Origin of the sequence: Pseudomonas sp. UBA5706, assembly GCF_002419965.1 — a bacterium.
GTDB lineage: Bacteria > Pseudomonadota > Gammaproteobacteria > Pseudomonadales > Pseudomonadaceae > Aquipseudomonas.
This window is the reverse complement of record NZ_DIHC01000011.1, coordinates 57741-170869: the sequence shown is the minus strand read 5'-3', so window position 1 is coordinate 170869 and position 113129 is coordinate 57741. Positions and strand designations below refer to the sequence as shown.

Below are 113129 nucleotides of genomic sequence, written 5' to 3'. Positions count from 1 at the left end.
ATAACAAGCGGTGTCGGCGCAGCGCCTGCGTGTCACGATTACGAGATGAGCAGGTGACACTGTGTCACCCGATGCAGCGGTCTGCGTGACGCGCCGCAGCAGACGCCCGCCGCTGACCTGGTCTAAGCTGCGCACCAACAGTCTCCTAACCGTCGCGGAGCACAATAACAATGACGCCCACCTTGCTCAGCGCTCACGCGCAACAGGTTTTGCAGGCCGTGCAAGGCTCTGCGGTCAACCTCGGTCCGGCTCCGGACCTGGCCATCACACGTTCCTGGCGTCGTTGCCTGGATCAGCACCGGCTCGATCCCGCCAGCCGTCGTGCGCCTGATGTGGTCGAACAGTCACGTTTGCAGGACCACCGTGCGCCGCTGGAGCACATCATCGGCGCGGCACGCTGGCAGATGAACGCTCTTCATCAGAAGATCGGGGGCGATGGCTATGTCGTGCTGCTCACCGATGCCTGTGGAGTGGCCATCGACAGCGTGTTCAACGACGCTGAACGAACGCAATTCCAGCGTGCCGGATTGTGGCTCGGCTCGGTGTGGAACGAGCAAAGCGAAGGCACCAATGGCGTCGGAACCTGCCTGGTCGAACAACGCCAGGTCACCATTTGCCGTGATCAACATTTTCGCGGCACACACGTGGGATTGACCTGTTCGGCCAGTCCGATCTTCGATTCCAAAGGCCAGTTGCTCGCAGTGCTCAACCTTTCCTCGGTTCGGGAGGAGCACAGTCTGCAACAGCACTTTCAGGCCATGGCTCAGACCCACCTGTGCGCCAGATTGATCGAGAGCTGTTTTTTCCTGGGCGATGACACCCATCGTTATCTGTTGCGCTTGCACCCCCAGGCAGGGTACGTGGGGCTGTTGGGTGAAGGTTTGCTGAGTTTCGATGAGAGTGCGCGCATCTGTTCGGTTAATCAGGCCGCGCTGGATATGCTGGGCCTGGACCGCGCGCAGTTGATTGGGCAATCGCTCACCCAATGCCTGCAAACCCCCGTTGAGCAGTTACTCAGTCAGGCCGGTGCGCAGCCGAGCGTCTGTTGGCCCCTGCGCCTGCTCGATGGACGCCTGTTCTACGGGCAGTTACGCCTGCCGGCCGCCAAAGCGCCGTCGCTTATGCCCACCTCGCCCAGGATCGACGATGCGCGTGTGTGCCTGGAAGACCCTCGCCTGCAACGCGCTTTCGCTCGCTCGCTGCGCGTTCTGGAGGCCGATGTTCCGGTGTTTTTGCAGGGCGAGACCGGCACGGGTAAAGAAGCCTTTGCAGCAGCGCTGCATCGCGCCAGCTCGCGGGCACGCCAGCCATTCGTTGCAATCAATTGCGCGGCCATTCCCGAAGCACTGATCGAAAGCGAACTGTTCGGCTACCGCGGCGGCAGTTTCACCGGTGCGCGCAAGGACGGCATGGTTGGAAAACTGGAGCAGGCCCACGGCGGTGTTCTGTTTCTCGATGAGATCGCCGACATGCCGCTGGCGTTGCAGACGCGCTTGCTGCGCGTGTTGGAGGAGCGGCAAGTGGTGCCCCTGGGCGGTGCATCGGGGCGTGCGCTGGATGTGCGCGTGATCAGTGCCAGTCATCAGGATCTGCAGCGTTGCGTGGCCGAAGGGCGCCTGCGCGAAGACCTGTTCTACCGCATCGGGGGGTTCGCCGTGCAGCTGCCGCCATTGCGCGAGCGCTCCGACAAAGGCCGCTTGCTTGATTTGCTTCTGCGCAATGAGGCCAAGGGCACAAACGTGCGCTTGGCGGCCGGGGTGAGAGAGCACCTGTTGGCGCATGCCTGGCCCGGCAATGTGCGGCAGCTGCGCACTTGCCTGCGCACGCTGGTGGCGCTGGCGTGGGAGGGACGGATTGCGCTGGACGATGTGGCGGAACTGCTGCCGCGCGAGCCGGTTGCCGCGATTGAGAACCCGCTCGGAGTGTCCGAGCGCCAAACGCTGCTCGACCTGATTGAGTCAGAGCACTGGCACATTGCCCGCGTTGCGGCCCGACTCGGCATCAGCCGCAATACGCTGTACAGAAAATTGCGCCGCCACGGTATTTTGCGGCCCGTTTAAACCACACCTGGCCCGTCGTGTTCAGAGCTCGATTTCAGCGTTGGCGCGCTCGTCCTCGCTCGCCGAATAGCGCCCCGGCGGCATGCCGACATGGCGGGTGAAGGCGACGCCGAAGGCACTCACCGAACTGTACCCGACCCGTTCTGCGATTTCGCTAATGGCCAGTTCCCGCTGGCGTAGCATTTGTTTGGCCAGCGCCATGCGCCAGGTCAGCAGGTATTCCATAGGCGGCAGACCCACGGCGCGGCCAAAGCCTTCGAAGAACGACGAACGTGACATGCCCGCCGCGCTGGCAAGTTGCGCGACGCTCCATGCAGCGGCGGGGTGTCCATGAATGCGACGCAGCGCCAGGGACAATTTGGGGTCTGACAATCCGCGTAACAGGCCAGGCGAGGGCGCCGTCGAGCCGGTGCAGCGCAGCGCTTCGATCAGCAACACTTCAAGCAGCTTTGCCATGACGATTTCCCGAGCGGGGCGCTGCGCCCGCGATTCATCGCCGACCAGTTGCACCAGCGTCGCCAGCCGCCGCTCGCCGCGTACGTGGACCCAGCGCGGCAGCAGCGGCACCAGCAGCGCTGCGTCTGCCGAGCCGAACACGCAATGCCCCACCAGCATGCGCACGTCTACCGCCGCTTGCGGATCGCCAACCCGCGCCCCTGCCGGCATTGGCGTAATGAGGGTGTTCGTCGCTTCGCCTTCGCGGGGTGGCTCACGGTCCGGGCTTGACGTGGCAAACGCCAGGGGCGCAGGTATCAGCACGAAGTCACCCTCGTTCAGGGTGATCGTATCGCTGTAGCTCGGGCCATCGATGGAGAGGCGACAGGCACCTTCAAGGACCACGAAATAAAACGGTCGGCCCGTTTCAGTACGTCGCACCGCCCAGGGTGCGGAGGCCAGCACCAGTTTGGAAAACGGCGCAGCGGGTTGCAGTAAGCCCACGACTTCGGCCAGCGGATCAACCATGTCGGACGCTCTCGACAAATTGCAGGACGTTTGAGTGTAGTTAGTCTGGTGGCACGAATCTATGGTGGACGGGTCATTCATTTGCTGGAGTTTCAAATGGCTAACACTGTATTGATCACCGGGTGCTCGTCAGGCTTCGGCCTGGAAACCGCTCAGCTTTTCCTGGACAACGGCTGGAAGGTAATCGCGACCATGCGCACCCCGCGCGAAGACCTGCTGCCGCCTTCGGAAAACCTGCGGGTGCTGGCCCTCGACGTGACCGATGCCCAAAGCATCCAGCGCTGCCTGGAAGCCGCAGGGCCCATTGACGCACTGGTCAATAACGCCGGCGTCGGCTTGCTTGCGCCGCTTGAAGGCACGGCACTGAGCGGCGCTCGCGAAGTCTTCGAAACCAATACGTTGGGCAGCATCGCCACGACGCAGGCCGTTGTGCCGCAGTTCCGCGAGCGGCGCGCGGGCGTGATCGTGAACGTGACGTCCACCGTGACCCTTAAGCCTTTGCCGCTGCTGTCGGTCTACACCGCCAGCAAGGCGGCGGTGAATGCCTTCACCGAGTCGCTGGCGCTAGAGCTGGAACCCTTCAATGTCCGTGTGCGCCTGGTTCTGCCGGGTCGTGCGCCGAGCACCCGGTTTGGTGACAACGCACGTCGCTTGATGGGCGAGAGCATGCCTGAGGCGTACGTCGCATTCAGGGAGCGGGTTTTCGAAGCGGTGCGCGACACCGATTCGCCGGTCACCCACGCACTCGACGTCGCCGAAGCCGTGTGGCGGGCCGTGACGGATCCGGCTTCGCCCATGCGCATTGCGGCCGGTGCCGACGCGGTAGCACTCAGCGACGCCATCGCTCAGGCCTGACCCATCCGGCATCGCCTCTGCAGCCGCACGGCCTGCCGGCGGTGGCGCCGCCGAGATCGCTGCCGTCGGCAAGCCGGCTTGCTGCGCAATCGACGTGGCGTGCAGAGCGTGAGGTGGCTACAGCGGGCGCGTATCTTTAAACGGAGACGGCGTCGCTGCCTTCGACCAGCAGCATTCGGTATTGCGCGCCTTTGAGACGGTGCTCGCGGGCCTCCTGATAGGCGGGGCTTTCATACCAGGCACGGGCGGCGGCCATGTCCTGGAAACGCAGAATGGCGACGCCTTCCGCCGAGGGGCCTTCCAGCACATCTAGCTGGCCATAAAATGCAACGCGGGTGATGTCGTGGCCGGTGCGTGCAGCGGGCGCCTTCTCGGCGTACTGCTGCAGCTCTGCGGCATCCGTGGTGTTCTCGCGGATGAAAATGACGTAGGCGGACATGTTCGATTCCTTGTTGGATTCAGTGAGTGTACATAGCAGACTCACGCAGCGCCCGGCCCGCAGACCGCACGGGACGGGACCGGCGTGCAATGGATTTCAGCGCAGTGCCGCGACGATCGCTTTGGCCAGCGCGCCACTGGATGCCGGATTCTGTCCGGTCAGCAGGCGTCCGTCGACCACGATGTTTTCCTGCCATGCAGCCGCTGCCGAATAGTCGGCACCTTCGGCGCGTAGCGCGGTTTCCAGCAGCCATGGCACGTCAGCCTGGGCGTAGCCGGCTTCCTCATCGTTGGAAAAAGATGTCACTCGACGGCCATCGAGAAACGGCCTGCCGTTCTCCAGTTTGACGCCCAGAAACGCCGCCGGGCCGTGGCACACCGCAGCCACGAGCTTGCCGCCGTTCCACGCACGCGCTACTGCGCGTTTGACCTCAGGGTCGCGCGCGATGTCGACCATCGGGCCCAGGCCGCCGGGGAAGAAGATCGCGTCGTAGTCCAGTACGTCCACCTCCGACAGTTTGCGGCTGCGCGCCATGCGGCGGATGGCCGAGCTGTCGCGAAACGCCCGCTGCGCCGGGTCGCTCTCGTCGTAGCCATCCTCAGGTGGCGTGCCGCCCAGCGGGGAGGCGTATTCCACCGCTACGCCCGCTTGAGCGAACACGTCGTAAGGATGAGCGACTTCGGGGAAGAAATACCCGGTGGCGCGCTGGTTAGGGCCGATCTCGGTGGTGTTGGTCAGGATGAACAGTACGTGTTTGATGCTCATGGCGCAGTCCTCATATCGGTGATGGCGAGTTGTTGATTGGTGTTGCGTGGAGTAAGGTTGCGCCGCTTCCAGATATTCGAGAAATTTACTTATCTGATCCCAGATATTCATTGAGCGTTATGAGTCATGCGATACGACCTCAACCTGTTGCCCGTCTTCATGGCCTTGATGGAGGAGCGCAGCGTCACTCGCGCCGCCGCTCGGCTAGGCATCACCCAGCCTGCGCTGTCGAACACGCTCAACCGCCTGCGCGATACCCTGCACGATCCTCTGTTCATTCGTGAGCGTTATGGCATCAAGCCGACCCAGTTCGCCGAAGAAATCGCCCCGGTCATCCGCGAAACGCTGACCCGCCTCGACGGTGTGATCATGGGGCGGCAGCATTTCGACGCCACGACCTCGACTCGGCAGTTCAACATCGCACCCAACAGCTACGTCGAGATCGTGTTGATACCCCAGCTGGTCGCCAGGCTGCGCGAACTGGCCCCGGCCATTAAGGTGGCCCTGATGCCGTTTGGCACGGACCTGGCCGAAACGGGCGTGGTCTCGGGAACCACCGATATGGCCCTTGGGCGCATGGTCGATCCGCCGGATAACCTCATCGTTCAGCACGTAATGGACGACGGGCTTGCCTGTGTCGTGCGCGCCGACCATCCACTGGTGCGCGACAGCCTGTCCCGGGCGCAATATGAACAGTTGCGCCACGTCAACGTGTTGCCACCGGGACGGCTGCGCGTCGGGTTATTCCAGGCGCTGGAGCGGCAGGGCTTGCGCCGCGAACTGGCGATATCGGTGACGCACTTTCTTGCCGTGCCGGAAATCATCGCAGTGACCGATTACTGCGCGACGCTGCCGCGGCTGATCTGCAAACACATCGCCAAGGACGCCCGGCTCAAGGTGGTGCCGGCGCCCGTGGACCTGGGCACATTTGCGGTGGAGATGGCGTGGCACGTGCGCTATCGCAATGATCCTGCCCACCAGTGGTTTCGACATTTGCTCATCGAAACCGCCGCGCAGCTTAACGGCTGAAGGGGGCGCTGCATCAGGCATTTTCATTGCCTGGCCGGGTGAACGAATAGCGGTCGATGTCGCGTCGCAACTGCCAGCCCTGATGCTGCCAATAGCCTGCTGCGGCATCGTTGGTCTTGAGCACGTCCAAATGGCACTTGCCAATGCCCAGCGCTTCAAGGCTGCGAAGGCAATGCTGCACCAGCGTATTGGCGATGCCCTGACGCCGGTAGTCGGGCAACACCAACAGGTGCTGCAGGTAGCCGCGGCGTCCGTCATGCCCGCACATTACGCAACCACACAGGCCAGCCTCGGTTTCTGCCACCAAGCTCATGCCGGGGTTGCGCTGCAGGTATCGGGCAGTCGATTCGCGCGAGTCGGCATCGCGCAGGGAGATGCCGGGTGTGTTGCTCATCAAGGCAAGAACCGCGTCGTAATCGTCCATTGTCATCTCGCGAATATGGATCATGGCGTACCTGTCGTCAGTGGGGTGCAGCAGATTAGCAGAGCTGTTGGTAGCCGTTCCGGTACACATGCCAGAGCGTCGGATCGCTTGAACGGACCCTCGCATTCCGCGTGGGAATACGGCTATGAACATCTTGAATTTCCCTTGTACTCGCCATTCTCGTAGCGTCTGGTCTTCCTGAAGATGGAGATCACCCCGTGAACGATGCCCGCCTGCGCCTGTACGTCGATGCTCAATTCACCAGCCCTTACGCCCTGTCGGTTTTCGTGACATTGCGTGAGAAGGGCATCGCCTTCGAACTGATTCCGCTGGATCTGCAGGCGGGGGAGCAGCGGACCGCGAACTACGCCCATCTGTCGCTGACCCGGCGTGTGCCAACGCTGGTCCACGGCGAGTTTTCCTTGTCCGAGTCCTCGGCCATTACCGAGTACCTAGAGGACTGCTTTCCCGACGCTCCGGTCTATCCCTACGGCCTGCAGCCGCGGGCCAAGGCGCGACAGATCCAGGCCTGGCTGCGCAGCGATCTGGCGCCTGTGCGTCAGGAGCGTTCGACGCTGGTGGTGTTCTACGCCCAGAAAGCCCCGCCACTGACAGCCGATGCCGACGTCGCGGCGCAGAAGTTGATCGATGCTGCGCAGACACTGCTGGCCGATGGTCGCGAGCACCTGTTCGGTGAATGGTCGATCGTCGATGTGGACCTGGCGCTGATGCTCAATCGCCTGATCCTCAATGGCGATGCCCTGCCTGCAATGCTGGAGCGGTACGCAGGGCGTCAGTGGCAGCGGCCGAGCGTCCAGGCGTGGATCAATCTCTCCCGGCCTGGGTTGCAGGCGGCTGTTAAGTAACATGCGGTCTCTCATCTGATCCGCTTTTCTCTGCAATACCTGGCCCTGTATTGAAACCGTCATGCACCCCACAATACTCATCGCTGCCGGGGCCCGCTCGCGCCTGATCGGGGCCATGCCCGGAATTGTATTCACCAATATCGTGAACATTGTGAGGAGGCCCTGATGGCCCGCATGACGATTTTCCTGCTGGGATTCTTGGCGCTGACCATCACCCTTGGCATGTTGGCGACCATTCCTCCGGGGTGATAACGCCGCACGCTCCCTGTTGCTCCTTTCACCTCTACGCCATCCCAGGTCCGTCAGCTGGGATGGCGTTCGTCGTTCATGGAAAAGGATCAGGAAAACCCCCACACATCGATAAATGTTAGAAAAATAACATTTATTGGCTTGTCCTCATTTGGTTGAGCGTCAGAGGTGCATCGCGTTAACAGGGGGGCAGTTCGCTGCTGCTGTAAGAATTCTCACAGTTTGCCTTGACCCAAATGCAGGCTAGGGCTACGCTCGCTTTGCAAATGTGAAGCTGACTCACATTTGTTGGCGAGCCACAAGAGGGCCGTCAGGAATCCAGACAACAATAAAAACAGGACTTCATCATGTTGCAGCTAGCCCGAAAACCCGTTCGTGCGTTATCGCTGGCCCTTGCCGTTTCTGCTGCCATCCTCGGTGGCGCGTCTGTCCAGGCCAAAGACCTGAAAATCGGTTTCAGTCAGGTCACCCTTCAATCTCCCTTCTATGTCCAACTGCGCGACGGCGCCATCGCCGCTGCGAAGCAAGACGGCGATACCCTCATCTTTCTCGACGCCAATGGCGATATCAGCAAGCAGAACAATGACATTCAGGATTTGCTGACCAAGAAAATCGACGTGTTGATCATCGACCCGGTCAACCCTGATTCAGTCGGTGCTTCCCTGGAGGCCGCCAAGGCCCGCAAGGTTCCGGTCATTGCCGTGGACCGCTCCATCAACGGCGACGTCGCCACCACCATCGGCCGCGACAACGTGAAGATGGGCAAGCTGTCCGGGGAGGCGCTGTTAGCCGCCTTGAAAAGCCATGGCGTCAGCGACGGCAAGATCATCGAGATTCAGGGCGATGCAGGCGGAACCGTGATGACCCAGCGTCGCAAAGGCTTTCACAGCGCCTTCGAGGGCAGCGCATTCAAGATCGTCGACGGCCCTTACAGCGAGTACATGCGCGCCAACGCCGTGACCGCGATGCAGGACCTGCTGCAGGCTCACCCCGACGTCAAGGCGGTATTTGCCCACAACGACGACATGGCCATGGGCGCCTTTCAGGTGCTCAAGGAGCGCGGGCGCAAGGATGTACTGGTGGCGGGTGTCGATGGCCTGTCCGAAGCCATCGATGCGATTCAGAACGGCGAACAGTACGTGGCCACTGCGCTCAACGATCCGGGCTATCTCGGCGAGCTGGCCGTGAATACCGCGCGCACGCTGGCGGCCGGGCAGCCGGTACCGGCGTTCATCGACGCCGGAACCCAAGTGCTGACCCACAGCAATGCGGCCCAAGTGAACCACAAGGCCACGTTTGGCGAGTTCCGACCAGCCGGCAACTGATGCCTGCCTGCTCCATTCCTGATTTGCCGGGGTGCTGCGCGAAGGTTCCGTGCGCCTCTCATTCAACCAAGAGGGTTTCAATGTGAAAGCTGCCGTCATGTACAAACCGGGTGACATTCGTGTCGAAGACGTCGCCAAGCCTGAAGTCAAGCCGGGCCATGCGCTGGTTCGAGTCGCCGCGTGTGGCGTCTGTGGGTCGGATATTCCACGCATGCTCAGCAAGGGCGCGCACCGCATGCCACTGATCTGTGGCCATGAATTTGCCGGTTTCATCGAGCAGATCGGCACCGGCGTCGAGGGCTACAGCATCGGCGAGCTGGTGACCGTGCCGCCGATGATTCCCGATGTGTCCAGCGATCAATATCAGCGCGGATTCCCCTCGCGCTCGGAGAATTATGATTATTTCGGTAGCCGTCGCGACGGTGCCTACGCTGAATTCGTCAACGTGCCCCTGAGCAACCTGATCAAAGTGCCGCAGGACATGGACCCGATAGCAGCGTCGCTGGTAGACCCTGCCGCCATTGCCTTGCATGCCATCTGGAAGGCCGACTTCAAGGCCGGGCAGAACGGTGCGGTGGTGGGGTGTGGGCCGATTGGGTTGTTCGTCATCCAGTGGCTGCGTTTGATGGGCGCCAAGGAAATCGTGGCCATCGACATTGCCGAAGAGAAACTGGCGATGGCGCGGGAAGCCGGTGCGACCCGCACCTTGCTCAGCGGCACGGCGGACGCTGAACTGCCACGCTGCCAACTGGTGGTCGAAGCAGCGGGCCATCCCAGCTCGATCAACCAGGCCGTGCAACTGGCCAAGGCCGGTGGGCACGTGGTGTTCATCGGCATACCGGTGGCCGACGTGGCGATCAGCACCGCAACCTTTTCCTGGTTTTTGCGCCAGGAGATTTCCCTGCATGGCGCGTGGAATTCGTTCTCCGCGCCGTTCCCCGGTGACGAGTGGACGGCATCTATCGACAAGCTGGCGTCCGGGGAGCTGCAATGGAAGTTCATGATCACCCACGACCTGCCGCTGGCCGAATTGCCGGACATGTTCCGCCGTTATGCCGAACGCAAGGAAGTGGCGGCCAAGGTGATTTTCCGTCCGTAAGCGACATTCGCTGAAAAACAACAAAAAGCGTCGGCCAGACGCAGGAGGAAATCGATGAGCCTATTGCTGGGGCTGGACTTCGGGACCGGTGGCGTAAGGGCAGGGCTGTATGACCTGCACAGCCACAAGCTGATTCAGGTTGCCGAGGCCGCCTATGCCACGCAATACCCCGAGCTGGGCTGGGCCGAGCAATTGCCCGGGCACTGGTGGGCGGCGCTGGGCGAGGCCTGCCGCCGTTTGATGGCGCAGGCGGGTCATCCGCAGGTGGCCGGGGTGTGCGTGGCCACGACCGCGTCGACCGTCGTCGCCTGCAAGGCCGACGGTGAGCCGTTGCGACCGGCGCTGCTGTGGATGGATTGTCGTGCCGGTCTTGAGTCCGCGCGCACGGCGCAGGTCAGCCATCCGATGATGAATGCCGGGGGCGACGCCGTAGAATGGCTGGTGCCCAAGGCGATGTGGATGGCGCGCAACGAACCTGACCTGTACGCCTCGGCCGAGCGCATCTGCGAGGCGGTGGACTGGATCAATTTCAAGCTCACCGGACGCTGGGTCGCGTCACGCCTCAACGCCAGTTGCAAATGGAACTACGACACTCGCCGCGAGCGCTTTCCGGTGGAGCTGTACGAACAGTTGGGGGTGGCCGAACTGGCCGACAAGCTGCCACGTGAAGTGATCGCGGTAGGCGGCAGGATCGGCCCGCTCAGCGGCGAAGCTGCCAGCCACCTGGGCTTGAGTCGAGACACGCTGGTGGCGCAAGGCGGCATCGATGCGCACATGGCCATGCTCAGCGCGGGCACCACCGGGGCGGGAGAATTGTTGTTCATCGGCGGGACCTCGGTGGTGCAACTGATGCACACCCCCGAGCGCATGGACGTGCCGGGCATCTGGGGGCCGTATCCCGACGCGTTGCTCGACGGCCAATGGCTGATGGAAGGCGGGCAGGTGTCCGCCGGCTCGATTCTCAACTGGCTGGCGCAAAAGATGTTCGGCCTGGACGCCGCCGGCCACCAGCAGCTGATCCAGCGGGCAGGACAGCTCAAACCCGGCTCCACCGGACTGCTGGTGCTTGACTACTGGATGGGCAATCGCACGCCGTACCGCTCACCGGACATGCGCGGCGCGATCATGGGGCTATCGCTCAATCACGATCGTCATGACCTGTACCGGGCTTCGGTGGAAGCCATTGCGCTGGGCTCGGCGAACATCTTCCACACATGGCGCGCCCAAGGCACCGAGATTACTCGCGTGGTCGCGGCGGGCGGTTTCCAGAACAACCCGCTGTGGCTGCAGGCCACGGTGGATGCCACCGGCGTGCCGTTCGAAATGGTCGCCCACGACAATCTCACCCTGATCGGCACTGCCGCCGCCGCGGCCTGCGCGCTGGGTGCCTTCGGCGATCTGCAGCAGGCCGCCACCGACTTCACCACCCGTGGCAGGATCATCGAGCCTGATGCCCAGGCCCACGATTGCTACGTCGAGCTGCTGGGACGCTACCGCGAGGCCACCGAAAGCGTCGCACCGATCAGCTGCAGGTCGGGAATGTCCCGCAGCGCCAATGTGTCCAGCGCCGTTCTCGCGAGGCCCACTGCATGAGCGAATCAAACAAGCACGTGTTTCAACCGGGCGAAACCGCCAGCGCTCAGGAGCCACTGGCGCCACGTTTGCCCAACGAGACCCAGCGCGAAGACCTGATGGTGCAGGTCGCCAAACTGTTCTACGACCTCGAAAAAAACCAGAGCGACATCGCGCGGGAGACCGGCCTGACCCGCTGGCAGGTGAGCCGCCTGCTGCGCGAAGCCCGGGATACCGGCGTGGTGCGCATCGAAATCGTCGCCCGTTCGACGCGCCTGCCGCACCTGGAGGCCGAGTTGCAGCGCCGCTACGGCTTGCGCGAGGCGCTGGTGGTAGCTGACGACAATGATGCCAGCGCGCTCAATACCGTGACCCAGGCCGCCGCCCGTTACCTGTGCAATCTGCAGCCCGCGCCGGATCTTATCGGTGTGTCCTGGGGTCGCACCCTGACCAAGATGTCGCAGTGGCTGACCCCGCGCTGGAACGAAGCACTTAACGTGGTGCTGCTCAACGGCGCCATCAACACCCACTCGGTGGGCGAGCCCAGTCATAACGTTGCCGAGCGCTTCGCCCAGGCCGCCAGAGGCCGCGCCACCCTGTTGCCGGTGCCAGCGATTCTCGGCAACGCGCGAACCCGGGAAGCATTGGAGCAGGACCCGATCATCGCCAGCGTCTTGCGGCTCGGCGAGCAAGCCTCGGTGGCCTGCTTCAGCTTGGGCGAGCTGTCCAATCGCTCGGTGCTGCTGGAGTCGGGCTACGTCGATGAGCCGTTGATCGAAGAGCTGGCCCGTCGCGGCGCGGTGGGCGACATCATGGGCCGCTTCATCGGCGCTGACGGCGCCGTGGTGATGCCTGAACTGGACGACCGCACGTTGGGCCTGCGCCCCGAAGCGTTGCGCGACAAGGCCTGGTCGATCGCCGTTTGCGTGGGTCAGGCCAAGCATGCCGTGGTGCTGGCTTGCCTGCGTGCCGGATACGCCAACGTGTTGGCGACCGACGAAGCCACCGCGCATTTCTTGCTGGAGCAGGACCATGAATGACCTGGCACTGGACATCCGTCACCTGTCCAAGCGTTTCCCGCCGAACGTGATCGCCCTCACCGATGCCAGCCTGACGCTCAGGCGCGGCGAGGTGCACTGCCTGCTGGGAGCCAATGGCGCGGGCAAAAGTACGCTGCTCAAGATCGTGGCTGGCGCTCATCGTCCCGACCAGGGCCAGATGCTGATCGACGGGCGCAACGTGGAACTGAAAACTCCGCAGCAGGCCCGTGAAGCCGGGATTGCCATGATTTATCAGGAACTGGACCTGGTCGGGCAAATGACCGTCGAAGAAAACCTGATGCTCGGCTACACCCCGCACCGTTTCGGCATCATTTCCAAAGCAAGACGCAGTGCGCGGGTCAAGGATGCGTTGGCGCGGGTGGGCGCTGGATTCAGTGCCTCGGCGCGGGTGGAAACCTTGTCGATTGCCAACCAGCAACTGGCAGCGATTGCCCGGGCGCTGACCTGCGAGGCGCGCGTGGTGGTGATGGACGAGCCTTCAGCGGCGCTCAATGAAACCGAGCTTAAGCGCGTGTTCCAGGTGATCCGCGAGATTACCGCAGCGGGCGTCGCGGTGTTGTACGTCAGCCATCGGTTGAACGAAATTCGCGAAATCGGCGACCGCGTCACCGTGCTGCGTGCAGGCCGCACGCTGGAAACCCAGGCACTGTCCGAGGTCGATGACCGCGCGCTGGTCGCCGCCGTGGTGGGCGAACACCGGGAGTTGCTCGAACGCGCCACGCGCAAGCCACCCCGGGAGGCGCTGGCCTTGCAGGTCACCCGCCTGCAAGGCGCGCAAGGTCTGGATGTGCGCGACCTTGAAGTGCGGCAGGGCGAGATCGTCGGTCTGGCCGGACTCAACGGTGCCGGGCGCAGCAGTCTGCTCAAGGGCCTGTTCGGCGCCAGCAAGGTCGATGCCCAGGTGCGTTTGTTTGGCGAGCCGTATTCGGTGCGCACGGCGCGCCAGGCGATCCGCTGCGGTGTTGGCCTGGTTCCGGAAAGCCGCAAAAGCCAAGGGCTGCTGCTGGACGCGGCGATTTACCGCAATGCCACGCTGGTGCACACCCGGCGCCTGACCTGGTTTTCTCACGCCCAGGCCAAGCAGCGCAGCGAACCTGTCCTCAAGCGCCTGCAAACCAAGTTCGACACCCTGGAGCAACCGGTCCGGCAATTGTCGGGTGGCAACCAGCAGAAGGTGGTCATGGCCAAGTGGGTGATCGACGGCACGCGGTTGCTGCTGCTCGATGAACCGAGTCGCGGACTGGACGTCGGCGCCAAGGCCGATCTGTACGCGCTGGCGCGGTCGCTGGCCGAAGAGGGCGCCGCAGTGCTGGTGGCCAGCAGCGAGCTGGACGAACTGTACGTCAACTGTGACCGCATCTGGGTCATGCACGAAGGCCGGAATGTCGCGTGTTTCGACCCGCTGCACGCCAGCCGCGACCAGATCGAACATACTATCCTGATGGGTACAAAGGCCTGAATCATGACAACGACAAGCAAAAGCCTGCCTTCTCTTGAGCGTCCTGCGATGCTCCCCGAATTTCGTCGCAACGCCGTGCTGGACTGGGTGATGCGCTACAACTTCGTGTTCATCTTTCTGTTCGCGGTGATCATTGCGACGTTTCTGTCGGATGATTTCCTGACGTTTGGCAACGTCGCCAACCTTTTCCAGCAAGGGGCCATTGTCGGCATCGTCGCCATTGGCATGACCTTCGTGATCCTCACCGCCAACATCGATCTGTCGGTGGGCAGCCTGTGCGCCTTTGGCGGCATCCTGGTGTCGGTGATGTTGCAGCAGCAAGTGGGCGGCTGGCTTGCGGTGCCGGCCACCTTGCTTGCCGGGCTGTTGATCGGCACCTTTATGGGCAGCATTACGGTGTTCGGTAAGGTGCCGAGCTTCATCGTGACCCTGGCCGGGTTGGTGTCGCTGCGCGGCATGACCTTTCTGGCATCCGACGGCGCACCCATCGGCGGTCTTCCGCAAAGCTTTACCCGTATCGGGTCGGCGATGATCGATGTACTGCCCAGTCACGGCATTGCATTTCCGGTGCTGGGCCTGATCTTTGTGTTGATCACCGCCGTCGCCTGGTTCGTGCTGCGTTACACCGTGTTCGGTGAATACGTGCTGGCGACGGGCGGCAATGCCGAAGCGGCGCGGTTGTCCGGGGTGCCGGTGCGTGCGGTGACCATTGCCGTGTTCGCGATCTGCGGGGTGCTTGCGGCATTCGGCGGCATTCTCATGACCTCGCGTCTGCATGTCGGACAGCCGACAGCGGCTCAGGGGATGGAACTGGACGCCATCGCCGCCGTGGTGTTGGGCGGCACCAGCCTGTTTGGCGGGCGGGGCAGTGTGGTAGGCACGGCGGTGGCCGTGATGTTGCTGCAAGTGCTGCGCAATATCTTCAACCTGCTGGGGTTGGGTTCCTTTTATCAAATGGCGATCACCGGCGTGATCATCGTTCTGGCGATCCTGCTCAACCGGCTGATCGATCACTACGCCGGGCGTACTTGATCCTCCCGGCAACGATCGCATTGATCCCTCAACACGCACCTGTGGATCGGTCTTGAATGCAGGGCGTGCTGCCGTTTCGCGGCAGCACGCCAAATGCCTGCGCCCCCGGGTATTTTCAGCAAGCGGCAGGCCGTTCATCAGGACGCCACGTACCTCACCCTTGACGAGCACATGTAACGGAATAATACTTCGCGCAGATTCATATAGATGACTACATGACTACAACAGCGAAGCGCCGCCATGAACCGTCTGTCCAGTGATGTTCGCCTGCCGCTTTACCAACGTTTGCGTGATCAATTGGCCGAGCAGATCGCCAATAATCGCTGGCGTCCGGGTGAAGCGATTCCTACCGAAGCCGCCTTGTCCAGCGAGTACTGCCTGTCCACTGGCACCGTGCGCAAAGCCATCGATATGTTGGTCAACGAGAATATCCTCGAGCGCCAGCAGGGGCGGGGCACGTTCATTCGTCGCGCGCAGTTCCAGTCTTCGCTGTTCCGCTTCTTCCGCTTTCAGAGTGTCGCTGGCGAACGTCAGGTGCCAGAGAGCCGCATTCTGTCCATCGATCCGGTGAGCGCGCCGTCGGCGGTTTCGCAGGCATTGGGCCTGCCTTTGGACGCGCCGGTAATCCGCCTGATTCGTTTGCGTCTGCTCGATGCCAAGCCGGTGCTTGCAGAGGAGATCTGGCTGCCGCAGGTGCAATTCCAGACCCTGCTGGAAACCGATCTCAGCCGTCAGGGCCCCTTGCTGTACCCGATCTACGAGGCGCTGTGCGGCCAGGTGGTTGCCTACGCTGAAGAGACCCTCACGGCTGAGGCCGTCAGCGATGTGCACGCCCGTCTGTTGCAAGTGCCGACCGGCAGCCCCGTGGTGGTGATCGAGCGCCTGGCGCGCAATTACGCCGGCCAGCCGCTGGAGTGGCGCCGCTCCCGCGGGCATGCCAGCCATTTTCGCTACAGCGTGGATATTCGCTGACCTGCACCGCCCCCTATAGCCGTTTGGCCATGAGCTGTCGGGTCACACCCTGGTGACTGACCCGAGGCCAGCGCCAGCATGGCGGACGGCTACAGAAGATTTGCACCAAGCCCATCACCTAGAACGGGCTCACAACACCTGCCGCTTCACCTACATAAGGACAAGAACCATGTTCAACTGGTATCGCCAAGTCACTCCTCGGGAGCGCAAAACGTTTTGGGCCTGCTTCGGCGGATGGTCGCTGGACGCCCTTGAAGTGCAGATGTTCGGGCTGGCCATTCCTGCATTGATCGCTGCTTTCGCCTTGAGCAAGGGTGACGCGGGCCTGATCAGCGGCGTGACACTGATCACTTCTGCGCTGGGCGGTTGGGTCGGCGGCACGCTGTCGGACCGTTACGGTCGTGTGCGCACGTTGCAATGGATGATCCTCTGGTTTTCCTTCTTTACCTTTCTTTCCGCTTTCGTCACCGGCTTCAATACGCTGCTGGTGGTCAAGGCCCTGCAAGGTTTCGGCATCGGTGGCGAGTGGGCGGCGGGTGCGGTGCTGATGGCGGAAACCATCAACCCCAAATACCGCGGCAAGGTCATGGGCACCGTGCAGAGCGCCTGGGCTGTGGGCTGGGGCCTGGCAGTCGGCGTTTTCACGCTGATCTATACGTTCGTGCCAGCGGATATTGCCTGGCGCGTCATGTTTCTGGTCGGCCTGCTGCCCTCGCTGCTGATCATCTGGGTGCGCCGTAATGTCGAAGAGCCGGACAGCTTCCAGCGCTTGCAAAAAGACCAGGCCATCCCACAGAGCTTCTTCAAATCCCTGGCCGGTATTTTCCGTCCTGAACTGATTCGCGTGACCCTGCTTGGCGGCTTGCTCGGCCTCGGCGCCCACGGTGGCTACCACGCGGTGATGACCTGGCTGCCGACGTTCCTCAAGACCGAACGTAATCTATCGGTGCTCAACTCCGGTGGCTATCTGGCGGTGATCATCGTCGCGTTCTGGTGCGGCTGCGTGGCCAGTGGTTTTTTGATCGACCGTATCGGCCGGCGCATGAACATCGTGCTGTTCGCCCTGTGCTGCGTGATCACCGTGCAGTGCTATGTGTTCCTGCCGTTGACCAACACCCAAATGCTGTTTCTGGGCTTCCCTCTGGGCTTCTTCGCCGCCGGCATTCCGGCCAGCCTCGGCGCCCTGTTCAACGAGCTGTACCCGGCTGATGTGCGCGGAGCAGGGGTGGGCTTCTGCTACAACTTTGGACGCGTGCTGTCCTCGGTGTTCCCGTTTCTGGTCGGTCACATGAGCGAGTCGATGTCGCTGGGCTCGGCCATCGGTATCGATGCCGGGATTGCCTACGGCGTTGCGGTGATCGCCGCGCTGTGCCTGCCGGAAACCCGTGGTCGCAGCCTGGAAGTCAGCGCCGCCGGCCAGGGCGCCACTGCGGGTAAGGAAACTGCCAGCGCCTGATAGTTCTTTCCTGCGCGGTGGCCCGTGCCTCAACAGCCGGGCGCCGCGCATTTCCCTTCATAGATGAGACCCATGTCCGACACCTTTCCCGCGTCGATTCTCGGCATCGACGGCCACGCACACGTATTCAGCAGGGAGCTGGATCTGACATCGGCACGACGCTATTCACCCGACTACGACGCCACGCTGGCGACGTATCAGCACAACCTGCACAACCACGGCCTGAGCCATGGTGTGCTGGTCCAGCCGAGCTTTCTCGGCAGCGATAACAGCTACCTGCTCGATGCGCTGAAACAGGCACCCGCGCAACTGCGCGGTGTGGTGGTTGTTGATCGCGACATCAGCCGCACGCAACTGGACGAGATGGATCGTCTGGGCGTGGTGGGTATTCGCCTGAACCTGATGGGTAAGGTGTTACCGGACTTTTCCGAACCGCAATGGAAGGTCCTGTTCGGCCACGTCGCCGAGCTGGACTGGCATGTGGAACTGCATCGCCATGTCGCGGACATTCCGGCGCTGGTCCGTGGCTTGCTGGCATTTGGCGTGAAGATCGTTGTCGATCATTTCGGGCGGCCCGACGCACGTCTGGGCCTGGATCAACCCGGGTTTGGCGACATGCTCGAGCTGGGCCTGAGTGGTCAGCTGTGGTTGAAAGTGTCGGGCATCTATCGCCTGGAAGGCAGTGAGCAGCAGAACCTCGATTTTGCCCGCGCCGCGCTGCCCTTACTGGTGCAGAGTTTCGGCCCGCAGCGTCTGGTATGGGGCAGCGACTGGCCGCATACGCAGCACGAGGACAGAGTCAGCTATGCAACGGTGGTCGAGCAATTGCAGGCACTGGGCTGCACACCTCAAGTGACACGCTCGTTGCTGATCGAGGCGCCACAGGTGTTGTTCGATTTTTCGGTGGTCAAGGCCTGAAGCGTTCTCACGGACGACCATTGTCCCTGTAGGAGCGAATTCATTCGCGAATGATATTCCAACCGATATAGGTGTATCGGTTGTACTTGCCCCTCGCGAATGAATTCGCTCCCACGGGGAGAACGTGTTTAACCCGGGATTTGTTCAAATCCGCCAAAACAACGGGTCCCGCGCCACCTCACGCTCCAGAATCTGCTGCATCACCTTCACCGTGCCAACTCGCAGGTGTCGGCGTGGGTGGTGATCCAATAGGTGCGGTTGATCTTCTGGCTGGGCAGGATCTGCCGCAACCCTAACTCGCCACGGGCAAGCAGGGGAAAAACTGGACGGCGAGGGCGGGCATCGGGTGTACGGCAAGCTGATGCCAGCGGTGGATTCCCTGGCCATGGGCGGCCTGCCGATCGGGCTGGCCCACGGGGTGGTGCTGAACCGTCCGGTGGCAGCAGGCCAACCAGTGCGCTGGAGTGACGTGACGGCTGTCAGCTTCAAAGCCTGGTGGCCGACAGACGGGATCTTCCAACAATAAAAAGATCTTCAGAAAGATGAGGAATGTATGTCGAATATCACCGAAGCCGTCGTCGCCGAGACGACCATCCAGACGACTGCACAGGCCGCAAGCAAGGTCGTGTGTATCGCAAGATCGCCTGACGGATCATGCCTTTCATTATCTTCTGTTACCTCACCGCTTACCTCGACCGGTTCAACGTCGGTTTCGCCAAATTGCAGATGATGCAGGACCCGCAATTTAGCGACGCCATGACGGCAGACCGCACGGCCAAACGGCGCCAGCATTTCTCCGGGGCGTTGTTGATCGGTGCCTTGGGGTTCATCGTCTGTCCGTTGGTGGGCGCCGACCCCCCGCCCATCGCCACCGCCCACCGGCACTGGCCTGCAACCGGTTAGTCTTGACCGCCTGATAGAGGCACTTGGCTACGCTGCGAGCGGGGTGATACTGATCTGCATGTTGTCCATGTCGTAAACCGCGCCGCCATCGCTAATTGACAAGACGTGCTTCAGCGTTAGCTTCGCTTTTTCGCTGGAGACTTCCGAGATCGCAACGACGGGCGCTATCCCACTTTTCATGCTGATGAGTGCGTCGTCGCTAAACTGTGCGGCAAGGTTCGGTGTGTTCACCAACGCCTTCCAGAATGCTTGCGTGAAAAGGTCGAAACGCTTGAATGTCTTGCCGTTGAGCTGGCTGGCTACTGAGGCTGGGATCGTTGCTCGTGAGGTTGCAAAACCGCTCGATAGCCAATCATCTCCGGCAGGCTGACCGGCACCGAAGGCGGCGCCTGGATATTCGTCAACGCTTTTGAAAACAACGTAGACCGGATCGATTCCTGCACCATCAGGAAACACCACAATACAGTCGTCGCAGTGAATGTCCTCTGCGCTATTCAAGGTTTCAATTACCGGAACGTCGACGGTACGTAATGAACTGGGATACATGCTCTGTTTTTGAGGCTGTGTTGGCTCGACGTCGGTGGATGCCAAGCGCCCTTTCCAGGTTATCGAGTGCCCCGGAAACGATGGCTGCAGAAACTGATAATCTCCGGACTCCGCATTTTTGACGGCCCTGCGAATCTTGACTGTTGATAAAGCAGGATTGCGTTTGGTCGGGTAGACGTACAGGTGCGCTTGCTCCTTAATTTGCCGGATACCATAGTTCAACTGCCCATCGCGAAGGTTGGTCATTCCTGTACCCAGACGAAATGGCACACTGATTTGCGTCTGCTCATCGGCTAGCAGTTCCCAATCTGAATCGCCCCTGGTTTCATAGACACCTCCAAGCCTCATAATGAGGCCCAAATAGGAGGTGCCATGAGTCGTCAGCGTTACCCCGAAGAACTCAAGATCGAAGCGGTCAAGCAAGTGACCGAGAAAGGCAAACCTGTCGCCGATGTTGCCCAGCGCCTGGGCATGTCCGTTCACAGCCTCTACGCCTGGATCAAGCTCTACAGCAAACCCCAAGAGCAGCGTCAGCAAGACGATGATCAGCAAGCCGAGCTGCGTCAGCTTCGCTCCGAACTCAAGCGTGTGACTGAAGAGCGAGACATCTTAAAAAAGGCCGCCGCGTACTTTGCCAAGGAGTGCGGCTGAAGTACGCCTTCATCAAGAAGCACTCAGCTGATTACCCGGTACGGCGCCTTTGCCCAACTCTCAAGGTGCACCCCAGCGGCGACTACGCCTGGCTGGGCGAGCCTCAATCTGCCCGAGCAAAAGAAGATCAACGCCTGCTTGGCTTGATCAAACATGCTTGGCTGGAGAGCGGAGGTGTATACGGCTATCGCAAAATTCACGATGACCTGCGTGAGCTGGGAGAAGCATGCGGGCGAAATCGAGTTGGGCGCTTGATGCAGGCGGAGGGGCTGCGTTCGCAAAGGGGCTATCGGCGGCGTCCAGGGTTTTACGGTGGAAAACCAACAGTGGCCTCGCCCAACCACCTCGCGCGGTAGTTCAAGGTCAGTGAGCCGAACAAGGTCTGGGTGACAGATATCACTTACATCCGCACCTATGAAGGATGGCTCTACCTGGCGGTAGTGCTGGATCTGTTCTCACGCCAAGTAATTGGTTGGTCAATGAAGCCAAGGATGTGCAGCGACCTGGCTATCGACGCGATGTTGATGGCTGTATGGCGACGCAAGCCACAGCAGCAAGTGATGATCCACTCAGACCAAGGCAGTCAGTTCAGTAGCTCAGACTGGCAAAGCTTCTTGAAGGCCAACAATGTAATCAGCAGCATGAGTCGGCGAGGAAACTGCCACGACAATGCCGTAGCCGAGAGCTTTTTCCAGCTTTTGAAGCGGGAGCGAATTCGACGAAAGATCTACACAACGCGTGAAGACGCCCGGAGTGATATTTTCGATTACATCGAAATGTTCTATAACCCTAAACGCCGGCACAGCAGTGCTATGCAGCTGTCTCCAGTAGAGTATGAGAAACGCTATTTCCTGAGCTTGGAGAGTGTCTAGAAAATCCGGGGCGATTCAAACCACTATGTTTTTTCTTCGTCACCGCTCATACATTCAACTCCTTTGATGTATGGCTTGACGCTATTTCAAGGGGGATGCCGAACTGCGGTATATATATGCGAACTGTGAATAAGCTTTCAGATTGTTCTTATCTTGTAAGTTTTTCAGATGATTAAGTAGGAAAGACGTTTCGCTTCCATGGTATGGCGATGTTTTCAACTATTTGGAAAATTGCATGGTTGATGTGGGATTTGAGTAATCCCATCATCGGATGGCGAGAGTTCAGTCACAGATAGGGTGGCTTACAGCGTTGTCTAGCCACTGTCGCAACCGCCAGAGGCTCTCACGGTACAAGTCCAGTGGGAAACGCCGGAGGTTACGACGGTGCGGGCTGCGCTCGGACGAAAGCGATGGGTCAGTGATTGAAGGCGGAACTGCTCCACCCCCCACCCAACGCGACCGCCAAGCCGACGCTGGCCTTCAAGCGGCTGGTGTCGACCTCCTGCAAGCGTCTCTGCGCTTGCAGGGCGGTGGTCTGGGCGGTGACCACGTCCAGATAATCCACCGCGCCGGCCTCGTAGCTGCTGGTCGCCATGCTTTGAGCGCTTTGGGCGGCGTCCACGGCAGCCTGTTGGTCCCGTGATTCCTGCTCCAGGTCGCGCAGCTGCGCGAGGTTGTCTTCCACTTCGCGCACGGCTTTCAGCACCTTGCTGTGGTACTGCGCAGCCGCTTCCTCGAACTCGGCTTTGGCCTGGCGCTCGTTGGCAGAGCGTCGACCGCCGTCGAAGATCGGCAGATTGACCAGCGGCCCCAACGCCCAGTATCGGTTGGCGGCCGCAAGCAGATTACCGCTGCCCCCGGTCTGGCCGCCGAGCATGCCGGTCAGGCTGAAGTCCGGATACCAGGCAGCCTTGGCCACGCCGATATTAGCGTTGGCTGCGAACACCCGGCGTTCTGCCGCAGCGATGTCCGGCCGCTGTTGCAGCAGGCTGCCGGGCAGGGCCTGGGGAATGTCCGGCAACTTCAGTTGCTCGGCGTTATGCGCCAGGGCGAAGTCGCTGGGCAACACGCCCACCAGTTCGGCGATCGCATGTTCACTGAGATCGCTCTGCGCCTTCACATCGTCCAGCTGCGCCTGAGCTTCAGCGAGCTGGCTCTGGGCGCGGGTCAGGTCCAGCTCTGAGGCGATCTGCCCTTCGTAACGATCACGGGTCAGTTGCAAGGCCTGGGTGTAGTCGTCCAATGATGTCTTGAGAATCCGGCTCTGCGCGTCCAGACCTCGGGCCTGCACGTAAAGCGTTGCCAGTTGGCGTTGCAGGCTCAGACGCGCCACTGCCAGATCATCCGCAGAGGCTTGTACCTGAGCGTCGCCAGCCGCCACCTGATTGCGGATTTTGCCCCATAGATCCGGGTCGAAACCCAGACTGAAACCGGCGCTGTCACTGTTGTACACCGAGGGTTGAGTGCTGCCGCGCAACGGCCGGTGCGCTGACTGACGCTGGCGCATCGGGTTGATGCTGACGTTGACCTCCGGGAACAGCCCGGCATGCAACTGGCTGGCGTATGCCTGCGAGGCGTCATAGTGCGCGAGCGCCGCTGCCAGGTCAGGGTTGGCCTTGAGCAAGCGCTGTTGCAGGTCATTGAGTTGCCGGTCCTGGAACACGTGCCACCAATCAGCCTGCAACGCGTCGGCAGGTTGAGCAGGGTGCCAAGGGCCGGCGTTTTCCTGGTAATGCTCGGGCAGTGCGACGTTCGGTACGTGATAGGTTGGCGCCAGCGAGCAGCCCTGGAGGGTGACAGCGCTGGCAATCGCCAGCGCCAGAGCCAGACGATTAAGCCTTGTGCGCATGTTGCTCTCCAGCGTCGGCCAGTTGCACCGGGTCGTTCTCACGCAGCGCATCAGGCGGGTTGTCGATGACCTTGTCCGCAGGCTGCAGTCCCTGATCGATCACCAGATGATCGCCGAGATCCATGGCGATATGAATGTTGCGCAGATGCACATGCCCCGCGCCGTCCACGGTGGCCACTTGCGTGCCTTTGGCGCGGAAGATCAATGCGCTGGCCGGAATGCTGACGCCATGGCTGCCCGCCGCGACCTGCAAGGTGGTGTCGGCATAGTCGCCGGGCAGCAGCGCGCCATCGCGGTTTTCGGCAACAAACTGCGCCATCAAGGTGCCGGAACGCGGATCGACCGCCGTCGAATCGCCGAGCAGGGTCGCTGTGTAGACCTGCCCGGGATGCTCGGGCACCGTCAGTTGCACGTGCATACCGGGCTGAATGACGCTGGCGTAGTTCTGTGGCACCGGTACGTAGAGGCGCAGACGATGAGTGTCGGCCATGGCGAACAGTGGCGTGCCACCGCCGTCGTCGGCCTTGATCAATTGGCCGATGTCAGTGTTACGCGCGGTGATGGTGCCGCTGAAAGGCGCACGAATGGTCTTGTACGCGGCGAGGTCGGTAAGGCGCTGATAATCGGCAGCGGCCGCTTGCACATCGGCCTTGGCGGCGGTGGCGGCAGACAGCCTTTCGTCCACTTCCTGCTGCGACACGGCATGGGTCGCCAGCAGATGTTGCCAACGTCCGGCGGTGGTTTCGGCAATGCGCGCCTGCGCCTGTTGCTGGGCCAGGTGAGCGCGGGTCTGCGCCAGTTGCTGATCCAGTTCAGGGCTGTCGATGTGCGCGAGTACTTGACCGGCCTTCACCTGTGTACCGATGTCGACGGTCCAGTCTTTCAGGTAACCGCTGACCCGCGCGTTGATCGACGCCTTGCTCCAGGCGTCGAGGCGTGCAGGCAACTGCAGCGTGTCACCCTGCGCGTTCTGCGCGGGCGAGACCACGGTCACCGCCGGCACTGACTGACTTTCAGTCCACTCGGCGACGGCGTGGTCGTGGCGGGTACGCGCGGCCAGGCCGTTGGCGACCAGCAGCGCCGCCAGGGTCAGACCGCCGATGCCCGCGAGCATCAGGCGTTTGCGCGAAGGGGCGTGTTCAGACGACATGGGGTGTTTCTCCATCAATAGCGCTGGCTTGGGTGGCGGCATGCGGGTTTAAAGAGCGGAGTTTTGAATGGCGATGCACGAGGCTGAAGACCACCGGCACGAACAGCAGCGTCGCCGTAGTGGCCAGGATCAGCCCGCCGATGACGGCGCGGCCCAGCGGAGCGTTCTGCTCCTGGGAAATGGCCAGTGGCAGCATGCCGATGATCATGGCCAGTGCGGTCATGCACACCGGACGGAAGCGCGTGTAACCGGCCTCCAGCGCGGCAAGCAGGGCGTCGCCATGTTCGGCCAGACGCTCGCGGCAGAAGCTCACCACCAGAATCGAGTTGGCGGTGGCAACGCCCATGCACAGGATCGCCCCGGTCAGCGCCGGCACCGACAACGAGGTGCCGCTGAGAAACAGCATCCAAACGATCCCCGCCAAGGCAGCGGGCAGGCCGGTGATGATAACGAACGGGTCCACCCAGGACTGGAAGTTGACCACGATCAGCAAATAGATCAGCACCACCGCGCCGAGCAGCCCCAGGCTCAGACCGCTGAAGGCTTCATGCAGGGCGTCGATCTGGCCGTGCAGGCTGACCACCGCGCCCTTGGGACGCAGGTGCGCCGTGTCGTCGATGACCTTCTGCACGTCTCTGGCGACACCGCCCAGGTCACGACCTTGCACGTTGGCATACAGGTCCAGCGTCGGCTGGATGTTGTAGTGGGTGACCACAGCCGGGCTGTCGACTCGCTTGATGGTTGCCAGTGCGCCCAAGATCTGCGACTGCCCATCGCTGCCGGTAATCGGCAAGGCTTCGAGGGTCGGCAAGCTGTCCAGACGGTATTGCGGCGTGGCTGCGACCACCGAGTAGGACACGCCGTTTTTCGGGTTCAGCCAGTAAGTCGGTGCCACTTGCGAGGTCCCGGCCAGCGAGGCGCCGAGGCTGGTGGTCACGTCTTTTTCGGTGATCCCCAGCTGCTTGGCCCGCAGCCGGTCGACGTTCACTTGCAGTGAGGGATAGCCGGTGGACTGCTGGATGCGCAGATCCGCAATGCCCGCAACGTGTTGCAGTCGGCGTTGCAGTTCCAGCGCGTAGGCACGGTTGGCTTCACCGTTTGGCCCGGAGATTTTCAGGTCCAGTGGAGCGGGGGCGCCGAAGTTAAGGATCTGGCTGCTGATGTCCGCCGGCATGAAGGCGAACTGGCTGCCGGGGAAGCTTTGCGGCAGGGCTTCACGCAGACGCTTCACGTAGTCTGCGGTAGGCGCATGACCTTTCTTCAGCGTGACCTGAATGTCGCCGTCCTGCGGACCAATGGTGCCGCTGCTGCTGTAAGCCATGTCGATGCCGCTGAGCGGGATACCGATGTTGTCGATCACCGTGTCCAGTTCATCGGCGGGGATAATTTGGCGAATGCGTTGCTCGATGCGATCGAAAGCAGCGGCACTTTCTTCGATGCGTGTGCCCAGCGGCAGGCGCACATGCATCGACAGCGCACCGGCGTCGGTGGCGGGGAAGAAGTCTTCACCCAGGCTCGGCAGCAGCGCGAAACTGGCCAGCACACAGGCGAGGAAGCCCAGCAGGAAGGCCTTGCGCTGTTTCAGTGCCAGACCCAGCAGGCCGTGATACACGTCGCGGATTGCCGAGAAGCGCTTCTCGAAACCCTGCTGGAAAGCCAACGCTGCGCGCAGCAAGCCATTGCGCTGACGCCCATGCTGATCGCCTTCGTGATGATTGATGAAGGCATCTTCCGGGTGATGGCCGGGGCCGGCTTCCACTGCATGTGGCTTGAGCAGAAACATCGCCAGGGTCGGCACCAGAGTGCGCGACAGCAGGAACGAGCTGCCCATGGCGAAGATCACTGCCAGCGCCATCGGCCGGAACAGGTAACCGGCAATGCCTTGCAGCATGAACATCGGCACGAACACGATGCAGATACACAGCAGTGAAACGAACGCCGGACCGACGATCTGTCGCGCGCCGTCCATGATCGCGTCTTTCACCGCCTTGCCTTGCTCAAGGTGCCAATTGATGTTCTCGATGGTCACGGTGGCATCGTCCACCAGAATCCCCACCGCCAGCGCCAGCCCGCCGAGGGTCATGACGTTGAGGGTCTGGCCACTGATGGAGAGCAGGGCAATGGCCGACAGCACCGCCAGTGGAATTGAAGCAGCGATGATCACGGTAGAGCGCCAACTGCCGAGAAACAGCAGGATCATCACGCTGGTCAGCAGGGCGGCGATAATGCCTTCCCGCGCCACGCTGCCCACCGATTCCTTGACGAACACCGAGGCATCGCCCAGCAGCGAAGTCTTCAGTTCCGGCGGTAGGTTTTCGTTGATCAGCGGCAGCATGTTGCGAATGTTGTCGACGATCGACAGGGTCGAAATGTTGCCGTTCTTCAAGGCTGGCATCAGCACCGCGCGACGGCCATCGACGCGCACGATGTTGGTTTGCGGCGGCGAGCCGTCACGCACGTGGGCCACCTGGCCAATGGTGATCAGGGCGCCGTCGACGGTCTTGATCGGCAGGTCGTTGAGTTCGTCGATGGCCTGAGGGCTGTTGTTGAGCAGCACGGTGTATTCATCAGTGCCCATCTTTGCCGTGCCCACGGGGATGATCTGGTTGCCTGCGGCCAGCGCGTTGCCGACGTCCTGTGCAGAAAGGCCCTTGGCAGCCAGTGCCTGTGGGTCCAGGTCAAGGGTGATCTGTCGCTGCTTGCCGCCCATTGGCGTGGGCATCGCCAGCCCGGGCACCGCACTGAGCGGCAGACGGATGCTGTTCTGCACCAGGTCGCGAATCCGCGCTTCCGACAGCGTCGGGCTGGAGAAGGCCATCTGCAGGATCGGCACTGTCGAGGCGCTGTAGTTAAGGATCAGCGGCGGTGTGATACCGGCAGGCATCTGCTTGAGCACGGTTTGTGAAACGGCTGTCACTTGCGCGTTGGCCGTGCGGATGTCGACCCCTGGCTGGAAGAAGATCTTGACGATGCCCATGCCTGGCAACGACTGCGATTCGATGTGTTCGATGTCGTTGACCGTGGTGCTGAGCGAGCGCTCGTAGGTGTAAATCACACGCCCCGCCATGGCATCCGGCGACAGGCCAGCGTACTGCCAGACCACCGCGACCACGGGAATGCCGATGTCGGGGAACACGTCAGTGGGTGTCTTGACGGCCGCCATCGGCCCGACAATACAGATGAATATCGCCAACACGATGAACGTGTATGGCTTGAGCAATGCAGTCTTGACCAGCCCGAGCATGCCGGAAACCTCCCATTTCGAATCAGCGCAGTCTTGGGGCAGATACCTAACAGGCAGCTTTCGGCCAGATGAACAAATCGTTAGTCCGGCGCACAAAGAGCTTTCATGGGGGATTCATTTGTTGTTCATGCAGGCCGCGCGCAGCCTTGCCTCACCGAAATTCACCCTGCGCCACAGGGACTTTTTCCAACTGCTGAGGTTTATGTCATGAACGCGAAATCATTGTTGCTGGTGCCCATGTTGGGTCTGGTGGCTGTTCTCTCTGCTTGCGCCGGTCCCATGCCCAAAGCTGACCCGAGTGAAGCGTGGATCGGCTTGCAGGAAGAGCCGTCCGGGGTGCTGATGGCGGAGGATCTGGACGGAAAGCGCTTGAATGACGGGCGTTATTTCGACGTGAAACCGGGCGCGCACAAGCTTGATGTGGATTTGATCGTCGAAGGAAGCGGCGATGATGGGCAGAGGAACTGCGAAGCAGGCATCAGCTTCGATCAGTTCAAGGCCGGTGAGCGGTATAAGCTGGTGGAGTCGAGTCTGGGCGAGGAGTATAGGGTGAAGCTTGAGGATGCTCAGGGTCATCAGATTGGCCGTAGCAAGGACTTCACCTGCATGCCTGGCTGACACACCGCCTTCGCTGCCGTCTTAACCTCGGCGTCTCCTACAGGACTGGTGTGCTGCTTTCTTGTGTTCGCGCTGAGCTCTTGTGGGAGCGAATGCATTCGGGAAAAATGTTTTCACCGCCCATGAGTTGCGGGTGGGTTAGCCCAACGCCAATACCTGCCGACACTCCAGCACCAGGCTCGCGCCGCCGGACGGGCTGTTGCCGATGCGCAATTTGAAGCCGTGCAGGTTGACGATGGCCGCGACGATGGACAACCCCAGGCCGAAGCCGCTCTGCTGATTGCCGGTTTCGCTGCGGTAGAAACGTTTGAATACCGCCTCACGCTCAGCGTCAGGGATGCCGGGGCCGGTGTCCTGGACTTCGATGAACGTAGTGTCGCCTTCGGCGCGGGCAATCAGCAGGACCTGGCCACCCGCCGGGGTGAATTTGATCGAGTTGCTCAGCAAATTCGACAAGGCCTCGAACAACAAGGCCCGATCACCGATCAGGGGCGGCAGGCTGTCGGTGACTTTGAGTCGCAGGGAAACGCCGCCTTCTTCGGCCAGCGGCAGGTAAAAGTCGTGCAGTTCCTGCAGCAATGGCAATGCGTCGAGCTGATCAAAGGCTGAGCGGCGCTGGTGATCTTCCAGCTCGGAGATTCGCAGCAATCCACGAAAGCGCGCCATCAAGGTGTCGGCGTCGGCAATGACCTGGGCCATTTGCTCGCCTTGCGGCGAGTGTTCAGGGGACTGTTGCTGGATGCGATAAAGCTGTGCGCGCAGGCGGGTCAGCGGCGTGCGCAGGTCATGGGCGATGTTGTCGCAGACACCTTTGACCTCGTTCATCAGCCGTTCGATACGGTCGAGCATGGCGTTGACGATGTCGGCCAGCATGTCCAGTTCGTCGCGACGATCGGACACTGGCAGCCGTCGGGTCAGGTCGCCGGTGACGATGGCTTCGGCGCTGGCCTGAATCGCACCAATGCGCCTGAGTGGTCGGCGACGCAAGAGATGCCAGCCGGCGATGCCGGGAATGATGGTCAGCGAAATCCCCCACAACAACGCGCGCAGAATCAGCGTGGTCACGGCGAATAGCGAACCGTTGTCACGCACCAGAATCAACCAGCGGTCGTCGAGGGTGTGAATGGCCACCGCATCGCAACTGGCGGGCGGCAGGTCCGGGTCGTCGGAATCGATGCAGGTGTCCAGTTCTTGAATTTCCCCGGTCAGCTTGAGTCCGTCGGGGATTTCGTGGACCGGCCCGCTGATCGGTTTCAGGTCTTTGTCGAACAACCCATAGGCATCGACGGTACGGATGTCGAACTTGTCGCTGGTGCGCAGGGCATCGTCCAGTTGCGCACCCTGAAAACGCGAAAACAGCTGCTGGCGTTGCATCAGCGAGTGGCGGGCGAGGGTGTTCAGGTAGCTGGTGACTTCCCAGTACAGCACCCCCATGAGGATGCTGCTCCAGGCCACGAACAGAAAACTGTAAAGCGCCAGCAGACGACTGCTGGAGGAGCGCCAGCCCTTAGACGGGTTCGGCAATGACATAACCTGAGCCTCGAACGGTACGTATCAGCGGCGTCAGGGTAGGGGGATCGATTTTCTTGCGCAAGCGACCGATGTGCACGTCGATGAGGTTGGTGCCCGGGTCGAAGTGGTAACCCCAGACTTCCTCGAAGATCATCATGCGGGTGATGATCTGGCCGTTGTTGCGCATCAGAAATTCCAACAGTTTGTATTCGGTCGGCAGCAGATTCAGCGGCTGCCCGGCGCGGCTGGCTTCGCGGGTGATCAGGTTCAGCTCCAGATCGGCAACCTTGAGCATGGTTTCGGCCTGGGTCACCGGGTTGCTGCGGCGCAACAGGACCTCGACCCGCGCGGCCATTTCATCGGAAGCAAAGGGCTTGGACAGGTAGTCGTCGCCCCCCGCGCGCAGACCACGAACGCGTTCGTCGACATCGGACAGGGCGCTGATCATCAGGATCGGCGTGGCGATGCCCAGCGCGCGCATGGTGGTGACAATCGCCAGGCCGTCGACTTCAGGCAACATCCGGTCCAGGGTGATCAGGTCGTAATCGCCGCTGACGGCACGTACCAGGCCCTCGCGGCCATTGTCGACCCAGTCTACCTGCAGGCCATGGCTACTTAATTCGGCAACGATTTCCTTGGCTGTGACGGCATCGTCTTCGATTGTCAGAATTCGGGTCATTGGATTGCCTGAACCACGTAGTGACTGAAGGCTGTATTTTGCCTTTAAACGCAGTGAGGCTTTCTTAAAAATAATTTAAGAAGCTCATTCGCGCCGAAATTGTGCTTTTGATTTTGCCCGCGGGGCGTGGAGCCCGGCGGGTTGACGATCTGCAGCGCAGCGTCAGCACGTCCATGCACGTCAATGGGTCTGTCGCAATGCATGTCGAAGTGACGCTGCCGGTTCCCCGCAGCTCGTCGGCAAGCCCGATTCCCACACCCTTCGGGCAGAGGCTGGCTGCGTTCAGTCCTTCTCGCAGGCTCGCGAGATGCCCTCTGCCGGCCCACGTGGCTGTTTCTTCGACGTGCCATCATTCTTCTGCGCAGTCCCCTTCTTCGGCTTGCCGCTCTCACTGCGAATCTGCGCATGGCTGATCAGCGCGAAGATAAAGCTGCCTCCGATGATATTGCCGCCCAGGGTGGGTCCGGCGAACACCAACCAGAACTCCTTCCACGATAGCTCACCGGCGAACACCAGGTAGGAGACCTCTGCCGAGCCGACCACGATGTGGGTGAAATCTCCCAGCGCCATGAGGTAGGTGATCATGAGGATGATCCACATCTTGGCGTTTTCCATGGACGGGATCATCCACACCATGGTGGCGATCATCCAGCCCGACACGATGCCCTTGGCGAACATCTGGGCGGGGCCGTTTTCCATGACCTTGCGCCCGATCTCCAGAAAAGCCTGATCGGTCTTGGTGTCGAAGATCGGCAGGTGCAGCATGACGTAGGCCACCAGCAGCGTGCCGCAGAGATTGCCCACCAGCACGACGGTCCACAGCCGCAGCAAGCGGATGAAATTGCTCAGCGTCGGCTTGCTCATTACCGGCAGCACCGCAGTCAGGGTGTTTTCGGTAAACAACTGTTGACGCGCGAGTATCACCGCCAGAAAGCCCGCGCTGTAGCCAACGCTGGCGATCACCTTGAACGCTTCACCGTCCGGCAGGCGCGAGTTGAGCAAACCCATGGCCATCAGCGACAGGCCCATGGTCAGCCCGGCGGCCAGGGCCGACCAGAACAGCGCGGCTACGTTGCGTTCCAGTTCCTGGTCGCCCTGCATGCGGATCGTCTCGTGCAGCACGGCGGCGCGGGGCGGTTGATTCTCGCCGATGTCACGTTCTTCCTCGGCCGTCAGGCCCGGGGTCTTACCGTCTTGTTCAGTGTCCATGATGATCCTTTGGCTTTTCTGGGGTGGACGGTCAGTTTTTTTGGAGTTGTCTGCTGCGCCGCGCTGATGGGTGAGACACAATTCGGTTCCCGTCGTTCGCGCTGGACGACGGCCTTTTCATTAACCCTGGAGACCCTGCCGTGCCCCTTCAAATCCGCGATGCCACCCGCGCCGATGCCGCTGTGATACTGGGCTTCATTACCGAGCTGGCCATCTATGAAAAAGCCGAACATGAGGTCAAGGCCAACGTGGCTGACATCGAGCGCAGCCTGTTCGATGAGGCGTCGCCGGCCAAGGCGCTGATCTGTCTGCTGGATGATGAGCCCATCGGCTTCGCCGTGTATTTCCTTAGCTATTCCACCTGGCAGGGCCGCAAAGGGCTTTACCTTGAAGACCTGTTCGTCTCGGCCACACAACGCGGCATCGGCGCAGGCAAGCAGTTGCTTCGCCATCTGGCGAAAATCGCCCACGACACCGGCTGCGGCCGTTTCGAATGGAGCGTGCTGGACTGGAATCAGCCGGCGATCGATTTCTACACATCGATCGGGGCCGAGCCGCAGGATGAGTGGGTGCGCTACCGGATGGAGGGGGAAGGGTTGAAACGATTTGCGCTAGGGCAAGGGTGACTTAGCCTCGCGCATCACCTGTGGCAGCGAGCTCGCTCGCGAAGGATCGGCACAGCCGCAGCGGATGTAGGGTCTGAATCCGAGCCATCGTGAGCACGCTCATACACAGGTGGTGCTTGGGCTGGTACCCGCCCAAGTCCCGAAGAACGGAGGGGTCAGTCAACCAAATCGCGGCTGTTGATCCGCATCACATCCGCTGCCTGGAAATCCCTCCACGCCTTGTCCAACGACCCGCCCAGGTCGATGGGCTTGCAGGCATCGGTGATCACCCAGGTGTTGAAGCCTGCCGCCCGTGCGTCCAGTGCCGTCCAGGCCACGCAGTAATCCAGCGCCAGGCCGACCACGAACACACTGTCGATGCCGCGCTCCTTCAGATACCCGGCCAGGCCGGTCTGCGTCGTGCGGTCTGCCTCGACGAACGCCGAGTAGCTGTCGATACCGGGATTGCAGCCCTTGCGCAGAATCAACTGGACATGGGGAAGATTCAGGCCGGCATGCATTTCGGCGCCTCGGGTGCCCTGGATGCAGTGGTCCGGCCAAAGCGTCTGCGGGCCGCAGGGCAGGGTGATGCTATCGAACGGTTGGCGTCCGGCGTGGCTTGAGGCGAAGGAAATATGCTCGGCGGGGTGCCAGTCCTGGCTGATTACCACGTTGCGAAACTGCGCGCCGAGGCGGTTGATCAACGGCACCAGCGTATCGCCTCCGGCCACAGCCAGCGCGCCGCCGGGCAGGAAGTCGTACTGCATGTCGATGACCAGCAGTACGGAACGCGGGTCAGCGGCGAGTCGGGAGAGAGAGGTGGGCATCCTTGTAATCCTCGATGGGTTAATTGAGTCCGATGCATGGCGGGCAGCGTGGCGACCGTTGCCGAGTGCGACCGGCATGACAGCAAGAGGCGCTGCTTCATCCAGCAAGCAACCGAATCGGGCTCCCCGCCTGCCAGGCCTGAATATCCTCGATCATCTGACCGTAGAACATTAGGTAGTTGTTCTCGGTGACATAACCCACGTGCGGCGTTGCCAGCAGATTGGGCAGGGTGCGGAAGGGATGATCGGCAGGCAGCGGTTCGACGCTGTAGACATCCAGTGCCGCACCCGCGATCTTGTTCTGCTCGAGCGCCTCGATCAGCGCGTTCTCATCGACAATCGGCCCGCGAGACGTATTGATCAGGTACGCCGTAGGCTTCATCCGGTTCAGCGATTCGCCGTCCACCAGACCACGGCTGCGGTCACTGAGCACCAGGTTCACCGAGACGATGTCCGACTGCTCGAACAGCGTCTGCTTGCTGACCCATGTCACGCCGTGCTCGGCGGCGCGCTCGGCGGTGAGGTTTTCGCTCCAGGCGATGACCTTCATGTCGAAGGCCTGCGCATAGCGGGCGATCTTCTGCCCAATGCTGCCCAGACCGACGATGCCCAGGGTCTTGCCCTGCAGATCGCTGCCGATCCCGACCTGCCAATGGCCTGCCCGCAGGGAGTTGGCCTCGTCGACGATGTTGCGCGTGACGGCCATGATCAGCGCCCAGGTCAGCTCGGGTGCGGCGTACTTGTAGCTTTCGGTGCCGACCACGGTGATGCCCAGACGGGTAGCCGCGTTGAGGTCCAGCGCGGCGTTACGCATGCCGCCGGTTACCAGCAATTTCAGCTTGGGTAACTGGCCGAGCAGGGCGTCGTCGAAAATCGTCCGCTCGCGCATGACGCAGATGACGTCGAAGCCTTGCAGACGAGTGGCCACGGTCGCTGTGTCGGCGGGATAGTCGTGCAGGAAACTGACGTCGCCAATCGGGTCGAGTGCCGTCCAGTCCACCACTTTTTGAGCGACAGATTGCCAGTCATCGAGTACGGCAATTCTCAGCGCGGAACCCTGAGTCATTCGGAGACGCCTCGTTCAAGGATTGCATTGGATGTGTGGCGCTAACAGTACGCCTGCCTCATCAGGAATTGAACCCTATAACCCGTAGCGGCCTGCGCCCGGGACGGCCTCACGGCCTGCAGGCGTTGCGGTTACGCAAACGTTTCGCCAGGCCCACTGCCTGTGTGGGAGACGTTACGAGGGCAGCGAATAGGGAAAACCCGTCGACACCTGCCCCCTGTTGCGCCCTGTCTACCAGCACGCCGGCTCCAACAGCGCGTCAGTTAAATAGGCCCGCCGCGATGTTGATGGAAAAGCCGAGAATCGACGTATTGAACAAAAAACCGATCAGCGACTGCGCCAGCACCACCTTGCGCAATTCCCGGGTAGCGACCCCCACATCGGACGTCTGCACCGCGACGCTGATGGTGAAAGAGAAATACAGAAAATCCCAATAATCCGGATTCTGCTCGCCATCAGCGAACCTCAGGCCTGCATCGTCACCGTCCCAGGTGTAGAACATGCGCGCGTAATGCAGGCTGAAGATCACCCCGATCAATAACCACGACCCGACAATGGTCAAGCCCGTGAACGCGTAGTGCAGGGCCTTGTCGCTGTCCGACATGCCCTTGATGTTCGCCAGCTCCAGTACGATGGCGGCAAGACTGGCGATGGCGGCGACGCAGACCACCATCAACACCAGGCCTGCGTTTTCATCCTCGATTTCGGCGATGCGCCTGACGTCCTCGGCATTGGATTTAAAGGTACGGATCATGATCAGCACCATGTAGAACCAACCCGCAACGTTCCAGGCGATCAGGCATTTGCTGGTCAGGGTAATGTGTGGCGCGAAGACGGCAGCCGCAATACCACCGGCGGCGCCCAAGGCTACGGCGATGGTCAGGCGAGGGTGGGTCTGGGCGAGATGGGGCATGGCAAGCTTCACTGCAGCGAGATGAGCCCAACCTTAGCACGCCGCGCGCGACCGGATGAACGAAGAAAAACGGCGCGCAAGGGGATACGCGCCGGTCGCCATAGGGCAGTTGATGTGGAGTGGTTTCAGGCAGCCGGACGCTCGCTGCACGGCGTCCGGTGTTAGTCGAACCTGAATGCCTATCGAACGAGGCAAGGCTGCTTGTTATTGAATGTCCAGTCAGGCACCAAAAATTGCATGGCCGCGCTGTCATCCCGCGCGCCCAGGCCCATGCCTTTGTACAGCTCGTGGGCCTTGGCCACTTGGTCCATGTCGATCTCAATCCCCAGCCCCGGCTTCTTCGGCACTTGCACGCTGCCGCCGATGATCTGCAGCGGCGCCTTGGTCAGGCGTTGGCCGTCCTGCCAGATCCAGTGGGTGTCGATGGCGGTGATGTTGCCCGGCGCAGCGGCAGCCGCCTGGGTAAACATCGCCAGCGAAATGTCGAAGTGATTGTTGGAATGCGAACCCCAGGTCAGGCCCCATTCGTTGCACATGTGCGCCACGCGCACCGAACCCTGCATCGTCCAGAAGTGCGGATCGGCCAGCGGGATGTCCACCGATTGCAGCTGGATTGCGTGGCCCATTTCACGCCAGTCGGTGGCAATCATGTTGGTCGCGGTGCGCAGCCCGGTGGCGCGGCGGAATTCAGCCATCACTTCACGGCCCGAGTAACCGTTTTCCGCGCCGCACGGGTCTTCGGCGTAGGCCAGGACCTTGTGTTGATCGCGGCACAGCCGGATCGCTTCCTTCAGCGACCAGGCGCCGTTGGGGTCCAGGGTGATGCGCGCCTTCGGAAAACGCTCGGCCAGCGCGGTCACCGCTTCGATTTCCGCATCGCCACTGAGCACGCCGCCCTTGAGCTTGAAGTCCTCAAAGCCATATTGGGCAAACGCGGCTTCGGCCAGACGCACCACAGCGTCCGGAGTCAAAGCCTCTTCGTGACGCACGCGGAACCATTCATTATCGGCGTCGTTTTCGGTGCGATACGGCAGGTTGGTCTTGGTCTGGTCGCCCACGTAAAACAGGTAACCGAGCATTTTTACTTCGTCACGCTGCTGGCCTTCACCGAGCAGCGCCGCGACCGGGACGTGCAGATGTTGGCCGAGCAGGTCGAGCACGGCGGCTTCAATGCCGGTGACCGCGTGAATGGTGATACGCAGGTCGAAGGTCTGCAGGCCACGACCGCCCGAGTCGCGCTCGGCGAAGGTGCGGCGCACATCGTTGAGGATTTTTTGATAGTTGCCGATGGTGTTGCCGACCACCAGCGTGCGGGCGTCTTCCAGGGTTTGGCGGATCTTTTCTCCGCCGGGAATCTCGCCCACGCCGGTGTGGCCTGCGTTGTCCTTGAGAATCACGATGTTGCGTGTGAAGTAAGGGCCGTGGGCGCCGCTCAGGTTGAGCAGCATGTCGTCATGGCCTGCCACCGGGATGACCTGCATCTGGGTGATGACGGGGGTGCCGCCGGAATGCTGTGTGGTCATGGCTAAATCCTTGGGTTTGCGTGGCGCCTGGGTCGGCGCCGTTAACACGGGTTTCAGGCTTTTAAGTGACTGAGCATCAGGAAGGACTGGGCGTCGCATCCACTCGGGCTACCGACGCCGCGCCGGGTTTGGGCGTGGTGCGTACGGCGAAGACCAGCATCGCAGCGATGATCGAGGTTGCGGTGAGGCCATACAGGCCGCCCTGAATCGAACCGGTCTGCTGTTCGAGGATGCCGAAGGCGGTGGGTGCGACGAAGCCGCCCAGGTTGCCCACCGAGTTGATCAGGGCAATCACACCCGCTGCTATACGCGCGTCCAGATAGCCTTGGGGAATCGGCCAGAACAGCGACGAAGCCGATTTGAAACCCATGGCCGCAAAGCAGATCGCGACGAAGGCGAACACCGGCCCGCCCGTGGTGGACATGAACATCCCGGCGGCGGCAATCAACAGCGCGGCAGCGACCCAGGCTTGCTGGTATTTCCACCTGGCTGACGCGCTGGCAAAGCCATACATGCAGACAATGGCGATGAACCACGGAATCGAGTTGTACAGCCCGACCTGAAAGTCGCTCAGCTCGCCCATCTTCCTGATGATGCTCGGCAGCCAGAACGTCGCGGCATAGATCGTCAGTTGAATGAAGAAGTACATCAGGCAGAACAGCAGGATTTGCGGGTCCTTGAGCAGCTTGCCAATGGACAGCTTCACCGGGGTGGCCGCTTCACGCGCGCGCTGTTCGGCGTCGATGGTGTTGACCAGCGCGTCCTTTTCAGCATTGCTCAGCCACTTGGCGTCGTGAGGCCTTGAGTCCAGCCAGAACCAGACGAAAACGCACAGGCCTACCGAGAACAGGCCTTCGATCAGGTACATCCACTGCCAGCCGTGGAGTCCCAGCCCCTCGATTTGCAAGAGCAGGCCGGAGAGCGGACCGCAGATCAGCGAGGCAAAGGCTGAGCCACTGAGGAAGATAGCAATCGCCTTGCCGCGTTCGACGCCTGGCAACCAGCGGGTGAAGTAGTAGATCACGCCTGGAAAGAACCCGGCCTCAGCCACGCCCAATAGAAAGCGCAGGATATAAAAGTGGGTTTCGGTCTGGATGAAGGCCATCCCTGCGGCCACCAGACCCCAGGTCAGCATGATCCGGGTCAGCCAGATGCGCGCACCGACTTTCTGCAAAAGGATGTTGGAGGGCACTTCGAACAGCGCGTATGCAATGAAGAACAGGCCTGCACCAAAGCCGTAGGCGGCGGCACCAATGCCCAGGTCATGTTCCATGTGACTTCGCACAAAGCCAATATTGACCCGGTCAATGTAGTTGACGATGAACATGATGACGAACAGCGGCAGGATATGATGTTTGACTTTCGAAACCGCCGACTGCAAGACGCGCACGTTGGCGTCGTCCACGTGTGATGAGGATGTGCTCACTTTGATGTACTCCCACTGATTATTTTTATGCGGGTGGTTGTGTGTACAGATGACAAGGTGCGTGTTGTCGTTAGTCATCATACAAGTGCGCATCGCCTCGGCAAGCTATTTCATGCCGTTCTGGGGATTATTTAACCGAGCCTAGCCAGCTTGTATGATAAGTTGAACGAGCGCCGGCCAGGCCCAAGGTTCTGGCTTTGCACGGGGTAGAGGGAGGGCCCGCGAGCATCGCCAGGCTCATCTACGCTCGGCTGCATGCACCCCCAGGCCGGAAAGATACAAGTTGCACTGCGCCTTGTTCGGCCCATCCCTCCCCACTGTTCGGACAATTGGCCCATGCAAACCCCCACTCGTACGATTCCCAAGCGTCGGCAACACAACCTGGCGACCGATCTTGTGACTGACCTGAGCCAACGCATTCTCATGGGGTCGATCGCGCCCGGTGAAAAGCTACCCTCGGAGAGCGAAATCGTCCGGCAGCACGGGGTCAGCCGCACGGTGGTGCGTGAGGCGATTTCCAAGTTGCAGGCGTCGGGTCTGGTCGAAACCCATCAGGGCAGGGGTACGTTCGTGCTGCAACGCTCGGAACCCAGGAGCATGCGGCTGAATATCGAGACGGCATTCAGCGTGCGCCACATCATCGAACTGCGCATGGGCCTGGAAGTCCAGGCCGTGGCGCTGGCGGCGCAGCGACGCACCCCGGCGCAATGGGCAGCGATGCGCAGGGCGCTGGATGACTACCAGGACCTGCTGGCCAAGGAAGACAGTTGCGTGGAGGCTGACCGGCGCTTTCACCTGTTAATCGCCGAGGCGACCGGCAATCCGTATTTCTTCGAAATTCTGCATAACCTGGGTAGCGCAGTCATTCCCCGAAGCCGCATCGCTTCGGCCGAGCGGGCAGGGGCTAGCCTAACCCATCACGCCTATCTGGCGAATCTGGAACACGAAGCGATTCTGGCGGCGATCAGGCGCCAGGACCCGGATGCGGCGAGGGCGGCCATGTGGACGCACCTGAGCAACAGCCGCGAACGCCTGGCGCCCGTGGAGTGACCCGTTAGCAGACGCAACACAAAACTTTAAAGCTCATGATTTTGTTCGAAGGCCGTAGGAGCAAGCTTGTTCGCGATCTGGCGCGCAGTGGCAGCAAAATCCGCCACCTTTGCTGCTTCAGACACAACGCGCGCACAGGGTTTACTGCTGCTGCGCAGCAGATCGCGAGCAAGCTTGCTCCTACGCCTTCGGCAGGATCCGGGGTGTGGGACTTCCAGGGCGGGCGTCATTCAGACGTCGATGCCGCGCGCAGAACCCCCAGCATCACACCCATCTGCCATTCGAAGTAGGGATTGAACGTCAGCCGTGCGAACACCTTGCCCGGCTCACGGTGCCCCCAGTCCGAATACCACACCGGCTCGCCGGCCAGGCACTTCTGCATGGCGGCTGCATCTTGACCATTCCAGCACAGCCGCTGGCTGCCGTTCTCGCCATACAGGCGATTATCCGGTGAGAACAGCAGGCCCATGTGGGAGAACTGGGCAATGCGCTGCTCGGGCAGGTAGTCGCTGCGCACCAGCACCCGCGCGGTCCTGGCTGCCGGCGCGGGCGCATCCCCGTACCAGATCAGGCGGCTGTCCGGGTGGTTGAAACGCGTGTTGAAATTGTCCAGCACATAGGCTGTGTCGAGCACCGAGTCGTGCTGGGTGATGGCCACGAATACCGGCTTGTCGTAAGGCCGCGCGTGGATATGGCGCTGCGCCGACAGCGCGCTGCGATAGAACTGGGCAAAGCCATTGGTTGGCACGTTAAGGTAGCGCACCGGCGTTTGCATGGGACGCACGCCATCCTCGGGCTTAGCCAGCCATGGCCGAAACCAGCCGATGTACTGGGTCGCCCAGGCGTAGGCATTGGCTGGGCGAAAAGCAGGGGAAAACAGCACCAATCCGGCGATTTCCGGGTGTTCATAGGCGTAATCCAGCACCAGATTGGCGCCGGTGGAAAAGCCGCCCAGGTATACCAACGGCACCTCGCGCTGTAACACTTGTGTTTGCTCGCGCACCACCTGTTGCCACTGCTTGAGCGTGACATCGAGCATGTCCGCAGGCTTGCTGCCATGCCCCGGCAGCAACAAGGTCCGCACCAGAAAACCCTGGCCTGCCAGTTTCTGGCCGATGTCGTTGAACGACCAGGGCGAATCCCCTAGCCCGTGCACGAGCAGGATCCCGCGCCTGGGCATGCCAGCGGGCCGCCACTCACGGGGCGCATTCCACTCAAGCTCGGCGGCGTGGTCATCGGTCTGGAAGGTGCGCTTGTGCTCCATCCAGGCAAGGGTCTGCTGGCGATAGTCGGCAAAACTCGCTTGGCCCAACGGCACGTCGCTGGAGGCGCAGGCTGACAGGGTCAGAAAGGGCAGCAACAGGGCAACGCGGTGTAAGGGCAAGTGGCGCGATCTCTGGCATTCTTCGTGGGGTCGCGGGGCACTTTGCCATGCTGCCGGAGCGTTGGGTATCCGTGGCGACCGATTGTCATGCAGGAACTCGGCGCAAATTTCAGGCAGACTCGCAAAATCCATAAAAACAATTCGTGATGTGTATGAACCTTCAACCGCTTCGTGTACCGGACGCGCCTCATGTTTGCCCTTGATCACGCCCTGGCCCAAGACATCGTTGATCGGGCGATGGCGATTCTGCCGTGTAACGTCAACGTCATGGATTATCTGGGCATCATCATCGGCAGCGGCGAGGCCGAACGTCTTTATAGCCGGCACGAGGGCGCGCAACTGGTGCTGGCCAACAGCCGAGTGGTGGAGATTGATTCTCATACCGCTAAACACCTCAACGGTGTGCGTCCAGGGGTAAATCTGCCGTTGATGCTCGATTGCAAGCTGGTAGGGGTGTTGGGCATCACCGGTGAGCCGGACCAGGTGCGGGTGTATGCGGAGCTGGTGAAGATGACCGCCGAAATGCTCATGGAGCACCGCAGGCAACAAGCCGATCAGCAGTGGCGGCATCAGCGCAGCGAAGATCTATTGGCGCGTCTGTTGCTGGGCGACGGCGTCGGGCATTTGCTCGATGAGGCCGAACAACTGGGTTTGCAGCCCAAGTTGCCGCGCCAGGCGGTGTTGATCGAGCTGCCGGCCAATGTCGGCCACGGCGGACAGCTCGCCGCCTGGCTCAACGGGCGCTACGCCAACAGCTGGTGTGTGTCCTGCGAGCCGAGCCTGGTCTACTGGTGCCGCGCCGCGGGCAAGGAGCGTGACGATGCCTTGCTGCTGGAGCAGTTCGACGAGCAAGGCTGGCCAGTGTCGCGCATGGCGACGATCGAACCTTCGTCGGACCTTGCCACGCTGCGCGAGGCCTGCTCTGCGGCGCGGGATCTGCTCGATTATGCTCGCCATAATCAGCCGCAACAGCGTTTGCTGCGCCTGGCGAGTCACCGGCTGGAGGTGCTGTTCTGGCGCAATCGTCACGATTGGCTGGCCATAGGCGTCGCCGAACCGGTGCTGCGTCTCCAGGGCAATGGCCAGTTGCTCGATACCCTGCGCGCCTGGTTCGATTACAGCGGTGAAAGCCAGGCGTGCGCCGACGCGCTGGGTATCCACCGCAACAGCCTGCGTTACCGGCTGGAAAAGATCGCTGAGGTCAGCGGGTGTGATCCGTATCGGACCGATGATCTGTTGAGACTCTATCTGGGCATGCAAATGGTGCCGCGCTAAAACAAGCCGCTACAGCAGATCGCCGACCCGTTTTGTTCGTATGAACAACGCCGCCTTGTGCAGCGTTGTGCGAAGGTCCGGCGCAAAGCCCCGGCCGCCGTGCGAAGATCGCGACATTCGATAAGGAGAACACCATGAAAATCGTCATCGCCCCGGATTCCTTCAAGGACAGCCTTAGCGCGCAAGCTGTGGCCCAGGCGGTTGCCGGCGGCCTGCGCGAGGTGTGGCCCGATGCGCAGCTGGTCGAATGCCCGATGGCCGATGGTGGGGAGGGCACCATCGAAGCGGTGCTGGCGGCCTGCGGCGGGCAATGGATGACCACAAAGGCCTGCGGCCCGCTGGGGCAACCGACTCAGGCTCAGTGGGGTTGGCTCGCCCAGACCCGCACCGCCATCATCGAAATGGCCATGGCCAGCGGGCTGCAGATGTTGACCCACGCACAGCGCGACGCGACGGTGACCACCACTTTCGGCACCGGGCAACTGATTGCCGCTGCATTGGATGCTGGCGCGCAGCGGGTGATCCTGGCCATCGGCGGCAGTGCGACCAATGACGCTGGCACCGGCATGCTCTCGGCATTGGGTGCACGTTTTCTTGATCGCGAACACCAGCCACTGCCCCTCGGCGGCCTGGCCCTGGGCAAGGTTGCGCATATCGAGCTGGCCTCACTGGACCCGCGCTTGAACGATGTGCAGTTCGAAGTGGCGGCTGACGTCAACAACCCGCTGTGCGGGCCCAATGGCGCGTCGCATATTTTCGGTCCGCAAAAAGGTGCGTCTGCCGAGCAGGTGCTGGCGCTGGATGCTGCGCTGGACCATTTCGCCGAACAGTCGGCCCGTGTATTGGGCAAGGATGAGCGGGAGCACCCTGGCAGTGGTGCCGCGGGCGGAATGGGCTTTGCTGCCAGGGCTTATCTGAATGCGTCGTTTCGTCCAGGCGTGGAAGTGGTCGCGGACCTGACCGGCCTGGCCGGGGCGCTGGCTGGCGCTGATCTGGTCATCACCGGGGAAGGGCGTTTCGATGCCCAGACGCTGCGCGGCAAGACGCCATTTGGCGTTGCGAAAATCGCGCAACGCCAGCAGGTGCCGGTCATCGTGCTGGCCGGCACTCTGGGTGATGGCTATGCCGATCTTTACGCCCATGGCATCAGCGCCGCGTTTGCCGTGACGAGTGGGCCGATGACGCTGGAGCAGGCCTGTGACAGTGCCGCGACGTTGCTGCATGACCGAGCACGGGATCTGGCGCGGGTATGGCAACTCGCCGCGAGATAAAGGCAGGCATGCGCACGCGGATGGCTGGCTGGAGCAGGGTGTGAGTGCAGATGTTCAGGTAAGGCGAATGCTGAGACAGCTGTTTTACCTGTCATGTTGCATCCCAGCTGCACCATCGGAATTAGCTTGCACATCAACGTACCTACAAACCGCGCCTGCAGTACAGCGCCGCCCGCCAGCCTGCCGGATTCGATCTGTGGCTTGAAGCTGGTAACCGAAGGCTTCACCCTGGCGCTGCCGAGCAGTTCCTGGCTGTGCTAGCTCAAAGCGATCAACGCCGTGCATCTGCAAAACAAGACCTTTATCCTTCCCGAGCAAATTTGCGGCACCTCGAAGTGGCGGCCCAAGGCGGCTTTGCTCCGACCCTGGGGCCGCAACCGGGTGGCCTGGTCTCAGTCATCGCGCTGGTCAGCCTGGGACAGTGCGTGGCGGTCGTGCCCGAGGCGGTGGCCGAGCACATCAGGCTGCCCAACGTGCTGCACCGACACATCGATGACTGTCAGCCCAGCGCATACCTGTCGCTGACTCACCGCCGTTACGAGAAGGCGCCGGCGGTGACCCGTTTCATCGAGCACGTGAAGCTGTCGCACCAACCCTGATCAGCCCTTGGCGGCTTGCTCTGCTTCTTCGTCGATGCGGTCGGACTCGAACAGATCGGCCAACTCGTTCCTGGCCTCCAGCGCGTTTTGCATGACCTTTGCCGCATCGTCGTAAATCAGGTGCTGACGATTGAGCACCTGTTCGTCGTGACGCTTGAAACGATCAATGCGCGCCGCCGCCTGCGCCTCGCTCAAGCCCAGGCCGATGAGGGTGCGTCGGGTCATTTCCAGACTGGAATAGAAGGTTTCCCGCACGGTCTGCGCGTCGAGGTCCATCAGGCGGTGCACGTGTTGCCGGTTACGCGCACGCGCGATGATCTTGAGGTGCGGATACAGCTTTCGCACCAGTTCCGCGGTCTTGATATTGGTGTCCGGATCGTCGGTAGCGATCACGAAATATTCAGCCTGATCGACCTTGGCGGCGCGCAGGATCTCCGGCCGTAACGGGTCGCCGTAGAACACCGGCACGTTGCCGAAACTGCGGGTGAATTCGATGGTTTCCACCGAGGTGTCCAGCGCGATGAACGGGATGTTTTGCGCCCGCAGGATACGCGCCACGATCTGTCCCATACGGCCCATGCCCGCGATAACCACGCGGGGGTTATCGGAGTCGATTTCCTTGTATTCGGCGGGCACTTCCCGCGTCACCGGCTTGGGCTTGAGCCAGCGCGACAGCACCAGCAACAGCGGTGGCGTGAGGGCCATCGATAGCGTGATCGTCAACACCAGGGTGTCATACAGGCTGGCGTCGAACAGTCCCTGATCACGACCGATCTTGAACACCACGAACGCAAACTCACCGCCGGCAGCCAGGACCAGGCCAAGGCGCAACGCGCTCTGCTTGCTCAGGCCGCCGGCCATGCGACCGACGAAGAACAGCAGCGGCAACTTCAGGCCGATCAGCAATACGGTCAGGGCCAGCACCGTGATCGGCGAGCTGAACAGCAGGCCGACATTGGCGCCCATGCCCACGCTGATGAAGAACAGCCCCAGCAGCAGGCCCTTGAAGGGCTCGATCTGCGCTTCCAGCTCGTGGCGATACTCGGAATCGGCTAGCAGCAGGCCAGCGAGAAATGCCCCCAGCGCCATGGACACGCCTACCAGGTCCATCAACCACGCGGTGCCGATGACGACCAGCAAGGCGGTAGCGGTCGAGACTTCCTGCAGCTTGGTCTTGGCCACGATCCGAAACACCGGGCGCAACAGATAACGTCCGCCGACCACTACCACGGCGATCCCGCCCAGCACCTGCAGACCATGACGCAGCGAGTCAGCCGAGGATGCATCATGGTTGCCTCCAGCGAGCATCGGCACCAATGCGATCAGCGGGATCGCCGCGATGTCCTGAAACAGCAGGATGGCGAATGCCAGGCGGCCATGGGGGGCATTGAGTTCCTTGCGCTCGGCCAGGCTTTGCAGGCCGAAGGCCGTGGACGACAGCGCCAGTCCCAGGCCCAGCACCACGGCGCTGTTCAGGGGTTGACCGAAGCCGAGCAGGGCGACCGTTCCGATCACCAGACCGGTGAGCAGCACTTGGGCCAGGCCCACGCCGAATACCGATTTACGCATGATCCACAGGCGTTTCGGGGAAAGCTCCAGGCCAATGATGAACAGCAGTAACACCACCCCCAATTCGGAAATGTGCGCCACGCTTTGTGGGTTGCCTATCAGTGCCAGCCCGGAAGGACCAATGATCACGCCTGCGATCAGGTAACCGATTACCGCGCCCAGTTGCAGGCGTTTGGCTAGAGGGACCGTCACAACGGCGGCGAGCAAAAACACGACCGCGGCCTGCAACAGGCTGCCTTCATGGGGCATTGGGGGGTACTCCTTTGGACGACAGGGGAATGCTTATAAAGACGTAACGTGCGGGTATTAAACCACGGCAGGGTGACAGGATTCAGTGACGCGGCCCCGTTGTCGCAGGGGTGTGAAGGGCGCTGCGAGGTGCCACGCAGGCCGGGACCGCGTAAGATGTTGGTCGCGTTTGCGTCGCATCAATGATTTCCACCCGCTTTCAGGAGCTTTGCAATGACCCACAAGCAGCGTTTGATTTATTCGATCATCATCGCCCTGAGCGTGCTGGCCCTCATGCTTGGCCTGTCGCATCTGCAGAAAACCGGCGTGCTCGACGAGAAGACTTTCCAATACATCGCAATCTTCGTGGCCGTGGCTGTCGTCGTGTTGAATGGCGTCCTGCGGCGCAAGGTCAAGCACTGATCGTTCACCGTTGGCATTCGCCGTCGGGCTTGCCGGCGGCAGCGATTCTCGGGGCGCCAGCGCAGGAAGACGCTGCTGCCGCAACGGGTCCCGGGCCTGGTTCGCCGCATCTCGTTACAAAACCTTACCTGAACTATTTTTCTTCCGGCGAACTCCTAACACTCGCAAGTCATATAGCCCGCAAAGGGAAATGGAGTTCGAAAATGATCAAGACACTTACTGCTGCTGTCCTCGCCACCGCCGCCTTGGCCACCGCCCCGTTCGCATTGGCGGATAAACCGGGCGCCGGTTGGATCACCATTGAGAAAGCGATCGAAAAGGCGAAATCGGCCGGTTACACCGAGATCTACAAGATCGAGGCCGATGATAAGGGTTATTGGGAAGGTGAAGGCCGCAAGGCTGACAGCCTGACCTACGAATTCCGTATAGACGGCAACTCCGGCAACATCCTGCGCGATCAGAAAGACTGATCCGAAAGGGCGCGCTTTCAAACGCTCGTAACCGCCCTTTGGTGGGAGCGCCGCCCGGCGCCTCCCACCGCTTAATCCTCGCTTTACTCACACCGCCGAATTCGACAACCTTGTGTTTCTTTTCCAGATCAGCAGGAAGCGAAGCATGAGTGTGCGGATCGAATTCAAAAACAACCCCAGCGAAGACGAACGTCTACAGATTCTGAATCCTTTGCGGGCCTACAACGCCGAGCAAGCGGGCGAGGGGATGCCTGAAAAATTCGCCTTTTTCGTGCGTGATGAAAAAAGCGAAGCCGTTCTCGGCGGGCTGCACGGGCGCATTTTATACCGGTGGTTGTTCATTGATCTGTTGGTAGTGCCGAAACAGGTGCGCGGGGAAGGTATTGGCAGTCAACTGATGGAAAAGGCCGAAGATTTCGCCAGGCAAAGAAATTGCGTCGGCGTTTGGCTGGACACTTTCGATTTCCAGGCTCCGGATTTCTACCGCAAGCACGGCTATCAGGCGTTCGGTCAACTGGAGGACTACCCGCCCGGGCATCAACGGCTATTTTTCAAGAAACGCCTGGACTGAGTCCTCGCGCTGCCGTTTCCATGGTCACGGCAGGCCGCTTAGTAAAAACGCGCGGGGCGGTAGGGCGCAGGGTCGGTAAACGTTGGCGCTCCGGTCATCATTTGCGCCAGCAAACGTCCGGCGACCGGCCCCAGCGTCAAGCCATGATGAGCGTGGCCAAAGTTAAACCACAGCCCCTTATGACTGCCTGCCGGGCCGATGACCGGACGCATGTCCGGCAAGCATGGTCTGCGCCCTAACCACGACTCTGCGTCCAGTCGTTCACCCAACGGATACAACTGGCGGGCGATGGCCTCACAGCGGCGTAGTTGAATATCATTAGGCGGCGCATCGCTGGCGGCGAATTCGACGCCGGTGGTTAGGCGAATGCCACGTGCCATGGGCGCCAGAACGAACCCTGCCTGGGCGTCGATCACCGAATGCTGCAACTGCGCGCCTGGCTGTGAGGCGTAATGCATGTGGTATCCGCGCTTGACTGCCAATGGAATGCGATAACCCAGTTTCGAGAAGATATCCCCCGATTGCGGTCCCATCGCCAGCACCACCTGCTCCGAACTGATCAGCCCCTGACTACTTTGCACTTCCCAGCGCGCACCGCGCTGATCCAGGCTACGTGCGTCGCCCCGGAGCAGCATGCCACCGCGCTGCACGAACAAAGCGGCATAACCGCGCACCAGTGCACCCGGATCGCTCACGCTTTTGGGGTCGAGCCAGTGAATACCGCCGAACACACCACTTAGGTTGGGTTCGCGTTGGCGCAACTGACCGGCATTCAGAATTTCGTACTTCAGACCATATTGGTCATAGGTGCTGGCATCGGCGGCGGCCAGATCGAACTCATGTTGATCGCGATAAAACTCGATCCAGCCCTTGGCGTGGATCAGCCCGGTCATGCCCGCAGCGGCTGCCAGCAGATCATGCTCGCTGACGCAGCGTTCGATTAAAGGTCGCATGGCGCGGCTGGCGAGGGCCAGGTTCTGCGGCGAAGACTGGCGCCAATATTCGAGGAGCCACGGCGCCAGACGGGGCAGAAACGCCGGACTGAAACGCATCGACGACTGGCGGTTAAGGCTGTAGCGCAACAATCGTTGCCATTCGCGCGGAAAGGCGTAGGGGATGATGCTGGAACGCTCGATCAGCCCAGCGTTGCCATGGCTCGTACCGCGACCAGGCTCATCACGATCGAGCAGCGCTACGCGCTGGCCTGCGGCTTGCAGGTGCAGTGCGGAACAAACGCCGATGATTCCGGCGCCGAGGACGAGGGTCTGACAATCCATTGATCGATCCTTATAGCGGTGTTTGGCGCACCGTCATCAATACGCCGGCGTGCAGTTTACCCGTTTGCTCGCGCACAGTACTCTCAGACCGTTCGTACGATCTGTTGCGCTTCCACTTCCAATAACCACACTGGAGCTTCAGATGTCTTCACCCCTTGACCCAATTGCTATGCAGACGATTTCCTTTGCGGATCTGACTGACCTGCTGCGCCGGATATTCCTACGCCACGGCACCTCGGCAGAGGTGGCGGCGGTGCTGGCCGAAAATTGCGCCAGCGCCGAACGCGACGGATCTCATAGCCATGGCATCTTTCGCATCAAGGGTTATCTGGCGTCGCTGGCTGCTGGCTGGGTCGATGGTCAAGCGGTGCCGAAGGTGGAGGATGTGGCCGCAGGTTTCGTGCGGGTGGACGCCAATGGCGGTTTTGCCCAGCCGGCCATGCAGGCCGCCAAGGTGCTATTGATCGAGAAAGTGCGCGCGGCGGGTATCGCGATTCTGGCGATTCGCAACTCTCATCACTTCGGGGCGCTGTGGCCTGACGTCGAGCCGTTTGCCCAAGAAGGGCTGGTGGCTCTAAGCGTGGTCAACAGCATGACCTGCGTGGTTCCTCACCAGGCGCACAAACCTCTATTCGGCACTAATCCGATTGCCTTCGCCGCGCCGCGTGCCGGTGGGCAACCGATCGTGTTTGACATGGCGACCAGCGCCATGGCGCACGGCGATGTGCAGATTGCCGCCAGGGAAGGGCGGATGTTGCCGCCGGGCATGGGCGTGGACAGCGCCGGGTTGCCCACGGTAGACCCCAAGGCGATTCTCAACGCCGGGGCGCTCTTGCCGTTCGGTGGCCACAAAGGCTCCGCGCTTTCAATGATGGTCGAGTTGCTGTGTGCCGCTGTCTGCGGGGGCAATTTTTCATTCGAATTTGACATGTCCAGCAAACCGGGAGCGCAGACGCCCTGGACCGGGCAGACGATCATCGTCATAGACCCCGATAAGGGTCGCGGACAAGCGTTTGCCCAGCGCAGTGAAGAACTGGTTCGGCAGATGCACGGCGTGGGTCAGCAGCGGATGCCTGGGGATCGTCGCTATAAGCAGCGGGAAAAATCCCTGAGTGAGGGAATTGTGCTGACTGAAGAGGACATGACCCGGCTGCAAAGACTTACGCAGGCTTGAGCCACCTTCCTGGTTACAACACGGGACAGCGAGCGACCGCTCGTCGAATCGAGGCTTGCGTTTGGCTGCTCTTGAAAATACTGTATGTTTAAACAGTATTCAGTCAAGAGGGCTCGACCATGCAAACCACTCAAGCCGACACCAACCTGGCTTCCACTCATCAGAAGGGTGATACACCGTTCAGCCGCGTTTGGGGCAATGAAATGCAGCGCGAAGACTTCCTGGCCCTGGCGGCGGGCGTTCGTCAGTTCAGCATAGGCCTGGAAGGGGTGTCCTTCGTGCCGTGCGCGCAGGCTTACCCGGCCGAGCACACGCAGTATGCAATCGAGTAATCCGAAGTACCCTACGGTCAGGCGCATGAAGAACAAGTGTTCAGACTCAGCGTTCGTACCTTGCTGGCACGGTTACCGGAACAGGTTCATGGGCGGCAGCGCTATCAACGTCGTCGGGTTGGCGTCTCTTGCCCGTCCTGATCAGACCAACGGCAACGACAGTGCCTACCAGTGACAGGGCAATCCACCCCAGCAAAAATATAATCACGTCTGGTTCTCCGAACTACAACAATCGGGTTGCCACGCAAAATGGCAAGCTGTCCATCCGGGTTATCGGCCGCGTCGTGCGGTTCCTTAAGGCGTGTGATCGCGTTGGTTGTGCAATGACTTGGGTTGTACGGTTACTGATGTTGTGTGGCCGCTCAGGTAGAAGGACGCGCAGCTTGAACAAATGTCGCCTGAACCGCAACTCCCCTGTACCGACAGGGTCTTGCTTTAAACATAGTCAATTTCGAGGCTCGCGTTCATGAAAGATATTGGTTCACGCCTCAAAGAGGAGCGAAAAAGCCTTGGCCTCTCGCAACAGGAGTTCGGCGCCATTGGCGGCGTTGAAGCCAACGCCCAAGGCAAGTACGAGAATGGAGATCGCATCCCTCGTTCCGACTATCTTGCCGCTCTGGGTGAAAAGGGCGTCGACCTTCTCTACGTGTTATCGGGTAAGCGCACGCCGATGCCAGAAGAGTCGCTCAATGAGGCAGAGCGGGCAATCATCACTCATTACCGTGTATTGAGTGAGGAGGATCGGGACGCGATATCACAGCTGGCGACCTCCTTGTCCGAATGCGCGGTGGACGCAAAAGCGCAAGCCTCTGCCTGAGGACGTTCGTATCGCAGAATGACGTCTTGCGAGCGAATATATGGAACGTATATGCTTCGTATATTAATAGCGAGGTAGTCATGGGACTGGTCAAAATTTCCGAACAGATGCACGCCAATATTCGATCCGCCAGCGCAGCGCTGAGTCGATCCATCAACGCTCAGGCGGAGCACTGGATGCGGGTCGGCATGCTCGCCGAACTGAACCCGGGCCTGAACTACTCCGATATCTGTCAACTTCTCATCCGCGCTGAAGCTGAAGAAGAGACGCGGTCGAGTGCGCAGTTGGCTGACTCAGCGGGGCGTGAGCATCACGCCAGGGCGGTGTAGCAATGAGTATTAGCCTAAAAAGCGAAAGCGATCTGGCAGGTTTGCGCATCGCCGGGCGCCTGGCGGCCGACGTTCTGGCAATGATCGCGCAGCACGTCAAGCCAGGCATCAGCACCGAGGCACTGGACGATATTTGCAACGACTACATCGTCAATGAGTTGAAAGTCATTCCTGCCAATGTGGGCTATCACGGCTTCACCAAGACCACCTGCATTTCGCCCAACACGGTGGTCTGCCACGGTATTCCTTCACCGGATGACATCCTGAGGGAAGGGGACATCGTCAATATCGATGTCGCAGTGATCAAGGATGGCTGGTACGGCGATACCAGTCGCATGTACTACGTTGGCGAGGTCAGCCCGTTGGCGCGACGTCTGGTTGAGACGACCTATGAAGCGACGCTGGCAGGTATCCGTATTGTGAGGCCGGGTGCCACACTGGGCGATATCGGTAATGCGATACAGACCGTTGCCTATCGGGAAGGCTTCAGCGTCGTACGTGAGTATTGCGGTCATGGCATCGGCCGCAAATACCATGAAGAGCCGCAGGTGTTGCATTACGGAGCCGCGGGCAAGGGATTGAAGCTCAAGGCGGGGATGGTGTTTACCATCGAGCCGATGATCAACGCCGGAAAACCTGGAACGCATGTGCTGGATGATGGCTGGACCGTGTTGACCCGCGATCAGTCATTATCAGCGCAATGGGAGCATATGGTGGCGGTAACGGACGACGGGTTTGAATTACTGACGCCTTGGCCGGACGGTACAGGTGATTATCCGCCCGTGTAAGGCAGCATGCAGTTGGACTTACCAAGTCACATTGTTCATGTGATGAAAAGCCGGCCAAGCTTGTAGCTTCTTCTGGTTCCCCTGTAGCGCTACTGCTTGCCCGGCTCATGGATGATCAGGGGGCGCAGCACTTGGGGAAAACACCACTTTCTCTCGTCCCGTCCCGCCTGCTGCGTCACCCGTGTCCGGCGTTCTCGATACGCCTTCCTTTATAAAAAGTGCAACTACACCCTCAGCTGGGTCATATCTGCTTGGCCGCATCGACTCCCGCGGCGCTGAGCTTGACCGGGTACTTGAGTGTGGTCTCGCCCTTGGCCGAGCTGTCTACGCAGCCGTCATGGATGAGTCCAACGTCCTGCAGATGTTCGAGTGTCCTGGCGACCTCGTGCTCCCCACGGTAATTATCCAGAATCTCTTTGCCAAGACCGGCGGGATGGGCGTGCAACAGGCGCGTCAGGACTTCGTTTTTAAGCTCGTTATCAATAGTCATCGTTACCTCGCTTTGCTGGTTTCATGAGCGCTGCATGTGAATACCGACCACTCGATGTGTGGTTTGTTTAGATAAATGTCGTATGGGGTAGGTCCTGCACAGGGCAGGACGCATGAAATGCATGACGCCGAGCCTTTGGTTGTAAAAAAAGCAACCTGATGGCCCTCATAGGTGACAATTTCTGAAAAAATCTGTTTCTTTCAAATAATCCGGGACGAGGCATATGCGAAGTGTGGGTTTGGGCATAGCGGCATTGGTTTTGATGGTGGCGGCAGTTCCTGCGCAGGCCCGAGATGTTAGCAAGAGCGATCTGCAAGTGTGTAAATGGGGCGCAGGGATAGCGGCGAATGCCCAGCAATCCAAGCTCTCCGGGACAACGCTTTATAGCGCCCGAAAGAAGCTGCAGGCACGTAATTTCTCTCAACCATGGATGCGCAAGATGGCAGTGGGGATCACGGAGCAGACCTACAACAGTCGGTCGCGTCTAAAGCCTGCCGCCGTCAGGCAGACCTATTACGACGGATGCGTCCAGCACGACAGGGCTCGTAAATAGAAGGATAGGAAACGCGCCTGCCGTTAAGGCGCGCACCAAGGAGTTCGAACCTCTCAGTGGCAATTGCCAGCCAGATGATAGTGCTGCGCCTCTGCCGCCGCAGGGCTAATGAATTCGATCCTGTTTTTCTCCGAAACCGCGTTGTACGACGGGCAATCCGGGCGGTGGTAAACCATGGTCTTCTTGTTGCCGCGAATCGCCGCGCTCAGATTATTCGCCGCGGATGCGGAGGGCCTGGTGGGCATCATCGGATTGGGCAGTGCGGACCTCACCGGCGCTGCCTGCGCAACGGTGCCGTTGGCGCCGAAGCTGGCGTTCAGAAAAATCGGCGCATGGTCGGAAACGCTTTCGCGGCCTTGGACGTGGGTCAGGCCCAGGTATTTCGGATAATCGAACACCTGGATGTTGTTGACTTTGATTGTCGAGTTTTTACTGATGAAGATGTTGTCGTAAAGATTGGCAAACTTGCCGTCCTTGCTCGACAGCGTGCTGGCGCCGTTCAGCACCAGCGGTTTGGCGCTGGCATCCAGGGTGGCCCACGCCGGTGAAGTCGGAGGTGTGTTGAAGTCGCCCATCAGCATGATCTGACCGTTGTCCGAATAGGTGTCTTTCAACCACGCCCAGTAGCTGGACAGCGCGGTGATCTCCGACGCACGATCCGCTTGATTTTTGCCATACAGAATGTGCACTGTAGCGACAACGAACGTACTGCCGTCCTTGAGCGACTTGAATCGGGCCGAGTAGGGCTCGCGCTCGAAGGTGTCGCCGCGGTCCAGGTACGTGACGGCGCCATCCTCGTAAGCAACGACATCGTCCCGCCAGACGAAACCGTACATTTCCTTATAGGACGATCGGCCCACTGCATGAGAGGCCATGGTACTCCAGTGTTTTCCCGTCTGGCGGGTTAACGCTTGGGCAAGCGCCTGGAGCGCATCCTCGTTCATAAGCTCCTGCACGGCGAGGAAGTCGACATTTTGCGCAACTTTGGCGATGCTCTGGAAATCCTTGTTTGGACGCACACTCAGGTGCTCAAGGTTCCAGGTGCCAATCTTGACGTCGGCGGATGCATTTTGCAGAAAGGCGAAGACTAACAGGAGTAAAACAAAAAATCTGGGCATTGAATTCCAACTACGGGCTGATTGAAACGGGACGAATCTTCAGGGTTTGTTCAGAGGGTGGCAGGTTTTGACGGCGTTGATGTTCTCGGCCACCGGCTTATGAGCGGGTGATGCATCAGTCTTCCTTGGGAACGGTCCAGAAGACCTGAACGCCGCCATCGTCCCGCCAGGCCAGCGTCACGTTGTCATTCTCGGCGATCTCTCCAAGCAACTGATTCCAGTCATCTTCAAGCTCGTCCGCAAGACGGAAGATCAGGGCAGAGCGGGACTTCTGCGCGGTCGTCGAGTTGATTATTTTCTGAATGCGCAGGGCCAGACGTTCATAGGGGGCCGGCGTTGTAACGGTATTGGTGGGCATGAGAGCATCCTTCGCATAGCTGTATGCGCATACAGTATTTCAGTGTGGGACGTTTCGCAATACTGAGAGGGACCTATCTGTGTCGCTGCTCAACTAATTGATTGTTCTGACGCGTTTGCACAGCGAACCAAAATTGATTGAGTCGATCTGATTCACTATTGGCGAATCAGTTCGCAATGATTGGAAAATAGAGGAATCGGTATGAATATCAGAGGGTTGGGGTTGTCTGTTGCGTTAGTGTGTTGTGCGACGCTTGGCGGGTGTTCGACGGCTACGGTGGTCACCCTGCAGAACGGCACGCAATACCTCACCAAGGATGTGCCCAAGACCAAAAGCAAAGATGGCTTTTATGAATTCGAAGACATCTCCGGCAAAACCGTGAGAGTACGCGCTGACGAGGTCGCGACGGTTAAGAAGGAAGAGTAAAAAGGGGCTGGTAACGTCACCCTAATAGGTCGCTTCATTCAAGACGATCGGTCTAATGTTGTGCACATGACGGCGCTTATCGGGGTTACTGAACTTGAAGGCGTGCGCAGGCAAGGTTGAGCATTACAAAGCTAGGACCTTGCCTGCCAAATCCTGCCTCGCCTTCGTTTGAACCCCCAGGGCGGGATGTGACTAAGCAGTTTCAACGCCGCCGTCTCTGTAAGAACATTCTGAAGTCGCTGCTAGCTGATTCAGGTTGTTGACAAAACCCTCGCTCATTCCCATAGTTTCACCCACGCAAACGTTTGCGATTCGCTCAGGTGAAGTGGCTGGGAGTCGCAAACGGTGCCGATAAAATAATCATAAAGTCGGAGTGATTCCATGAAGCTGCCATTCGCTGCACGCCTTCTTGCTGTTGCCATGCTCACCGCCACGGCGGTAACCCTGCCTCTCTCTTCTGCCTACGCTGACGACGCGAAGAAGCCCACCGTCGCTCTGGTGATGAAATCCCTTGCCAATGAGTTCTTCCTGACGATGGAGGATGGCGCCAAGGAATACCAGAAAGAGCATCCCAATGACTTCGATTTGATCTCTAACGGTATCAAGAACGAATCCGATACCACCGCGCAGATCGATATCGTCAATCAGATGATCGTGAAGAAGGTCGATGCATTGGTCATCGCGCCTGCCGACTCGAAAGCCCTGGCTTCAGTAATCAAGAAAGCGATGGATGCCGGTATCAAGGTCGTGAATATCGACAATCAGCTTGATGCCGACGTGCTCAAAAGCAAAAGCATCGAAGTACCGTTCGTAGGCCCCAATAACCGCAAGGGCGCGAAACTGGTGGGTGATTTTCTTGCCAAACAGCTGACAGCCGGTGATGAAGTCGGGATCATCGAAGGCGTGCCGACGACCACCAACGCACAGCAACGCACCGCTGGCTTCAAGGACGCGATGGATGGCGCGCAGATGAAGATTGTCTCCACTCAATCGGGCAACTGGGAGATCGACAAAGGCAATGCCGTCGCGTCGGCCATGCTCAATGAATACCCGAACCTTAAAGCGTTGCTGGCCGGTAACGACAGCATGGCCCTAGGCGCGGTGTCTGCGGTGCGTGCTGCCGGTAAGGCGGGCAAAGTGCAGGTGGTCGGTTATGACAACATCAACGCCATCAAGCCCATGCTCAAGGATGGCCGTGTTCTGGCAACCGCCGACCAGTTCGCTGCTCGTCAAGCTGTATTCGGCATCGATACCGCTTTGAAGATGGTCAAGGGTGAAAAGCTCGACATCAAGGACGGCGTGATCGAGACCCCGGTAGAGCTGGTCACCAAGCCTCAATAAGCACGACCCCTCAAATACCCGAAAATACCGCCAGCCTGCATGCCGGGCTGGCGCGTGGAGAGCGTTATGTCAGCGTCTGCTCAGGCCGCTGTTCTATCTGTCAGCGGTATTGGCAAAACCTACGTCCAACCTGTTCTCGGTGACATCGATCTGACGCTGATGCGCGGAGAAGTGTTGGCACTGACCGGAGAGAACGGAGCGGGTAAAAGCACCCTGTCAAAAATCATCGGCGGGCTGGTCACGCCTACCACCGGCCAGATGCAGTTTCAGGGACAGGCTTACGCACCGGCCAGTCGTACCCACGCTGAGAAGCTCGGTGTGCGTATGGTCATGCAGGAGCTCAACCTGCTGCCAACGTTGTCGGTTGCCGAAAACCTGTTCCTGGACAACCTGCCCAGCCGGGCCGGCTTCATCAACCGCAACAAGCTGCGTGAAAACTCCATCAGGGCCATGGCTCAAGTAGGATTGGAAGCCATCGATCCCGACACGCTGGTCGGCGAACTGGGCATCGGTCACCAGCAAATGGTGGAGATCGCCCGCAACCTGATCGGTGATTGCCACGTGCTAATTCTCGACGAGCCCACTGCCATGCTGACGGCGCGTGAAGTGGAAATGTTGTTCGAGCAGATTACCCGTTTGCAGGACCGTGGCGTTTCCATCATCTACATTTCCCATCGCCTGGAAGAACTCGCTCGCGTCGCACAGCGCATCGCCGTGTTACGCGATGGCAAACTGGTGTGTGTCGATGCGATGGCTAATTACAACAGCGAGCAGTTGGTGACCCTGATGGTGGGCCGCGAACTGGGCGAGCACATCGACCTGGGCGAGCGCAGCATCGGTAAGGTCGCGCTATCGGTAAACGGCCTGGGCCGTTCCGACAAGGTGCGCGACGTGTCCTTTGAGGTGCGGGCTGGTGAGATTTTTGGCATTTCCGGCTTGATAGGCGCCGGCCGCACCGAATTGCTGCGCCTGATCTACGGTGCAGACTCCGCCGACTCCGGTACCATTTCGGTGGGTGAGCCGTTGCAGGCTGTACGCATCGGCTCGCCGGTGGATGCTGTCAGCCACGGTATCGCGCTCATCACCGAAGACCGCAAGGGCGAGGGCCTGCTGCTGTCACAGTCGATCAGCGCTAACATTGCGCTCGGTAACATGGAGGCCATCTCCAGCGGCGGCGTGGTCAACGGAAGTGCGGAGATGGCGTTGGCAAGACGTCAGGTGGATGCCATGCGGATCCGCAGTTCGAGTCCCACGCAATTGGTGTCCGAACTGTCCGGTGGCAACCAGCAGAAAGTCGTCATCGGGCGTTGGCTGGAACGTGATTGCCAGGTGATGCTGTTCGATGAACCGACCCGCGGCATTGACGTAGGCGCCAAATTCGATATCTACGCGCTGCTGGGCGAGTTGACCCGCCAGGGCAGGGCGCTGGTGGTGGTGTCCAGTGATTTGCGTGAGTTGATGCTGATCTGTGATCGGATCGGTGTGCTCTCTGCCGGGCGCTTGATCGACACCTTCGAGCGTGACAGCTGGACTCAGGATGAACTACTTGCCGCCGCCTTCGCCGGCTATCAGAAACGTGATGCGCTGCTCTGCGAAGCGGCCCCCAGGAATGACCGATGAAAACCTCCACTACTCCTGACGCGCTGCCTTCACCGGGCAAGCGCAGCGGCAATTATTTCGGCCTGGGCACCTACCTGGGCCTGGCGGGCGCCTTGCTGGCGATGATCGTGCTGTTTTCACTGCTCAGCGATCACTTCCTGTCCTATGAAACCTTCAGCACCTTGGCCAACCAGATCCCGGATCTGATGGTGCTGGCGGTCGGCATGACCTTCATTTTGATCATTGGCGGCATCGACCTGTCAGTCGGTTCGGTACTGGCGTTGGCGGCGTCGGCGGTCAGCGTCGCAATGCTGGGCTGGGGCTGGGGCGTGTTGCCTTCGGCGCTGCTGGGTATGGCCTGCGCCACCGCCGCTGGCACGTTGACCGGCTCGATTACCGTGGCCTGGCGTATTCCTTCATTCATTGTCTCGTTGGGTGTGCTGGAGATGGCGCGCGGTGTGGCCTATCAGTTGACCGATTCGCGCACGGCCTATATCGGCGACTCCTACGCTTGGCTTTCCAATCCGTTTGCCTTTGGTATATCACCCTCGTTCGTCATCGCACTGATCGTGATCTTCGCTGCGCAAGCGGTGCTTACCCGTACAGTGTTCGGTCGTTACCTGATCGGCATTGGCACTAACGAAGAGGCCGTGCGCCTGGCAGGGATCAATCCGAAGCCCTACAAGATCCTGGTGTTCTCGCTGATGGGTTTGCTGGCGGGCGTCGCTGCGCTGTTCCAGATTTCGCGCCTGGAAGCGGCAGACCCTAACGCAGGCTCAGGCCTTGAATTGCAGGTCATCGCTGCCGTGGTGATCGGTGGTACCAGTCTGATGGGGGGGCGTGGTTCGGTGATCAGTACCTTTTTCGGCGTCCTGATCATCTCCGTTCTGGCGGCGGGCCTTGCGCAAATCGGCGCTACTGAGCCGACCAAGCGGATCATCACCGGCGCTGTAATTGTCGTTGCGGTCGTCCTCGACACCTATCGCAGCAATCGTGCACGGCGGCGCGGCTGACATGGCCACCATCAAAGATGTGGCTGCAATTGCGGGCATTTCCTACACCACCGTGTCACATGTTCTGAATCGAACGCGGCCGGTAAGTGACGAGGTGCGCAAGAAAGTCGAGGCGGCGATTGCGCAGCTCGACTATGTGCCCAGCGCAGTGGCGCGTTCGCTGAAAGCCAAGTCGACAGCGACTATCGGGCTATTGATTCCCAATGGCATCAATCCGTACTTTGCCGAGTTGGCCAGGGGCATTGAAGACTACTGCGAACGCAGTGGTTTCTGCGTAATTCTCTGTAACTCCGACGATAATCTGGAGAAGCAGCGCAATTATCTGCGCGTGCTGCTCGAAAAACGCGTGGACGGTCTGATCGTATCGTCGGTGGGGGGTGGTGACAGTCTGGGCGATAGCTTGTCGGCGGTGCGCACGCCGATGGTCATCGTCGATCGGGACCTGGAGAACATCACTGCTGATCTGGTGCGTATCGATCATGAGTTAGGCGCTTATCTGGCCACGTCGCATTTGTTGCAATTGGGTCATCGCCATATCGCGTGTATTTGCGGTCCGGCCCAGACCAGCGTAGCGCGCATGCGTCTGGCCGGTTACCGCCGAGCGATGCAGGAAGCGGCGATCGATGTTCCCGATAGCTGGATAGTAGAAAGCGATTTCACTGGTGCCAGCGGTTACGAGGCAGCGGGCAGGTTGCTGGAATGCGACCGGCCCAGCGCGATCTTCGCCGCCAACGACATGGTCGGCATCGGCGTGTTGCGGGCCGCTGCCGAGCGCAATGTGCGGGTGCCGGCTGATCTTTCAGTGATCGGTTTCGACGATATACAAATGAGTCAGTACGTTTACCCGGCGCTAACCACGGTCGGGCAGTCCATCCTGCAACTGGGCGAGCGTGCGGCGCAAGTATTGCTTCAGCGCATTTCGACCCGCGGTAACAGCCCGGTGCAACAGTTGATTGTCGCGCCGAGTATCGTGCTACGTGAGTCCACAGCGCCGCCAACCACTGCGTTCCATGAGTTTCGCTAAACCGACCCGAAAAGGGTCGGATCGATGAGTAAAGACGTTATGCAAGCAAAAGTAGTGATAGTGGGCAGCCTCAATATGGACCTGGTGACGCGCGCGCCGCGTTTGCCACGTGCGGGCGAAACCCTGGCGGGGCAGTCGTTCGTCACGGTGCCTGGCGGTAAGGGCGCCAATCAGGCCGTCGCGGCTGCCAGGCTCGGCGCCAGCGTGGCGATGATCGGGTGCGTGGGTGACGACGCGTATGGGGAACAGCTGCGCTCGGCGCTGCTGGCCGAAGGAATCGATTGCCAAGCGGTGACCTGCATGGCTGGCGAGTCCTCGGGCGTGGCGCTGATCGTTGTCGATGACAGTAGCCAGAACGCGATCGTCATCGTCGCCGGAGGCAATGGACATGTTACCGCAGACATGGTGGACGGCTTCGATACCCTGTTGAGCAACGCCGACGTGATCATTTGCCAGCTGGAAGTGCCCATGGCCACTGTTGGCCATGTTCTAAAGCGCGGACATGAACTGGGCAAGACGGTCATCCTCAACCCGGCCCCAGCCAGCAGTCCGCTGCCCGCGCATTGGTATGCATGGATCGATTACCTGATCCCCAACGAAAGCGAGGCGACCGCATTGACCGGTCTCCCCGTCGACAGCGTCGGTAGCGCCGATGCCGCCGCCACCGCACTTTTGGCCTCTGGCGTGAGCAAAGTCATCGTGACACTAGGCGGGCAGGGGGCTCTGTTCGCCACCCAGGCACACTCCCAGCATTTTCCGGCGCCGACGGTCAACGCCATCGACACCACTGCTGCTGGCGATACTTTCGTCGGCGGCTTTGCGGCCGCACTGGCCGACGGCAAGACCGAAGCCGAGGCGATATATTTCGGACAGATCGCCGCAGCGTTGTCTGTCACCCGCTCCGGGGCGCAGCCTTCCATTCCGACCTTTGATGATGTGCAGAGCTATCAGCCATGAAAAAAACTCCGCTGCTCAATATCGCCCTGTCACGCGTGATCGCCTCCCTGGGGCACGGGGACGTGTTGATGATCGTCGATGCCGGCATGCCGGTGCCGCCGGGCGTTGAACTCATCGATCTGGCCGTCACCCAAGGTATTCCGGACTTCGTTAGCGTGCTTGATACAGTGCTGTCAGAGATGCAGGTCGAAAGCCATGTCATCGCTGATGAGATGCGCGACAAGCAGCCTCCTGCGCTGATAGCACTCGATGCGCTTAATGGCGCTGGCCGACTCGGCGCACAGTGCCTGATCAGTCACGATGCCTTGAAACAATTGAGCCGCAGCGCCAGGGCGATCGTCCGCACCGGCGAGTGCCAGCCCTACACCAACATCGCCCTGGTGGCGGGCGTAGTCTTTTGACCACGCTGAATCCTTTACCTTCACGAAACAGGGAGTTTCCAATGCGGACGTGTCGTCACTTTGTCATTCAACTGATCCGGAGCGCTGCACTCTTGGCCATCTTCTCCAGCGTGGTGCTCCAGGCGGCCGAAAGGCGTAACCTGATTATCGACACCGATCCCGGGGCCGACGACGTGGTTGCGCTGCTGCTGGCGCTGGCATCGCCGCAGGAGCTTAACGTAATGGCTATCACGACGGTGGCGGGGAACGTGCGAATCGACAAGACCTCGCGCAACGCCCGTCTTGCCCGTGAGTGGGCAGGGCGTGAAGACGTGCCCGTCTATGCAGGCGCTGGCAGACCTCTGGTGCGCCCGCCGATCTACGCTGAAAATATTCACGGCAAGGAAGGCCTGCCAGGGGTGCAGGTCCACGAACCGAAGCAGGGTCTGGCCGAGGGCAATGCGGTGCAGTACCTGATCGATACGCTGAGCAAAGCCGCTCCCCACAGTATCACTATCGCTATGCTCGGGCCGCAGACGAACGTGGCTCTGGCGCTGATTCAAGCTCCGGAAATCACCCAGGGCATCAAGGAAGTGGTGGTCATGGGTGGGGCGCATTTCAATGGCGGCAACATCACACCTGTCGCTGAATTCAATCTGTTCGCCGACCCTGACGCTGCAAAGGTGGTCCTCGCCAGCGGTGTCAAGCTGACCTACGTGCCGCTGGATGTCACACACAAAATCCTCACCAGCGATCAGCGGATCAAGCAGATCGAGGGGGTGCACAACGAGGCGGGCGGGCTGGTGAGCAGTATTCTTAACGAGTACGTCAAGGCAGACATGGTGCATTACGGATTGCCGGGCGGTCCGGTGCACGATGCCAGCGTCATTGCCTGGTTGTTGAAGCCAGAGCTGTTCAGCGGCAGATTGATCAACGTGGTGATCGATAATCAGGACGGGCCAGGTTTTGGCCAGACTATTGCGGACTGGTACGACACGCTGGGGCAGCCAAAAAACGTGTTTTGGGTCGAGAACGGCGACGCCCAAGGCTTCTTTGATCTACTCACTGAGCGGCTTGCCCGGCTGAAGTAGCGCAATCGCGCATTTGGAGCGTTAGAGCAATAGCGCAGAAGTAGCTGACTCATCGACTTCTGGGTACCCTTGGAGCGCAGTTCTTCAGCGGTCCCATACTCTGGCCGCATCGCCCTTGCGGCCACATGGCCTGACATCCGTCGATGGACACCATTGCCGTGGTGCCGCCGTCCTTTCCAGTATCCGGGAGCCTCTAAGCCCCGCGCATGTGCAAGTGAGCCAGAAGTACAGGGAGGCGCATCGCTTGATTCAGGCTCTGCCGCTCGGGAGTTGGAGGTTTCACGAATGCATACAATGACAAACGTTTTGTGACGATTTGTTTGCCCGGCTTTCGTTGGTGTCGGGCAGACTGCGGCCTTGGTTTGTGCTGTCGGCTGAAAGCTTTCTGACCGTTACTCGGGAAACCAAGCGTTTGCAGCGCTGTCGCACAGGTTCTGGTCACGTTTAAACGTAAGGAGTTTGTATGCCCTGGAAATTCGCATCATCGGGATTGGTTCTGGCCGCGTTGCTACTGGCAGGTTGCAGCAGCACGGCGGAGTCTTCGAAGCCTGCAGAAGAACCGGTGAGTTCTGATGCCGGTTATTCCCGCTGTGATGCCGCCGCTGCACAGTTCGCAGTCGGCAAGCGGGCTTCGGCAGCGCTTATGGAGCAGGCCCGCGTCAAATCAGGCGCGCAGATCGCCAGGGTGCTTGGGCCCAATGACATGGTGACACTTGAATACCGCTCCGAGCGGCTGAACCTCAATACCGATCAAGGGGCGATGATTACTCGCGTCAACTGCGGTTGACCCCTTTTCTGCAGGTATAAAAAAACCCCGTCAGCGACGGGGTTTTTTCAGCACGCTCGGATTACTCCGCGCGAACCTGAGCAGCTTGCATGCCCTTTTGGCCTTTCTCAGCCACGAAAGAGACAGTCTGGCCTTCTTTCAGGCTTTTGAAACCGTCGGATTCGATAGCCTTGAAGTGTACGAACAGGTCGTCACCGCCACCCTGTGGAGTGATAAAGCCGAAGCCTTTTTCATCGTTGAACCATTTTACGGTGCCGGTTTGGCGATTAGACATGGTGTATCTCCAGAAACATAATTTTCAGTAGTGCTGTGCTGCTCAGGCCAACTGGGCACACGGGGGCTATCATAGTCCAATTGTGTGAAGGCTGGACTTTTTCGGTAAGAACTTTGCGCCAGTCCCGCAAATATATGCACCTTCTCGCGTAATGAAGCGTCGTATTCCCGATCTGCTGACGCGTGTGTCACATCCCGCTAAAACCGCTCAAGCCCCCGAACTACGTGGGCTGTGGACATCGCTACGCTCGTGCGCATAACAGGTGCGGCCCAGCTTTGGCAGCGAAATGTAAATTTTTTATTTTTTGCCTGGAAGGCAATGTTCGGCCACGGCTTTCTGTAGATCAGAGGTCATGGCCTTATCCTGTGGGGTCATTTTGTCATTCAGCGACGCGATCTGCTTGTCGGACAACTTCGTGTCGATCTGCTGTGCGCCACATTCGCAATGAGCCTCCACGGCCTTGGCGTCCATCGCGGGATTGCTCTGGGCTGCGGCGGCCTTGCATATGCTCATGTACTTAGCTTTTGTCGAGCTATCCATAGCGGCATGCGCACTGAGCGGCAGAGCCATCGCCATGGGTGCGAGGAGGGCGGCAACACGTAAAAGTTTCATGGTGGTTTCCTTCTTGTCTATGGGGCCCGCATTTCAAGGGCCTTGAGCGGAGGTCTCGCACTATCTGACGGCAGCGACAGGTCGCAGTTCAGTCCCAGGCTATGCCTAGCGCAATTGTCGGCGGCTTTATTCACGATCCGCTGCCCCGGTCGTGACCTAGAGCGGTCGGGCTGTGCTAGGATGCGCGTCCTGCAGATTCGCTCGCGTCTCGCGGTTCAGGCTTTGCTCAATGCAATCCTGTCGATTCTGTATATTCCAGTCACTCTGGTTCGGTAAATGGTTGGCCTTCGGGCTCCTGCCACTGTGAGGCAGGTACACCGCCGAATCGCGTACTGGCTCTATCCCAACCCACGTGACCTTTGGTAGGGGTCACCACTAGGAGAGGAGGCGCCATGCCAACTATTACTCTTCCCGACGGCAGTCAACGCTCTTTCGATCACCCGGTTTCCGTAGCCGACGTAGCCGCGTCCATTGGCGCAGGTTTGGCCAAGGCCACCGTTGCCGGCAAGGTCAACGGCCACCTGGTCGATGCCAGCGACGTGATCGACGCCGACGCGAGCCTGCAAATCATCACCCCTAAAGATCAGGAAGGCGTAGAGATCATCCGTCACTCCTGTGCACACCTGGTCGGCCATGCGGTCAAGCAGTTGTATCCAACTGCCAGGATGGTTATCGGCCCGGTCATCGACGATGGTTTCTACTACGACATTGCCTACGAACGCCCATTTACGCCGGACGACTTGGCAGCGATCGAACAGCGCATGCAGCAACTGATCGAAAAAGATTACGACGTCATCAAGAAAGTCACCCCGCGCGCCGAAGTGATCGAAGTGTTCAAGGCTCGCGGTGAGGATTACAAGCTGCGTCTGGTCGAGGACATGCCTGACGAACAAGCCATGGGTCTTTACTATCACGAAGAATACGTCGACATGTGCCGTGGCCCGCATGTGCCGAACACCCGTTTTCTGAAATCGTTCAAGCTCACCAAGCTGTCTGGCGCCTATTGGCGAGGCGATGCCAAAAACGAACAACTGCAACGTGTTTATGGGACTGCATGGGCTGACAAGAAGCAACTGGCGGCCTATATCCAGCGTATCGAAGAAGCCGAAAAGCGCGATCACCGTAAGATCGGCAAGCGTCTTGGACTATTCCATACGCAGGAAGAGGCGCCGGGGATGGTGTTTTGGCACCCGAACGGTTGGACCTTGTATCAGGTCCTTGAGCAGTACATGCGCAAGACTCAGCGTGAGAACGGTTATCTGGAGATCAAGACTCCACAAGTGGTCGACCGCTCCCTTTGGGAGAAGTCCGGGCACTGGGCCAACTACGCTGAAAACATGTTCACCACCGAGTCGGAAAGCCGCGACTACGCTATCAAACCCATGAATTGCCCTTGCCATGTGCAAGTGTTCAACCAAGGATTGAAGAGCTACCGTGAGCTGCCGATGCGTCTGGCTGAGTTCGGTGCCTGTCACCGCAACGAGCCATCAGGTGCGCTGCACGGGATTATGCGCGTGCGTGCCTTCACTCAAGACGATGCGCACATATTCTGTACCGAAGAGCAGATGCAGGCCGAATCTGCCGCGTTCATCAAGCTAACCATGGATGTCTACGCCGACTTCGGCTTCAAGGACATCGAAATGAAGCTTTCCACCCGTCCCGAAAAGCGCGTGGGCTCCGATGATCTGTGGGATCGCGCCGAGTCGGCACTCGCCGCGGCATTGGACAGCGCAGGGCTGCCCTATGACCTGCAGCCGGGAGAGGGTGCGTTCTACGGTCCGAAAATCGAATTTTCTCTCAAGGATTGCTTGGGTCGTGTCTGGCAATGCGGTACATTGCAGCTCGATTTCAACCTGCCGATACGTTTAGGCGCTGAATTCGTTTCCGAAGACAATGGGCGCAAGCACCCGGTCATGCTGCACCGTGCGATTCTCGGTTCCTTCGAGCGTTTCATCGGCATTTTGATCGAGCACTATGAAGGTGCGTTCCCTGCATGGCTGGCTCCAACTCAGGCAGTGATCATGAATATCACTGATAAACAGGCAGATTTTGCCCTTGAGGTGGAAAAAACTCTCGCTGAAAGCGGGTTTCGTGCCAAGTCTGACTTGAGAAATGAAAAGATCGGCTTTAAAATCCGCGAGCATACGTTGCTCAAGGTTCCTTATCTCCTCGTTATCGGGGATCGGGAGGTTGAAACACAAACTGTCGCTGTGCGTACCCGTGAAGGTGCAGACCTTGGCTCAATGCCGGTCGCCCAATTCTCGGAGTTCCTTGCACAAGCGGTTTCCCGGCGTGGTCGCCAAGATTCGGAGTAATTATTATTAAGCGTGAAATGAGACAAGATAAACGAGCTGCACCGAAGGCCCCGATCAATGAGAATATCTCGGCCCGCGAGGTTCGGTTAATTGGGGCTGAAGGCGAGCAGCTTGGGATTGTGTCAATTGAAGACGCGCTTCTTAAGGCTGAAGAGGCCAAGCTCGATTTGGTGGAAATTTCTGCCGATGCTGTACCGCCTGTCTGCAAGCTGATGGACTACGGCAAATCGATCTTCGAGAAGAAGAAGCAGGTTGCCGCAGCTAAAAAGAACCAGAAGCAGATTCAGGTCAAAGAAATCAAGTTTCGTCCAGGGACGGAGGAAGGGGATTACCAGGTAAAACTACGCAACCTGGTACGTTTCCTGAGTGACGGGGACAGGGCCAAGGTATCGTTGAGATTCCGCGGTCGTGAGATGGCCCACCAGGAGCTGGGTATGGAGCTGTTGAAGCGGGTTGAAACTGACCTGCTCGAATACGGCGCCGTCGAACAGCATCCTAAGATGGAAGGACGCCAGCTGATCATGGTCATCGCCCCGAAAAAGAAGAAATAACCACCAGGGCACGGCAGGCCTTGCGGTTATGTTTATCAACTGAATGCGGAGTATCCGAACATGCCAAAGATGAAGACTAAAAGTGGTGCAGCTAAGCGGTTTCTGAAAACCGCGAATGGCATCAAGCACAAACACGCTTTCAAGAGCCACATCCTGACCAAAATGTCGACCAAGCGTAAGCGTCAACTGCGCGGAAGCAGCCTGCTGCATCCGTCTGACGTGGCAAAAGTCGAGCGCATGCTGCGCCTTCGTTAATTTTGATCAAGAATAGAGGAAGTAACTCATGGCTCGTGTAAAGCGTGGCGTCATTGCCCGTAAGCGTCACAAAAAAATTCTGAAACTTGCTAAAGGCTACTACGGTGCCCGTTCACGCGTGTTCCGTGTTGCCAAGCAAGCGGTAATCAAGGCTGGCCAATACGCCTACCGTGACCGTCGTCAGAAAAAGCGTCAGTTCCGCGCTCTGTGGATCGCTCGTATCAACGCTGGTGCGCGTATCAACGGTCTGTCCTACAGCCGTTTCATCGCTGGCCTGAAAAAAGCGTCGATCGAGATCGATCGCAAGGTTCTGGCTGATCTGGCAGTGAACGAAAAAGCGGCGTTTGCTGCGATTGTCGAGAAAGCTAAAGCCACTCTGGCCTAAGTCCCCGGCAATCACCAGGCTCCGTTCGGGGTCCGGTGCTAAACGTCATGAATAGGGGAAGAGCCTTGTAAGCTCTTCCCCTATTTCGTATCTGGAGTCTGTACATGGAAAACCTGGACGCGCTGGTCTCTCAAGCACTTGAGGCTGTGCAAAGCGCTGAAGATATCAATGGCCTGGAGCAAATCCGGGTTCACTACCTCGGCAAGAAGGGTGAGTTGACTCAGGTGATGAAGACCCTGGGGAATTTGCCGGCCGAAGAGCGTCCGCAGATCGGTGCGCTGATCAACGTTGCAAAGGAGCGCGTCACAGAGGTTCTCAATGCGCGAAAGGCGTCATTCGAGCAGGCCGATCTCGCCGCCAGACTTGCCGCCGAGTCGATTGACGTAACCCTTCCTGGCCGCGGGCAGACCACCGGTGGTTTGCATCCTGTCACACGGACCCTGGAACGCATCGAACAGTTCTTCACTCACATCGGCTACGGCATAGCCGAAGGCCCTGAGGTCGAAGACGATTACCACAACTTTGAGGCACTCAACATCCCAGGCCATCATCCGGCCCGGTCGATGCACGACACCTTCTACTTCAACGCCAACATGCTGCTGCGCACCCATACTTCCCCGGTACAGGTCCGCACCATGGAATCGAACAAACCGCCGATTCGCATCGTCTGCCCAGGCCGTGTGTACCGTAGCGACTCCGATATCACCCACTCTCCGATGTTCCATCAGGTCGAAGGCCTGCTGGTCGACCGCGATATCAATTTCGCCGACCTTAAGGGCACCATCGAAGAGTTTCTGCGCGTGTTCTTTGAAAAAGAGCTGGCAGTGCGTTTCCGTCCTTCATATTTCCCGTTCACCGAGCCTTCCGCAGAAGTCGACATGGAATGTGTGATGTGCAGCGGTAAAGGTTGCCGTGTCTGCAAGCAGACTGGCTGGCTGGAAGTGATGGGTTGCGGCATGGTTCATCCGAACGTGTTGCGCATGTCCGGTATCGATCCGGAAGTGTTCCAGGGTTTCGCTTTCGGCATGGGTGCAGAGCGTCTGGCCATGCTGCGTTACGGCGTCAACGATTTGCGCCTGTTCTTCGACAACGACTTGCGGTTCCTCGCGCAATTTCGCTAGGTCGCCCGTAACGAACTTTTTAGGAGAGCAGGATGAAATTCAGTGAACAATGGTTGCGTGGCTGGGTGAGCCCGCAAGTGTCCCGAGACGAACTGGTCGCTCGTCTGTCGATGGCTGGCCTGGAGGTCGATAGTGTGACCCCGGCCGCCGGTGTTTTCAGCGGCGTCGTGGTCGGCGAAGTGTTGAGCACCGAACAGCACCCGGATGCTGACAAGCTGCGCGTGTGCCAGGTCAGTAACGGTGAGCAAACTTTTCAGGTGGTCTGCGGCGCGCCGAACGTGCGGCCAGGCCTTAAAATTCCGTTTGCCATGATCGGTGCTGAGTTGCCAGGCGACTTCAAGATCAAGAAGGCCAAGCTGCGCGGCGTCGAGTCCAATGGCATGCTGTGTTCACAGTCCGAGTTGCAAGTCGGCGAGGGCAATGATGGTTTAATGGAGCTGCCCGTTGACGCGCCGGTGGGTAAGGATTTCCGCGTTTATCTTGAACTCGATGACGCCAGCATCGAAGTCGATCTGACGCCGAATCGCGGTGACTGCCTGTCCGTAGCAGGTCTGGCCCGTGAAGTGGGCGCACTGTACGACGCCAGGGTTACTCGTCCGTCCATCGCTGTGGTCCCCGCCGTCCACGACGAAGTGCGTTCGGTCGAAGTCTTGGCTCCTGCCGCTTGCCCGCGTTATCTGGGTCGTGTGATTCGTAACGTCGACCTCTCGCGTCCTACTCCGCTCTGGATGGTCGAGCGCCTGCGACGTTCCGAAATCCGCAGCATCGACGCTGCCGTCGACATCACCAATTATGTGATGATCGAACTGGGCCAGCCGCTGCACGCTTTCGATCTTGCCGAAATCCATGGCGGCATCCGCGTGCGCATGGCCGAGGAGGGCGAGAAGCTCGTGTTGCTGGACGGTCAGGAGGCCAGCTTGCGCGCTGACACACTGGTCATCGCCGACCACAAGCGAGCGTTGGCCATTGCGGGTGTAATGGGTGGCGAGCACAGTGGTGTCAACACTGCAAGCACACGTAACATATTCCTGGAAAGTGCCTTCTTCGATCAGATTGCCGTTGCTGGCAAAGCCCGTTCCTACGGCCTACATACTGATGCTTCGCACCGCTATGAGCGAGGTGTGGACTGGCAACTGGCGCGCGAAGCCATGGAACGTGCCACTGGGCTGTTGCTGGAAATCATCGGCGGCGAAGCTGGACCAATCATCGAGGCGGTCAGCGAACAGCATTTGCCGTCCATCGCACCGATCACTCTGCGCGCTGAGCGTATCGAGCAAATGCTGGGCATGCAGATGGACGCGACCGAAGTCGAGCGGCTGCTGTCGGCATTAGACCTGAAGGTATCTGCGCAGGCCAATGGCCAGTGGCTTGTCGAAGTCCCAAGTCATCGCTTCGACATTGCGCTCGAGGTCGATCTGATCGAGGAACTGGCGCGGCTCTATGGCTATAACCGCTTGCCGGTTCGCTATCCGCAAGCCCGTCTGGCCCCAAAGGCGCGTGCCGAAGCCCAGGGCGATTTGCCTGCGCTGCGCCGTTTGCTCGTCGCACGCGGATACCAGGAGGCGATTACCTATAGCTTCATCGACCAGAAATGGTTCGAGCTATTCAATCCTGGCGTAGAACCGCTGTTGCTGGCCAACCCCATCTCTGCTGACATGGCGGCGATGCGTTCATCGCTTTGGCCGGGACTGGTAAAGTCCTTGCAACACAACCTGAACCGTCAGCAGGACCGCGTGCGCCTGTTCGAGAGCGGGCTGCGTTTCGTTGGGCAACTGGAAGGTTTAAAACAAGAGCCTATGCTGGCCGGTGTGATTTGCGGCAGCCGGTTGCCGGAAGGCTGGGCACAAGGGCGCGACGGTGTCGACTTCTTTGACGTCAAGGCAGACGTGGAAGCGGTACTGGGCTTCGCCGGCGCACTGGACGATTTCCGTTTTGTACCCGGTAAGCATCCAGCCTTGCACCCGGGTCAGACGGCCCGTATTGAACGCGATGATCGTGAAATGGGCTATCTTGGTGCCTTGCACCCGGAGCTTTCCAAAACCTTGGGTCTGGACCGTCCAGTATTCGTTTTCGAACTGGTGCTGGCGGACATCGCCCAAGGCCGGTTGCCGAAATTTCACGAGCTTTCACGCTTCCCTGAGGTCCGTCGTGACCTGGCGTTGCTGGCAGATCGTGAGGTTGCGGCGAGTGCTGTACTGGACGTTATTCGTGAAAATGCAGGTCAATGGCTCACAGACCTCAGGCTATTTGATGTTTATCAAGGTAAAGGCATTGATCCGCATAGAAAAAGTCTGGCCGTCGGCTTGACCTGGCAACATCCATCGCGCACTCTTACTGACGATGAGGTAAATGCTTCGACGCAGCAAATTCTCACCTCGCTAGAGGAAAGGTTAAACGCCACGTTAAGGAAGTAGCGTATGGGGGCTCTGACGAAAGCTGAGATGGCCGAACGTCTGTACGAAGAGCTAGGCCTGAATAAACGAGAAGCCAAGGAACTGGTTGAGCTGTTCTTTGAGGAAATCAGGCACGCTCTGGAAGATAACGAGCAGGTCAAATTATCCGGATTCGGGAATTTTGACCTGCGAGATAAACGCCAGCGACCGGGTCGAAATCCCAAAACCGGGGAAGAAATTCCGATTACGGCTCGCCGTGTGGTCACCTTTCGCCCAGGGCAGAAACTGAAGGCCCGAGTTGAGGCTTATGCTGGAACCAAGTCATAACGACGAGCTACCGCCTATCCCCGGCAAACGCTACTTCACCATTGGTGAGGTGAGTGAGCTCTGCGCGGTAAAACCGCACGTTTTGCGTTATTGGGAGCAGGAGTTTCCTCAGCTCAACCCGGTTAAACGCCGCGGAAACCGTCGGTATTATCAGCGGCAGGATGTGCTGATGATCAGGCAGATCCGCGCATTGCTCTATGAACAGGGTTTCACCATTGGCGGCGCGCGTCTGCGCATGTCCAGCGACGAAGTCAAGGACGATTCCCTGCAGTACAAGCAACTGATCAAGCAGATGATCAGTGAATTGGAAGATGTTCTGGTCGTGTTGCGCAAGTGATCGAAATACTTCCATTATTCAAACGCTTAGGGTATATTCCTCGACGCATTTGCAAGCAACATTAAAAGATTTACGCCTAGTCGGGGCGTAGCGCAGTCCGGTAGCGCACTAGCATGGGGTGCTAGGGGTCGAGTGTTCGAATCACTCCGTCCCGACCATATTTTGTAAAGGGAATCAGCCACTTAGCGGCTCGGTTCCCTTTTTCATTTCTGGCTTGCGCAAAACCCGCGCAAATCTGGCGCAAAACTATCCGGCGATCTGGCTGATATCGAGGCCCGGAATGGCCTCCGACCAGATCACCTCGGCGTGCTCCTTCTGGTAGTTTTTGGTCATCTCCTCGCTGGCATGCCCAGCGATCTTCTGCCCATCTTTCCCGGCTTTCTTATACAGGTGCAGTGACAGCGCCCTGACTTCATGGAAGCCTGGCATCTCTTCTTCCTTGCATCCCTTATAACAATCCGCCGCCTCACTGGCGTCCTTGAATGCGCGCGTCAGGTAACGCTCCTCAACCTTGGTCCAGTGTTCTTTGGTCTCCGCTTGCTTTTGCGTCTTCCGATCAGGTCTGCGATGAACCAGGAATGGGGAAACGACGTTGTCACGGCAATGGCTGATCACGCGCTGCAGCTCGGGCGTCACCCTGAACCTGATCCACGCCGCGTCACTGGCTTTCGAAGTCTTCTGCTGCACCACATAGAGATAGCCGTCCCTCACATCTTCGAACTTCATCGCGAGGATATCGGTGCGCCGCTGAGCAGTGATCAGCGCCAAATCGATCGCGTTTTGCAGCCAGGCGGGTGCCTTCTCTCGAATCGCCTTGAGGCCGTCGACTGTATGCCGTTTGCGGGTTTTCTTCTCGATGCGATTAATGGTGCTCGCCGCAGGATTGTCGGGGCACAGCCCCTTGGCCGCTGCGTGATTGAAAATGTCGATCAGCAGCACCCGGCACTGGTTTGCCGTGCGCGGCGTCAACAGGTCTAGCATTTGGGCGATCATGCGGATCGAGATCTGATCGACAGCCTTTCCTTCGAACTCACGCCGGAATCTGCGGAAGTGCACGGCGTAAAGCCCCAGCGTTCCCTTCGACAGCTCCCGCGGCGGCAGAACATTCTTCTCGTAATCATCCAGGAAGGCGGTGAACAGTTCGGCTGATTCGCCCAGTACCACGCCGACCAGGTCGGCGCCCTGCATGAATGCCAAGTTCAGTTGCTTGGCCGCATCCACAGCCTTGATCCGGTCGGTGCCGAACTGAAACCACTTCCCATCAGTCGGGCGCCGGTACCGGTATGTGCCGCGCCGGTCATCCAGGTAAAGGTTCTGCGGCAAGCCTTTGTTCGACTTGTTGCGCGGCCGTGGGACCATCATGCAGCTCCTTTCAATACCATCGCGACGAGATCGTTGCCGGCGGCTTTGTTGAATGCCGTCCAGTCGATATACCAGAGTTTGCCGATCTGCTCGCCTGGAAGCTTGCCGTCTCGGATGTAGTTGCGGATTGCCTGGGGGCAGGGCGGTGTTCCGTTTTCGCCCCAACGCCGGCGCTGAAATTCGCTGATTTTTATCAGTTCACGCTTCATGGGATGCCTCTTCCCCGTCCGGGGTCTATGCGGGGTTGAGTGGTGGGTATTTCGCAAGAGCTTCGTCGGCGACCTTCATCGCTGCCTGGGCCTCGCTGACATATGCTGGATCGAAACCGCCACGCACATGGATAGTGGCTTGGCAGGCGCGCAGGTTTTCGCGGTTGAGCTTCAGCGCCTCGGTCAACTCTTCGCGGGCCTCACCTTCGACGCGGCTCAAGTCCCAAAACTGTTTTGCCCAGTGCCCCTCGGGCCGCGGGTTGGTGTTTTGGTATCCGAACGCCATGGCGCCGGCGATGCTGTCGCACAGATCGCGCTTGTAGGCGTTGTCGCCATCGACACTCAGGCCGTGGCGGCGGAGTGCATCAAGTGCATTGTTCAGGTTCGACTCAGGCGACGGCAGCACCAGATCAAAGTCGTTTTTACCGGGTCGACACGCCACGGTCAGTAGTTCGCAACCGAGCGGCAAGTGCTGCGCCATCTCAGAGATCGCCTCAATGGCTGATTCGCGGAACGTATTCAATTCTTGGGACATAGAAATACCTCTGCCCGCCGTACACCGGCAGGCTATGGTTCATAGGAATTTTGCGTTGGCGATCAGGCGACGTGAGAATGCGCGACTAATCAGGGAGTAAATGATGAAAGGGATATTTCTGGTTTTGCTGGCCGTTGTGGTGGCTTTTGGGTTGAGCACTTCCCCAGTGTTTAAACGGTGGGTGGGTGAATATTTGGCACCTCTAAGCACGGCCCGGCAGGAAGCGCCGGCCGCTTTGCTCGGCTCCGATGCTCCCGCTGTTTCTTTCAAATGCGACGGTCGTAAGTACTGCTCGCAGATGACTTCGTGCGCCGAGGCTAAATACTTCCTGAAATATTGCCCTGGCACCAAAATGGACGGTGATCACGACGGTATTCCTTGCGAATCTCAGTGGTGCCGGTAGAAGGTGCCGCCATATACGGACAGGCATATGGGTTGCTGGGGTTAATCAGTCGATCTGGTAGTAGACGTAGCAGTCCACGCGCTGATCCTTGAGTGATTTGTGCATAGCCTGGACGCCTTCGCTGTGCTGGTTGCCGATTCCCGGCGAAGGGGTGTCGAGGTGGATGCCCTGCTGGTGATAGCCGTGCCTTTTCTGCACGTAGCCCGGTACAGTTGGCGTTGTCGTAGCCAAGGCGATACATGAGGGGAAGCTGGATGCCTGCGCGATCGATCATCGCTTTGCAATCTTCCTTCCCGAGACCGCGTTCCATCAGGGGTGCAATGACCTGGCGATCTGGATTGCGTTCGCGAAAGCCGTCAAAGCGGTTAACTTCTTCTGCGGTGTATCCAAACACCATTACGTCATTAGGTTGCTTCCAAGTATCCAGCAGCCGACGCTTCAGCAGTTTGGTGCATGGCGCGCCATATTGGTTTTTGACGTAGCGCTCACGTCTGAACACTTGAATAACATCAGCGCCGTACTTCGTGTCTCGCAAGACGGTCACCGGCCTCCCGAACCACGCTTCGCAGTCCGCCAAGAAACGACGGTTGTCTTGGTGTTCATTGAACAGGAAGGCGTTAACGATAACTACATCATGCGTGCCGCTATACTTGGCCAACGCAAGCTTGGTTGCCACTGCCGAGGTTGCGCCGCAGCTGAACTGGCAGATGATGCGCGATTTATCTGTTGGCATAAGGAACCCTCGCCAAGAGGATGGCGTGCTGAAGGAGAGATGAGTTGATAGAAGCTGTGAGCGTGATTCGGTTTTTCAGAGTGGCCGCCCCAGGCGTGGCTTGTTTCTTTGCGGCAATCTCGTGCTTTTGTTGGATTCGCTCTGCAGCAGCTCGAGTTGCATACCGGCCATCAAATTACCCGTCTGGGACGAGTACACGAGTTGAAAAAAACATTGATGGAACCTGGGATGTGTATGCAACAGCAAAGCTTCAAAGCCGCTGGAATAAGTTAGCAGCGGCGGCAGCGTCGATTTCTGCGTTCTTCCAGGCCGTTACGATCTATTGCACCGCTACTTAGGGATCTTCAAACGCGCTCGCTCAGATCCAAACCGATCTGACTTACTCGATCGACACAGGCCGGATTCAGCCAGATGCATTCGGTTCGGCTTGCAGTGCCGCATGCGGCAGAAATTCGTGCCGAGGTGCTGTAGCAGTTCCAGTCCGGCAAGAGGTCGCTATACAGCTCGCTCGGGTACCCAGACAGCGCCACCATTCCTTCTAGTTCGAGCAAAATACTGAGCAGCTTTCTGTGTTCAGCGTCGTCCATTTCGTGCCGGTATACCGCCCGCTCGACGCGCCTTTGTGCGAAACGCGATCAGCGAGTGAAGGCGCGAGCATCAGGAACGTGAAGGTTGCGAGCACCGGGAACGATCCGCGCCAGAACACGATGCGGCGACGGCGCTGGTTAGCGGTCATGACCACGGCCCCAGTTGCTGCAATACCAGCCCATGCAATGCCTTTCCGTTTCGGCTGATGTGGTCGCCTCGCAGCTGCCACTTTTTCGTGCTGGGCCAAACGTCGATAAATCGCCCATCCGGAAGCGTCAGAACCACGTGGAAGCCGTTATTGTGCTTCTTGTGGGGCAGGCCCGTTTTGGATAGCCACACGTCAAAGCGCTGCATAGCCTCAGCCTTCACGCGCTTCGTGTGCCCTTCGGGATTAGGCTCGGTGCCTTCGCCCCCACAGTTGCGGCAGGCACGCGGGTATCCGACGTCAACACCGATGAGGCCGCAACAGCTCATACCGTGAGAGCCGTCTGCGACGTTGTCTTCGTAGAAGCTCATAACCTTACCTGATAGGCCAGAGTGCAAAGCCCGCACATAAACGCCCGACCGCTCCAAGCCTCGGCATTCTCAATACCGGCGATGCGCGCCTGACGTTTTGCGTCCTCAGTGGTGAGCCCTTTGAACACCATCACCACGCGATCCGGCGGCACCGCCAGATGCTCGGGCAGTTCTGTCAGTTGCTCGTCGATCAGGGATTGATAAATTGGCGTGGTAGTCATGCCGTGGCCCTTCTTAGTTGAACAACACGATGACCGGCCTTGACCGCCAGCACCTCGCGGTAGCACTCAGCCTCTTGGTAGCTGAGCTGCGAAATGAACTCCGCGAAGTCGAGCGCGCCACAAACAAAGCTTCGGTCTGCCGCAGGCGTGGGTGAGGTTGAAATGCGCTCGATCTGCAGATTGAAGTAGGCGTATGCCACGTCTTGGCTCATAGGTCGTCGGCCTCGGCCTGGGCAATCAGTGCATCGTCTACCAAGGGCCGGAGTAGGCCCTCTGCTATTTCGCCAAGTTTGCCGAGCGGGTGGGAGCTACTGCCTAAAAGCTCTGCGGTCGCAGCAGTGTCTGCGCGCCCGCAGTTGTTCGCGAGGATCAGCCAGCCGAGTGCTGGCCCGGCTCCCGGCCTGCCTGGCGTCAGCCACGGCCGATCTGTGGATGCTGCTCTCGCGCACCAACGACAGCACGACCCCGGGCATGAAGCTGGCCGACAGCAAGGCGAACGTGATGAAGGCGATTACCGCTTTCCAGAACACGCCGGGCAAGTACCTGATCGTGGGTACTGGTACGCCCCGGTTCGGTACCAGAGCCCTGACGGGCACCGCGCTGGCCGAGGCGATCGCATACAAGGACTGGGCGCTGAGCTACGTCAGTCAGTTCGTGCCGGTGGTGAACATCTGGGACGGCTTTACCGAAGCAATGACCGTGGAAGGCCTGCATCCCAACATCCTTGGCGCTGATTTCATTCAGTCCCGATGCGTGCCGGTCATCAATGCCAATTTCGAGTTCTTCGGCGTGCCGCTGCCGACGGATGCCGCTGACGTTTACTCGGCGATTCGCCCGTTCGGCTGCCTGAATGCAAACCCACTGATGGCCGGGACGGCTGGGACAATCAACGTATCGGTCAACCCAGTGGCCGGGTCGGTACTGGCGGACAGCTACAAGGCCAACGGTTCCGGGCTCACCGGGATAACCACTCGTTGGTATAAGGAGCCCGCCGCATTCGGCGACGCACAGTGCGTCGAACTGAGCGGAACCATGGGGGCGGCGGGTGGCTACATCTATCTGCAGCCTTCGGCCAACGTCACACTGAGCAATCTTGTGGCGGGTGACGTGATCGAGATGGTGTCTGCGCCTGATATCGTCGGCAACAGCCGGGGCATCCTTGGTTGGGAGGCTGAGCTGATCATCACCAAGCCGGTGGCGGGCACGTCCACTGCGATCTATTACCGCTCGATGGACAAGTACCAGGAACCGTTTACCTTACCGGCGAACTGGAAAGGCGCGCTTGAGACTCAGCGTTATTCGTTCGATGCTACCGAGACGGTCATCACCGCGAGGATGGGCCTGTACCTGGCCGCCGGCATCGCCCAGGATTCCAGGGTGAAGGTCGCTCAATTCGGAATTAGGAAAAACTGATCGATCAACAGGTGGCCAGGGTATGTTCCAGCAGTGGCGCTTGCGTTGCTATGCGCCGGACCCTGTCTCACTCCTCCAGCGGATCGATCAGATGCCACCCTTGATTTCTGATATTTCCTACTTGAATTCACAGTTATTTTTCGTCGCCTCCATTGCTCCAGAAACAGCGCATCCCAAACTGGGGCGGGCTTCTCTGGTGTTTCGTATGGAGAACATAAGGGGCTTGAGCCTCTGTTTTAACCGTGAGATCGCCCGACGTATGGGAACTATTCCCATCGAGAATGGTCCATAATGCCAGCTCGATTTATTTGTATCACTCGCGATACAAACTCAGCCTTTATGTTTTATGCCGCGGCATGAAGGTCTGTCTCAACCAAGGAAGATTGATGGCAATCCTAAAACTTTATCAGCCCCTTGATATGAACGCCCTTCAAGCGTGGGACGGCACCCTCCCCACCGTTGAAGAAGCCCATATACAATCTACTGACGGGCTAAGAATCCAAGACTACTTCGGTTCGTTTCAATTCACTGATGGCGAAGTGTCGGGGGGCGTACTGACCTCCACCGTCGCTTATGAGAATGGCGCGTCTTACGAAGTAACCGGTTTGAATCTCGACGCAAGGGTTATGGCCCAATACATCGGCAACTTCGACATCAATGCCGCTATGACTGAAATACTAAAAGCCGACGACACGATTATCGGCTCTGCCGGCAACGATGTGCTCAAAGGCGGCAGTGGTAATAATTGGTTCGATGGCGGTGCCGGCATCGATACCGTGTTTTACGACGGTGGCAAACATGACGTCTCGATTCCGTCCAGCGGCAGTACGTACATCGTCAGTCATGACGGCGGCACCGACACTTTGAACAACATCGAGCGTATCGACTTCGGACCAGGCTCTGTTCTGGCGCTGGATGTGAAGGGTGGCGAAAACGCAGGTTCGGCCTACCGCCTATATCAGGCAGCGTTCGATCGCAAACCTGACATCAGTGGATTGAAGTACTGGATCAAAGAGCTGGACACGAGCGCCAATCTTCAACAAGTTGCTAAAGGTTTTGTGGACAGCGCCGAATTCATGGCGCTCAACCCCAATAAAGATGCCACTTCAATCATCAACAACTTGTACCAGCACGTGCTGCACCGCGACGCCGACGAAGCGGGTGAACAGTATTGGAAAAGTGCCATGGCCGAAGGCATGAGCACGCATGAGGTCCTGGTTTCGTTTTCCGAGAGTCAGGAGAACATCAGCAATACCGCGGCGGCACTCAACAGCGGTCTTTGGCTGATCTGACACCTCAATGCCTTTGTTTCTCTAGTTCAGGATATGGAATTCTCATGACAAGCGTTACCTACAATCAGCCGTTCACCAACTTTGATTTGAGCAAAGCCGCCAATGTCGGCCTAACAGGTTCGGTTACGGACGCTACCAGCACTCACATTGGCATCAGCGATGGTTCTTATTCGGCCGATCTGAAAGGCGTCTTCGTGTACGGCAGTACGAAACTGGTGGGGCGCGTCTCTGAGATATCCTATTCCAAGGACGGCTCGACTTACATGACCGTATCTGAGTTGGGCTACAGCCTGTCCGGTGCGGTTCCGACGTCCTTCTACGACGGCGATGACAAATATTTCGGTTCCAGCGGCAACGACCTATTCTACGCTTGGCTGGGCAATGACAAGTACGACGGCGGTGCTGGGACCGACACCGTCTATTACAGCGCGTCCAAGAATGACTTCGTCGTCAAGGCCAGCGGCAATGGCCTGAGTGTGGATGGCTTGGGTAAGACCGACTCGCTCGTCAACATCGAACGCGTCAAGTTCGACGACGGTACTCTGGCGGTTGATATCAATGCAGGCCAGAACGCCGGTTCTGGATATCGCCTATACCAAGCGGCGTTTGATCGCAAGCCTGACGATGATGGGCTTAAATACTGGATCAATGATCTGGACAACGGCCGCAGCCTGCAGCAAGTGGCCAAGGGCTTTGTCGACAGCGCTGAGTTCAAGGCTCTGAATCCGGGTCAGGACCAGAACTCGTTAATCGACAACTTCTACCAGCACGTGTTGCATCGCGACGCCGACGCTGGTGGCCTGCAGTATTGGAATGGTCAAATGAGCGGCGGCATGACTGCCGCTGAAGTACTGGTGTCGTTCTCTGAAAGTCAGGAGAACGTTGCTAACATCGCACCGGACCTGAATAACGGCTTGTGGGTGGTGTAACGACAGGGCCTAGTCCGTGGGAATTAAAGAACCGCTTTCTGCCTATCAAATTTCAGGTAAACCTGACTAACACTCATGTCCTGATCTTTGATCATCTTCACGACCTCCAGCTTGAAGCTGGCGTCGAATTTCTGTATTTCTGGCTCATAGGCACTCCTCGATAGGTATAGTTTCAACTATCGAGGAGTCCGGGGCCTTTAGACCAGCTCACAGGTCGGTCTTCAAAACTTCAGGATGCACGACTCATGCTCACTAGGCTTCGCCTACTATAATTAGCGCTACTAAGTGCCACTGTATGCTCGCGCTGTTTCCTTAAGCGTTTCGGCGTGTGCGAAAATATCATCGAGTGAATTTATGGGATGGCGTGTCTCGACTTTATCAATATCGAATGTTCCTAGATATTTTTGGGGTCGGTTGAAGTGTAGGCGAGCCACTGGCTTGCGGTTGTTGTCATCGAGCAAAACACCGAAATAGCTTTGCGTGTCTCTGGCAGCAATGCGCTTCACGTCGACTTCTGAGCGCACGATGGCCTTAACAATGTTGTAGCCTTCGATCTCTTCTGCGGTGGTGACAACTAGATCTTTGTCTTCAGGTTGATCAGGCACGCTCCCATGGGACTCCGGTGCTTCTGCAGGCGCCTGGCTAACGATGACAGGCTGGGTATTGCCCGTGATGGCCGACTTCAATCGTTCGTTGATCTGATCGCTTAGAAATTGAACAGTGGCTTTTCGGGTGAGTTGAGTGAACTGGTCCCGTACCTTTTGGGTGATCGTACCCTCGTAGACACGTGAGGCGAAGAAACGGACAAAGTCATCGTCGGGTTGCTGGAATTGCGCTGCCAGAACACGTTTGATTTGACCAACATATTTAAGTTCGCCAGCGGCGCTGATGATGGAATCAACATCGAACGCCGACTTTGTAAGCTTCTGCAGCTCAGGCACGACGTGGTCATCAATGTCGAGCAAATCGAACTCTAGGAACGGTTTTTCATCCATCTTGTTCGGTGCATCCAGATCTGTGAAGAAGCGATAAGACTGGCCGTTAGTAAGAATGGATATTCTGGCGGTGGTTACATGAAAGTATCGGGGTTCCTTGTAAACGGCCTCTAGGCCGAATCTTGTTATAGCTTGTTTCCATTCCTGAATGCTAGTCCGGATACTTGATCCCCGATGCTCCAGCCCTCCCGGCCGATCACGCGATGCTCATTCGCTGTATTATTTTTATCAAAGCTTCATCAGTGCCCGGACTACCACGCCGATGATCCGACAAACGCCTTCGCATATTTCCATTGGGCAAGTAGGGTTCAGGGGCTTCAAGAACCGCCGCCCACCAGCATGTATTACAGCTTCTGCTTTTAGCCGTTATCACTCGACTTGCTCTCAATGACACAGGCCTTAAACAAAGCCGGGGTAGCCCCGTCTTGTCCATTCGGTCAGGCGCCGAACGCACCGTCAATGGTATGCATTGCTCCTGTCACAAAGCTTGCTTCTGGACCGGCCAACCAAGCCACCATTCCGGCTACCTCGTCAGAGCGCCCGTGACGTTTGATCGCCATGAAGCTGTGCATCAAGTCTTTCATCGGGCCGTTCGCTGGATTGGCATCTGTGTCGATCGGTCCGGGCTGCACGATGTTGATCGTGATACCGCGCGGGCCGAAATCCCGAGCCAGCCCTCGCGCCATTCCTTGCAATGCGGATTTGCTTAAAGCATACGACGCCATACCCGGCAAAGGCATACGGTCGCCGTTTACCGAACCAATTACGATGATGCGCCCGCCTTGAGGCATTTGCCGTGCCGCCTCCACCGATGCATGGTAAGGCGCGTGCACATTGATGCGGAACAAACGATCGATCGCGTCAGGGTCCTGTTCAAGCGCGTCGCCGAAGATCGCTATGCCTGAATTGACTACTAGGACGTCCAAAGGACCGATACCTCGGACTCTGGCAATTACCGCATCACGGTCAGCGCTGTCAGTCAAATGTGCGCTGGCACCTGTTTCAGAAGCAAGCAGATGTGCAGCCTCAGGCGAGCCAGAGTAAGTAAACGCTACCTTTGCACCGTCGGTTGTGAATCGTTTTACAATCGCCGCACCAATCCCTCTGCTTCCGCCCAGCACCAGTATCGATTTGTTCTTAAAATCTGCCATAGTCATACTCCTGATTAATGTAGTGGATGCTACAATAGTCATTCATGTCTCTGTCAAGTAATTTTGTAATCATGACTACAAAAACATCCCTTGTTCGCGGCAGACCGCGTCGGTTCGATCTGGATGAGGCGTTGGTAACTGCCCAGCGTCTGTTCCATGCTAAAGGCTACGACGGTGTCAGCGTCACAGATCTGACCAAGGCACTCGGTATCAATCCTCCCAGCTTCTATGCGGCCTTTGGCAGCAAAGCGAAGTTGTATGCGAAGATTCTTGATCGATATGCTCTAACCGGGGCTGTGCCTTTAATGCAGATACTTAGCGCTGACCGGCCTTTGGCCATATTGCTCACGCAAATACTCGAAGAGGCTGCGCGCAGCTACGCAGCCGACCCCTGGGCTACGGGCTGCATGGTTTTGGAAGGTACGCGAAGTAACGATTTGGAGGCGCGCGAAGCGGCCTGCGGCTTTCATCTTGCCGCGCAAGATGTCATTCGAAACAGCATCGCCATGCGCTATCCACTGCAGGCTGATCGGTTGACTGACTTTGTCAGCACTACCATGGCTGGACTTTCAGCCAGTGCGCGCCATGGACAAAGCCTGGATCGGCTCCTAGCTACTGCAAAGCTCGCCGGTGCGGCGCTAGCGCAGGCTCTGCATTAACCTTTCCAAAGTCGAATGGGCGCGCGCAGATTTCGGGCTGAACTAAATTCAGCCCCAAGAGCTAGCCGAAAGGAGAATTATTAATCCAACGACTTATGACAAAGGCGGCAACCGAGGCAGTCAGTCGCTTGTTCCGCCCAGGCTTCAAATACAGCAAGGACGAGGTGCTGCTGGTTCTTCGCCAGCCAGGCAAGCTCACTGAAATCTGTTCACGCAGTCCCAACCTGTCGAGGCCGAAAAGGTGACGAGCGTGCAGGATGAAATAAACGGAAGGTGGGGACGCGGAACGCTACGTGCTGCGAGCGTCCCGGCAAATCCAGAGTGGGCGATGAGCCAGAGCTTCACTACCAAGCTTGATTAGCTCTGGATTGTGCAATCCAAATAAAGAAAGTGGCCCGTCTTCACGGACATGTTCCTCTCAAGACCGTTCCAAGGTTGACTGCTGTTGTCATAGCCTCAATGCGCAGAGCCTCATGGAGGTCCTCAAGCTGTTGGCGGCAGTTTTCCGGTCTACCTATGCGATTGCTCACAAAGGAGTTTTCCCGGAGGCAGTCTGACAGCTTGGCCTGAGTTAATTTGAGGGTAGTCCGAAGTTGACCGCGCTCGGCTGTCACCTCCTTGTGCATGTCGATCAGCTTGGCCATGTTTTTTCCGGTACGGGCTCAAGTCTCTTTGCAGCGTTTGGCATTCCTCGGTATGCAGATGTGACTGCTGCTCGAGCATTTCTTCGCGGGTGAATTCATCGGGCCATTCGGCCCGTTCGGTGGTGTGCATGGAGTGACACCTAAATACTGTTTGGGCGTACAGGAGTCGAGTTTCAGCAAAAAATGCCAGTTCGAGTGACGAGCTGCGTGCATTTTGCTCTTCACCCTAGGCTTTGGCCGTTTGTACTCGTTGATGGTAGATTGCCATGTACTATCAAGGAGGGTGAAGTATGTCTAATAGTTCCGGCGCCATCGGCGGGCTTATGCTGTTTGTTATTGGGGCGGTTATTTATTTTCTGCCCACCATCATTGCCAAAAGCAGAAAACATCCAAACCGGTCCTCGATTTTTCTCCTCAACCTGTGCTTGGGCTGGACACTGATCGGTTGGGTGGTCTCGTTGGTTTGGTCAGCCTCATCCATTGCGGGGACTGAGCAGCCGCTCGGTAAACAGGCCGAAATGCCGATGCTGAACAAATACCGAGAGATTGAAAGGCTTAGCTCCCTGAAGGAGCGAGGGCTTATCTCGGACGACGAATACCAAGCAGAGAAAATGAAGCTGCTCCGTAGCTAATCTCAACATTCATCGCGACCCGCTTCGGCGGGTTTTTTATGGGCGCGTTCTAGCGAAAGGACTGGATATGAACGATCTCGCAACGCTCGGCATTGCCGTCGATTCCAGTTCGGCAGCCAAGGCTGCGACTGATCTTGGTAAGCATTGCCAATGCCACGGTTCGCGCTGAGGATGCGGTCAACGATCTAGGCGATTCGGCGTCGTTTTACTGGGGAGCTCGGAAAGAGCGCTGCGGCCCTGCTTGCCGGACTCAAAGAGGATGAAGCGAGTGCCAAGGGCGCTGGCAGGGCCGCAGAGGGCATGGTGTCGCCGCAGCCGACCGGTAGATGGACTCGTTCGAAGCTTCACGCGTAGCAGGCACTTTCATGCCCATACGTGGGATGGCGATGCCGCCGTAATGCGCACCGGTCCAAGCGGAGAATTCGAGGTTGACGCGTGGTTTCCAAAGTCTTAGTCGCGGACGCTGGTGCGGCGGGGCGCAGGTTGAAGCGCTTGATGACCGGGTCGTTAGTGACCATGCCGGAGTCGCCCTGGGCAGTGCGGCGGATCTGGCTGTTAACGCCGCCGCCGTGTGGTGGCAGCTGCAATAAGGCGGGCCTGTATAGCAGGATTTCGAGGTCGAGGGACGGCCAGCTCGCTGTCCTGTTCAATATCGAACGCTGCCAGTCGGCTGCTGCCTCGCGGCCGGTCAGGGAGAAGACTTGAAGTTCGTTTACCAGCCCCTCGATGGCAGGATGAAGTGAGTCTGGCTGGCCGGAGTGGGCCTCCCCGGTTCCTTGTCATGCAATGATAAAAACAACACCGGCTAGCAGGGCTGGCCGATGTTGTTACTCGGTCAGTCAAGCTTAGCCAGCGACTGGCGAACGCCAGTCATCGTAACCCGAAGTGCCGGAAACTTCATGGGTCCAGGTAATTTTGCGGTAGGTGAATTCCACGTCTTCCAGGTGAGTGAAGTGCGAGTTCGCCGGGTCTTGGCAGTTATGCATGTAATCCCTGATGTCGACGATGATTGCGTCTTCAAGCTTGGTGGTGAAGTAGTGTTCTTGGGTGCCAGCTGCCGAGGTGCGGTACCACTGGATGGTGATTTCGGTCAGGCGCTCGCCGGAAGTCAGTGCTGACAGTAGCAGAGGGGAGGATTTGTCGAAGACCTTGGTGATTTTGACTGGTTTGTGAACGCGCTGGCCGGTAGGTTGGCCGGACTGCGGGTCACGTGGAATGATCACTTCGTGACTGAAGCCCTGAACCATGACTTGGTCTTCGTGACCTTCCTGGTAGGTGTTGCCAACTGAGTCAGCGGTGAAGGCACCGGCTGTGATCAGGCCTTGTTTAGTGCCGGTGATGGACATGTAAGCTGGCGTAGCCATGAAGACGCTCCTTGCTGGATCAATGAGAATGCCCGGAAGGCGAAAATCGCCCAGTGGGTGCACTCAGTTATCAAGGATCGTACCAAGGTTTTTATTTTTTATATAAATCAGCGGCATAGGAGATTTTATAGAAGCATTTCCCGATTTTTGCGCAAGGGGGGGTTAAAAGTGCGCAACTACTTGCACAGTGGTGAGTCACTTCTTGCGCACTTGGCTAAGTGTCAATGAGCATAAGCTCTGCAGGGCGTTAGCCACCGACTTTTCAATAAACAGCTGTGCAAATATTTGCACAAGTTGACAGTGTATGCGGCGATTGGCGCTTAACGGAAACTCAGATGCGTCGAAGAAATTTCATACGGTCTTTTGGGATTTTTCTTATTTGCATGGTTTTGGGTAGTACGTGTAAAGTCCGCTTCGGTAAGGCGAGCTTCATGCTTCGCTTGGAGACTAGCCTACGTGTTATTTGGGTGCGCATCTCGGAGGGAGGCGCCTAAAGTTGTTGGCTTCAGAGGCACTATTTCATTGGTTTTAAGTGAGTTTCGCGACAGTCTGATGATTATCGAGAGCACAGAAATTTTCTAATTTTTGGCTATGATTGCCAGCTCTATATCTGGATTTTTTGAGCTTATACAGTGCGGACGGTAAATGGGCATTATCCTGCGTCTGATATGCCCCATTGAAAGGGCATGGTTTGATGTATGGATCTAGGATCATGTTTCTTTCTTTTTTCTTCGTTTCAGTATCTTCGTGATCGCCGCTAGGCGAAATACTTAATTTAAAGGTTATGGATGTCCTATACCTCTAAGCTCTCCGCACATTATCTGGAACTCGCAAAAATATCAGTTTCGCAAGGAAGTTTTGCGGGCGAAGATGTTCGTTTTTCGAGCGAATATGAAGCGTTGGAGAATGAGCTGGCCAAAGCTCAATCCATGCACGACAGTGGTCAGATTGACTGGCTTAAAGTTCGCGATAACAGTGAGAGCCTGCTGCGCACTCAATCCAAGGATTTGCGAGTGGCGGCCTGGCTTACTTGGGCGCTATACCAGCGCGAATCGTTCCAAGGACTGCTCGCCGGGCTCGGGCTGCTGCACCATTTATGCGAGCACCACTGGGCGGATGTTCACCCCAGCAAAGCGCGAACCCGTAGCGCGGCGATCAGTTGGATTGTGCCGCGCCTCGAGCAGGTGTTTAACGAAAATATTGCGATCAGAGAACAACTGCCGCTGTTTCGACGCCTGGTTGAACACCTCGAAGGGATGGATGCCGCTTGCTCCCTGCATTTGGGTGATGACGCGCCGCTATTGTTACCGCTTGCACGTCGGCTCAAGGGCATGGTTCAGCGTGCAGCCGATAACCAGCCAGAACCCGGTGTAGTCGGCGCGGCTGTGGCCCAGGTCAAGCAGGCCGCCACGCAGCTGTTTGCAGTGGGTGGGTTGATTGATAATGAAAAAGAGGCGCACAAAGCGCTTCGTGCGCAGCAGGACAATGCCCGGTCATTGTGTACCTGGTGGTTAAAGCAAAAAGCCACTGACCTTCGCGCCTTACGGCTCAATCGCGCGCTGTTATGGCTGCACATCGATACGGTGCCTGAGCGCAATGCAGAGCACATCACTGCCTTACTTGGATTGCCGGCAGATAAGCTCAAGTCCTACTGTGATCGTTACGACCAGGCGGGATACGCCGATCTTATTGTCGAACTTGAAGCGAGCCTGGCCAAGGCGCCATTTTGGTTCGATGGTCAGCGCATGGTCTGGGAATGCCTGCAAGGCCTGAACGCTGACCAAGCCATGCGTGAAGTGGAATTTCATTTCGCGCTGTTGATTCAACGGTTGCCCGGCATTATCGAATTACGTTTTCACGACGGCGCACCGTTTGCTGATCCGGCCACACGCGCATGGATCAGCGCTAACGTGATGCCGCACCTGCAAGCCAACACTGCACCGCGCAAGGTGGAAATCCCCCAAGCACAGCCCGCCTGGGAGCTCGCGCTGGAAGAGGTCTTGCCGATATTGCGCAAGGACGGTCTCAAGGCTGCCGTGCGGATACTCAAGCAGGGCCTGCAGAACGCGCAGGGCGGCCGCGTCCGATTTTTCTGGCAGTTCGCCCTGGCACGCCTGTGTTTTCTGGCCAAGAAATACGAACTGGCTAAGGTCCAACTCGAAACACTCGACCAGACACTACAAGACTCAGGTATGCACGTCTGGGAGCCGGATCTTGCGCTGGAAGTTCTCCATCTGCTGCATAACTGCTGCGAGTTGTTGCCGCAGAATCACGCGGTGCGCGAACGCAAGGAAGAGATTTATCGCAGGCTGTGCCACCTCGATCTTGAAGTGGTACTCGAATAGGCCTCACGGCCGCAACCGCAAGGAGAAAAGCCATGGCCAAAGAAGGCTCGGTAGCCCCCAAGGAACGCATCAACGTCACATTCAAACCTGCCACCGGTGGGGCTCAGGAAGAAATTGAACTGCCACTGAAGCTGCTGGCCGTTGGTGACTACACCCATCGCAAGGACGAGCGCAAAGTCGAAGATCGCAAACCGATAAGCATCGACAAAATGACATTCGACGAAGTGCTGGCCAAGCAAGAGCTGCAACTGACGCTCAGCGTGCCGAATCGTTTGCAGGAAGAAGGGAGTACCGAGGAGCTGGCCGTTACGTTACGGGTCAACTCGATGAAGGACTTCAACCCGGCCAGCGTGGTTGAACAAGTGCCTGAACTGAAAAAACTGATGGAGCTGCGCGACGCACTGGTAGCCCTCAAAGGCCCGCTGGGTAATGCACCTGCGTTCCGCAAAGCCATCGAAGGCGTGCTCGCCGACGACGAATCCCGCGGTCGCGTACTGGATGAGCTGGGCTTGAATGCCGCAGCCCATGACGCCTGAGCCCCTATTCAGCCAAGGAAGTTCATCATGACCACTAGCGCAGTACAGCAAAAACACGCCGACAGCGGCGAACTCAGTATTCTCGACAGCATCATCGCCGAAACTCGCCTGACGCCGGACGACGAAGCCTACGACATTGCCAAGCGCGGCGTGTCGGCTTTCATCGAAGAGCTGCTCAAGCCACAGAACAATGGTGAGCTGGTTAAGAAGGCCATGGTCGATCGCATGATTGCCGAGATCGACGCCAAACTCAGCCGCCAGATGGACGAGATTTTGCACCATGCTGACTTCCAGTCCCTGGAATCTGCATGGCGCGGTTTGCAATTGCTGGTCGACCGCACCAACTTCCGAGAAAACATCAAAATCGAAATCCTCAACGTCTCCAAAGACGACCTGCTGGACGATTTCGAAGACTCGCCGGAAGTTATGCAATCCGGTCTGTACAAGCACATTTACACCGCTGAATACGGCCAGTTTGGTGGCCAGCCGGTGGGCGCGATCATCGCTAACTACTTCATGTCCCCAAGCTCGCCGGACGTGAAGCTGATGCAGTACGTGTCCAGCGTTGCCTGCATGTCCCACGCGCCGTTCATTGCTGCTGCCGGCCCGAAGTTCTTCGGCCTGGAAAGCTTCACTGGCCTGCCGGACCTTAAGGATTTGAAGGATCATTTCGAAGGCCCGCAGTTCGCCAAGTGGCAGAGCTTCCGCCAGTCGGAAGACTCCCGCTACATCGGCCTGACCGTTCCGCGTTTCTTGCTCCGTAACCCGTACGACCCGGAAGAAAATCCGGTCAAATCGTTCGTCTACAAAGAAACCGTCGCCAACAGCCACGAACACTACCTGTGGGGCAACACGGCCTACGCGTTGGGCACCAAGTTGACCGACAGTTTTGCCAAGTTCCGCTGGTGCCCGAACATCATCGGTCCGCAGAGCGGTGGCGCGGTGGAAGATCTTCCGTTGCACCATTTTGAAAGCATGGGCGAAATCGAAACCAAGATTCCTACCGAGGTTCTGGTTTCAGACCGTCGTGAATACGAACTGGCCGAGGAAGGCTTCATCTCCCTGACCATGCGCAAGGGTTCCGACAACGCGGCGTTCTTCTCCGCCAGCTCGGTGCAGAAACCGAAGTTCTTCGGCATCAGCGCCGAAGGCAAGGCTGCAGAGCTGAACTACAAGCTCGGCACGCAACTGCCGTACATGATGATCGTCAACCGCCTGGCTCACTATCTGAAAGTGTTGCAGCGCGAGCAACTCGGTTCGTGGAAGGAACGCACCGACCTCGAGCTGGAACTCAACAAGTGGATCCGCCAATACGTGGCGGACCAGGAGAACCCATGCGCTGAAGTGCGTGGTCGACGTCCGCTACGCGCGGCACAGGTGATCGTCAGCGACGTTGAAGGCGAGCCTGGTTGGTACCGCGTCAGCCTCAACGTACGCCCGCACTTCAAGTACATGGGTGCGGACTTCACCTTGTCGCTGGTCGGCAAACTCGACAAAGAGTAAACGGAGCCCTTCATGCACGGATACGGCAGTCTTTTCGAACGCCTGGGTGGCGACGCGAATATCCGCGTCGGCTGGAGCCGTGAGATCTGCGCCACGGCGTCGGTGGCTGCCCATCTGGGCAAAATGCTCAGCACCCGGGCCGGCAGTGTACAAACGCTGGCCGACTACGGGTTGCCCGATCTCAATGATATGCGCCTAAGCCTGCACGACTCTCTGAGTCAAGCGCGCCTGGCCATCGAATGCTTTATCGAAGCCTACGAGCCACGCCTGAGCAATGTGCGTGTCACTTCCCTGCCGCGTGAACACGATCAACTGCGCCTGTCCTTCAGCATAGAAGGCCTGCTCGAAGTTGAAGGGTTCAAGCGCCAGATCAGTTTCTCCGCGCGCCTCGATGGCTGTGGTCAAGTCCAGGTCAACTAAGGAGCCCGCATGTCAGCAAAGCCCGCTGCCCAAATTACCAACCTCGCCGTTTGCCCCGTTTCCGGCCACGGCACCACCCCATCGCCGGCGGCGTTTGTGGCGCCATTGACGGTCGTTATTCCCGGCTTGTTCAATCGTTTCTTGCATTTAAAACGGCCAGTGGTAAAGAGTGGATGGACTGAGCTACCGCATCTGTTCTGGGAGCGGAATTAAAAAATAGGTACAGCTCCATCTGGAATGTCTACAAATTTCTTGCCCGGGACTAAATCAAAACATGTCACTGTTTTCATTAATGTGGGGTGGGGTCTTTGGAGACGATTATCGCTGCAACTGTTGCGCTAAAGACCGTGTTCACTGCGCAAGAACTTGCCAAATATAAAGTGTAAAAGCATGAGTCAGAAGTTTAGTTGGGCGCTATTATTAAATTTCTCATAGAGGGTGTTGGTTGCGTCGCGCATCAATACGGCACTTTTTACAGATCTGGCTAAGGTGTTCTTATTTCTTGCGGAGTGGCAATAGGCATGGCTGCGAGTCTGGTCTTCCAAGTGTTTGACATTTTAAATATGTTGGCTTTATGCCTGTTAAGTTGAATAGGCGTCCGATAACGTTAGTGGTGGAGGATAGTATCGGTTTGTTCACCCTCCGAAAAACCAGTTTTCGAGCCATGGAATAGAGCAGGTTGACATGAGTATGAGTACCTTTGCGCTTGTCCTGCGATGGACAGCAGAACGTGAAGTTTTACTGCGAACGCAAAATATTGATCGGTTCTGACCTTGCTATCAACTCCGCTGATAGTGAGTTATGGGATATCCGATCCACGCTTGCGCTCTACAGGCCGCTTTATTTATGAAATTCAACAATAGGCAGCAACACCGTGTCTTTTAACCACTACTACCAAAGCGAACTCACCGCACTTCGCCAGTTAGGTCGTCGATTCGCCGAGCGTAGCCCGGCGTTGGCGCCTTTCCTTGGCCAGGCCGGGCGGGATCCGGACGTAGAGCGGTTACTGGAAGGTTTCGCGTTTCTGACCGGGCGCTTGCGCCAAAAGCTGGACGACGAGCTACCCGAGCTCAGCCATTCGTTGATGCATCTGCTATGGCCCAATTACATGCGGCCGTTGCCGGCATTCAGCATTTTGCAATTTGACCCCTCGAAGCACGCCGGGCCGGCGATGTTGGTGGAGCGGGATACGCCGGTTGAAAGCAAGCCGATCAATGATGTGCGTTGTCGCTTCCGTACCTGTTACCCCACCGATGTGCAGGCGCTGGACCTGGCGGCGCTGACGTACTCGGTCAAGGGCAACGGTTCGCTGTTGAGCCTGCGTCTGGAGATGAGTGCCGATGGGCATTTGGGTGAATTGGCGTTGAACCGCGTGCGTCTGCATTTTGCCGGTGAGCGCTATATCAGCCAGATGCTGTACCTGAGCCTATTGCGCAACCTGACCGGGATTGAGCTCGTGCCGCTTGATGGCGCCGGTAAGCCGATCGCTGGCGTCAGTGGCCAACCGATGGCGTTCAAGTTGCCCGGTGACCGGGTGCAGCCGGTGGGGTTTGCCGAAGAAGAGGCGTTGATCCCGTATCCGTTGAATACCTTTCGCGGCTACCGCTATCTGCAAGAGTATTTCGCGTTCCAGGACAAGTTTCTGTTTGTCGATGTCAACGGCCTGGATCTGCTAAAGGCGTTGCCCGAGGACATCCTCAAGCAGATGCGCGGCCTGGAGTTACGCTTCGATATCCGCAAGAGCGGGGTGATGCGCATGCGTCCGACCCTGGATAACGTGAAGCTGCATTGCACGCCCATCGTCAACCTCTTCAAGCACGATGCGTTGCCGATTCGCCTTGATGGCAAGCAGGACGAGTACCTGCTGCTGCCGTCCGAGCATGGTTTGGAACACTGCGGAGTATTCTCGGTAGAAACCGTCACCGGCTGGAAGCCCGGCGGCTTGGGTTATCAGGAATACGTGCCGTTCGAGTCGTTCGAACATGACCCCAGTTTCGACGTGCCCAACAGCCGGCCCCACTACAGCATTCGCCAGCGTTCTTCGATGCTGCACGACGGCCTCGACACGTACTTGAGCTTTGGTACCCGCCACACTGAAGCCCATGAAACCCTATCGATCGAGCTGATGTGCACCAACCAGAACCTGCCGCGCAAGCTCAAGCTGGGTGATATCAACCAGGCGTGCGAAGAGACCCCGGAATTTCTCAGTTTCCGCAATATCACCCCGGCCACGTCGAGCTTTGCGCCGCCGCTGACCCGGGATTTTCTGTGGAAGTTGATCAGCAATATGTCGCTCAACTACCTGTCCTTGGCGGACGTTAGCGCTTTGAAGGTGATTCTCGAAACCTACGATTTGCCGCGCTACTACGACCAGCAGGCCGAGAAGATCAGCAAGCGCCTGCTCGGCGGCCTCAAGTCGATCAAGCATCAGCATGTCGACCGCCTGCATCGCGGGTTGCCGGTGCGGGGCTTGCGCACCGAGCTGACCATCGACCCGCAAGGCTATATAGGCGAGGGCGACCTGTTCCTATTCGCCTCGGTTCTTAACGAGTTCTTCGCGCTTTACGCCAGTCTCAATTCGTTCCACGAGCTGCGGGTAAAAAGCGCACAGGGAGAGGTGTACCAATGGACACCCCGTATGGGCCTGCAGCCGCTTCTTTAAGCGCGCTGACCCGAGGTATACGCGAGTACTCATTGTTTCAGGCCGTGTTGCTGGTGGTCGAGCGCTTGCGCGAGGCCCACCCGCACCTGGGGCAGGACGAGCTGTATGACCAGTTGGAGTTCCAGGCCAACCCAAGCCTGGGCTTTCCGGCCAGTGATATCGATCGCGTGGAGTTTTTTAACGAGCACGGACAGACGCGGGCGCGCCTGCGTTGCAACCTGATGGGCCTGGTGGGCTCGGGCTCGCCGCTGCCGGCGTTTTATGGCGAGCAGGCGTTGGGCGACAGCGAGGAGGGTAACCCGACACGCAACTTCCTCGACCTGTTCCACCATCGCTTGCAACGGCTGATGCTGCCGATCTGGAAAAAGTACCGCTACCACGTCAGTTTCGAAAGCGGCGCCATCGACCCGTTCTCGACCCAGCTGTTTGCGCTGATCGGTCTGGGCGGCGAAGAGATTCGCCGCGCCCAGGAACTGAACTGGAAAAGGCTGTTGCCATACCTCGGTTTGCTGAGTTTGCGCGCGCACTCGGCGGCGTTGATTGAAGCGGTGCTGCGTTATTACTTCAAGCATGCCGAGTTGAACATTGAGCAGTGCATCGAGCGCCGCGTCGCGGTCCTCGGGGAGCAACGTAATTGCCTGGGGCTCGCCAACACTATGCTCGGCGAAAGCATGGTGTTGGGGCAAAGCGTGCGCGACCGCAGCGGCAAGTTCCGTATCCACATTCGCGAGCTGGACTGGCAGCGGTTTCACGAATTCCTGCCGATCGGTTTTGGTTACCAGCCGCTGCGCGCGCTGGTGCGGTTCACCCTGCGTGACCCGCTTGACTACGACATACGGTTGGTGTTGCGCCACGAAGAAATTCGCGAGTTGCGCATCGGTGAACAAAACGTTTGCCGGCTGGGCTGGACCAGTTGGCTCGGTCACGAACACGCAGGCGGTGTCGTCACCCTGAGCAGCAAACTTCATTAAGGATGTAAGTCATGAGCAACGTAGATCTGCAGCAACTGATACAGGCGCTGGACGCCGAAACCCGTCGCGACCTCGAGCGCTCGGCCGAGCGTTGTGTTGCCCGTGGCGGCAGCAAGGTTTTGGTGGAAGACTTGTTGCTGGGGCTGCTGGAGCGGCCGCTGGGCCTGCTCTCCCGTGCGCTGCAGGATGCCGACGTCGATACCGGTGAATTGAGCGCCGCCTTGCAGTCGCGAGTCGAGCATAGTGCCTCGCGCAACCCGGTGTTCGCCCCGGACTTGGTGCAATGGCTGCAAGATGGGTTGTTGGTGGCCAACCTTGAGCTGGGCCAGACCCAGGTCGAGCAAGCCGCGCTGATCCTCGCACTGTTGCGTAACCCGATGCGCTACGCCGGCAGTCGCTACCAGCCGTTGCTGGCCAGGTTGAATATCGATCGACTCAAAACGTTCGCCCTGTCCCAGCAGGACAAAACCAACACGGCCAAAACTGCCGTATCGGGGGAGTCGTTGCTCGAGCGGTTCACGCATAACCTGACCCAGCAGGCGCGCGACGGAAAACTCGACCCTGTGTTGTGCCGTGACGGCGCCATTCGGCAGATGGTGGACATTCTCGCCCGACGCCGCAAGAACAATCCCATTGTGGTTGGCGAAGCCGGTGTGGGTAAGACCGCGATTGTCGAAGGCCTTGCCACGCGCATCGCCGCCGGTGAAGTACCGCAAGTGTTGAAAGGGATCGAGCTGCTGTCGCTGGACCTGGGACTCCTGCAGGCCGGAGCCAGCATCAAGGGTGAGTTCGAGCGCCGCCTCAAAGGCGTGATCGATGAGGTCAAGGCTTCGCCAAAACCGATTATTTTGTTTATCGACGAGGCGCACATGCTGATCGGTGCCGGAGGCAACGCGGGCGGCTCGGACGCCGCCAACCTGCTCAAGCCTGCACTGGCCCGTGGCGAGTTGCGCACTATCGCTGCCACCACTTGGGCAGAGTACAAGAAGTACTTCGAGAAGGACCCTGCATTGGCACGCCGTTTCCAGCCGGTGCAGTTGCATGAACCGACGGTCAATGAAGCGGTGACCATTTTGCGTGGCCTGGCGCAGGTCTATGAGAAGAGCCACGGTATCTACCTGCGTGACGATGCTGTTGTTGCGGCTGCCGAGCTGTCGGCGCGCTATTTGGCGGGACGACAGTTACCGGACAAAGCTGTTGATGTACTCGACACCGCTTGCGCCCGCGTGCGCATCAGCCTGGCCGCCGTCCCGGAAAGCCTTGAGCGCCTGCGTGGCGAACTGGCCGAAGGCGGTCGTCAATGCCAGGCCTGGCGTCGTGATGTCGAGGCGGGCTTGGTGGTGGATCAACAAGCCCTGACGGCGCTGGAGGCTCGCCTGGAAGACGCCGAAGCGCAAAGGGCGGCGCTGGAAACACTCTGGACTGACCAGAAGGCGTTGGCCGAACGTTTGCTGGAGCTGCGGCGGCAACTGGCGCAAGCGCGCGAAGCCGCTGCGGCGCCGGTCGCCGAAGAAGCTGAAAACAGCGAGTTCGAAACCGTTCAGTCCTTGGAATTTGCCCTGAACGACACCTGCAGAGCCCTGGCTGCACTGCAAGTCAAAGAGCGCTTGGTGAGCTTTGAAGTGTGCCCGCGCCTGGTCGCCGAAGTGATCAGCGCCTGGACGGGCGTACCGTTGGGGCAACTGGCCCGTGAGCACAATGCCAGGGTCGCCAGTTTCGCCACCGACCTGCGACTGCGCATTCGTGGCCAGGACCAGGCGGTGCATGCGCTAGACCGATCAATGCGCGCCGCTGCAGCCGGGCTGAACAAGCCTGATGCGCCCGTGGGTGTATTCCTGCTGGTGGGTCCCAGCGGTGTCGGCAAGACCGAAACAGCGCTGGCGCTAGCGGACCTGCTGTATGGCGGAGATCGCTTTATCACCACCATCAACATGTCCGAATTCCAAGAGAAACACACGGTGTCGCGCTTGATCGGCGCGCCGCCGGGCTATGTCGGCTACGGCGAGGGAGGCATGCTCACCGAAGCGGTGCGGCACAAACCCTATTCGGTCGTGCTGCTTGATGAAATCGAAAAGGCCGACCCGGATGTGCTCAACCTGTTCTACCAGATCTTTGACAAAGGCGTGGTCAACGACGGCGAAGGGCGTGAAATCGATTTTCGCAACACGTTGATCCTGATGACATCCAACCTGGGCAGTGATCGTATCAGTGCCTTGTGTGAAAACGGCGAGCGGCCAAGCGCCGAGGTGCTCGAAGGAACGATCCGCCCGGTGCTCAGCAAGCACTTCAAGCCGGCGTTGCTGGCACGTATGCGCGTCGTGCCGTATTACCCGGTTGGCGGCCCGATACTGCGCGAGCTGATCGAGATAAAACTCGGCCGTCTTGGCGAGCGCTTGAACCGCCGCCAGCTGGATTTCACCTATTGCCAGAACCTTGTCGATCATCTGGCGCAACGCTGCACTCAGAGCGACAGCGGCGCGCGGCTTATTAACCATCTGCTCGACCTGCACGTGCTGCAACTGGTGGCCGATCGTTTGTTGGACGCAATGGCGGCGGGCGAAAGCATCAAGCGTATTCACGCCACGCTGGACGGCAATGCCAGCGTCACCTGCGAGTTTGCATGAGGTGGGCGTGATGTTTGCTTGTGTGCCACAACCGCTGGCGTACGCCGAAGCGCTGATGGCCCAGTTCGCCAGTCTGTCACGGGCCACCGACGGTGCGGCGCTGCTGGGGGCTTTCGTGCGTGGTCTAACCGAGCTCAGTGGGTGCGAATTAGCGCAAGTGTACCTGTTGGACGCGACTCATACCCGACTGGGGATGAATGCAGAGTGCCTCGATGGCAACCTGCAACCCCGTGAAGTTGAAAGCCTGCGTGCGGACTACAACGCCGAGCAACTGCTGCAATTTGCGCTGTGTCAGAACCGTGTGATAAGCCTCAACGAGCTGAGCCGCAGCGTGCACCAGACCGACTTCCTGCCGAGCCAGGCCAAACCCTGGGAATCGCTGCTGTGCGTTCCCTTGGTCAACCAGCAAGGGGCCGCAGAGGGTATGTTGTTGTGTGCCAGCCACGAACATCTCGACCTGCAAGGATTTGCCAATTCATTCAGTCAGCTGGGTTCGTTTGTCGTCAGCCAACTGCATCTGCTGCAAAGGCTACGTCGGCCGAATGCTGAGCAGCCAGCGCTGTCGATCAGTGCGCCCAGCGCCAGCGGCTATGGCTTGATCGGCAACAGTGCGGCCATGCGCCAAGTTTATTCGCTGATCAGCAAAGTCCTGCACAGCCCCTATACCGTATTACTGCGTGGAGAGACCGGTACCGGCAAGGAGCTGGTGGCCCGAGCCATTCATGATTGTGGCCCGCGTCGGTCCAAGGGCTTCATCGTGCAGAATTGCGCGGCGCTGCCAGAAAACCTGCTTGAAAGCGAGTTGTTCGGCTATTGCAAAGGCGCGTTTACTGGCGCCGACCGCGATCGGGCCGGGCTGTTTGACGCGGCCAACGGCGGCACACTGCTGCTTGACGAAGTGGGCGACATGCCGCTGTCGTTGCAGGCCAAGCTGCTGCGGGTGTTACAGGAGGGAGAGATTCGCCCGCTGGGCTCCAACCAGACCCACAAAGTCGACGTGCGCATCGTTGCCGCGACACACCGGGATTTGCCTGCCTTGGTCAGCACCGGGCAGTTTCGTGAAGATCTGTACTACCGTCTGGAGCAATTCCCAATCGAGTTGCCGGCCTTGCGCGAGCGCGAAGAGGACATCCTGGTCCTGGCGCGCCACTTTGCCGACAGAGCGTGCTCGTTTTTGCAACGCGACGAAGTGAGTTGGTCCAGCGCCGCGCTCGACCATCTGTCCAGCTACGCCTTTCCCGGCAACGTGCGCGAGCTCAAGGGCTTGGTCGAACGGGCGCTGTTGCTGTGCGAGGGTAACGAGTTACTGGTTGAGCATTTCTCCTTGCGTGTGGACACCGTACCGCGAAGCAGCAGCCTGAACCTGCGCGAACGGCTTGATCAGGTCGAGCGCAGCCTGATGCTCGATTGCCTGCGCAAGAACGACGGCAACCGAACCAACGCCGCCCGTGAGCTCGGCCTGCCACGTCGCACCTTTCTCTACCGCCTGGGCCGCCTGAATATCAGCCTGCGGAGTGCCGATGAACAAGCCTGAGCTGCTCGAATTCAACATTTTTTTTTCGCTAACCGTGCCACCCGCAAGGTCGGTGCCCATTGCTGTTTTCCTGGAGACCCTCTGATGTCTGTTCGTCGCTGGCACGCCGTGTTGCTGACCCTCGTTGTTGTCTGTGGCCTGGGTGGCTGCAGCGGCAATTACAAATTCAACGACGCGGCCTACCGCCCTTTGGGTGATCCGCAGGCGATCAATCGCGGTAAGTGAGCGAGGGAGTACCACCATGGAATTGGCTTTCGAAATGCTCAACACCAAGCAGTTCGTGCCTACCGAGCTGTGCCAGAAGACCTTCAAGCAGGCCGGCGGTGTAATTGGCCGAGGCGATGACTGTGACTGGATCATCCCCGACCCTAAGCGTCATTTGTCCAGTCACCACGCAGTGATCAGTTATCGCGATGGCGCCTTCTACCTCACCGATACCAGCAGCAACGGTATTCAGGTCGGCGACAGCGGCGCGCGCCTGCGCAAAGGTGAAGCTGTGCGCATCGAGCACGGCAGCCGGTACGTACTGGGTGACTTTGACATTCGTGCGCGGTTGATCCGTGATCCGGCTGTGTTCGATGTGGAACCGGGGCGCCCACAGGCCGCCGGCAGCATCATTCCTGACGATGCATTCCTGGACCTGGATCCACTCAACGCCCTGGATCAGCAAGAGCGCGTGTATTCGGAAATCGAAGAGCTGATCTCACCCCGCGCCGTGATCCAGGACACCCGTCAGCGCGCCGATTATGCGCGGATCGATATGGAAAGCCTGATGGTGCCGGAGCTGGTAGAGGCCCCGGTGGTCACTGAACCGGTGGCACCGAACGTCATCGAGCGCCAGCCCGACAGTTTTTGGGAGCAGTTCGGTGCCGCGTTGGGCGTCGATCTAAGGGAACTTGACCAGGATGCCAAAGAAGCCCTGGCCCTGAACGCCGCGCGCCTGCTCAAGCAAAGTGTCGGGGGGTTGCAACAAAGCTTACGCACACGCAGCGAACTGAAAAACGAGCTGCGCCTGGCCCAGACCCTCGTACAAGGCACGCACAAGAACCCGTTGAAGTTCGCCGCCGATGCCGATGAAGCCCTGGGCATTTTATTGCGGCCCAACCAACCGGGCCAAATGCCCGCCGGGCAGGCGATTTCCCGGTCATTCCGTGATCTGCAAGCCCATCAAGTGGCATTGCTGAGCGCCAGCCGTGCCGCTGTTCGCAGCACTCTGGAGCATTTTTCACCGCAACAACTGACCTTGCGCTTCGAGCGCGATAGCAAACCCTTGCTCGCCACTTCGGGCAGTCGCTGGAGAGCCTACGGGCGCTACCACCAGGCACTGCGCCAGGATGGTGACTGGGGTGAACGCCTGTTGGCGCGGGATTTCGCCCAGGCATACGAAGAGCAGGTTCGCCTGATTTCCACCCTCAACGCCGACCACCAAGGATGAAGCGCATGTCTCGCCGCCTGATTGTTTTTTTCAATGCGTTGATCGCGCTGGCCACCCTGATGTTGATGGTCGGGTGCTCGTCGTTGTCGCCGTATTCGCAGATCACCAAGGTCAACCTGAAGCTGACCGCCAGCGACCAGGTGAACCCTGACCTCAACGGCCGTCCTTCGCCGGTGGTGGTGCGCCTGTTCGAACTCAAACATCCGGTGTCGTTCGAGAACGCGGACTTTTTCAGTTTGTATGAACGCGCCAGGGAGGCGCTGGCACCGGACATGGTTGCCAGTGAAGAAATGGAGCTGCGCCCAGGCGAAACCGTGGAACTCAAGCTCAGCGTGGAGGAGGGCAGCCGCTACGTGGGCGTGCTCGCTGCTTACCGCGACCTGTCGGACACTCAGTGGCGATACACCCTACCAGTAACCCCGCTGGACGCGACCGACGCCGACCTGACCCTGGGCCAAACCGGCATCCGCAACACCCATGCAACCCTCGTCACGGCGGCTGACGAATCATGAATACGCATAAAGTCATTTGGCAGGAAGGCATGTTGCTACGCCCACAGCACTTGCAGCATAACGATCGCTATTACGACCACCAGATGAAGACCCGCACCCAACTGCTGCGCGGCTACGCCTGGGGCTTTCTCAACCTGGAAATCGACTTGCAGTTCCTCAACATGGGCAAGCTGGTAATCAGCCAGGCCTCGGGAATCCTGCCCGACGGCAGCCTGTTCGAGCTGGATGGCAACACCGAACCGCTGGCTCTGGATGTGCCGCCGAACACCGGCCATACACCCATTTACCTGGCGCTGCCGCTGGTCACCGGCAACCACATTGAGGCGCGACGTGTGGACCAACCTGACGTATTGGCGCGCTACACCGCCTACGATGCCGAGGTGGCCGATTCCAACGCCGGTGAGGACTCCGCCAGTCAGGTCAGTTGCGCACGCCCTGATTTCAAGCTGCTGCTGGGCGAACAACGGAGCGACCAGGCATATGTGAAACTGAAGGTCTGCCAAGTGCTCGACACTACACCGGACGGTGTGATCACCCTCGATCCCGACTACGTGCCGAGCTATATCCAAACCCACGCTTCCAGCTACCTGCTGTCTTGCCTCAAAGAAGTGATCAGCATGTTGGGTCATCGTGGCGAAACCATCGCCGAGCGGATTCGTTCCAACGGCAAGGTTGGCGGTGCGGAAGTCGGCGACTTCATGATGCTGCAACTGATCAACCGCACCGAGCTGTTGCTGCGTCACTACCTGAGCCTGGAACAGGTCCACCCGGAGGAACTCTACCGCACGCTATTGACCATGCTCGGCGATCTGGCGACATTTTCCAGCGACACCAAGCGCCCCCGTATGGACAGCCGCTATCAACACAGCGACCAGGGCGCGAGCTTCCGCAAGCTGATGGAAGCCATCCGCCAAGTGTTGTCGATGGTGCTGGAGCAGCATGCTATCGAATGGGTTCTGCAGGCGCGGCAGTACGGCATCATTGTGGCGCCCTTGCACGACCACACACTGTTGGGCTCGGCCTCGTTCGTGCTGGCCGCCAGCGCCAACTGCGACTCCGAAGAACTGCGCCAACGTTTGCCGGCGCACTTGAAGGTTGGGCCGGTTGAGCGTATCCGCCAACTGGTCAACCTGCATCTGCCTGGGATAAAGGTTAAACCTTTGCCGGTTGCGCCGCGGCAGATCGCATTTCATTCGAAAAAAACCTATTTCATTCTTGAACTCAGTTCTGAGGACCTGGCGCAACTGGAGCGCTCCGGCGGTTTCGCGTTCCATGTCTCCGGTGAATTCGCCGAGCTTGAACTGAATTTCTGGGCCATCAGGAACTGACTGACATGATCAAGGACATGGAACACCATCAGGACGATAAAACAGTCCTGCTCGACCACCAGGGCCATGGGCCGGATTCTCGACCGCTGACTGACTTTGCTGCGCCGCCGCGTTTCGAGCAGCTGGAAGAGCGGATGATCTACGCCGCGCGCTTGCGCCCCGCTGAAGCGTTCACTATCAGCCTCAATTCATTGGTCGCTGCCGCCTGCGAATTGCTGTCGGAGGTGGTACGGCTCAAGCACAGTGAAACCCGTGAAGACCTATACGTACTCAACGAACGTCTGACCAGCGGATTGAAACTCTTTGAAATGCGGGCCCTGCACAACGGTGCCGAAAGCAGCCAGGTCATGGCCGCGCGCTACGTCCTGTGCTCGGTGGTTGACGAAGCAGTGGTCACAACGCCTTGGGGCAATGAAAGCGAATGGTCGCAAATGAGCCTGCTCAGTAGTTTTCACAACGAGACCTTCGGCGGTGAAAAGTTCTTTCAGTTGCTGGATCGCCTTTCGAAAAACCCGGTCAAGCACTTGCCCATGCTTGAGTTGATGTACCTATGCCTGGCTCTGGGGTTCGAGGGCAAGTACCGCGTGCAAGCTCGCGGGGTTCTGGAACTGGAGGGCATTCGCGACGCCTTGTACCGACAGATCCGTCAGTTACGCGGCGATGTACCACGCGAGCTGTCGCCGCATTGGCAGGGCTTGAATGATCAACGGCGCAACCTGGTGCGTATCGTGCCGGCGTGGATGGTGGTGCTGTCCACGGTGGTCTGCCTGGTCGTGATGTATTCCAGTTTTGCCTGGGTGCTGAGCGAACAACGCGACACCGTGCTGCAACCTTATCAGCCGATTGATCCAGCCGCGGGTGTGCCGCAGTCGCAGCCGTAAACAGGGATGTGTGATGAAGAATTTTTTCAAGAAAGCCGGTGCAGTCTTGCGCAAGGCTTGGGTCTGGACATTGTTCGTAGTGCTGTTTGTCGCGCTGCTGGTGTGGTTTGTCGGGCCGTTGCTGGCGGTAGATGACTACAGGTTCTGGGAAAGTGCGACAGCACGTTTGCTGACCATCAGCGTGCTATTTCTGATCTGGGGCCTGACGGTGGTATTTGTTAACTGGCGCTCTGACGTGCGTAAAAAAGCCATCGAAGACAGCGAAGACGTGCAGGATCGTATCCGCCGTGAAGAGCGAATGGGGGAGCAAAAGGAACTGAAGGCGCGTTTCAAGGACGCCCTGAAAACCCTGAAAACCTCGAGCCTGTACCGCGGCCGCAGCGAGCGCTGGCGCAGCGATTTGCCTTGGTACCTGCTGGTGGGTCCCCAGGGCAGCGGCAAGACCAGTCTGCTGGACTTCTCGGGGTTGGAGTTTCCGATCAACAAGATGGACCGCAAGCTCACCCGCGATACCCTCGGCACCCGGCATTGCGACTGGTATTTCGCCGACCATGGCGTGCTCATCGACACCGCCGGTCGCTACCTGACTCAGTCGGACTCTGAAGTCGACGGTGGCGCCTGGAACACCTTGCTGGACCTGCTGCGCAAACGTCGTCGCAACCGTCCGCTCAATGGTGTGATAGTGACCCTCCCGGTGGACACCCTCCTGAGTGGCAACGAGCAGGAACTGGAAGTGCTCGCCCGACAGGTGCGCGCGCGCCTGCACGACGTGCACCAGAAACTGCATGTGGATGTGCCGGTTTACCTGGTGCTGAGCAAGGCCGATCGTCTGCAGGGTTTTGATGAGTTCTTCGACCAACTGACCCGCGAAGAAAGTAACCAGGTGCTGGGAATCAGCTTTCGCAAAGAGCAGAACGGCAGCGACGTGGCGGTACTGCGCACTGAGATCGAAGCGCTGCTGCATCGCCTCAACGGCCAGGTAATCATGCGCATGCATCAGGAGCGCGACCCGCAGCGCCGTGGTCGTATCCTCGATTTTCCACACCAGTTGGGGCAGATTGGCGAGCGCCTGTGCTTGTTCGTTGACCTGGCATTCACCGGTAATCGCTACCAACGTGTCAGCCAGTTGCGCGGTTTCTACCTGACCAGTGCACCGCACCTGACAGAGCAAATGGACGCCTCCACGGCAGGCATCGGAGCCAGCCTGGGCATCAATGCCGGTGTATTACCGACACTGCGCAGTGGCCGCGCACGGTTTATTCACCATTTGCTCAGCCAGGTCATTTTCCCGGAGGCTGATCTGGCAGGCCTGGACCAGCGGGAGCGCAGCCGCATTCATTGGGGCCAACGTGCCTTGTATGTGGGGGCACTGGTCACACTGGGGTTGTTTGGCGCGCTGTGGGCAGGTGGTTTTTCCGCGAACTACGAGCGACTTGAGAGCCTGCGTAACCTGGCGCAGACCTGGACACAGCAGCGTACGGACCTGGCACAGGGCGACGATTCAATGGCCGCTCTCAAGACGCTGGACAGCAGTTACGCCGCCACTCAAGCCTTTCCGAAAAAAGGCGATGTGGGCCACCACGAGCGCGTTGGTTTGTATCAGGGTCACATCGTCAATCCGGTGGTCAAACAGACGTATGACCGCGAGTTGGAAACGCAGTTGCTGCCAAGGGTAGCCACGCTGCTGGAAGGGCAGATTCGCGCGAACATGACGGACCGCGACCGCTTGCTCAACAGCCTGCGCGCGTACCTGATGCTGAACATGAAAGAGCGCCGTGACGCGTTGTGGCTCAAGGACTGGGTCGCCGCCCAGTGGTCGCAGCGCTATACCGGCAATACTGCAGTGCAGAATGACCTGAATGCGCATTTGGAGCGGTTGCTCAAGCTGCCGTTTGGCTACCCGCTTAACGATCCGTTGGTGGCTCAGGCTCGGCAGGTGCTGCGCAGCGAATCCCTGGCTACCGTGGTGTACCGGATGCTGCGCGAGCAGGCCCGCGATGTGCCCGAGTACCGCTTGAGCCAGCACCTGGGGCCGCAAGGTTCGCTGTTCATGGGGGCCGATTATGTGATTCCGGGGTTCTACACCCAACAGGGTTATCAGCAGTACTTTTCCGTGCAAGGTTCGATACTCGTCACCGAGATCCTGCGGGATAACTGGGTGTTGGGAGAAGTCTCGGGCATTAGCGGCATGGACCTGCGTCGCTTGAGGGTTGAGCTGGAGCAGTTGTACTTCCGTGATTATGCCAACCATTGGAGTGAGGCGGTGGGACAGGTGATGTTGCCGCCCATCAGTGACTTTGCCGAAGGTGCCGAGCAGCTGGCTGGTTTGACGTCGGCCAACTCGCCGATTCTGCAGCTGCTGGTTGAGGTACGTGAAAACACCCGTTTCCCGGTGGTTGACGATAACGCTGATGAAGCTGCGGAAGCGGCCGGCAACCTGGCGCAGAAAGCCGGCAAATTGGGGACCGCAGTAGCGGACAAAGCCGCCGGCGCTCTGGCAAAAAAACTGCCCGACACGGCGAAGAAATCCCTGCAACGCCGTTTCGAGCCTCTGCATCGTCTACTGGATGACAACAATGGTCCGGGGGCGGACCTGGAACCGGTGCTTAATGCGCTCAACGATCTGCAACTGCAGATGGCCAGCCTGGCCCGTGCCAGTGCTCCGGAGCAGGCTGCCTTTGAAATGGCCAAGACGCGCATGGGTGGCCAACGTGATGCACTGAGCAACCTGCGCAACGCCTCCGGGCGCTTGCCACGGCCAGTGAGCGCGTGGTTCAGCGTGCTGGCGGAAGACAGCTGGCACCTGGTGCTGGGTGATGCTTATCAGTACCTCAACCAGCGTTATCAGAGCGAGCTGTACAGCTTCTATGGCAAGGCGATCGATCAGCGTTACCCGTTCAATGCCCACAGCACCAGTGACGTCGCAATCAGTGACTTCCGCGAGTTTTTCAAGGCGCAGGGTCTTGCTGATCGCTTCTTCGACAGCTATATGCGTCCGTTTGTGAGCGGCGATCCGGGCAACTATCGCATGCGCAGCGTGGACGGCCACAGCCTGCCGATCTCCAAGGTATATCTGGATCAGATGGCCGCTGCCCAGGTCATTCGTCAAAGCTTCTTCGCCGATAACCCGGCCGAGCCGCAGGTGCAGTTCAAGCTTGAGCCGTACACGCTGGATCCGGTGGTCAGCCGTTCCGAGTTCAAGTTTGGCGACAGGATGATCGAATACCGCCATGGCCCGATTGTGCCGATGTCATTCAGATGGCCGACCGATGCTGAGAATGGTCGTACCAGCCTGGTGCTCGACAAAATGGTTGGCCGCCCTGTGGGCATCGAGAAAAACACCGGCCCCTGGTCGCTGTTCAGGCTATTCGACCTGATGCAGACCGAATACCTGACCGGTCGCGACGTGCTCGTGCTCAAGGCGGATTTGGGCGGCCTGCGTACCAACTATCTGCTGACCAGCCAGCGCACGCCGAACCCGTTCGACATGGGCGTGTTGCGCACTTTCCGCATGCCGGTGCAGCTCTGATGCCGATAGCCCGTCCCTGGCGCAGCGCGGCGCGTACCGATGCCGGCAAGGTACGGGCGCGTAATGAAGATGCGTTCCTTGACAGCCCCCAGCAGGGGCTGTGGGTCGTCGCAGATGGCATGGGCGGACACCAGGGCGGTGATATCGCCAGCCAGTTGATTGTCGCCAGCCTCGCAGAACTGCCGGTTCAGCAAAGTTTTGACTCGCGCCTCACCGACATTCGTCAGTGCCTGCACTGGCTCAACCGGCGGTTCTGCCAGGAGCTGACCATTACCGCCGGGCGCCACGACAGCATCATGGGCAGCACCGTGGTGGCGCTGCTGATGGAAGGCAAGCGCGCCGCCTGTATCTGGGCCGGCGACAGTCGCTGCTACTTGTGGCGCGGCCAGCGTCTGTACCAACTGTCCAAGGACCATTCGTTTCAGCAACAGTTGATGGACGAGCAAAACTACAGCGCGGAGCAGGCGAATAATCATCCTTGCGCTCATGCCTTGACCCGCGCGGTGGGCGCTGCGCAGCAATTGACCCTGGAGGTGCTGGAGCTAGAAGTGCACGCCGGCGACGTGTTTTTGCTGTGCAGCGATGGCCTGTACCAAGGGCTGAGCAGCGACGCCCTGAGCAGTGCCTTGAGCCTGGCAGCGCCGCATGTCGCATTGGCGCGCCTGTTCGATATCGCGCTGCGTGGCTCGGCACGCGACAACCTGACCGGTGTGGTGGTCCGCCAATGACCGACCTCATGCCACCTGTCGACGACCTGCCGGTGAGCCAGGAGCAGGCCCACAACCTGACCTACTTTGCGTTCGCCAAGCCTCAACACGGCAAACCGCGTCCGGACATTGCCGCACTCACTGCGACCAGAGCCGGCATCGGTGCTCTGCCTGAGCTGTTGGCGGGTCGTTACCGTGTCGAGCGCTTGCTCGGTGCCGGTGGCATGGGGGCGGTCTACCGCGCACGGGATCTGTTAAGCGAGCAGTTTGGCGAGCCTGACCCTTATATTGCGCTGAAAATCCTCAGCGAAGACTTCTCCGAGACCCCCGATGCCACCACCTTGCTCTACAGCGAGTTCGCCCTGACCCGACGCTTGCGTCACGACAACGTCCTGCGGTTGCACAGCTTTGAAGTTGACACCGACTGCCAGCGCGCCTTCATCACGATGGAACTGATGCGCGGGATGACACTGGACAAACTGTTATGCGAGCGCCCTTTAGGCCTTCCCTGGCAGGAACTGAGCAAGATCGTATGGCCATTGCTCGACGCAGTGGCGCATTCCCACGCGCGTGGCGTCGTGCATGGCGACATCAAACCCAGCAACGTCATGCTCAGCGAGGAGGGCCTGCGGCTGTTCGACTTCGGTCTCGGCCAGGCGCAGGAAGGCGTACTGCGTGGCTTGCCTCAACTGAGCCGCGAGCGCTTCAACGCCTGGACACCCGGCTACGCCGCCCCGGAGGTGCTCGAGGGACAGCCGCTGGCACCGAGCGCCGACCTCTACGGAGCGGCTTGCGCAATCTATGAATTGGCGGGAGGCAAGCATCCGTTTCGCCGCCTTCCGTCGACCCAGGCCCGCGACGAACACCTGGAGCGCGAACTGCAGGCGCCTGTGAACTTACCCAAGCACTGCTGGCCGGACTTGCGCTCAGCACTGGCGTTCAAGGCGGTAGATCGAACGATTAGCGCAGCACAACTGCGTGATGCCCTGAGCACCCCCTCGTCTTTGCGACAACGCCTACGATTTTGGGCGTAAAGTGAGCGCACCCTGTTCAAACCTTTCTAGTCAAACGCATTTGAGCCTGACCATCGAACACTGCGCCGGCGACCTGCAAGTCCCGCTTTAACGATGAAGTGGTACAACCCACGTACTTTCCCAGGGCACTATTCAATATAAGTCCCTTGATGCTGAGGCCGGTGTTTGGCATTTCCGAAGGATAGCCAGGCCTGCGCAAGGGCACCTCCCGTTGAAAGGCGGCGCGAAATTACACATCTATAAAGGCCCATAACAACGAAAGCTCAATGGTTCGCGAGCGCGTCTTTTACCCTTTTTGTGGTCGGCAGCCTCTGCAACGGTTCTCAGTTCACCTGCAGGCGAGGCATCTGCTTGATGTGTCCGCCGATCAGGTTGACGCTTAGATCGCATTATCCGCAGGCCAATCGTCGCGCCTGCGACGGTTAGCTTGTCTCCAGATCAGCCAGTTCACGCACCCCGCCACAGTGTGCGGTGCTGTTATTGCACACGATTCTGTTGCATGAGCTTCGTGCGGCATCATCGACCGGATAGACGCAAGCCAATTGGCGTTGTTGACGTCCTACTTCGCGACGGGTGTGGAACAGCACCGCTTTGTTCCACCTCGTATTGGATACCTGCCAACGCGCGGCCACTTCGATGGTGGTTGATAGGGGTAGAAGAGGCAACACCGCGCCAGCGCAGGCACCGGCGGCGATGATCGAGATTTTCCAGGCCAGGTGAGTATTCATGTGTGGTGCAGATACTCTGACGATGTGTTTTGTCATTCCAAGCAAGTAATGAATCTCGTAGCTGTGGAGCATCGTTCCGAGCCTGTCCGTGGTTTGCTGGCATTGTGCTACTGGGCGGCTTCTGCATTTATGCTGCTGATCAATATTTCAGTTGAAATCGAGTTGAAGCAAAGGTCGAAGGACCTCAACGAACAGCGATGCGGTACCCCTAACGTAAGCCTCACCCATTCATCATCCGATGGTTTACGGACCCCGACTCGCGTCAACGTCGAGGCTCACCGTAACCAGACAGGTTCGACCTGGGTCGCCAGCATGCCCTTGGGCGCTTGGATAAAGCCTTAAGAGTGCCAGCAGGCGCCGATCCCATGATCCCTGGCAAAGTTCGCGGGCGGGTATTGGTCACCGGCGACTCACCGATGCTGCCTTCGAAAAGCGCTAATCCGCTTATGCATTTTTATTAATGACGAATAACTAACAATTACTTTGGTACTAACCGTTTTTTGCCACAGTAGGTAGCCAGGACCTTCATCCTGAGCGCTTCCCACGGTGCCAGCGCCAAGCCCAACGTGCCTGATGCGTATGCCTGGGATGCGTTAGTGGACGATTACCTCGCGGTGCTGGGCCGCTACGCCGGGGAGCGCAATGTATTGGTGGCGCACTCGTTTGGCACCGGCCTGACGCTCAGCGCGCTGGTCCGGTTGCATGCCCAACCCCAACCCCAACCGCCCCGCGTTCAAGCCGCGCTGCTGTTGGGCACATTGCTCACCCGGCCCGAGTTCAAACACGGTCTTTTGTCGCTTCCGGCGTGGGTGCTCAGGCTCATACGGCCATGGCTTGCCAGGCGCTTTCGCGAACGCGCCTGGCATCCATTGGCCAACCTTGGGCTGATTGCCTACGAAGAAAAGCTGACCGAGAACAACGAACTCTACGTGTTCAAAGCGCTGCTCTCGCAGGCCCGCTGGCCGACATTGGCACAGTTGAGCCTGCTTGACCTGCCAGTCTCCGTTCTCGCCGGAGACTGCGATGGACTGACGCCAGCGGACGGCGGACGAGCGCTGGCCCAGCACTTGCCCAACGCCGGATTCGAGGTGCTGCCTGAGTGTGGTCACCAGCTCATGCTTGAAAAACCGCAGGTTGTTCTGGCTGCAATCAGGGCGCTGCTCACGCTGGACGACAGCGCCTCATCGATCTGAAACGACAGCGAACGGGCCTCAAGGGGCGGCGCGCTTTACCAGTTGGCGCACCCCCAGGGACAGGATCAAGGCACCGCACTGACGATCAATAGCCTTTTTCCTGCCTTGATAAGCGCTCGCAATTCGTGGCTGCGACAGCGCGATGGCAACCATGCCATTCCAGGCCATCGAAACCGCTACGACAACAGCCAGCATCGACACGAACGTACCGAGCGAAACGTGCGCGGGCGCGGCGGCTGAGAAAACGGCGGCGTAGAAGGCCATGGACTTGGGGTTGCCTATGTTCGTGACCACCCCTTGGATAAAGGCTTGGAGACAGTTACCGGCGCCAGCATCATTGAGTAGGTCGGGAGCATTTTTGCCTGATTGATCAGCAGGCTTAGGCCGAACCACATCAGCTAAGCTGCCCCCAGAACCTTTACGACAAGGGCAGCCCAGGGAACTGCGGCAAAGCGAGATGCAGGCGGTGACCGTTACATGCATACGGGTTTAACCCAGCGCTTTGAGTTCAAAAGCATCAAACAGCGGCCGGGGCGGGATGGGCGTCCCGGAAAACGGCCTTTGCCATTTCCGAGGTTCCCGACCAACCGATTTGCTCATAGACAGGCCTGCCGGCCTTGGTGGCGTGAAGTATGGCAAAGGTGATGCCCCTTCGAGCAAATTCGGCGTCAGCAGCTTGCATCAAGGCCCGGGCCAGGCCGCGGCGACGGTAGAGCGGTTCGACGAACACATTGAGCACGTAACCACGTTGATCCAGGGTCGGGTGTAACGGATGGGGTGGCCAGTCCAGGGTCATCAGGCCGACGGCAGCAACCGCCTGATGCCCGTCGAGCAGGACGAAACCGTAGTACCGGCCGTCTTCGAGCCGCGTCTGAAGCCACTGGCGGAAGTGCTCGGTCATCACGCCCAGTTGTTCCGGATCGCCCCCAGCCTCAAGAAACATCGCGTGCCGGTGCGAGCAAACCATGTCGGCATCGTCTGATTCGAGCGGTCGGCACCTCAGCCCTGAAAACTCAATACTTCCTTGCTGCTCGGTCATTACACCGTCTCAGTGTCGAAGAGGAACGCTTGGGAACAAGGGCCAGCATTACCGTCTAAACCCGCTGGCTGCGTGCGCCGGAGCCAGTGTTCGCGTGATGTGCTGCCCATGCAAGCGCATTGCTGGGCGCTTTGAATTGTGGGCAGTGGGTTGTGCCTTGCTCACACTTCAGTAACGCAAGGACCGTCAGGGTATCCAGTCCGGGCTCCGCTGATAAAGATTCAATCCATCTAATAAACGCCGAAGAGGCTGAACGGTGGGTGCCATCAGGTGGCGTGCTGAAACGTTTTGGACGGTCCGGTGCACCTTGGCCAACGTTTTCAACAGGCTGAGCCATAGCCTTGAACAGGGCCATTTTCAGTTCCGATTTTCGTGAGTAGTCAGCCGGCCGCTGCGCGGGCCGTGGCGCAGGGTGAACGGAAAACTGAGCAGCCTTAGGGCTTTAAGCCACCCAACCCCGGCTTGAACTGGTAGGATTCGCTCATGTCAGGCAGGGAGCACACCTATGCGCATCAGAGGGGCGGAGTATTTAGAGTGGGCATCGCAGGGTGGAATCAATACCGAGTACGACGAGATTCTGCCGGGCGGTGCCCAACTGAACGTTGAGGTCAGGATGAAGCCCCATGGCGTCTGTGCGATCTTCGTCTCGCTCTACACCAGGAGTGGACGAGCACTTTACGAAGAATTGTTCGCTACGTTGCATGGCAGCCCGGAGGAGGGCCTTACCTGGGGCGTTACCCGAGGACTTTCCGAGCATCGAGTGCATCACTCAAACGTTCCGGCCCGCAAGATTCCTCCCTCGCACGAAGTCTGATGCTGACACTGCAGCCGTTGCCCATTGCGCTCGGGTGATCGGCTGCCGTTCATTGCCCCTTTACAGTCGGTTCGCCGATCGTTTATCGCCTGCACCGATCTGGCCAGCCTCTCGCCTGCTGGCGATCAAATCCACGTTGATTGAATCTGTCGGCTAGCGTTTACCTACTTGCACCGCCTCTCGGATCGCTTTCAGCAACATCAGGCAGGCTGGATTATCGTTGTCCGAGCGCCAGATCAGGTGCAGTTCGCTTTGTACGCCTTCGCCCAGATCGATATCGCGAAACACAACATTCTTGAAGACCACATTCGCAGCGCACCGGGGCACCAGGGCCAGGCCCATTCCGGCGTTGACCAATGCCAGAATCGTCAGCGATGAACCCAGCCACTGCACATACTCGGGCGCAACTTTGGCTGAGCGCAGGGTGCCGGTAAGCAACTCGTTAAACGGTGGATAGGCCGAGTGCGAATACATCAAAAATGGCTGTGCATCCAGGTCTTCGACTCGCACCTGGCTGGCGCTGGCCAAGGGATGATTGCCGGGAACCGCGAGCACGAAAGGCTCGCGTACCAGACAGTCGGCCTCGTAGCCCGATTGCTGCAGCGGCGCTCGCACAATGCCCAGGTCGATGCGTCTGGCGCGTAAGGCTTCATGTTGCTGGTAAGTATTCATCTCTGTCAGGGAGATTTTTACGTGCGGCTGGTTCATCCGGGCTTCGGTGATCACCCGGGGCAGAAACTCATAAACCGCGCTACCCACGAAGCTGATGGTGACCGAGCCGATGTCACCTTCGGCGAAGCGCCGGGCGGCCAGCGACGCTTGCTGGGCGCGTTCGAGCAGATTCTGCGCTTCGATAAAAAACGCTCGCCCGCCAGCAGTCAGGGCGACACTTCGCGTCGTACGGGTAAAGAGCTCAACCCCCAGGTGATGTTCCAGCAACTGAATTTGTCGACTCAGGGGTGGCTGGGTCATGTGCAGGCGCTCAGCGGCGCGGCGAAAATTAAGTTCAGTCGCCACGGTGACGAAGCACCGCAGCTGGGCCAGTTCGAACATTGATATATTCCAGGTATCAATTAACACTAAATCTAGATTAGACGGGAACAATACAGGCGTCCATCATCGGTGCATCCCAAAAAAACAATGATCGGGAGCCACTCTTGAACCACGTCCCCCCTCGCAATTCCCCTGCAGATGCGCCGGACACTGCGCTTGCACGCGCCGCGACCAAAGTGAAACGTCACGTGCTGCCGCTGTTTGTCATCATGTTCATCGTCAACTACATCGATCGAGTGAACATTGGCTTCGTCCGCAGCCACATGGAAACCGATCTTGGCATCGGTGCTGCCGCCTACGGGCTGGGTGCCGGACTGTTTTTTGTCGGCTACGCGCTGTTCGAAGTCCCCTCCAACATGCTCTTGCAACGCTTCGGCGCTCGTGCCTGGTTGACGCGGATCATGCTGACCTGGGGCGCGGCGGCGATGGCCATGGCGTTCGTCCGTGGGGAGACCAGCTTCTACGTGTTGCGCTTCATTTTGGGCGCCGCGGAAGCCGGATTTTTCCCGGGCATCATTTATTACTTTACTCAGTGGCTGCCTTCGACCGAGCGCGGCAAGGCCATGGCCATCTTCCTTAGCGGCTCGGCGGTTGCGTCGGTGATCTCCGGCCCTGTTTCGGGCGCGCTATTGGGCATTGACGCCCTGAGCCTGCATGGCTGGCAGTGGATGTTTCTGATCGAAGGCTTTGCTTCCATCCTCCTGTGCGGGTTCGTGTGGTTTTGGCTGCAATCCCATCCTCACCAGGCCAAGTGGCTGAGCGAGGAAGAGAAGGGCGCATTGATCGGCGCCATCGCACAAGAGCAGCGCGCCCGCGAAGCGGCGCAGGTGGCCAGACCCTCGATGTTCAAATTGCTGGCTGACCGACAGATCCTGCTGTTCTGCTTCATCTACTTCTCGGTGGCGCTGACCATCTACGGCGCAACGTTCTGGCTGCCGAGCATGATCAAGAAGATGGGCAGCATGAGCGACTTCGAAGTCGGCTTGTTCAACTCGATTCCCTGGATCATTTCCATCGTTGCCATGTATGGCTTCGCAGCCTTGGCCGCACGCTTCAAACATCAGCAGGCATGGGTAGCTGTCACGCTGGTCATCGCTGCCTGTGGCATGTTCATGTCGACCACCGGCGGGCCGGTATTTGCCTTCGTCGCCATCTGCTTTGCTGCCATCGGTTTCAAGGCGGCGTCGGCGCTGTTCTGGCCGATTCCGCAAGGCTATCTGGATGCGCGGATTGC

At 59.0% G+C, this 113129-nt stretch carries 108 protein-coding genes, 1 tRNA gene and 5 pseudogenes (1 of these 114 only partly in view); 75 read left to right on the top strand and 39 right to left on the bottom strand.

Annotated elements, in window-relative coordinates:
* The first annotated feature begins 170 nt into the window (after window positions 1–170).
* Window positions 171–2060, top strand: coding sequence for a sigma-54-dependent Fis family transcriptional regulator (locus B3I26_RS06490; protein WP_296256241.1), 1890 nt, complete (start codon window positions 171–173; stop codon window positions 2058–2060).
* Between the two features lie 21 nt (window positions 2061–2081).
* On the opposite strand, the gene B3I26_RS06485 is transcribed toward B3I26_RS06490, so the two are convergent.
* Complete coding sequence (locus B3I26_RS06485; protein WP_296256239.1) at window positions 2082–3023, bottom strand: AraC family transcriptional regulator; 942 nt, start codon at window positions 3021–3023, stop codon at window positions 2082–2084.
* 96 nt (window positions 3024–3119) lie between these two features.
* Here B3I26_RS06485 and B3I26_RS06480 point away from each other — a divergent pair, with 96 nt between their 5' ends.
* Entirely contained in the window at window positions 3120–3878 is a 759-nt protein-coding gene (locus B3I26_RS06480; protein WP_296256237.1) for an SDR family oxidoreductase, read from the top strand.
* Between the two features lie 136 nt (window positions 3879–4014).
* Here B3I26_RS06480 and B3I26_RS06475 read toward each other — a convergent pair whose 3' ends face one another.
* Together B3I26_RS06475 and B3I26_RS06470 are read right to left on the bottom strand one after the other, a co-directional pair.
* A complete protein-coding gene (locus B3I26_RS06475; RefSeq protein WP_296256235.1) occupies window positions 4015–4317 on the bottom strand; it encodes a DUF1330 domain-containing protein in 303 nt (100 codons plus the stop codon).
* A 96-nt stretch (window positions 4318–4413) separates the two neighbouring features.
* Entirely contained in the window at window positions 4414–5082 is a 669-nt protein-coding gene (locus B3I26_RS06470) for a type 1 glutamine amidotransferase domain-containing protein (RefSeq protein WP_296256233.1), read from the bottom strand.
* Between the two features lie 126 nt (window positions 5083–5208).
* On the opposite strand from B3I26_RS06470, the gene B3I26_RS06465 reads away from it, so the two are divergent.
* Window positions 5209–6111, top strand: a complete 903-nt coding sequence (locus tag B3I26_RS06465) for a LysR substrate-binding domain-containing protein (RefSeq protein WP_296256232.1) — start codon at window positions 5209–5211, stop codon at window positions 6109–6111.
* Window positions 6112–6124: 13 nt separating this feature from the next.
* On the opposite strand, the gene B3I26_RS06460 is transcribed toward B3I26_RS06465, so the two are convergent.
* Window positions 6125–6559, bottom strand: coding sequence for a GNAT family N-acetyltransferase (locus B3I26_RS06460; protein WP_296256230.1), 435 nt, complete (start codon window positions 6557–6559; stop codon window positions 6125–6127).
* Between the two features lie 194 nt (window positions 6560–6753).
* On the opposite strand from B3I26_RS06460, the gene yfcF reads away from it, so the two are divergent.
* The 12 genes from yfcF (at window position 6754) to B3I26_RS28845 (ending at window position 19447) form a co-directional block, all read left to right on the top strand.
* Complete coding sequence (gene yfcF, locus B3I26_RS06455; protein WP_296256229.1) at window positions 6754–7401, top strand: glutathione transferase; 648 nt, start codon at window positions 6754–6756, stop codon at window positions 7399–7401.
* A 596-nt stretch (window positions 7402–7997) separates the two neighbouring features.
* A complete protein-coding gene (locus B3I26_RS06450) occupies window positions 7998–8975 on the top strand; it encodes a substrate-binding domain-containing protein (protein ID WP_296256227.1) in 978 nt (325 codons plus the stop codon).
* Between the two features lie 82 nt (window positions 8976–9057).
* Entirely contained in the window at window positions 9058–10074 is a 1017-nt protein-coding gene (locus tag B3I26_RS06445; protein ID WP_296256225.1) for a galactitol-1-phosphate 5-dehydrogenase, read from the top strand.
* A gap of 54 nt (window positions 10075–10128) precedes the next feature.
* Window positions 10129–11667 carry an FGGY-family carbohydrate kinase gene (locus B3I26_RS06440; protein ID WP_296256223.1) on the top strand — a complete coding sequence of 513 codons (1539 nt, stop codon included), beginning with the start codon at window positions 10129–10131 and terminating at the stop codon, window positions 11665–11667.
* On the top strand, window positions 11664–12686 hold the full coding sequence (locus B3I26_RS06435) for a sugar-binding transcriptional regulator (RefSeq protein WP_296256221.1): 1023 nt from the start codon (window positions 11664–11666) through the stop codon (window positions 12684–12686). The genes B3I26_RS06440 and B3I26_RS06435 overlap by 4 nt, the downstream gene beginning before the upstream one ends.
* Complete coding sequence (locus tag B3I26_RS06430) at window positions 12679–14166, top strand: sugar ABC transporter ATP-binding protein (protein WP_296256219.1); 1488 nt, start codon at window positions 12679–12681, stop codon at window positions 14164–14166. Before B3I26_RS06435 ends, B3I26_RS06430 begins: the two co-directional genes overlap by 8 nt.
* A gap of 3 nt (window positions 14167–14169) precedes the next feature.
* Window positions 14170–15198: an ABC transporter permease gene (locus B3I26_RS06425; protein WP_296256217.1), complete on the top strand. Its 1029-nt coding sequence runs from the start codon at window positions 14170–14172 to the stop codon at window positions 15196–15198.
* A gap of 240 nt (window positions 15199–15438) precedes the next feature.
* Complete coding sequence (locus B3I26_RS06420) at window positions 15439–16170, top strand: GntR family transcriptional regulator (protein WP_296256215.1); 732 nt, start codon at window positions 15439–15441, stop codon at window positions 16168–16170.
* A 169-nt stretch (window positions 16171–16339) separates the two neighbouring features.
* On the top strand, window positions 16340–17626 hold the full coding sequence (locus B3I26_RS06415) for an MFS transporter (protein ID WP_296256213.1): 1287 nt from the start codon (window positions 16340–16342) through the stop codon (window positions 17624–17626).
* Window positions 17627–17698: 72 nt separating this feature from the next.
* Window positions 17699–18544 (top strand): amidohydrolase family protein, encoded by an 846-nt coding sequence (locus B3I26_RS06410; protein ID WP_296256211.1) that lies wholly within the window; start codon window positions 17699–17701, stop codon window positions 18542–18544.
* 361 nt (window positions 18545–18905) lie between these two features.
* Complete coding sequence (locus tag B3I26_RS06405; protein ID WP_296256209.1) at window positions 18906–19070, top strand: hypothetical protein; 165 nt, start codon at window positions 18906–18908, stop codon at window positions 19068–19070.
* Between the two features lie 128 nt (window positions 19071–19198).
* On the top strand, window positions 19199–19447 hold the full coding sequence (locus B3I26_RS28845) for a hypothetical protein (RefSeq protein WP_409522002.1): 249 nt from the start codon (window positions 19199–19201) through the stop codon (window positions 19445–19447).
* A 27-nt stretch (window positions 19448–19474) separates the two neighbouring features.
* Here B3I26_RS28845 and B3I26_RS06395 read toward each other — a convergent pair whose 3' ends face one another.
* A complete protein-coding gene (locus tag B3I26_RS06395; protein ID WP_296256477.1) occupies window positions 19475–20341 on the bottom strand; it encodes an S-type pyocin domain-containing protein in 867 nt (288 codons plus the stop codon).
* A gap of 24 nt (window positions 20342–20365) precedes the next feature.
* Here B3I26_RS06395 and B3I26_RS06390 point away from each other — a divergent pair.
* Window positions 20366–21516: pseudogene (locus tag B3I26_RS06390) on the top strand (IS3 family transposase).
* A 415-nt stretch (window positions 21517–21931) separates the two neighbouring features.
* Here B3I26_RS06390 and B3I26_RS06385 read toward each other — a convergent pair.
* From B3I26_RS06385 to B3I26_RS06375, 3 genes are read right to left on the bottom strand one after another with little or no spacing between them, the layout of a single operon-like run.
* Window positions 21932–23365, bottom strand: a complete 1434-nt coding sequence (locus tag B3I26_RS06385) for an efflux transporter outer membrane subunit (protein ID WP_296256208.1) — start codon at window positions 23363–23365, stop codon at window positions 21932–21934.
* Window positions 23349–24515, bottom strand: a complete 1167-nt coding sequence (locus B3I26_RS06380; protein ID WP_296256206.1) for an efflux RND transporter periplasmic adaptor subunit — start codon at window positions 24513–24515, stop codon at window positions 23349–23351. The genes B3I26_RS06385 and B3I26_RS06380 overlap by 17 nt, the downstream gene beginning before the upstream one ends.
* Window positions 24505–27759, bottom strand: a complete 3255-nt coding sequence (locus tag B3I26_RS06375) for an efflux RND transporter permease subunit (protein ID WP_296256204.1) — start codon at window positions 27757–27759, stop codon at window positions 24505–24507. Before B3I26_RS06375 ends, B3I26_RS06380 begins: the two co-directional genes overlap by 11 nt.
* Before the next feature lie 207 nt (window positions 27760–27966).
* On the opposite strand from B3I26_RS06375, the gene B3I26_RS06370 reads away from it, so the two are divergent.
* Window positions 27967–28377, top strand: coding sequence for a hypothetical protein (locus B3I26_RS06370; RefSeq protein WP_296256202.1), 411 nt, complete (start codon window positions 27967–27969; stop codon window positions 28375–28377).
* Between the two features lie 138 nt (window positions 28378–28515).
* On the opposite strand, the gene B3I26_RS06365 is transcribed toward B3I26_RS06370, so the two are convergent.
* The 3 genes from B3I26_RS06365 to B3I26_RS06355 all read right to left on the bottom strand — a co-directional run bounded on the left by B3I26_RS06365 (window position 28516) and on the right by B3I26_RS06355 (window position 31777).
* A complete protein-coding gene (locus B3I26_RS06365; protein WP_296256200.1) occupies window positions 28516–29907 on the bottom strand; it encodes a sensor histidine kinase in 1392 nt (463 codons plus the stop codon).
* Entirely contained in the window at window positions 29885–30568 is a 684-nt protein-coding gene (locus B3I26_RS06360) for a response regulator transcription factor (RefSeq protein WP_296256198.1), read from the bottom strand. Before B3I26_RS06360 ends, B3I26_RS06365 begins: the two co-directional genes overlap by 23 nt.
* Window positions 30569–30850: 282 nt before the next feature.
* Entirely contained in the window at window positions 30851–31777 is a 927-nt protein-coding gene (locus B3I26_RS06355) for a formate/nitrite transporter family protein (protein ID WP_296256197.1), read from the bottom strand.
* A 140-nt stretch (window positions 31778–31917) separates the two neighbouring features.
* Between B3I26_RS06355 and B3I26_RS06350 the strand changes: the two genes are divergently transcribed.
* Window positions 31918–32403, top strand: a complete 486-nt coding sequence (locus tag B3I26_RS06350; RefSeq protein ID WP_296256195.1) for a GNAT family N-acetyltransferase — start codon at window positions 31918–31920, stop codon at window positions 32401–32403.
* Between the two features lie 155 nt (window positions 32404–32558).
* Here B3I26_RS06350 and pncA read toward each other — a convergent pair whose 3' ends face one another.
* The 5 genes from pncA to B3I26_RS06325 all read right to left on the bottom strand — a co-directional run bounded on the left by pncA (window position 32559) and on the right by B3I26_RS06325 (window position 38038).
* Window positions 32559–33209, bottom strand: coding sequence for a bifunctional nicotinamidase/pyrazinamidase (pncA, locus tag B3I26_RS06345; RefSeq protein ID WP_296256193.1), 651 nt, complete (start codon window positions 33207–33209; stop codon window positions 32559–32561).
* Window positions 33210–33306: 97 nt separating this feature from the next.
* Complete coding sequence (locus B3I26_RS06340; protein ID WP_296256192.1) at window positions 33307–34275, bottom strand: D-2-hydroxyacid dehydrogenase family protein; 969 nt, start codon at window positions 34273–34275, stop codon at window positions 33307–33309.
* A gap of 259 nt (window positions 34276–34534) precedes the next feature.
* Complete coding sequence (locus tag B3I26_RS06335; protein WP_296256190.1) at window positions 34535–35188, bottom strand: DUF1345 domain-containing protein; 654 nt, start codon at window positions 35186–35188, stop codon at window positions 34535–34537.
* A 179-nt stretch (window positions 35189–35367) separates the two neighbouring features.
* Window positions 35368–36711, bottom strand: a complete 1344-nt coding sequence (gudD, locus tag B3I26_RS06330) for a glucarate dehydratase (RefSeq protein WP_296256188.1) — start codon at window positions 36709–36711, stop codon at window positions 35368–35370.
* Between the two features lie 76 nt (window positions 36712–36787).
* Complete coding sequence (locus B3I26_RS06325; RefSeq protein WP_296256475.1) at window positions 36788–38038, bottom strand: MFS transporter; 1251 nt, start codon at window positions 38036–38038, stop codon at window positions 36788–36790.
* A 435-nt stretch (window positions 38039–38473) separates the two neighbouring features.
* Here B3I26_RS06325 and B3I26_RS06320 point away from each other — a divergent pair, with 435 nt between their 5' ends.
* Window positions 38474–39187 carry a FadR/GntR family transcriptional regulator gene (locus tag B3I26_RS06320; protein WP_296256187.1) on the top strand — a complete coding sequence of 238 codons (714 nt, stop codon included), beginning with the start codon at window positions 38474–38476 and terminating at the stop codon, window positions 39185–39187.
* A gap of 226 nt (window positions 39188–39413) precedes the next feature.
* Here the strand turns inward: B3I26_RS06320 and B3I26_RS06315 are convergent, their stop codons facing one another.
* Window positions 39414–40571: an alpha/beta fold hydrolase gene (locus B3I26_RS06315; RefSeq protein ID WP_296256186.1), complete on the bottom strand. Its 1158-nt coding sequence runs from the start codon at window positions 40569–40571 to the stop codon at window positions 39414–39416.
* A 189-nt stretch (window positions 40572–40760) separates the two neighbouring features.
* Here B3I26_RS06315 and B3I26_RS06310 point away from each other — a divergent pair, with 189 nt between their 5' ends.
* The 3 genes and pseudogenes from B3I26_RS06310 to B3I26_RS06300 form a co-directional block, all read left to right on the top strand.
* Window positions 40761–41846 carry a sugar diacid recognition domain-containing protein gene (locus tag B3I26_RS06310; RefSeq protein ID WP_296256185.1) on the top strand — a complete coding sequence of 362 codons (1086 nt, stop codon included), beginning with the start codon at window positions 40761–40763 and terminating at the stop codon, window positions 41844–41846.
* A 134-nt stretch (window positions 41847–41980) separates the two neighbouring features.
* On the top strand, window positions 41981–43117 hold the full coding sequence (locus B3I26_RS06305; RefSeq protein ID WP_296256183.1) for a glycerate kinase: 1137 nt from the start codon (window positions 41981–41983) through the stop codon (window positions 43115–43117).
* A gap of 171 nt (window positions 43118–43288) precedes the next feature.
* Window positions 43289–43716: pseudogene (locus tag B3I26_RS06300) on the top strand (LysR substrate-binding domain-containing protein); the annotation flags it as partial.
* On the opposite strand, the gene B3I26_RS06295 reads toward B3I26_RS06300, so the two are convergent.
* Complete coding sequence (locus B3I26_RS06295) at window positions 43717–45534, bottom strand: monovalent cation:proton antiporter-2 (CPA2) family protein (RefSeq protein ID WP_296256182.1); 1818 nt, start codon at window positions 45532–45534, stop codon at window positions 43717–43719.
* 213 nt (window positions 45535–45747) lie between these two features.
* On the opposite strand from B3I26_RS06295, the gene B3I26_RS06290 reads away from it, so the two are divergent.
* From B3I26_RS06290 to B3I26_RS06280, 3 genes are all read left to right on the top strand, one after another.
* Window positions 45748–45936, top strand: a complete 189-nt coding sequence (locus tag B3I26_RS06290) for a hypothetical protein (RefSeq protein WP_296256181.1) — start codon at window positions 45748–45750, stop codon at window positions 45934–45936.
* Between the two features lie 203 nt (window positions 45937–46139).
* Window positions 46140–46406, top strand: coding sequence for a PepSY domain-containing protein (locus B3I26_RS06285; RefSeq protein WP_296256179.1), 267 nt, complete (start codon window positions 46140–46142; stop codon window positions 46404–46406).
* Window positions 46407–46551: 145 nt separating this feature from the next.
* Window positions 46552–46977, top strand: a complete 426-nt coding sequence (locus B3I26_RS06280; protein ID WP_296256177.1) for a GNAT family N-acetyltransferase — start codon at window positions 46552–46554, stop codon at window positions 46975–46977.
* 38 nt (window positions 46978–47015) lie between these two features.
* Here the strand turns inward: B3I26_RS06280 and B3I26_RS06275 are convergent, their stop codons facing one another.
* Window positions 47016–48254 carry an NAD(P)/FAD-dependent oxidoreductase gene (locus tag B3I26_RS06275; protein ID WP_296256176.1) on the bottom strand — a complete coding sequence of 413 codons (1239 nt, stop codon included), beginning with the start codon at window positions 48252–48254 and terminating at the stop codon, window positions 47016–47018.
* A gap of 142 nt (window positions 48255–48396) precedes the next feature.
* Here B3I26_RS06275 and B3I26_RS06270 point away from each other — a divergent pair, with 142 nt between their 5' ends.
* From B3I26_RS06270 to map, 5 genes are all read left to right on the top strand, one after another.
* Window positions 48397–49428, top strand: a complete 1032-nt coding sequence (locus B3I26_RS06270; RefSeq protein WP_296256174.1) for an Ldh family oxidoreductase — start codon at window positions 48397–48399, stop codon at window positions 49426–49428.
* A 119-nt stretch (window positions 49429–49547) separates the two neighbouring features.
* Window positions 49548–49760 (top strand): hypothetical protein, encoded by a 213-nt coding sequence (locus B3I26_RS06265; protein ID WP_296256173.1) that lies wholly within the window; start codon window positions 49548–49550, stop codon window positions 49758–49760.
* Window positions 49761–50226: 466 nt separating this feature from the next.
* A complete protein-coding gene (locus tag B3I26_RS06260; protein WP_296256171.1) occupies window positions 50227–50577 on the top strand; it encodes a helix-turn-helix domain-containing protein in 351 nt (116 codons plus the stop codon).
* A gap of 80 nt (window positions 50578–50657) precedes the next feature.
* Window positions 50658–50906, top strand: coding sequence for a ParD-like family protein (locus B3I26_RS06255; protein WP_296256169.1), 249 nt, complete (start codon window positions 50658–50660; stop codon window positions 50904–50906).
* 2 nt (window positions 50907–50908) lie between these two features.
* Entirely contained in the window at window positions 50909–51694 is a 786-nt protein-coding gene (gene map / locus B3I26_RS06250; protein WP_296256167.1) for a type I methionyl aminopeptidase, read from the top strand.
* A 241-nt stretch (window positions 51695–51935) separates the two neighbouring features.
* On the opposite strand, the gene B3I26_RS06245 is transcribed toward map, so the two are convergent.
* Window positions 51936–52184 (bottom strand): hypothetical protein, encoded by a 249-nt coding sequence (locus B3I26_RS06245; protein ID WP_296256165.1) that lies wholly within the window; start codon window positions 52182–52184, stop codon window positions 51936–51938.
* A 223-nt stretch (window positions 52185–52407) separates the two neighbouring features.
* Between B3I26_RS06245 and B3I26_RS06240 the strand changes: the two genes are divergently transcribed.
* Entirely contained in the window at window positions 52408–52737 is a 330-nt protein-coding gene (locus B3I26_RS06240; RefSeq protein WP_296256163.1) for a hypothetical protein, read from the top strand.
* A 53-nt stretch (window positions 52738–52790) separates the two neighbouring features.
* On the opposite strand, the gene B3I26_RS06235 is transcribed toward B3I26_RS06240, so the two are convergent.
* Together B3I26_RS06235 and B3I26_RS06230 are read right to left on the bottom strand one after the other, a co-directional pair.
* Window positions 52791–53855, bottom strand: coding sequence for an endonuclease/exonuclease/phosphatase family protein (locus B3I26_RS06235; RefSeq protein WP_296256161.1), 1065 nt, complete (start codon window positions 53853–53855; stop codon window positions 52791–52793).
* A 115-nt stretch (window positions 53856–53970) separates the two neighbouring features.
* The gene (locus B3I26_RS06230) at window positions 53971–54213 is read right to left on the bottom strand and encodes a DUF1654 domain-containing protein (RefSeq protein WP_296256159.1); all 243 of its coding nucleotides are present in this window, start codon (window positions 54211–54213) and stop codon (window positions 53971–53973) included.
* A gap of 201 nt (window positions 54214–54414) precedes the next feature.
* Here B3I26_RS06230 and B3I26_RS06225 point away from each other — a divergent pair, with 201 nt between their 5' ends.
* The 9 genes from B3I26_RS06225 to B3I26_RS06185 all read left to right on the top strand — a co-directional run bounded on the left by B3I26_RS06225 (window position 54415) and on the right by B3I26_RS06185 (window position 62831).
* Entirely contained in the window at window positions 54415–54639 is a 225-nt protein-coding gene (locus tag B3I26_RS06225) for a YgdI/YgdR family lipoprotein (protein ID WP_296256158.1), read from the top strand.
* Between the two features lie 381 nt (window positions 54640–55020).
* Window positions 55021–55980 (top strand): sugar ABC transporter substrate-binding protein, encoded by a 960-nt coding sequence (locus B3I26_RS06220; protein WP_296256157.1) that lies wholly within the window; start codon window positions 55021–55023, stop codon window positions 55978–55980.
* A gap of 66 nt (window positions 55981–56046) precedes the next feature.
* The gene (locus B3I26_RS06215; RefSeq protein WP_296256156.1) at window positions 56047–57600 is read left to right on the top strand and encodes a sugar ABC transporter ATP-binding protein; all 1554 of its coding nucleotides are present in this window, start codon (window positions 56047–56049) and stop codon (window positions 57598–57600) included.
* Window positions 57597–58592, top strand: coding sequence for an ABC transporter permease (locus B3I26_RS06210; RefSeq protein ID WP_296256154.1), 996 nt, complete (start codon window positions 57597–57599; stop codon window positions 58590–58592). The genes B3I26_RS06215 and B3I26_RS06210 overlap by 4 nt, the downstream gene beginning before the upstream one ends.
* A 1-nt stretch (window position 58593) precedes the next feature.
* Window positions 58594–59616, top strand: a complete 1023-nt coding sequence (locus B3I26_RS06205; RefSeq protein ID WP_296256152.1) for a LacI family DNA-binding transcriptional regulator — start codon at window positions 58594–58596, stop codon at window positions 59614–59616.
* Window positions 59617–59655: 39 nt separating this feature from the next.
* Window positions 59656–60573 (top strand): ribokinase, encoded by a 918-nt coding sequence (rbsK, locus tag B3I26_RS06200; protein WP_296256472.1) that lies wholly within the window; start codon window positions 59656–59658, stop codon window positions 60571–60573.
* On the top strand, window positions 60570–60974 hold the full coding sequence (rbsD, locus tag B3I26_RS06195) for a D-ribose pyranase (protein WP_296256150.1): 405 nt from the start codon (window positions 60570–60572) through the stop codon (window positions 60972–60974). The genes rbsK and rbsD overlap by 4 nt, the downstream gene beginning before the upstream one ends.
* Window positions 60975–61015: 41 nt before the next feature.
* On the top strand, window positions 61016–62044 hold the full coding sequence (locus B3I26_RS06190) for a nucleoside hydrolase (RefSeq protein WP_296256148.1): 1029 nt from the start codon (window positions 61016–61018) through the stop codon (window positions 62042–62044).
* A 463-nt stretch (window positions 62045–62507) separates the two neighbouring features.
* Window positions 62508–62831 carry an I78 family peptidase inhibitor gene (locus B3I26_RS06185; RefSeq protein WP_296256146.1) on the top strand — a complete coding sequence of 108 codons (324 nt, stop codon included), beginning with the start codon at window positions 62508–62510 and terminating at the stop codon, window positions 62829–62831.
* A gap of 61 nt (window positions 62832–62892) precedes the next feature.
* On the opposite strand, the gene B3I26_RS06180 is transcribed toward B3I26_RS06185, so the two are convergent.
* Entirely contained in the window at window positions 62893–63105 is a 213-nt protein-coding gene (locus B3I26_RS06180; RefSeq protein ID WP_007905882.1) for a cold-shock protein, read from the bottom strand.
* A 297-nt stretch (window positions 63106–63402) separates the two neighbouring features.
* On the bottom strand, window positions 63403–63717 hold the full coding sequence (locus tag B3I26_RS06175) for a hypothetical protein (RefSeq protein WP_296256143.1): 315 nt from the start codon (window positions 63715–63717) through the stop codon (window positions 63403–63405).
* Window positions 63718–64109: 392 nt separating this feature from the next.
* Here B3I26_RS06175 and thrS point away from each other — a divergent pair, with 392 nt between their 5' ends.
* The 9 genes from thrS to B3I26_RS06130 all read left to right on the top strand — a co-directional run bounded on the left by thrS (window position 64110) and on the right by B3I26_RS06130 (window position 71559).
* A complete protein-coding gene (thrS, locus tag B3I26_RS06170) occupies window positions 64110–66032 on the top strand; it encodes a threonine--tRNA ligase (RefSeq protein WP_296256141.1) in 1923 nt (640 codons plus the stop codon).
* Window positions 66032–66583 (top strand): translation initiation factor IF-3, encoded by a 552-nt coding sequence (gene infC, locus B3I26_RS06165; protein ID WP_296256470.1) that lies wholly within the window; start codon window positions 66032–66034, stop codon window positions 66581–66583. The genes thrS and infC overlap by 1 nt, the downstream gene beginning before the upstream one ends.
* 60 nt (window positions 66584–66643) lie before the next feature.
* Window positions 66644–66838, top strand: a complete 195-nt coding sequence (rpmI, locus tag B3I26_RS06160) for a 50S ribosomal protein L35 (RefSeq protein ID WP_002553160.1) — start codon at window positions 66644–66646, stop codon at window positions 66836–66838.
* Between the two features lie 28 nt (window positions 66839–66866).
* Window positions 66867–67223: a 50S ribosomal protein L20 gene (gene rplT, locus B3I26_RS06155; RefSeq protein WP_007905879.1), complete on the top strand. Its 357-nt coding sequence runs from the start codon at window positions 66867–66869 to the stop codon at window positions 67221–67223.
* A gap of 104 nt (window positions 67224–67327) precedes the next feature.
* A complete protein-coding gene (gene pheS / locus B3I26_RS06150) occupies window positions 67328–68344 on the top strand; it encodes a phenylalanine--tRNA ligase subunit alpha (RefSeq protein ID WP_296256139.1) in 1017 nt (338 codons plus the stop codon).
* A gap of 32 nt (window positions 68345–68376) precedes the next feature.
* The gene (gene pheT, locus B3I26_RS06145; RefSeq protein ID WP_296256137.1) at window positions 68377–70758 is read left to right on the top strand and encodes a phenylalanine--tRNA ligase subunit beta; all 2382 of its coding nucleotides are present in this window, start codon (window positions 68377–68379) and stop codon (window positions 70756–70758) included.
* A gap of 3 nt (window positions 70759–70761) precedes the next feature.
* Window positions 70762–71064 carry an integration host factor subunit alpha gene (gene ihfA, locus B3I26_RS06140; RefSeq protein WP_002553164.1) on the top strand — a complete coding sequence of 101 codons (303 nt, stop codon included), beginning with the start codon at window positions 70762–70764 and terminating at the stop codon, window positions 71062–71064.
* Window positions 71045–71401 (top strand): MerR family transcriptional regulator, encoded by a 357-nt coding sequence (locus B3I26_RS06135; RefSeq protein WP_296256135.1) that lies wholly within the window; start codon window positions 71045–71047, stop codon window positions 71399–71401. Before ihfA ends, B3I26_RS06135 begins: the two co-directional genes overlap by 20 nt.
* Window positions 71402–71482: 81 nt before the next feature.
* Window positions 71483–71559 (top strand) — tRNA-Pro (locus tag B3I26_RS06130).
* Between the two features lie 88 nt (window positions 71560–71647).
* Here B3I26_RS06130 and B3I26_RS06125 read toward each other — a convergent pair.
* From B3I26_RS06125 to B3I26_RS06115, 3 genes are read right to left on the bottom strand one after another with little or no spacing between them, the layout of a single operon-like run.
* Window positions 71648–72760, bottom strand: coding sequence for a tyrosine-type recombinase/integrase (locus B3I26_RS06125; RefSeq protein ID WP_296256469.1), 1113 nt, complete (start codon window positions 72758–72760; stop codon window positions 71648–71650).
* The gene (locus B3I26_RS06120; RefSeq protein WP_296256133.1) at window positions 72760–72972 is read right to left on the bottom strand and encodes a hypothetical protein; all 213 of its coding nucleotides are present in this window, start codon (window positions 72970–72972) and stop codon (window positions 72760–72762) included. Before B3I26_RS06120 ends, B3I26_RS06125 begins: the two co-directional genes overlap by 1 nt.
* A 25-nt stretch (window positions 72973–72997) precedes the next feature.
* The gene (locus tag B3I26_RS06115) at window positions 72998–73507 is read right to left on the bottom strand and encodes a hypothetical protein (protein WP_296256132.1); all 510 of its coding nucleotides are present in this window, start codon (window positions 73505–73507) and stop codon (window positions 72998–73000) included.
* Window positions 73508–73607: 100 nt separating this feature from the next.
* On the opposite strand from B3I26_RS06115, the gene B3I26_RS06110 reads away from it, so the two are divergent.
* Window positions 73608–73910 carry an excalibur calcium-binding domain-containing protein gene (locus B3I26_RS06110; RefSeq protein ID WP_409521999.1) on the top strand — a complete coding sequence of 101 codons (303 nt, stop codon included), beginning with the start codon at window positions 73608–73610 and terminating at the stop codon, window positions 73908–73910.
* On the opposite strand, the gene B3I26_RS06105 is transcribed toward B3I26_RS06110, so the two are convergent.
* From B3I26_RS06105 to B3I26_RS06085, 5 genes are all read right to left on the bottom strand, one after another.
* Window positions 73825–74643, bottom strand: a complete 819-nt coding sequence (locus B3I26_RS06105; protein WP_296256127.1) for a hypothetical protein — start codon at window positions 74641–74643, stop codon at window positions 73825–73827. The two genes, B3I26_RS06110 and B3I26_RS06105, sit on opposite strands and share 86 nt — an antisense overlap.
* Window positions 74644–75181: 538 nt before the next feature.
* Complete coding sequence (locus tag B3I26_RS06100) at window positions 75182–75379, bottom strand: hypothetical protein (RefSeq protein WP_296256125.1); 198 nt, start codon at window positions 75377–75379, stop codon at window positions 75182–75184.
* Entirely contained in the window at window positions 75376–75747 is a 372-nt protein-coding gene (locus tag B3I26_RS06095) for a hypothetical protein (RefSeq protein WP_296256123.1), read from the bottom strand. Before B3I26_RS06095 ends, B3I26_RS06100 begins: the two co-directional genes overlap by 4 nt.
* Window positions 75744–75968: a hypothetical protein gene (locus B3I26_RS06090; RefSeq protein WP_296256121.1), complete on the bottom strand. Its 225-nt coding sequence runs from the start codon at window positions 75966–75968 to the stop codon at window positions 75744–75746. The genes B3I26_RS06095 and B3I26_RS06090 overlap by 4 nt, the downstream gene beginning before the upstream one ends.
* Window positions 75965–76180: a hypothetical protein gene (locus B3I26_RS06085; RefSeq protein ID WP_296256120.1), complete on the bottom strand. Its 216-nt coding sequence runs from the start codon at window positions 76178–76180 to the stop codon at window positions 75965–75967. The genes B3I26_RS06090 and B3I26_RS06085 overlap by 4 nt, the downstream gene beginning before the upstream one ends.
* Window positions 76181–76400: 220 nt before the next feature.
* On the opposite strand from B3I26_RS06085, the gene B3I26_RS06075 reads away from it, so the two are divergent.
* From B3I26_RS06075 to B3I26_RS06065, 3 genes are all read left to right on the top strand, one after another.
* Window positions 76401–77381, top strand: a complete 981-nt coding sequence (locus tag B3I26_RS06075; RefSeq protein WP_414707593.1) for an SGNH/GDSL hydrolase family protein — start codon at window positions 76401–76403, stop codon at window positions 77379–77381.
* 386 nt (window positions 77382–77767) lie between these two features.
* Window positions 77768–78673, top strand: coding sequence for a DUF4214 domain-containing protein (locus B3I26_RS06070; RefSeq protein ID WP_296256117.1), 906 nt, complete (start codon window positions 77768–77770; stop codon window positions 78671–78673).
* A gap of 44 nt (window positions 78674–78717) precedes the next feature.
* Window positions 78718–79602 (top strand): DUF4214 domain-containing protein, encoded by an 885-nt coding sequence (locus B3I26_RS06065; RefSeq protein ID WP_296256115.1) that lies wholly within the window; start codon window positions 78718–78720, stop codon window positions 79600–79602.
* A 281-nt stretch (window positions 79603–79883) separates the two neighbouring features.
* On the opposite strand, the pseudogene B3I26_RS06060 reads toward B3I26_RS06065, so the two are convergent.
* Window positions 79884–80687, bottom strand: a pseudogene (locus B3I26_RS06060) (restriction endonuclease); the annotation flags it as partial.
* Window positions 80688–81034: 347 nt separating this feature from the next.
* Window positions 81035–81748, bottom strand: a complete 714-nt coding sequence (bdcA, locus tag B3I26_RS06055) for an SDR family oxidoreductase (protein ID WP_296256114.1) — start codon at window positions 81746–81748, stop codon at window positions 81035–81037.
* Window positions 81749–81819: 71 nt separating this feature from the next.
* Here bdcA and B3I26_RS06050 point away from each other — a divergent pair, with 71 nt between their 5' ends.
* The 3 genes and pseudogenes from B3I26_RS06050 (at window position 81820) to B3I26_RS06040 (ending at window position 83683) form a co-directional block, all read left to right on the top strand.
* Window positions 81820–82407, top strand: coding sequence for a TetR/AcrR family transcriptional regulator (locus B3I26_RS06050; protein WP_296256112.1), 588 nt, complete (start codon window positions 81820–81822; stop codon window positions 82405–82407).
* Window positions 82408–82496: 89 nt separating this feature from the next.
* Window positions 82497–82768 (top strand): annotated as a pseudogene (locus B3I26_RS06045) (DUF4113 domain-containing protein); the annotation flags it as partial.
* Window positions 82769–83341: 573 nt separating this feature from the next.
* Complete coding sequence (locus B3I26_RS06040) at window positions 83342–83683, top strand: superinfection immunity protein (protein ID WP_296256110.1); 342 nt, start codon at window positions 83342–83344, stop codon at window positions 83681–83683.
* An 845-nt stretch (window positions 83684–84528) separates the two neighbouring features.
* Here the strand turns inward: B3I26_RS06040 and B3I26_RS06035 are convergent.
* On the bottom strand, window positions 84529–85047 hold the full coding sequence (locus B3I26_RS06035; RefSeq protein WP_296256108.1) for an Hcp family type VI secretion system effector: 519 nt from the start codon (window positions 85045–85047) through the stop codon (window positions 84529–84531).
* Window positions 85048–85835: 788 nt separating this feature from the next.
* Between B3I26_RS06035 and tssA the strand changes: the two genes are divergently transcribed.
* From tssA to B3I26_RS05955, 16 genes are all read left to right on the top strand, one after another.
* The gene (gene tssA, locus B3I26_RS06030; RefSeq protein WP_296256106.1) at window positions 85836–87392 is read left to right on the top strand and encodes a type VI secretion system protein TssA; all 1557 of its coding nucleotides are present in this window, start codon (window positions 85836–85838) and stop codon (window positions 87390–87392) included.
* Between the two features lie 32 nt (window positions 87393–87424).
* Complete coding sequence (tssB, locus tag B3I26_RS06025; RefSeq protein ID WP_296256104.1) at window positions 87425–87928, top strand: type VI secretion system contractile sheath small subunit; 504 nt, start codon at window positions 87425–87427, stop codon at window positions 87926–87928.
* A gap of 27 nt (window positions 87929–87955) precedes the next feature.
* Window positions 87956–89431 (top strand): type VI secretion system contractile sheath large subunit, encoded by a 1476-nt coding sequence (gene tssC / locus B3I26_RS06020; protein ID WP_296256101.1) that lies wholly within the window; start codon window positions 87956–87958, stop codon window positions 89429–89431.
* 12 nt (window positions 89432–89443) lie between these two features.
* Window positions 89444–89851, top strand: a complete 408-nt coding sequence (gene tssE, locus B3I26_RS06015; protein WP_296256100.1) for a type VI secretion system baseplate subunit TssE — start codon at window positions 89444–89446, stop codon at window positions 89849–89851.
* Between the two features lie 874 nt (window positions 89852–90725).
* Entirely contained in the window at window positions 90726–92513 is a 1788-nt protein-coding gene (gene tssF, locus B3I26_RS06010; RefSeq protein ID WP_296256099.1) for a type VI secretion system baseplate subunit TssF, read from the top strand.
* Window positions 92477–93484 carry a type VI secretion system baseplate subunit TssG gene (gene tssG / locus B3I26_RS06005; RefSeq protein WP_296256097.1) on the top strand — a complete coding sequence of 336 codons (1008 nt, stop codon included), beginning with the start codon at window positions 92477–92479 and terminating at the stop codon, window positions 93482–93484. The genes tssF and tssG overlap by 37 nt, the downstream gene beginning before the upstream one ends.
* 11 nt (window positions 93485–93495) lie before the next feature.
* Window positions 93496–96108, top strand: a complete 2613-nt coding sequence (gene tssH, locus B3I26_RS06000; RefSeq protein WP_296256095.1) for a type VI secretion system ATPase TssH — start codon at window positions 93496–93498, stop codon at window positions 96106–96108.
* Between the two features lie 10 nt (window positions 96109–96118).
* A complete protein-coding gene (locus B3I26_RS05995) occupies window positions 96119–97642 on the top strand; it encodes a sigma-54 interaction domain-containing protein (protein ID WP_296256094.1) in 1524 nt (507 codons plus the stop codon).
* A gap of 84 nt (window positions 97643–97726) precedes the next feature.
* Window positions 97727–97867 carry a type VI secretion protein gene (locus B3I26_RS05990; RefSeq protein WP_296256092.1) on the top strand — a complete coding sequence of 47 codons (141 nt, stop codon included), beginning with the start codon at window positions 97727–97729 and terminating at the stop codon, window positions 97865–97867.
* A 16-nt stretch (window positions 97868–97883) separates the two neighbouring features.
* The gene (gene tagH / locus B3I26_RS05985) at window positions 97884–99077 is read left to right on the top strand and encodes a type VI secretion system-associated FHA domain protein TagH (RefSeq protein ID WP_296256090.1); all 1194 of its coding nucleotides are present in this window, start codon (window positions 97884–97886) and stop codon (window positions 99075–99077) included.
* A gap of 5 nt (window positions 99078–99082) precedes the next feature.
* Window positions 99083–99589, top strand: a complete 507-nt coding sequence (gene tssJ / locus B3I26_RS05980; RefSeq protein WP_296256089.1) for a type VI secretion system lipoprotein TssJ — start codon at window positions 99083–99085, stop codon at window positions 99587–99589.
* Window positions 99586–100917, top strand: a complete 1332-nt coding sequence (gene tssK / locus B3I26_RS05975) for a type VI secretion system baseplate subunit TssK (RefSeq protein WP_296256088.1) — start codon at window positions 99586–99588, stop codon at window positions 100915–100917. The genes tssJ and tssK overlap by 4 nt, the downstream gene beginning before the upstream one ends.
* 5 nt (window positions 100918–100922) lie before the next feature.
* The gene (icmH, locus tag B3I26_RS05970; RefSeq protein ID WP_296256087.1) at window positions 100923–101798 is read left to right on the top strand and encodes a type IVB secretion system protein IcmH/DotU; all 876 of its coding nucleotides are present in this window, start codon (window positions 100923–100925) and stop codon (window positions 101796–101798) included.
* 13 nt (window positions 101799–101811) lie between these two features.
* Window positions 101812–105327, top strand: a complete 3516-nt coding sequence (gene tssM / locus B3I26_RS05965) for a type VI secretion system membrane subunit TssM (protein ID WP_296256086.1) — start codon at window positions 101812–101814, stop codon at window positions 105325–105327.
* The gene (locus B3I26_RS05960) at window positions 105327–106055 is read left to right on the top strand and encodes a PP2C family protein-serine/threonine phosphatase (RefSeq protein ID WP_296256085.1); all 729 of its coding nucleotides are present in this window, start codon (window positions 105327–105329) and stop codon (window positions 106053–106055) included. The genes tssM and B3I26_RS05960 overlap by 1 nt, the downstream gene beginning before the upstream one ends.
* Complete coding sequence (locus B3I26_RS05955; RefSeq protein WP_296256083.1) at window positions 106052–107068, top strand: serine/threonine-protein kinase; 1017 nt, start codon at window positions 106052–106054, stop codon at window positions 107066–107068. The genes B3I26_RS05960 and B3I26_RS05955 overlap by 4 nt, the downstream gene beginning before the upstream one ends.
* Before the next feature lie 422 nt (window positions 107069–107490).
* Here B3I26_RS05955 and B3I26_RS05950 read toward each other — a convergent pair whose 3' ends face one another.
* Window positions 107491–107868 (bottom strand): hypothetical protein, encoded by a 378-nt coding sequence (locus B3I26_RS05950; RefSeq protein WP_296256082.1) that lies wholly within the window; start codon window positions 107866–107868, stop codon window positions 107491–107493.
* 455 nt (window positions 107869–108323) lie between these two features.
* Here B3I26_RS05950 and B3I26_RS05945 point away from each other — a divergent pair, with 455 nt between their 5' ends.
* Window positions 108324–108989 carry an alpha/beta hydrolase gene (locus B3I26_RS05945; RefSeq protein ID WP_349681488.1) on the top strand — a complete coding sequence of 222 codons (666 nt, stop codon included), beginning with the start codon at window positions 108324–108326 and terminating at the stop codon, window positions 108987–108989.
* A gap of 18 nt (window positions 108990–109007) precedes the next feature.
* Here the strand turns inward: B3I26_RS05945 and B3I26_RS28680 are convergent.
* Together B3I26_RS28680 and B3I26_RS05935 are read right to left on the bottom strand one after the other, a co-directional pair.
* A pseudogene (locus B3I26_RS28680) lies at window positions 109008–109441 on the bottom strand (LysE family translocator); the annotation flags it as partial.
* A gap of 65 nt (window positions 109442–109506) precedes the next feature.
* The gene (locus B3I26_RS05935; RefSeq protein WP_296256079.1) at window positions 109507–110028 is read right to left on the bottom strand and encodes a GNAT family N-acetyltransferase; all 522 of its coding nucleotides are present in this window, start codon (window positions 110026–110028) and stop codon (window positions 109507–109509) included.
* Between the two features lie 505 nt (window positions 110029–110533).
* Between B3I26_RS05935 and B3I26_RS05930 the strand changes: the two genes are divergently transcribed.
* Window positions 110534–110842 carry a hypothetical protein gene (locus B3I26_RS05930; protein ID WP_296256077.1) on the top strand — a complete coding sequence of 103 codons (309 nt, stop codon included), beginning with the start codon at window positions 110534–110536 and terminating at the stop codon, window positions 110840–110842.
* A gap of 153 nt (window positions 110843–110995) precedes the next feature.
* On the opposite strand, the gene B3I26_RS05925 is transcribed toward B3I26_RS05930, so the two are convergent.
* Window positions 110996–111895: a LysR substrate-binding domain-containing protein gene (locus B3I26_RS05925; protein ID WP_296256076.1), complete on the bottom strand. Its 900-nt coding sequence runs from the start codon at window positions 111893–111895 to the stop codon at window positions 110996–110998.
* Window positions 111896–112104: 209 nt separating this feature from the next.
* Here B3I26_RS05925 and B3I26_RS05920 point away from each other — a divergent pair, with 209 nt between their 5' ends.
* Window positions 112105–113129 carry the 5' portion of an MFS transporter gene (locus tag B3I26_RS05920; RefSeq protein ID WP_296256465.1) on the top strand. Its footprint extends 286 nt past the window's final position, so the window shows 1025 of its 1311 coding nt (coding positions 1–1025); its start codon is at window positions 112105–112107; its stop codon lies off the right edge, out of view.

Excerpts from the sequence above, each read along its gene's own strand:
- B3I26_RS06490 (WP_296256241.1), top strand. The coding sequence starts at position 171 with ATGACGCCCACCTTGCTCAGCGCTCACGCGCAACAGGTTTTGCAGGCC.
- B3I26_RS06485 (WP_296256239.1), bottom strand. The coding sequence starts at position 3,023 with ATGGTTGATCCGCTGGCCGAAGTCGTGGGCTTACTGCAACCCGCTGCG.
- B3I26_RS06480 (WP_296256237.1), top strand. The coding sequence starts at position 3,120 with ATGGCTAACACTGTATTGATCACCGGGTGCTCGTCAGGCTTCGGCCTG.
- B3I26_RS06475 (WP_296256235.1), bottom strand. The coding sequence starts at position 4,317 with ATGTCCGCCTACGTCATTTTCATCCGCGAGAACACCACGGATGCCGCA.
- B3I26_RS06470 (WP_296256233.1), bottom strand. The coding sequence starts at position 5,082 with ATGAGCATCAAACACGTACTGTTCATCCTGACCAACACCACCGAGATC.
- B3I26_RS06465 (WP_296256232.1), top strand. The coding sequence starts at position 5,209 with ATGCGATACGACCTCAACCTGTTGCCCGTCTTCATGGCCTTGATGGAG.
- B3I26_RS06460 (WP_296256230.1), bottom strand. The coding sequence starts at position 6,559 with ATGATCCATATTCGCGAGATGACAATGGACGATTACGACGCGGTTCTT.
- B3I26_RS06450 (WP_296256227.1), top strand. The coding sequence starts at position 7,998 with ATGTTGCAGCTAGCCCGAAAACCCGTTCGTGCGTTATCGCTGGCCCTT.
- B3I26_RS06440 (WP_296256223.1), top strand. The coding sequence starts at position 10,129 with ATGAGCCTATTGCTGGGGCTGGACTTCGGGACCGGTGGCGTAAGGGCA.
- B3I26_RS06435 (WP_296256221.1), top strand. The coding sequence starts at position 11,664 with ATGAGCGAATCAAACAAGCACGTGTTTCAACCGGGCGAAACCGCCAGC.
- B3I26_RS06430 (WP_296256219.1), top strand. The coding sequence starts at position 12,679 with ATGAATGACCTGGCACTGGACATCCGTCACCTGTCCAAGCGTTTCCCG.
- B3I26_RS06425 (WP_296256217.1), top strand. The coding sequence starts at position 14,170 with ATGACAACGACAAGCAAAAGCCTGCCTTCTCTTGAGCGTCCTGCGATG.
- B3I26_RS06420 (WP_296256215.1), top strand. The coding sequence starts at position 15,439 with ATGAACCGTCTGTCCAGTGATGTTCGCCTGCCGCTTTACCAACGTTTG.
- B3I26_RS06415 (WP_296256213.1), top strand. The coding sequence starts at position 16,340 with ATGTTCAACTGGTATCGCCAAGTCACTCCTCGGGAGCGCAAAACGTTT.
- B3I26_RS06410 (WP_296256211.1), top strand. The coding sequence starts at position 17,699 with ATGTCCGACACCTTTCCCGCGTCGATTCTCGGCATCGACGGCCACGCA.
- B3I26_RS06405 (WP_296256209.1), top strand. The coding sequence starts at position 18,906 with ATGCCAGCGGTGGATTCCCTGGCCATGGGCGGCCTGCCGATCGGGCTG.
- B3I26_RS28845 (WP_409522002.1), top strand. The coding sequence starts at position 19,199 with ATGCCTTTCATTATCTTCTGTTACCTCACCGCTTACCTCGACCGGTTC.
- B3I26_RS06395 (WP_296256477.1), bottom strand. The coding sequence starts at position 20,341 with ATGAGGCTTGGAGGTGTCTATGAAACCAGGGGCGATTCAGATTGGGAA.
- B3I26_RS06385 (WP_296256208.1), bottom strand. The coding sequence starts at position 23,365 with ATGCGCACAAGGCTTAATCGTCTGGCTCTGGCGCTGGCGATTGCCAGC.
- B3I26_RS06380 (WP_296256206.1), bottom strand. The coding sequence starts at position 24,515 with ATGTCGTCTGAACACGCCCCTTCGCGCAAACGCCTGATGCTCGCGGGC.
- B3I26_RS06375 (WP_296256204.1), bottom strand. The coding sequence starts at position 27,759 with ATGCTCGGGCTGGTCAAGACTGCATTGCTCAAGCCATACACGTTCATC.
- B3I26_RS06370 (WP_296256202.1), top strand. The coding sequence starts at position 27,967 with ATGAACGCGAAATCATTGTTGCTGGTGCCCATGTTGGGTCTGGTGGCT.
- B3I26_RS06365 (WP_296256200.1), bottom strand. The coding sequence starts at position 29,907 with ATGTCATTGCCGAACCCGTCTAAGGGCTGGCGCTCCTCCAGCAGTCGT.
- B3I26_RS06360 (WP_296256198.1), bottom strand. The coding sequence starts at position 30,568 with ATGACCCGAATTCTGACAATCGAAGACGATGCCGTCACAGCCAAGGAA.
- B3I26_RS06355 (WP_296256197.1), bottom strand. The coding sequence starts at position 31,777 with ATGGACACTGAACAAGACGGTAAGACCCCGGGCCTGACGGCCGAGGAA.
- pncA (WP_296256193.1), bottom strand. The coding sequence starts at position 33,209 with ATGCCCACCTCTCTCTCCCGACTCGCCGCTGACCCGCGTTCCGTACTG.
- B3I26_RS06340 (WP_296256192.1), bottom strand. The coding sequence starts at position 34,275 with ATGACTCAGGGTTCCGCGCTGAGAATTGCCGTACTCGATGACTGGCAA.
- B3I26_RS06335 (WP_296256190.1), bottom strand. The coding sequence starts at position 35,188 with ATGCCCCATCTCGCCCAGACCCACCCTCGCCTGACCATCGCCGTAGCC.
- gudD (WP_296256188.1), bottom strand. The coding sequence starts at position 36,711 with ATGACCACACAGCATTCCGGCGGCACCCCCGTCATCACCCAGATGCAG.
- B3I26_RS06325 (WP_296256475.1), bottom strand. The coding sequence starts at position 38,038 with ATGTTCATCGTCAACTACATTGACCGGGTCAATATTGGCTTTGTGCGA.
- B3I26_RS06320 (WP_296256187.1), top strand. The coding sequence starts at position 38,474 with ATGCAAACCCCCACTCGTACGATTCCCAAGCGTCGGCAACACAACCTG.
- B3I26_RS06310 (WP_296256185.1), top strand. The coding sequence starts at position 40,761 with ATGTTTGCCCTTGATCACGCCCTGGCCCAAGACATCGTTGATCGGGCG.
- B3I26_RS06305 (WP_296256183.1), top strand. The coding sequence starts at position 41,981 with ATGAAAATCGTCATCGCCCCGGATTCCTTCAAGGACAGCCTTAGCGCG.
- B3I26_RS06295 (WP_296256182.1), bottom strand. The coding sequence starts at position 45,534 with ATGCCCCATGAAGGCAGCCTGTTGCAGGCCGCGGTCGTGTTTTTGCTC.
- B3I26_RS06290 (WP_296256181.1), top strand. The coding sequence starts at position 45,748 with ATGACCCACAAGCAGCGTTTGATTTATTCGATCATCATCGCCCTGAGC.
- B3I26_RS06285 (WP_296256179.1), top strand. The coding sequence starts at position 46,140 with ATGATCAAGACACTTACTGCTGCTGTCCTCGCCACCGCCGCCTTGGCC.
- B3I26_RS06280 (WP_296256177.1), top strand. The coding sequence starts at position 46,552 with ATGAGTGTGCGGATCGAATTCAAAAACAACCCCAGCGAAGACGAACGT.
- B3I26_RS06275 (WP_296256176.1), bottom strand. The coding sequence starts at position 48,254 with ATGGATTGTCAGACCCTCGTCCTCGGCGCCGGAATCATCGGCGTTTGT.
- B3I26_RS06270 (WP_296256174.1), top strand. The coding sequence starts at position 48,397 with ATGTCTTCACCCCTTGACCCAATTGCTATGCAGACGATTTCCTTTGCG.
- B3I26_RS06265 (WP_296256173.1), top strand. The coding sequence starts at position 49,548 with ATGCAAACCACTCAAGCCGACACCAACCTGGCTTCCACTCATCAGAAG.
- B3I26_RS06260 (WP_296256171.1), top strand. The coding sequence starts at position 50,227 with ATGAAAGATATTGGTTCACGCCTCAAAGAGGAGCGAAAAAGCCTTGGC.
- B3I26_RS06255 (WP_296256169.1), top strand. The coding sequence starts at position 50,658 with ATGGGACTGGTCAAAATTTCCGAACAGATGCACGCCAATATTCGATCC.
- map (WP_296256167.1), top strand. The coding sequence starts at position 50,909 with ATGAGTATTAGCCTAAAAAGCGAAAGCGATCTGGCAGGTTTGCGCATC.
- B3I26_RS06245 (WP_296256165.1), bottom strand. The coding sequence starts at position 52,184 with ATGACTATTGATAACGAGCTTAAAAACGAAGTCCTGACGCGCCTGTTG.
- B3I26_RS06240 (WP_296256163.1), top strand. The coding sequence starts at position 52,408 with ATGCGAAGTGTGGGTTTGGGCATAGCGGCATTGGTTTTGATGGTGGCG.
- B3I26_RS06235 (WP_296256161.1), bottom strand. The coding sequence starts at position 53,855 with ATGCCCAGATTTTTTGTTTTACTCCTGTTAGTCTTCGCCTTTCTGCAA.
- B3I26_RS06230 (WP_296256159.1), bottom strand. The coding sequence starts at position 54,213 with ATGCCCACCAATACCGTTACAACGCCGGCCCCCTATGAACGTCTGGCC.
- B3I26_RS06225 (WP_296256158.1), top strand. The coding sequence starts at position 54,415 with ATGAATATCAGAGGGTTGGGGTTGTCTGTTGCGTTAGTGTGTTGTGCG.
- B3I26_RS06220 (WP_296256157.1), top strand. The coding sequence starts at position 55,021 with ATGAAGCTGCCATTCGCTGCACGCCTTCTTGCTGTTGCCATGCTCACC.
- B3I26_RS06215 (WP_296256156.1), top strand. The coding sequence starts at position 56,047 with ATGTCAGCGTCTGCTCAGGCCGCTGTTCTATCTGTCAGCGGTATTGGC.
- B3I26_RS06210 (WP_296256154.1), top strand. The coding sequence starts at position 57,597 with ATGAAAACCTCCACTACTCCTGACGCGCTGCCTTCACCGGGCAAGCGC.
- B3I26_RS06205 (WP_296256152.1), top strand. The coding sequence starts at position 58,594 with ATGGCCACCATCAAAGATGTGGCTGCAATTGCGGGCATTTCCTACACC.
- rbsK (WP_296256472.1), top strand. The coding sequence starts at position 59,656 with ATGCAAGCAAAAGTAGTGATAGTGGGCAGCCTCAATATGGACCTGGTG.
- rbsD (WP_296256150.1), top strand. The coding sequence starts at position 60,570 with ATGAAAAAAACTCCGCTGCTCAATATCGCCCTGTCACGCGTGATCGCC.
- B3I26_RS06190 (WP_296256148.1), top strand. The coding sequence starts at position 61,016 with ATGCGGACGTGTCGTCACTTTGTCATTCAACTGATCCGGAGCGCTGCA.
- B3I26_RS06185 (WP_296256146.1), top strand. The coding sequence starts at position 62,508 with ATGCCCTGGAAATTCGCATCATCGGGATTGGTTCTGGCCGCGTTGCTA.
- B3I26_RS06180 (WP_007905882.1), bottom strand. The coding sequence starts at position 63,105 with ATGTCTAATCGCCAAACCGGCACCGTAAAATGGTTCAACGATGAAAAA.
- B3I26_RS06175 (WP_296256143.1), bottom strand. The coding sequence starts at position 63,717 with ATGAAACTTTTACGTGTTGCCGCCCTCCTCGCACCCATGGCGATGGCT.
- thrS (WP_296256141.1), top strand. The coding sequence starts at position 64,110 with ATGCCAACTATTACTCTTCCCGACGGCAGTCAACGCTCTTTCGATCAC.
- rpmI (WP_002553160.1), top strand. The coding sequence starts at position 66,644 with ATGCCAAAGATGAAGACTAAAAGTGGTGCAGCTAAGCGGTTTCTGAAA.
- rplT (WP_007905879.1), top strand. The coding sequence starts at position 66,867 with ATGGCTCGTGTAAAGCGTGGCGTCATTGCCCGTAAGCGTCACAAAAAA.
- pheS (WP_296256139.1), top strand. The coding sequence starts at position 67,328 with ATGGAAAACCTGGACGCGCTGGTCTCTCAAGCACTTGAGGCTGTGCAA.
- pheT (WP_296256137.1), top strand. The coding sequence starts at position 68,377 with ATGAAATTCAGTGAACAATGGTTGCGTGGCTGGGTGAGCCCGCAAGTG.
- ihfA (WP_002553164.1), top strand. The coding sequence starts at position 70,762 with ATGGGGGCTCTGACGAAAGCTGAGATGGCCGAACGTCTGTACGAAGAG.
- B3I26_RS06135 (WP_296256135.1), top strand. The coding sequence starts at position 71,045 with ATGCTGGAACCAAGTCATAACGACGAGCTACCGCCTATCCCCGGCAAA.
- B3I26_RS06125 (WP_296256469.1), bottom strand. The coding sequence starts at position 72,760 with ATGGTCCCACGGCCGCGCAACAAGTCGAACAAAGGCTTGCCGCAGAAC.
- B3I26_RS06120 (WP_296256133.1), bottom strand. The coding sequence starts at position 72,972 with ATGAAGCGTGAACTGATAAAAATCAGCGAATTTCAGCGCCGGCGTTGG.
- B3I26_RS06115 (WP_296256132.1), bottom strand. The coding sequence starts at position 73,507 with ATGTCCCAAGAATTGAATACGTTCCGCGAATCAGCCATTGAGGCGATC.
- B3I26_RS06110 (WP_409521999.1), top strand. The coding sequence starts at position 73,608 with ATGATGAAAGGGATATTTCTGGTTTTGCTGGCCGTTGTGGTGGCTTTT.
- B3I26_RS06105 (WP_296256127.1), bottom strand. The coding sequence starts at position 74,643 with ATGCCAACAGATAAATCGCGCATCATCTGCCAGTTCAGCTGCGGCGCA.
- B3I26_RS06100 (WP_296256125.1), bottom strand. The coding sequence starts at position 75,379 with ATGACCGCTAACCAGCGCCGTCGCCGCATCGTGTTCTGGCGCGGATCG.
- B3I26_RS06095 (WP_296256123.1), bottom strand. The coding sequence starts at position 75,747 with ATGAGCTTCTACGAAGACAACGTCGCAGACGGCTCTCACGGTATGAGC.
- B3I26_RS06090 (WP_296256121.1), bottom strand. The coding sequence starts at position 75,968 with ATGACTACCACGCCAATTTATCAATCCCTGATCGACGAGCAACTGACA.
- B3I26_RS06085 (WP_296256120.1), bottom strand. The coding sequence starts at position 76,180 with ATGAGCCAAGACGTGGCATACGCCTACTTCAATCTGCAGATCGAGCGC.
- B3I26_RS06075 (WP_414707593.1), top strand. The coding sequence starts at position 76,401 with ATGCTGCTCTCGCGCACCAACGACAGCACGACCCCGGGCATGAAGCTG.
- B3I26_RS06070 (WP_296256117.1), top strand. The coding sequence starts at position 77,768 with ATGGCAATCCTAAAACTTTATCAGCCCCTTGATATGAACGCCCTTCAA.
- B3I26_RS06065 (WP_296256115.1), top strand. The coding sequence starts at position 78,718 with ATGACAAGCGTTACCTACAATCAGCCGTTCACCAACTTTGATTTGAGC.
- bdcA (WP_296256114.1), bottom strand. The coding sequence starts at position 81,748 with ATGGCAGATTTTAAGAACAAATCGATACTGGTGCTGGGCGGAAGCAGA.
- B3I26_RS06050 (WP_296256112.1), top strand. The coding sequence starts at position 81,820 with ATGACTACAAAAACATCCCTTGTTCGCGGCAGACCGCGTCGGTTCGAT.
- B3I26_RS06040 (WP_296256110.1), top strand. The coding sequence starts at position 83,342 with ATGTCTAATAGTTCCGGCGCCATCGGCGGGCTTATGCTGTTTGTTATT.
- B3I26_RS06035 (WP_296256108.1), bottom strand. The coding sequence starts at position 85,047 with ATGGCTACGCCAGCTTACATGTCCATCACCGGCACTAAACAAGGCCTG.
- tssA (WP_296256106.1), top strand. The coding sequence starts at position 85,836 with ATGTCCTATACCTCTAAGCTCTCCGCACATTATCTGGAACTCGCAAAA.
- tssB (WP_296256104.1), top strand. The coding sequence starts at position 87,425 with ATGGCCAAAGAAGGCTCGGTAGCCCCCAAGGAACGCATCAACGTCACA.
- tssC (WP_296256101.1), top strand. The coding sequence starts at position 87,956 with ATGACCACTAGCGCAGTACAGCAAAAACACGCCGACAGCGGCGAACTC.
- tssE (WP_296256100.1), top strand. The coding sequence starts at position 89,444 with ATGCACGGATACGGCAGTCTTTTCGAACGCCTGGGTGGCGACGCGAAT.
- tssG (WP_296256097.1), top strand. The coding sequence starts at position 92,477 with ATGGACACCCCGTATGGGCCTGCAGCCGCTTCTTTAAGCGCGCTGACC.
- tssH (WP_296256095.1), top strand. The coding sequence starts at position 93,496 with ATGAGCAACGTAGATCTGCAGCAACTGATACAGGCGCTGGACGCCGAA.
- B3I26_RS05995 (WP_296256094.1), top strand. The coding sequence starts at position 96,119 with ATGTTTGCTTGTGTGCCACAACCGCTGGCGTACGCCGAAGCGCTGATG.
- B3I26_RS05990 (WP_296256092.1), top strand. The coding sequence starts at position 97,727 with ATGTCTGTTCGTCGCTGGCACGCCGTGTTGCTGACCCTCGTTGTTGTC.
- tagH (WP_296256090.1), top strand. The coding sequence starts at position 97,884 with ATGGAATTGGCTTTCGAAATGCTCAACACCAAGCAGTTCGTGCCTACC.
- tssJ (WP_296256089.1), top strand. The coding sequence starts at position 99,083 with ATGTCTCGCCGCCTGATTGTTTTTTTCAATGCGTTGATCGCGCTGGCC.
- tssK (WP_296256088.1), top strand. The coding sequence starts at position 99,586 with ATGAATACGCATAAAGTCATTTGGCAGGAAGGCATGTTGCTACGCCCA.
- icmH (WP_296256087.1), top strand. The coding sequence starts at position 100,923 with ATGATCAAGGACATGGAACACCATCAGGACGATAAAACAGTCCTGCTC.
- tssM (WP_296256086.1), top strand. The coding sequence starts at position 101,812 with ATGAAGAATTTTTTCAAGAAAGCCGGTGCAGTCTTGCGCAAGGCTTGG.
- B3I26_RS05960 (WP_296256085.1), top strand. The coding sequence starts at position 105,327 with ATGCCGATAGCCCGTCCCTGGCGCAGCGCGGCGCGTACCGATGCCGGC.
- B3I26_RS05955 (WP_296256083.1), top strand. The coding sequence starts at position 106,052 with ATGACCGACCTCATGCCACCTGTCGACGACCTGCCGGTGAGCCAGGAG.
- B3I26_RS05950 (WP_296256082.1), bottom strand. The coding sequence starts at position 107,868 with ATGCTCCACAGCTACGAGATTCATTACTTGCTTGGAATGACAAAACAC.
- B3I26_RS05935 (WP_296256079.1), bottom strand. The coding sequence starts at position 110,028 with ATGACCGAGCAGCAAGGAAGTATTGAGTTTTCAGGGCTGAGGTGCCGA.
- B3I26_RS05930 (WP_296256077.1), top strand. The coding sequence starts at position 110,534 with ATGCGCATCAGAGGGGCGGAGTATTTAGAGTGGGCATCGCAGGGTGGA.
- B3I26_RS05925 (WP_296256076.1), bottom strand. The coding sequence starts at position 111,895 with ATGTTCGAACTGGCCCAGCTGCGGTGCTTCGTCACCGTGGCGACTGAA.